Below are 113663 nucleotides of genomic sequence, written 5' to 3' on the forward strand. Positions count from 1 at the left end.
CAGCCCGGGCCGGATCCCGGCCGCGAGCGCTTCGTCGATGGCCGGGATCGCGCTCTCCAGGCCGATCTGCGCGTCCGAGGTCGGCGCGAGCGAGACGGCGGTGCCGGTGTCGGCCATCGCCTGCCACGCCTCGGGGGTCAGGCCCGTGCAGTGGATCAGCGAGACCTCCGGTCCCAGCAGGCCGTTCTTCGCCCACGACACGATGGCGTTCGACGAGGGCACACCGAAGACGGCGTCGACGCTAACCCCGACGCCCAGGTCGCGGGCCACCCGGGCGAGCCGGTCGCCGTACGCGAGGTCGGGGCCGGCGATCTCGTCGGTGGCCAGCGTGGCCAGCCGCAGCGTGACCAGCTGGTCGTCGGAGCCGAAGTACTGCTCCTTCAGCCGGGACAGATCCGCCGGCCACTGGCCGTCCCACGCACCGAAGTGCGGCCGCATCGAAGCGTGCACGCCGCGAATGCCGGTGTCGATGAGGGCCTCGACGGCGCTGTCGGAGTGCGCGGCGGTGCGGGAGTTGTGGGAGAAGTCGAGCATGGTGGTGATGCCGCTGTCGATCGCGGTCAGCGCGGCGAGCCTGGTGCCGACGTACACGTCGTGGGGCCGGTACGCCGGGGCGATGCCGGACAGGGTGGACATCACGTACTCCCCCAGGTCGTTCACGTCCGGCATGATCCGGCGCAGCTGCGCCTCCCAGGCGTGGCGGTGGGTGTCGACGAAGCCCGGAGCCAGGATCGCGCCGGTCACGTCGATCACGAGCGCGCCGTCGGCGGTGCCCTCGCTGCGCAGGTCGGGGCCGATAGCAACGATCTTGCGGCCTTCGACGAGCAGATCGCCGTGCGGCAGGACCCCGAGCTCGGGATCCATGGTGACGATGGCCGCACCGGTCAGCAGGATGCGCCGGGTGGGGTCGGCGGACCGGCTGCGCAACTGGTCCAGCACAGCGGCCGCGGACGTCGGAGTGCTCACACTGTTGTTCATTCAGATCACCTGCGCCGTCGGCAGGATGGTGATCTCGGTCAGGTTGACGTGGGCCGGCAGGGCGGTCATGAAGGCCACGGTCTCGGCGACGTCGGACGACTGCAGCACGTCGATCTGCTCGATCAGGTCGGCCATCAGCCGGGTGGCGTCGGGGTCGGTGACGTGGTCGGGCAGTTCGGTGTCGACCATGCCGGGCTCGATGGTCGCCACCCGGATGTTCTTGGGCCCGAGCTCCACGCGCAGCAGGCGGGTCAGGTGGCTGATGTAGGCCTTGGTGCCGGAGTAGACGGAGAACTTCTCCAGGATGCGGGTCGCCGCGATCGACGAGGTGGTGATCAGGTCGGCGGGCCGGCCGGCCTCGGCGGTCGCGCTCAGCTGGGGCAGGAAGGCGCCGATGACGTTCATCACGCCGGTGACGTTCAGGTCGATCTGGCGCTGCCACTCGTCCATCCGGAGCTCGGTGATGCCGGAGATCAGCTGGACGCCGGCGTTGTTGAAGACGAGGTCGGCGGTGCCGAGCTGGTCGGCGACCTGGTCGGCCGCGGCCTGGACGGCGTCCCGGCCGGTGACGTCGACGGGGACGGCGAGAGCGGTCCCGCCGGCAGCGCGGATCGAGTCCACCAGCGCGTCCAGCTTGTCCTTGCGGCGGGCGAGCACGGCGACGTTCGCGCCGAGCTCGGCCAGCCGCTGGGCGGTGGCGGCGCCGATGCCGCTGGAGGCGCCGGAGACCACGGCGACGCGGCCGGCCAGCGGAGTACCGGTGAGCAGAGCAGACATGACGGACCTCTTTCAGGAGTTCGGAAGACAGTGGAGGGAGTCGCCGGAACCGACTCCGGCGGGTGGTGCGCTTCGACCGGGCGGAGCGTTACGCCGCGGTGGCGTCGTCGTGCGCGGTGGCGGCCGACTTCTCGCGCCATGGGGCCAGGTCCTGCTCGATCTGGTCGAGCTTGACCTGCAGCCGGTCGAGCGTGTCCGGGCCGAGGTACAGATGCGTCGGCAGCTGGTCCTGTGACGTGACCTCGTAGATCAGCGACGCGCTCTTGACCGGGTCGCCGAGCTGGGTGTGGTTCGCGGTGCCGACCCAGTCCAGCGTGACGTGGGCGGGAGTTCCGTCGTACTCGGTGATCCGGGAGGACGGCAACGACAGTGAGCTGGCGTCCAGGAAGTCGGTCCGCAGGACGCCCGGTTCGACCACCATCGACTGGATGCCGAACGGCGTCAGCTCCTTGGACAGCGACTCGCTCAGGCCGGCGACGGCGAACTTCGAGGCGCAGTACAGGCCCACGCCCGGCTCGCCCTCGAAACCGGACCGCGAGCCGATGTTGACGATCTTGCCCGCACCCTGGCCGCGCATCACCGGCAGGACGGCGCGGGTCATGTCGATCAGGGCGAAGACGTTCAGATCGAACAGCGAGCGGGCCTCGGCGTCGGTGATCTCCTCCACCGCGCCCAGCAGACCGCGCCCGGCGTTGTTGACCAGTACGTCGATCCGCCCGAACCGCTCGACCGCGGCCTGCACAGCCGCGGGAATCTGCTCGGACTTCGTCACGTCGAGTTCGACACCGAGCACGTGATCGGACGTCTTCAGGTCTTCGGGCAGCCGGCCGAGGTCGCGCGCCGCGACGACGACGTCGTTGCCGTCGGCAAGAGCGGCGCGGGCGATCTCGGCGCCCAGACCGCGGGAGGCTCCGGTGATGAACCAGGTGGCCATGGTGTCCTTCTTTCGGCTTGGCTCCGGCGGGGTGTTCCCGCCGCTGACAGTTCTGAGTCTGTCGAGACCGCCAGGGCCGAAGAAGTCCGTGGGATTCCTGGGAGTGCCCTACCTAGGAACAGCGTCGGACTCGGCGCGCAGCCTCTGCTCCGCGCGCTCGCGCAGCCGGTCGAACGCCGCCGCGGTCGGGGTCGCGGGCTCGGCCTGGTAGACGACGAGCTGCTGGCCGGGAGCCCCGTTGACCGCGAACGACGAGAACTGGATGTGCAGGTCACCGACCTCCCGGTGGCGCAGGTGTTTGACGTCCTGGGTCTTGGCCTTGACGTCGTGGCGACCCCACAGGTCAGCGAACTCCGGGCTCTGTGCCGACAGCTCCGCCACCACCTCACCGATCCGCACGGACTCCGGATCGTGCCCGTACGCGAACCGCAGCTCGGCGACGCAGGAGTGCGCCGCCCGCTCCCACTCCTGGTAGAAGTTCCGGCCGGCCGGGTCCAGGAAGACCATGCGGGCCAGGTTGTCCGCCGGGGTGAACCCCTCGTGCAGCGCGGCGGCCAGTGTGTTGCCCGCGAGAATGTCCAGCGCCGGCCCGAGCACGAACGCCGGGGACGTGGACCAGGCGCTCATGAGCTGCAGCAGCTGCGGGCTGACGGAAGTCCCCTCCGCCCGGCTCCAGCGGCGCGTCTCCGGCGCCTGGACCAGTCGCCACAGGTGCTCGGTGGCGTCGGCGTCCAGCCGCAGCGCTCGCGCGACAGCCTCGACCACCTGCGGCGACGGGCTGGACTCCCGGCCCTGCTCCAGCCGTACGTAGTAGTCGCTGCTCATCCCGGCCAGCATCGCCACCTCTTCGCGGCGCAACCCTTTGACCCGGCGGCGGCCGTACTCCGGGAGTCCGACGTCTTGCGGCTTGAGGGCGTCGCGACGGGCGCGCAGGAAGTCGCCCAGCGGTGTGCTGTCGCTCATGTCGCAAGACTAGACGCCCCGTGTGTCGGCCCGGCCTGGTTCTCAGTGCGTTGACGGTGCGTCACGTGTCAGCACCGGTCATGCTCCCCAATCGCGGACTTCGACGACTGTCCGCGATCAGCCTCAGGGCCGATGGACACTCCACCTGTCGGTACGGGTCGGCCGCGGCCTCGCGGGGGTGACGTGTGCCACGGCACGTCACACCCGCGCCTCCGGCGGGGTCGTATGTATGACCGCGGTGTGCGGCCCGCTGGAGGACAGGAGGGGTCGAGCCATGAATCGCCCGTGGAACAACTTGCGCGTCAGGGTCTTTCCCGATCACTGGTCACTGCTGTTCGGGCAGATCGCCTTCTACAGCTTCGTCGTGATCGTGCTCAGCGGCGTGGTCCTGACGGCGTACTACGAACCGTCGGTCGACCACGTCGTGTACGACGGGCCGTACACACCGCTGCGCGGCGTACCGGTGTCGCGGGCGCTGGACTCGACGCTGGCGATCTCCTTCGAGGTCCGTGGCGGGTTGCTGATGCGCCAGCTCCACCACTGGTCGACGCTGATCATGGTGGCGGCGATCATCCTGCACTTGCTGCGGCTGTTCTTCACTGCCGGCTTCCGTCGGCCGCGGCGGCTGAGCTGGCTCGTCGTCTTCGGGCTGCTCATCGTCACGATGGGCGCGGCCCTCACCGGGACCTCGCTGCCCGACGACATGGCGTCCGGCATGAGCCTCGCCGTACTGGACGGTGTGCTGAAGGCGACTCCGTTCGTCGGCTCCGCGCTCTCGGAACTGCTGTTCGGCGGTCAGTTCCCGGGCGATGTGATCGCGTGGTTCTATCCGCTGCACGTCGTCGTGCTGCCCGCCGTACTGGTTGTGCTCTTCGTCGCCGCCGCGGTCCTCGCGCTCAAGCACAAGCCCGCGCAGTTCGCCGGACCTGGGCGGACGGAAGACAACGTCGTGGGACGACCGGCGATCGTGAGCGCGGTGAAGAGCGCCGGTCTGTTCTGCTTCGTGGCCGGGGTCTCCCTCGTGATGGCCGCGACGGCGACCATCAATCCGGTCTGGCTGTACGGCCCCGCCGATCCGGCGAACGCCTCGGCCGGCGTCGGCCCGGCCTGGTATCTCGCTTTCCTCGACGGAGCGCTGCGGCTGGCGCCCGGCTGGGAGTTCGTCGTGTGGGGCAGGACTGTCACCGTGGCCGTTCTGCTGCCGGTCGCGGCCTGCACGCTGTTCCTCGCGCTGGTCGCCGTCTACCCGTTCCTCGAAGAGCGGCTCACCGGTGACCGGAAAGACCACCACCTCCTCGTACGACCACGCCACAACCCCACCCGCACCGGCATCGGAGTCGCCGGCATCACCTTCTACGGCGTCCTCTGGGCCGCCGCCGGCGCCGACACCATGGCCGTGCTGTTCCACCTCTCGGTCAACGCACTGCTGCACGCCTTCCAGATCCTGCTGATCGTCGGCCCACCTGCCGCGTTCGTGATCACCCGCCGAATCTGCCTCGGGCTGCAGAACCAGGACGCTGAGATCGCGGAGCACGGCCTCGAGATCGGCACGGTGATCCGCCAGCCGGACGGCGGGTACATCGAGAAGCACCGCCCGATCGACGCCGAGCGCCGCCGGCAGCTCGCGGGCGCGTCCCGCCCTGCCTCCGGGACCTGAAAGGTGCGCACCTCAGCTCAACCAGCAACACCCGAACGGAGTTCGGCCAGTGCGGCGTGGGCTTCTTCGGTGACCTCGCGCCGTCCCGGCGCGACCGGCAGCGCGACCACGTGCTCCAACGCTCGTCGATAAGCCTCGGTGAAGGCCGAAGGTGCGTCCACCTCGACGTCCGGAGAGATGCCGATGCCCTCCCAGTTCGTCCCGGACACCGGATTGAGGGCGCGCTGCACCGGCACGGATGCCTCCAGGTGCGGGTGGACCCGGAACCCCTCCCGTGGGTGGGCGCCGCCCCGGGTGCGCTCGCCGACCACCACGGCGCGGTCGAGCTGCTGCAGGTTGTAAGTCAGTTGCCTATAGCAAGGACATCGCGCCGGCGGCAGCGGCCCCGGCGTACTTCGGGCTGTAGAGCGACGGCCTGATCTCCAGTACGCCGACGTTCCCGGCGAGGCGTTCCGCCCGGGCCATGCCGGCGGAGGTCAGCTCGACATGATGCACCCAGGCCGCCTCATCAACCGGTCGGCCACCACCGGACCGACGTCGGGAAACACGTAGTGCTCGCGGATCAAGGCCGCGACCTGGTCGATGACTGCCTTGATCTCGTCTGTGCGCATCCAGTCAGTGAAGCACCGCGATGCTCAGGCGTCATCGGCTTCGCGGGCTGCCCACGCCGCGAAGTCGGTCGCGGGCCGGCCCAGTACACGGTCGACACCGTCGCTGAGGTAGGCGTCGTCGCCGCGACGGATCGCACCGAGCATGGCCAGTCTCCAACGGATGTACTCCTCGGGAGTCCCGGCCGCTCGAAGTGCGTCGGCGTGCTCTGCCTCGCCCTCGTCGCGGAACTCGATCGGCCGTCCGGTGGTCTCGGCGAGGATGCGCGCGGCGTCGTGGAAGGTGATCGCGCGCGGTCCGGACACCTCGATCGTCTCCCCCTTCCCCGCACCGCTCGTGAGCAGGCGGGCCGCGACCTCGGCGATGTCCTCGACGTCGACGAACGGCTGCGCGCCGCCCCCGACGGGAGCGACGATGCGGCCGTCGACCGGGGTGAACATGGCTTCGGTGAAGTTCTGCGCGAAGTGCGTCGGGCGCAGGATTGTCCACGGCAGCGGGCCGGTACGCAGCGCCTGCTCGGCGCGGGCGACGTTGCCGTCGGGCAGAAACTCCACACCACGGGCAGACAGCAGTACGGCGTGACGGACTCCGGACGCGGTCTCGAGAAGCTTGGTCAGCCGAGGGCTCCAATCGGTGGCCGAGCCCGGGCCGACGATGAACAAGCCGTCCGCGCCGGTTGTCGCCGGTTCCCAGGTGGCGGGCGAGTTCCAGTCGAACGGCAGCGGGGTCGACCGGCCGACGGCCCGGATGGTGTGTCCGTCCTGTTCGAGCCGGCGGGACAGGCGGCGGCCAACCTTGCCGGTGCCGCCGAGGATGAGAAACGTAGCCATGCCCTTGACGGTAGGCTCCGGCTCCTGGACGGACCATTGGTATTTGTCCGGCTTTCCTTTGAGTTCGTCTACGCTGGTCGGCGTGGACATCCTGGCCGACGAACTCACGCAGGCCCGCGCCCGCGGGGCCGTGTTCTCCGTACTGGGCCGGAACGCACCGTGGGGCTTGGAGTTCAGCGGCACGCGACCGCTCACCGCGCATCTGCTGCTGAAGGGCAGCGGCTGGCTGGAGCTGCCCGATGGTCCGCCGATCCCTGTGCGATCGCGCGACGTCGTCCTGGTGACAGCTGGTACGCCGTACCGGTTGGTGAGCGCGCCCGGTACGCCGGCCGAGCCGATCTCCGAGGCTCGGTCAGCGGGGTCGACAGCGAGCGAACCGGAGGCGGTGATTCTCTGCGGCGCCTACGTCCTCGAGGGCAGCATCGGCGACTCCCTGCTCCACGCCCTGCCCCGCGCCGCCGTCGTCGAAGCCGACCAACTCGCGCCGCGCCATGCGGCGGCGATCGACCTGCTCGCAGCGGAAGCCGCGTCCGAAGGTCCCGGCCAGCAGGCGCTCCTCGACCGCTTGCTCGATCTCAACCTCGTCTACACCTTGCGCGCCTGGTGGTCGCGCCCGGACGCCGAACCGCCGGGCTGGTACCGCGCCGGCGCCGACCCGAACCTCGAACGCGTCCTCCAGTCGATGCACGCCGACCCCGCCGGCGCCTGGACCGTCACCACGATGGCCGGGCTGGCCGGAATGTCCCGCGCCGCGTTCTCCGCGCACTTCACCGCTGTCGTCGGCCAGTCCCCCGCCCGCTACCTCACCGCCCTCCGCATGCGGCGCGCCGAAGACGCACTCACCCGGACGAACGCACCGCTGTCCCGGATCGCTACCGACGCCGGCTACCGCAACGAGTACGCCTTCGCGACCGCCTTCCGCCGCCTCCACGGCGTACCGCCGGGCCGTTGGCGACGCCAAGCCCGCAGCGCATGACGCCGCGGTGGAGACCTATGACGAGGCCGGGGGGCTCCGCGAACCCGGGGATCGTCTTCCAGACGTGACTGCAATCCGGCTCGTTGATGTATGTACACTTTGTGATGTACCTACACCACCTGACCACGCCGGGGAGAAGATGAAGCACAGCCGCAGCCGGCGCTCCGCCGCCTCCGAGTTCGCCGAGACCACGCGCGCGAACTGCCTGGGCATGCGGGTTTCCCGGCTGCACCGGATGGTCGGCCGGACCTACGACCGAGCGCTTCAGCCACTTGGGTTGTCGGTGCCGCAGGTCGAGATCCTGAGCGAGTTGGTGACGGCCGGCGGGCCGGTGCGGCCGACCGCCCTGGCCGCCACCTTGCTGCTCGAGCGATCGACGCTCAGTCGCAATCTGACCCTCCTGCGCGACAAGGGCTGGGTCGCGCCCGCCGACTCGTCACCGACCGGACGGATGATGGCGGTCGCGATCACCGATTCGGGCAGGGCGGCGTTCGCCGATGCCCGCCGCGCCTGGCAGGGCGCGCAGGACCGGATGACCGAGGCACTGGGCCCGTCCGCGCGCGAGATTCTCGACGGCTGGGTCGTCGGTCTGGTCGACGCGCAGGACCAGGGAACGCAGCACTCGCCGCCGCGACCCACCGCGAAATAGCCATCCCCTTCCCCACCGACCGTCGTACGGACGGTCGCTGCCCATCCGCAAAGGCACAGCTCATGAACCAACCCAGCTTGACCTATCAGACCTACACCAGCGATCCGGTCCCGATGAACACGACGGACCTGGTGCCGAACGGCGACCGGCGGATGTTCTCCCCGCTCACCACGACCCTGATCAGCGGCGAACGTGACGCCGTCCTGGTCGACCCGCCGATGACGATCGACCAGAGCGAGCGCGTCGGCGACTGGATCGCCGCCAGCGGCAAGAACCTCACGCACATCTACGTGACCCACGGCCATGGCGACCACTGGTTCGGTACGGCGCCGCTGCTGCGCCGCTTCCCGCACGCCGAGGCGGTGGCCACCGCGGGCACCATCGCAATGATGCGCCAACACGGTTCCCCCGAGTTCCGGGCCGCGTTGTGGGACGCGCAGTTCCCCGGCCAGATCCCGGACTCCCCGGTCCTGGCGACGCCGCTGCCCGGCAACAAGTTCTCGCTCGAAGGCCACGACCTGATCGCACTGGAGGTCGGCCACTCCGACACCGACGACACCACGGTGCTGCACGTGCCGTCGATCAGCCTGGTCGTGGCCGGCGACGTCGTCTACAACGGCGTACACCAGTATCTGCGCGAGGCTGCCGACGACGGCATCACCCGGTGGCTGCGGGCGCTCGACCAGGTCGAGGCGCTGAAACCGGCTCACGTCGTGTCCGGCCACACCGATCCCACCCGCGACGACAGCCCGGCCACCATCGCAACCACCAGGGATTACCTCACCGACGCCCAACGCCTGCTCGAGGACAAGCCGTCCGCGGTCGAGTTCTTCGACGCGATGCTCGCGCTGCATCCAGATCGGCTCAATCCGGGCGCCCTCTGGGGCGGTGCACTCGCTCTGCTCGGTTAGCCGATCCGCCGTCCCGGACGCGTGAACCAAGGCCCGATCTGACGAGGACGCAAACGACATCCCCCCTGACGGGCGGCGGCATCGGAGCCCAGTACCCCGGAAAATCCCGGGCACCGTCGGCCGGATGCGCGAGGATACGCAGATGCGCTTCTCGATCAACATCCCGAACTTCGGCGACTTCGCCGACGCCCGTACCGTCGCGCGGGTGGCGACCGCGGCCGAGCAAGCAGGGTGGGACGGCCTGTTCGTCTGGGACCACGTCGTGCACAGCAAGGCCCAGCGGCGAGGGCAGCCGTTCGGGGATCCCTGGATGCTGCTGACCGCGGCCGCGCTCGCGACCTCGCGGATCACGCTCGGCACGCTGGTCACCCCGATCGCGCGGCGCCGACCGGAGCAGCTGGCCCGGCAGGTCGCGACGCTGGACGGCATGACCAACGGCCGGGTGGTCTTCGGCGCCGGCCTGGGCGGACCGATCGACGACGAGTTCGGCAGCTTCGGCGACGAAACCGATCCCAAGGTACTCGCCGGCCGACTGGACGAGGGCCTCGACCTCCTCGCCCGCTACTGGTCCGGCGAGGCCGTGAACCACCACGGCGAGCACTACCAGGTCGACGACGTGACGTTGCTTCCAGCAACCGTCCGGCGACCGAGGCCGCCGGTCTGGATCGCCGGCTACTGGCCCCGCAAGGCACCGATGCGCCGCGCCGCCCGCTGGGACGGCGCCGTACCGCTGTTCCAGAACGCCAACCACGGCGAGGCCCCACCCGTCGACGAGCTGCGCGACCTCACGGCGTACCTGCAGCAGCACCGCACCGACCCGACAGCGCCGTACGACATCATCGTCGGCGGCATCAGCCCCACGAATTCGGCTGCCGCCCGCGCCCTCATCGAACCCCTCGCCGAAGCCGGCGCCACCTGGTGGGACGAGCGCCAACTCATCACCGGCACCGACTTCTACCGCCTCGACCCCGTCCTCCGCCGCATCGAGCAGGGCCCTCCGACGCTGGGCTGAGCGAGCTGGTCACATGACCACGTCCTGGGGCGTACCGATCGTGAGCCAGGTCAGGCTCCGTCGGATGTCGTCCGGTGCGTTGGCGAAGGCGGCTTCGATCGAGTCCCGGCCCTGAGTGAAGTGCCGCCAGCCTTCGTAGTGCACCGGAATGACGGTTCGCGGGTGCAGGAGCTCACAGAGCCGTACGCCGTCGCGCCCGGACATCGTGTAGCGGACCGGACCTGTGATGCCGAACTCCACCGCACCGAGGTGGAGCAGGACGGTACCAACGTCGATCCGTTCGCCGACCTGACGAACGCCGTCGTACAACACGGTGTCACCTGAGATCCACAGAGCGCCGTGCTGCTGCCCCTCCCAGCTCAGCGCGAAGCCGGTGACGTGACCGGTGATCGCTCGACTCAGTGGCGGACCGTGGCGAGCGGGTGTTGCGGTGACCCGCAGGGTCGGCAGTCCGGGCCTGGACAAGGAGTGGACCGTCCAGGGCGACAAGCCGATGGCATTGCCACCCAGACGGCGCGCTCCGGCGACCGTCGTCACGACGGTGCCGGCGCTGGGCAGCAGCGCGCGGCCCGCGTTGTCCAGATTGTCGCCGTGGTGGTCGTGGGTCAGCAGTACGGCGTCGATCGGCGGCAGATCGTCAACGGCCAGCGCGGGCCCGACCTCCTTGTGAGAGGCCGAGCCCCAGCCGAACGAATAGCGGCCGCCCGGCGGGTCGAAGGTCGGGTCGGTGAGCAACCGCCAGCCTTCGACCTCGATCAGCGCGGTGGGCCCGCCGATGTGGGTGATGCGGGATTCGCTCACGCTGCAGGGGCCGCCGCGTGCTTCAGCGCCCAGTCGAGCACTTCGTCGGCGATCCGTTGCCAGCCGTCCTGCGCGGGCAGCAGGTGGGCGTAGCCGTCGTACTGCTTCACCTCGGTGACGGTGTCGGACTTGTAGTGCTTGGCGTTGGACCGTTGCACCTCCGGCGGCATGATGTGGTCCTCTGAGCCGGAGACGAACAGCAGCGGCGGCCGGGAGTCGTTGTGGTAGTCGACCCAGGTGTCCTGGTGGCCGGGCTGGAAGTTGGCGAGCACGCTGCCCCACAGGATGCCGCCGTTCGCCGGGATGGCGTACCGCTCGTAGAGCGCGCGGGACTCCTCCTCGGTGAAGGTGTTGGTGAACGCGTACTTCCACTGCTCGAACGAGAGCGGCACCGCCTTGTGCCGGTTCCCGGGGTTCTTCAGCACCGGGAAGGTCGACCTGACCTGGGACAGCGGTACGACGCGCACCCCCTCGGTGGGCGCGGAGTTCATCGCCACTCCGGCCGCGCCGAAGCCGTGGTCGAGCAGGATCTGGGTGAAGGCGCCGCCGGCGGAGTGACCGATGATGATCGGCGGCGTCTCCAGCTCGCGGATCGCGGCCTCGTAGTGCTCGATGATCCGCGGAACGGTGAGCTCGAGGATCGGGGTCGGGTCGGCGTTGAGCGCCTCCACCTCGACCTCGAAGCCCGGGTAACCCGGCGCGATCACCCGGAACCCGCGCTGCTCGTAGTGCGTGATCCAGTGCTCCCAGCTGCGGGGCGTGACCCAGAAGCCGTGGACCAGAACGATGGTGTCCGGGGTGGTGACGGAGGGCATCAGGAGGTCTCCTTCGCGGCGTCGAGAATGAGGTCGGTCGTCGAGGCCGGCTTCGAGATCATCGCGACGTGCGACGCCTTCACCTCGACCGTGCGGGCCCCGGCGCGCTGCGCCATGAAACGCTGAGTGGCGGCCGGGATGACCTGGTCGTCCTTGGCGACCAGCGTCCACGACGGGATGGACTTCCAGGCCGGTACGCCGGACGGCTGGTCGAGCGTTCCGACGTCGGCGGGTCGCTGACCGGCGGCCATCGCCGCGGCGGTGGACGGCGAGACGTCGGCCGCGAAGACCTCTCGGAAGAGGGGCAGCTTGATGTACCCGTCGACGCCGCCCGGATACGGCCTGAAGTCGAGTGCGGCAGGGCTCAACTGGCTGCCGGGGAACTTCGCCGCCAGGCCACCGACGCTGTCGCCGGCGTCCGGGGCGAACGCGGCGACGTAGACCAGCGCCTTCACGTTCGGATTGCCGGTGGCCGCGTTGGTCAGGACGAAGCCGCCGTAGGAGTGCCCGACCAGGACGATCGGACCGGTCACGGTCGCGAGAACGCTGCGCAGGTAGGCGCTGTCGGCGTCCACGCCGTGCAGCGGGTTCGCCGGCGCCAGCACCGGATACCCCTTGCGCCGCAGGCTGCGGGCCACGTCGTTCCACCCCGACGCGTCGGCGAACGCACCGTGCACCAGCACGACGGTCGGTTTGCGGGCGTGGTCGGCAGCGGCGGTGGCGGACCCGGACACGCCGAAGACCAGGGCGAGTGCGAGCAGGAGGTGAGGAACAGGCCGTTTTCGAAGGAACATGTCGTGTCCTTGCAGTCGATCGGGTGCAACGGGTGACGGTTGGGACGGCGATCGCTTTCAGGGAGGCGCCTGCTGGCCGAAAACCTAGCTGCGCAAGGGCTGCCCGCCCTAGGATGTGGCTGCACGACGGTCGGCTGTCAGTGCACAGTTCGGCCGGACTGTGTGGGGACGGAGTGCCGGGAGTACGGCGACGGGGGCTGCTTTGACTCTGCTTCTTGACACTTCCACGCTGCGGCGGCAGGACCGCTCGGAAGCGTTCTTCGCGGCCATGATGTCCGCGAGTGTGCCGTCGCGGGTGGAGCACGAGGATCCCCAGGGCGACGTGTACGCCCGGATGGACTTCTGGCAGCTCGGCGCGCCGGACCTGTTCCGCAACGAGGGCTCGGGCATCCGCCTGGTCCGTACGCCGAAGCACGTCCGGATCGGAGCCCCCGAAAGGCTCGCGCTCGCCGTACAGGTGATCGGGACCGGCATGTTCAGTCAGGCAGGAGTCGACCAACGGGTCCACACCGGTGAGCTGATGCTGGTCGACCTGACCGCACCGTACGAGTTCGCCTGGCGTGGCCAGGGCGCCTCCCAGGCCTTCCAGATCGACTACCGGGACCTCGGACTGAGCGTCGAAACGGTCCGTGCCGCGGCTCAGCGGCTCCCTCGCAGTCCCCTCTACGAACTCGTGCTGCACCACCTCACCGTGCTCGCGACAGTCAGCGACTCGCTGCACGACACCCGAGCGGCTGTGATGCTCGGCTCCGCGACGACCCAACTGGTCCGTGCGCTGCTGACCTCCGCTGCCGAGGACGACAACGACCAGCACCTCGCGATGGCCGACGTGCTCTTCGCGAGGATCACCTGGTACGCCCGCCAGCACCTGGCCGATCCGGACCTCGGGCCGGCCCGGATCGCGGCGCACCACAACATTTCGCTGCGGTACCTGTACAAGCTGTTCGCCAAGCACCAGCTGAGCTTCGAGCAGTGGCTCATCAGCGAGCGCTTGGAGCGCGCCCGCCGCGATCTCGCGGCGCCGGCGAACCGGAACCGATCCATCGCGGCGATCGCCGCGCAGTGGGGATTCCTCGATCCGGGCCACTTCGCCCGACGCTTCCGCCGGGCACACGGCATGACACCCCAGGAGTGGCGTGAGCTCCATCGCGGACCCGTCCACCGGACCTGACGTCACTGCACCGATGTCCGAGGCGACCGCCGATGGCTGGATGGATCAGGCCGGAGGGCGGCCGGATTCGACCGGACCGCCCTCTCGTGTCCCGCAGGTCAGGGCAACGGTTCGACCCGGGTGTTCTGGAAGGACGCCTGCAGCCAGCGGCCGTGCACCTTGTGCATGACGTTGGTGTTGATCGACAGCGAGTCGGGACGGCACGTCGTGGCCGGAGCCGTGATCAGGCAGCTGGTGCGGACGATCGCGGCGACGTCGCGCTCGAGGTAGCGGATCTGCTCGCTGAGCGTGCGGAACGTCGTGTCCTCGATGTAGGTGTCGAAGTAGCGCTGCATCTCACGAGCGATCTCCGCCCGTCCGCGCAGGTGGTCGCCGTTGAAGGTGACCACGTCCGCGTCGGGGTGGAACGTGGCCGCGAACTCGGCGCCGCTCTCGTGTGTCCAGGCATCCGCCTGCTGCTGGAGCAACCGGTCGAACACCACCTTGTCGGGGACTCGCCCGGCCTGCTGGTCGGCCGCGGCGCCGGCCGTCAGCGTCGTTCCCACTCCGAGCGCGACCACTCCGGCCACGACGATCCTTCGCAGAGTTGTTCTCACTGCAGACCTCCTACATATCGGGTAGCTAGATGTAGCCAGTCTACATATAGTTCCAGGCAGCCACTCGGGACGGTCCGTCAGGACCTTGTCAGGCCGGTTCCACAACGCGCGTGACGACCCAGCGGTGCGGCGAGATCGGCCGCGTCCGCGTGAAGCCGTGGTGCTCGAACGCGGCCATCGGCCCCGTGTGCAAGAACGATCCCGACACCTTGCGGTCGTCGGTCTCCTCGGGATATCCCTCGACCGAGCCTCCGCCCGCCGAAGCGATCAGCTCCAGCGCCCCACCGAGCGCGGCCTTGGCGACGCCGCGGCCTCGCAGGCCATTACCGGTGAAGAAGCACGTGACGCGCCAGTCCGGCAGGCTCGTCAAGCCCTTCTCGTACAGCCGCCGGCTCTTGATCTTCGGCAACTCCTCCGGCGAACCGAACTGGCACCACCCCAGGCACTCGTCGCCCGCGAAGACCAGCGCGGCATGGGTACGCCCCTCCCGGACCCGCTGCTCCTTCTCGCTGCGATTCTCCGCCGGGGCCCTCCCCTTGCCCACCTCGACATGGAAGCCCATGCACCAGCAACCACCCCAGACGCCGTTGTTCGCCTCGACAAGCCGCGCGAACGCCGGCCATGTGTCCGGCTCGAGCGGGCGCACGGACAGCTCGGTCGCGCCGGTTGTTGTGGAGTCGTTCACTGATGCCTCCTGACCGTCCGTTCTTCCTGTCCGGACCATTCAACCGCGTCCCCCAGCCAGAGCACGCCACGGCTTATCGCAAATGATTTTCATGTGCTAACTTACCCTCCGACCCGTCCGCCACTCCGGGAAGAGATGTCGTGCGCCCTGCTGTCGCCCTCACTGCCTGCCTGCTGTCCTCGTCGATGCTCCTGTCCGGATGCTTCGCGGGGAGCGGCACTCCGACCGCCGCGACGGGTGACGCCGGCGGCGGCCGGATCAAGCTGGCGATGATGCAGCCGCCCCGATCGGGCCTGTCTCCGTTCAGCGACGACGCGTTCAAGCTGTCCCGATGGAGCACAGCCGAGACTCTGGTCACGCTGGACGAGGTCGGCGACGCCCAACCAGGCCTGGCGACCTCGTGGAAACGCGTCTCCCCGCAGACCTGGGAGTTCGCGATCCGGCCGAACGTGACGTTCCACGACGGTACGACGCTGACCGCCGCCGTGGCTGCCTTCGCTCTCACCAAGGCGGCCGCCGCCTCGCCGAAGCCGCGCATCCTGGACGGCGTACGACTGACGGCCGTTGCCCAAGGCGACAGTCTGCGGGTCACGACCGCCGAGGCCGACCCGCTGGTCCCGCACCGGTTGTCGTCGCCGCAGCTGTCGATCCTGGCCAAGGCGGCGTACAAGCCAACCAGCGTGGACCCCGTGGGCACCGGCAGCGGCCCGTACCGGCTGGTCGAGGTCCGCGGCACGACCGGCGCCCGCCTCGACCGGTACGACGGCTACTGGGGCGGCAAGGCGCGGGCCGAGGGCATCGATGTCTCGTTCGTCCCGGACGGCGCGGCCCGCGCGGCCGCGATCCGCAGCGGTTCGGCCCACCTGGTGGAGTCGGTCCCGGTCTCGCAGGCGGCGTTGCTGGACCCGAAGACCGTGACCGAAGTGCCGATGCCGCGGACGAACACGCTCTACCTCAACACGCGCACGGGCCCTCTCAAGGATCCCGCGCTGCGCGCCGCGATCCGGAGTGCCGTCGACCGCGACGCCTTGGTGAAGGGCGTCTACGAGGGCCGCGCCGATCTGGCCGCCGGACTGCTCGGCCCGGCGCTGCCGTGGGCCGCGAAGGGCCGCACCGAGCTCACCGGCCGTACGCCGGCCAAGGCACCGGCCGGTACCACGATCACCTTGGCGACCTTCTCCGACCGGGCCGAGTTGCCGGAGGTCGCCTCGGTCCTGCAGCAGCAGTTGCAGCAGGCCGGGTTCGTGGTCAAGCAGGTCGTCCGCGAGTACGCCCACATCGAGGAGGACGCGCTGGCGGGCAAGTTCGACGCGTTCATCCTGTCCCGCGCCACAGTGCTGGACTCCGGCGACCCGGTCGCCTACCTGTACAGCGACTTCGCCTGTGAGGGATCGTTCAACATCTCCCAGCTGTGCGACGCACGCGTCGACGCGGCGCTGACTAGGGCGAAAGGCACCGCCGCCGGAGACGCCCGACGGGCCGCGATCCTGGCGGCGGAAGCGGCCGTCCTGCGAACCGACGCCGCCGTCCCGCTGCTGCACGAGCGGGTGATCCAGGGCGACTCGAGCGAGCTGCTCGACTCGGCCAAGGACCCGCGGGAGCGAACGCTCGTCACGGCACAGACCCGACTGCGGTGACCCCACGGACGGCGGCGCTGGCGTCCCGCGTCGGCGCGATGGTCGTTGTCGTCGTCGCGATCGGCCTGCTGCCCTGGCTGTCCGGCCGTGACCCCGCGTTGTCCGTCCTGCGCGCCCGCTCGGCCGAGCAGGAACCGACACCCGAGGCGATCGACGCGGTCCGTGCGGAGCTCGGTCTCGACGCGGGCCCCCTGCAGTTGCTCGGTCGCTGGCTCGGGGACGTACTGCGCGGGGACCTCGGACACTCCTGGACCAGCGGGGCCGAGGTGCTGCCTTCGGTCCTGGCCGCGGCCGGCGCGTCCCTGACCTTGATGGCGGCCGCTCTGCTGATCGCCGTACTGATTGCTGTCGCGTTGTGCGCACCGACGCTGGGACGCGGTGCTCGCGGGACCCTGCGCAGCGGCGGGACCGGAGTGGCCGCGAGCGCGCTTGCCGCGCTGCCCGAGTTCCTGCTCGCCACGCTGTTGATGCTGGCGCTTTCGGTCTGGCTGCGGTGGCTGCCGCCGTACGGGTGGGACGGGCCACGCCACCTGATCCTTCCGGCGCTTGCCCTGGCTCTGCCGGCCGGCGGAATCCTCGGCCGCCTCGTCGACGACGCTCTGCCGGCGGTCTTTGCCGAGCGCTGGGTCAGCCTCTGGCGTTCGGCCGGCTGCACTCCAACGCGGATCGCCGCGGCCGCCGTACGTCGCGCGGTGCCGGCCGTGGTCCCACAGTTGGGGCTTGTCGCGGTCGGGCTGACCGGTGGCGCGGTCGCGGTGGAGACAGTCTTCGCAGTGCCCGGGATAGGACGTACGGCGCTGGGCGCAGCCGAGTCGCAGGATCTGCCTTTGCTGCAAGGATCCGTGCTGGCTCTGGTGCTCCTGGGCACGATTGCCGGCTTGCTGGCTCAAGCGGCGAGGCGTTACCTGCTGGGCCCCGGTCTTCGCGACGAGGTCCTGTCGCTCCCGGTCCAACTGGCGTCCACGCGACGGATGCACCAGGTGCCGCCCGTCGCCTGCGCCGCACTGCTGGCCGTCGTCGTCGGCTGGGGGTTGTTGCTCGATCCATTGCACTTGGACACGACGGCCCGGCTCGCGGCGCCGAGTTGGACACATCCTTTGGGCACCGACTCTCTCGGCCGCGACGTCCTGGCCCGGCTCGGGCATGGCGCCGCCGCGACAGCCGGCGTCGCCGTACTCGTCTGCGCCTTCTCGTACGCCGTCGCGCTGGTCGCGGGTTTCCTGCCCGGCGTCACGATCGGCGCCTCCGAAACAGCGAACGCGGTGCCGCCGGTGATCGCGGGCATCCTGGTCGCCGCGGTGCTCGGCCCAGGAACCCTGAGCGCGTCCGTCGCCGTGGCCCTGGTCTCCTGGCCACCGCTGGCCGCGCACGCCGCGGCGCTCGTTCAGGAGACCCGGGCGGCCGGCTATCTGACCGCGCAACGGGCGATCGGCTCGAGCCCGGGCTGGATCCTCACCCGGCACGTTCTCCCGGCCGTGGCAGGTCCGGTCGCCCGGCACGCCGTACTGCGGCTGCCCGGGATCGCGCTGGCGCTTGCCTCGCTCGGGTTCCTCGGCCTCGGCTCGCAGCCGCCCGCTCCGGAGTGGGGATCGAGCCTGGCGGAATCGCTCCCCTACGTGGAACGTGCTCCGTGGGCCGTACTCGCGCCTGCGGTTGCCCTGCTCGTGCTGGCGGCGCTGGCGGTATCACTATCGACGCTCCGGACGCCGCGAAGCGCCGTACTGCAAGGGATTCGGGGATGACGGCACTGCTCGAAATACGCGATCTGCACGTCACGGTACGAGGCCAGGGCGGTGAGGTGCCGGCCGTGCGCGGGTTGTCCTTCCAGGTCGACCGCGGGCAGATCCTCGCCGTCGTTGGTGAGTCCGGAGCGGGCAAGTCCCTGACCGCGCAGGCCGTTCTCGGACTGCTGGGACCGTCGGTCGCGATGAGCGGTAGCGTCAAGTTCGACGGTCGCGAACTCGCCGGAGCCACCCAGGCCGCCTACCGCGAACTGCGCGGGCGACGGCTGGGCTTCGTTCCGCAGGACGCGTTGTCGGTCCTGAGCCCGGTACATCCCGTCGGTGAGCAACTGGCCCTCGCGGTGCGGTCCGTTCAGGGCGCAAGCCGCGCAGCGGCATGGGACGTTGCCGTCCGGGCTCTCGACCGCGTCGGGATCCCCGATGCGAGCCGCCGCGCCAGGGTCTATCCGCACGAGTACTCCGGCGGGATGCGGCAGCGCGCCGTGATCGCGATGGCGATGGTCAACCAGCCGGACCTGATCATCGCCGACGAACCGACCACCGCGCTGGATCCACGACTGCAGGCCCAGATCCTCGGCCTGCTGACCGGGCTGCGTGACGAGTCGGGCACCGCGGTGGTGCTGGTGACCCACGACCTGGCCGCTGTCGCCGGTTCGGCCGACCGGGTCCTGATCATGTACGCCGGCCGTGAGGTCGAGTCGGGTCCGGTGGACCGCGTCCTGGTGACCCCGCGGTCCCCGTACGCCGTGGGACTACTGGCGTCGCTGAAGCCGATGCCTGCAGCAACAACCCGCCGGCTTCCCGCGATCGCGGGCGCACCGCCGCGGCCGCAGTCGTTGCCGCCGGGCTGCGCTTTCGCGCCGCGCTGCCCGCTCGCCGTCGACGAGTGCCGGGCCATCGAACCCGAACCGCTTCTCTACGACGGACGCCTGGTCGCGTGCCACCGAGCCGGCGACGTACCGGCTGCCGAGCTCGCGGAGCTGTACCGATGACGGGCGCGCCGCTGCTCGACGTACGGGAGCTGACCGTTCGATACCCCGGACGCCGACGCCGGTCACAGCCGGTGCTGGCGGTCGACCGGGTGTCCTTCGAGGTACGGGCCGGGGAGACGCTCGCGCTGGTCGGCGAGTCAGGGTGCGGGAAGTCCAGCACCGCGGCCACCGTACTGCAGCTGCGCCGTCCACAGGGCGGTGAAGTCCGGTTCGAAGGAGTCGACCTGACGACGCTCGACGAGCCGGCACTTCGCGGTCTGCGGCCGGCGCTGCAACCGGTGTTCCAGGACCCGTACGGCTCGCTCAGCCCACGGTTGCGGATTCGGGACGCGATCGCCGAACCACTGCGCGTCCAAGGCCGCTGGGATCCCGTCACCGGCCCGGCCCGGGTCACCGAGCTGCTGGACCTCGTCCAGCTCGATCATTCGCTGGCCGACCGGCGTCCGCACGAGCTGTCCGGCGGCCAATGCCAGCGCGTCGGTATCGCCCGCGCGCTGGCGAGCGAACCGCGGCTGCTCGTGCTCGACGAACCGGTCTCCGCCCTCGACCCGTCGATCCGGGCCGGCGTGATGAACCTGCTGATCGACCTGCAGGACGAACTCGGCCTCGGCTACCTGTTCATCTGCCACGACCTCCGGCTCGTCCACCAGGTCGCGCACCGGATCGCCGTGATGCAGCACGGCCGCATCGTCGAGTCCGGCGACACCGATCAGATCTTCACCTCGCCGGCTGCGGCGTACACCCAGGCGCTGCTGACCGCCGTGCCGCCCCTCGCGACCCCGGCTGATGACCGCCCGGTGCCGCGCGCTGCGCCGACGCCGTCAGGCCTGCCTCACGACCTCGGTCTTCGCCCCTGAAGTGGGCAACGCCGCCGAGGCGAGCAGAGCCAGCTTGTCCGCATCGCTGGAGCCGGCGTCCGGGTGGTAGACGACCAGCATCAGGTCCTCGGCGCCGTTGATCGACAGCCGCTCCCGGTTGAGGACCATCTCGCCGACCAGCGGGTGGTCGAGCCGGAGCGGGGTCCCGCGCTGTCCACGCACTTCGTGCCGGGCCCAGAGCTGCCGGAACCGCGCGCTGGCCAGCGACAGCTCTCCGGTGAGTTCGATGAAGCGGGGATCGTCGACGTTGCTCCCCACGGACTGCCGCAGATTCGCGACGAAGCACTCGGTCACGTTCTCCCACTCCGGATGCAGCGCCTGCTCGGCCGGATCCAGGAACAGGTCCCGCAACTGGTTGCCGCCGACAGCGAGGCCGGGCGAGAGTGCGGTGGCCATCCGGTTCACGGCCAGGATGTCGAAGTACCGGTCTTCGATGAAGGCGGGCTGGACGAGGCTGTCCAGGAGCTTCAACGCTCCGGCCGGCGGCGTCTGCTTGCGCGGACGGCGTTTCCGTCGCCGGGGAACCTCCGCGACCAGGGTCAGCAGGTGGGCGAAGTGGTCGTCGTCGAGCTGCAGCACGCGGGCGATTGCCTCGAGCACCTGTACGGACGGCTTACGGTCACGGCCGCGTTCGAGCCGCAGGTAGTAGTCCGCGCTGATGCCGGCGAGCATCGCGACCTCTTCGCGCCGCAGCCCCGGCACCCGTCGTACGCCGATGTCGGGGATGCCCACCTGCTGCGGCGTCACCAGCTCGCGCCGGGCCCGCAGGTATGCCCCTAGGGCGTTCGACTCGCTCACAGAACAACCGTAGCTCGGTGCGCAACGAGCAGAGGGGGTCCTGTCACACCCCAGGCTGCACGGGGCTCTGGGTGAGTCGGCGTGCCGCTCATAGCGTGGACGACGGCCCGATCGCGGCCAGCACATTCCAAGGAGAACCATGACCGTCACACTGATCACCGGCGCCAACAAGGGCCTCGGCTACGAGACCGCCAAGCAGCTGCTCGAGCTGGGGCACACCGTCTACATCGGCGCCCGCGACGCTGAACGCGGCGAGAAGGCCGCCGCCGAACTCGGCGCCCGGTTCGTCCAGCTCGACGTCACCGACGACGCCTCCGTCACCAGCGCACTGGCCACGATCGACGCCGCCGAGGGCCGCCTCGACGTCCTCGTGCACAACGCCGGCATCCTCGAGACCACGCTCGACGTCCCTGCGGCGCTGCGTTCCTTCGACACGCACGCCGTCGGCATCGTACGCGTCACGGAAGCCGCTCTGCCTCTGCTCCGCAAGTCCACGAACCCGAACGTCGTCACGATCTCCAGCAGCATGGGATCGTTCTGGGCCGTGACCAACCCCGAGCGCCCGGAGTACGGCATGCCGCTCGCGCTGTACTCCGCGTCGAAGACCGCGGCCACCATGCTGACCGTGCACTACGCCAAGGCGCAGCCGGGCATCAGGTTCAACGCGCTCGAGCCCGGCACCACCGCCACCGACATGACCGCCGCCTTCGGCATCGGCCGACCGGTCGAGGACAGCGCCCGAGTCGTCGTACGCCTGGCCACCATGGACGCGGACGGGCCGACCGGCACCTTCCAGGACGAAACAGGACCGCTGCCCTGGTGAACCCGCCGGCAGTTGGCGCACGATCTCGCCGAGGCCGCCATCTGACACCGCCGGTCGGCAGCCGGGCCCAGTGCGCCGCGATGAGCTCCAAGGCCTCGCTCTGTTCAGCGGCGAACCGGGCCCGCACCGGTCACGGTCACGATGCGCCCGAGCCGCCGGTGATCTGGATCCGCCGTGACCTGGCGCCGGCCGCCTTCGGCGCCTTGACCATCAGGACACCGTCTTCCAGGGACGCCGTGATCCGGTCGCCGTCGATCTCGCCGGGCAGGGTGACCGAGTGGTGGAACTCGCCGACCCGACGCGTCTGCGTGCGAAGGAACCCGGTGCGTTCACGTTCCTTCACCTCGCCGTGCACGGTCAGCTCCCGATGGTTCCACTCCAGTGTCACGTCGTCCCGGGCCACTCCCGGCAGATCGATCTCGACGACGTAGGCGTCCTCGGTTTCCTCGATGTCCACCGGAAACTGCGACCAGGCGACCTTGTCGAGGCTGCCGAACGACCGCATCATCTGGTCCATCCGCCGGTAGATGTCCTCGAAGTTCGCGAACGGATCGGTCGGCAGCCACCGGACTGGCCGAGCTTCGCCCCGGCGGTCTCGGTCAGGATTGTGCCGGCGAATCGGAAGAGCCATCGCTACCACCTCACTCCATGGTCACGCCGTACGGTCTGCCTTTCTTCACCTCCTACAACAGTCATCATGCCGCTGACATCCCGGTCTGTCATCCTTCTGATGACAACATTTTCGCGGCGCGACCGGACAGCTTCGACGCGGACCGTCCGGCCCACTTGATCGTCGGCCGACAAAGCGAGAATCTGGCGGCAAGGGCCTCATCGTGAGCGCCGCAGGCGGTATCTCGGCCGGGATATCGGCCGGCTGGAAACCGCCGACACAGCCGGAGGGCGGTGATCGCTGTGAACGAGCGTCAACAGCCGGCCGCACAGTCCGACTTCCTCACCGCATTGCCGAGGACAGTCGAAGTGCTGATCGGTGGCCACTGGCTGAGAGTCACGGCCCACGCGACCCGCTGCGGTCGCCGCGGGCGGCAGGTACTCATCGACCACTACGGCAAGCTGCTGTGGGTCAGCGCATCGCGCCTTCGACCCGTGACGCCGCCTGTTCCGGATCCAGCTGACCACTCGAACGCCCCGCTAGGATGAGAAGACGCAGCCCGCACTCGGAAGGTTTCTGATGGGCCTGTTCGGTCGCCGTCGTCATCCGCAGTGGCCGCGAATCGACATGTACACGCCTGGCTCCCCCAGCGACATCAAGCGCCTCACCTTGGACGACCTGGATCGGCTGATGACCAAGGCGGAGAGTGCCGAGTTCAGTGCTGTCGGACGACCGGCCTGGCTGGAACAGCATCGGTCCCGCATTCGGCAGCAGTACCTGATCGTCTTCGGACCGGAGGGAGACGGCGCGTACCGCTGCTATGCGGCCGCCTTGCTCGACGACGACTCGGGGCACCTTTACACTCTCGATGTGGCGACCCAGGACTTCGACGAGCTGCCTGGCGTCACGCAGCAGGAACTCGTCGCCCTCGCCCACCGCTTCTTGATGACCTTCTCCCCCGTCCCACTGGACCCCGAACAGCAAGCCTGATCTTCAACAGCTCACCCGCCGGCGACCGACTTCACTCGTCGACCCTTGGCGCGGGGCTGGTTCAGGATGTCGCCGACGGCGACCGGAAGTTCGATCAGGCGTGGGCGCTTGGCGCGCTCGGGGTGGTCGAGCCGTTCGAACAGCATGCGGGCGGCCTGGGCGCCGAGTTCCTTCGGGTTGTGGGAGACGACCAGCAGCGGGACCTGCATCAGGTGGGCCAGCTCGACGTCGTCGAAGGCGATCAGGGTGGGCGGCGACAGTTTGGGGTCGCGGAGCCGGCGCTGCCCGATGGCTTCGAGCGCACCGATCGTGTTGCGGTTGTTGGTGCTGAACACCGCGGTGGGCGGATCCTCGAGATCGAGCAGCGCCTCCATCGCCTTCCGGGCGGCCGCGGCGTCCTGCTGACCTCGGGTGACCAGGCCGGGGTCGGACTCGATGCCGAACTCGTCGAGCGCCTGGCAGAAGCCCTCGTACCGCCGGCTCGCGGTGGCGACCGAGATGACGTTGCCCAGGAAACCGATTCTGGTGTGCCCAGCTTCGAGCACCTTCTTGGTGCTCTCGTAGGCCCCGTTGACGTCGTCGATGAGCACGGTGTCCGCCTTCAGCCCGCGCACTGTTCGCGACGCCAGGACGAGGGGGATGTCACCCAACCGCGTCCCTTTCAGGTGGTCGGCCGCGCCACCGGTCGGTACGACGATCAGCCCCTCGACCTGGCGGCCGACGAAGTCGGAGACCAGCTGCTTCTCCCGTGCGACGTCCTCGCCCGTGTTGCCCAGCAGCATCCGGCGACCGTGCTGGGCGGCCACCTCCTCGACGCCCAGCGCGAAGTGCCCGTAGTACGGGTTGGCGAGGTTCGTGATCGCGACACCGATCAGGTCCGAGCGGTGGCCGGGCCGGATGCTCCGGGCGTTCTCGTTGCGGTGGTAGCCCAAGGTGGCAACGGCGTCCATGACGCGTTGCTGCACCTCGCGGCGCACGTTCTTGCCCCCGGACAGCGTGCGGGAGACCGTCATCGGACTGACCCCGGCGAGCTCGGCGACCTCCCGTACGGTCGGTGCCGCTTTCGGTCTGGAGGGTCCAGGGTTCACCAGCGCACTCCTTACAGCCACAAGCCCCGAGCTTCCAGATCGACCACCGACCGTCGGATGCTGCGCTCACGGTATCAAGCGTCCTCAGCTGACCTCGGTACCCCGGACGGACGCCTTCACGGTGCCCAGTCGCTTCCCCACCCCGGCGCCGTGCGGGCGGATCCGGTACCGGCCCACGGCGGCCGGGACGATGAACGTCTCCGCGTAGTGGACCACGAACGGCTCGAAGCTGCCGTCGAGGCTCTCGACCACCGCTTCGGGCCCCTCGACCAGGTTGAGTACGTTGACCGTGCCGCGGGTGTCGTGCTCGACGGCCTCGCTGAACCAGTGCCGCCGGACCTCGATGAACTCGAGCGTGTGCAGCCCGGTTCGCTCCTCCACCCAGCCCGGCCCGCTCGCGACCTGCTCCACCTGACCGACCAGGTTCTCCTGGGTCCACTCGGTGTCGCGGTCCCACTGGATGTTGCGCCGGGCATGGTCGAGGTGAACCGGCCGCGGTACGCCGTCCAGTCCGACCCGGTCCCAGTCCCACATCTTGAAGGTGAACAGGTACGGCGTCGCCGAGATCTCCAGCACCACGGAGTTGGCGCCGGAGCAGTGCACGGTGCCGGCCGGGATCGAGAAGTGGTCGTGCTTGCCGGCCGGGAACGCGTTGACGAACTGCTCGACGGGGAAGCTGATCTCGCCGCGCGAGGCCGACTCCAGCGTCCTGGTCATTTCGGCCGGGTCGACACCGGTCTTCAGCCCCAGGTACACCACGGCGTCGTCGGCCGCGTCGAGCAGGTAGTAGCTCTCGTCCTGGGTGTAGTGCATGCCGAAGGTGTTGGTGATGTAGTCGGTCAGCGGATGGACCTGCAGTGACAGGTTGCCGCCACCCATGGTGTCGAGGAAGTCGAAGCGGATCGGGAACTCGGCCCCGAACCGCGCGTGCACCAACTCACCGAGCAGCTCGCGCGGCTGCAGGAACACCACGTCGATCGACGGCAGCTCGACGATCTGCCCGCCGAAGTCGAGCAGGACGCTGTTCTCCTCCGGCACACAGTCGAAGCACCACGCGTAGTTGTCGGCGTCGGAGTCCAGGTCGAACTCCTTCTGCATCCAGTGACCGCCCCACACTCCCGGATCGAAGAACGGCACGACCCGGAACGGCGTACTGACGGCGGCCTGCATCCCGGCGTGGAAGGCCTCGGCCGTGATCAGCTTCGCCTCGCTCGTCGAGCGGTTGGTGTCCAGGACGTAGTCGATGGACGGGAACAGCGCGCGCTTGTGCCGGTCCGCGACCCGCCACTCCACGAAAAAACCCCGCTTGACCTTGCGAAGGTTGTCCTCGTCGCCGTTGGCGCACCGCCAGTTCGGCGCACCACGTCGTTGCCGCTGCTGGATCTCCCAGCGCGCCATGTCGGCGAGCACGAGGGTGGACCGCTGCAGCGGAACGAGCGCGGCTCCCCAGCCGATCAGCACCGTCGGCTGGGTCGAGTCCAGCACCCGGTCCGCGAGCGAGGCCAGCCGGTCCGCGTCGTAGAACTGGTCCAGGCTGTGGTGGCTCAGCACGCCGAACACCCGGTCGTTGGTGAGATTCGCCTTGATCAGCGTGTCGATCTCCTCGATCGGCTTGGCCGCGGCGTCCTCGACGTTGATCACGACGTACTCCGGCAGCGCCGTGCGCACGGCGGCCATCAGCTGCGCGAGATCCGTTCCTGGGTAGGTGTCCACCACGATCACCGGTGTCCGGCGCCCGCCGTTGCGGGCGTGCCGGTCGACCTCGGCCCACGCCTCGTGACCGCTGAAGACCCGGTGCGGACCTGGGACCCGGACGGTCGGTTGCTTGTCGTAACGACCTGGTGCCGAAGCGAGCATCTGAACTCTCTATTCCCTTGATCGAAGCGGGCTGTTAACGTTACCAGAACGTCGGCCGCAGCAGCACTCGTACTGCTTCGCCCATCAAGGAGGAACGGATGAACAACCCCAAAGACGCCGTCGAGCGAACGGTGTCGCGACGCGGCTTCCTGCGCTCGACAGCGCTGGCCAGCCTCAGCGTGGCGGCGTCGGGCACGCTGTTGTCGGCCTGCGGCGGCGGGAGCAGCGGCGGACCGGCCGGCGGGGGCGGCAACGGCAAAGCCACCGGTGCGGTCACCTGGGCCAGCTGGGTCGCGACCCCTGGCGAAGTCGGCCTGCTGAAGAAGTTCTCTTCCGACTACCAGGACAAGACCGACGTCAAGACGACCTACCAGACCGTCACCGGTGACTACCTGGCCAAGATGCTCACCCAGCTGCAGGGCGGCAAGGCGCCGGACGCCTTCTACGCCGACCCTTCGTGGCTGAACAAGTTCGTCGACACCAAGCAGGTCGTGGACCTGGAACCGTACCTGTCCTCCCCCGACGCGCCGGTGAAGTTCACCGACTTCTTCCCCGGACTGGTGGCCTGGGCGAAGGGGGCCGACGGCAAGGGTGTGTACGGCCTGCCGGTCGACTGCAACCCCTCGGTGTTCTGGTTCAACAAGAAGTTGCTGTCGGCAGCCGGTGTCACCCAGGACCCCGCCGCCGCCTTCGAGGCCGGCGCCTGGAACCTCGACGCGGTGACCGATCTGCTCGCCAAGGTCAAGGCCAGCGGCAAACGCGGCATGGTGTTCGAAGCCAGCTGGGGCCAGCTGTTCAGCTGGGTGACCTCGCTGGGCGGCACGGCCTTCGACGACGCCGGCAAGGCGGTCTTCGACACCGACCCCAAGGCCCAGCGCGCGATCGAGTGGCTCTTCGACCAGATGCGGGCCGGCACCATCGTGTACGGCGGATCGTTGCCGAAGGGACAGGGCGTCGACGCCTTGTTCTACGGCGGTCAGCTGGCCACGGTTCCGGGCTACGGCCGATGGCTGCTGCCCAACCTGAAGAAACTGGGCGGCAGTGTCGAGTACGACATCGCTCCCTACCCGTCCGAGGACGGCAAGACCGTGATGCCGGTGGCCGTCTACACCGCGGCGATGGCCGTCAACGCCAAGGCGAGCAGCAAAGAAGCGGCCGAGGCGTTCGCCGGGTACTTCGTCAGCCCCGACGGCGTCCGGGCCCGGCTGGCCGGGGGCGGAAACGCGGTACCGGTGCTGTCCGGACTGGAGGAGATCGTCACCGAGAACAACGACCCGCCGCACGGCAAGTGGTTCCTCGAGATCGCCAAGAACGGCTACGCGCTGCCGAACGTGATGGCCCGCAACGCGAAGAAGAACACCGACTTCCCGCTGGTGATGGACACCCTGCTGAAGTCCAAGGCCGAGTCGCCGAAGTCGTTCAGCACGAAGCTGGCGAATCTGCTGAACGGATGATCGAATGACCACGACCGTACGACCTCCGACCCGAACGCCGCCGCGGTCGGGCGCGGGCAAGCCCGCTCGGTCGGGCAGCAAGCAGCGGTGGCGCCGGGACAATCTCGCCGGCTACCTGTTCCTGGCGCCGCAGCTGATCGGGCTGCTCGTGTTCATGCTCGGGCCACTGGTGTTCGCCGTGGTTCTCAGCGTGTCGCACTGGGACGGCTTCGGTGCCCGGTCCTGGGCGGGGCTGTCCAACTTCAGCACCGTGCTGCACGATCCACAGTTGCGCACCTCGGCCAAGAACACGATCTGGTACACGGTTCTTTCGGTCCCCGGAACGATGCTGTCGGCGTTCGTCGTCGCGTACCTGCTGCAGAAGGTGAAGCGCAAGTCGTTCTACCGGACGTTCTACTTCGCCCCGGTCGTCACCTCGACCGTGGCGGTGGCGGCGATCTGGCTGTGGCTGTTCAACCCCGAGATCGGTCCGCTCAACGCGCTGCTGCGGCAGGTCGGGCTGCCGGCCCCGGACTGGTTGCAGGACGCCCGGTTCGTGATCCCGGCCTTCGCCCTGGTCGGGATCTGGCAGGGCCTGGGCTACCAGATCGTGATGATGATGGCCGGCCTGGAGAACGTCCCGCGCACGTTGCTCGAGGCCGCCGACATCGACGGCGCCTCCGAGTGGCAGAAGATGCGCCGGATCACGATCCCGCTGCTCTCGCCGACGATCCTGTTCCTGTCGGTCACGTCGGTGATCGGGTCGTTCCAGATCTTCGACTACATCTACGTCTTCATGGGCGCCAACGCGCCCGCGTCGTCGCGGACGGTGGTGTACGAGATCTACCAGAAGGCCTTCGTCGAGTTCGACTTCGGCCTCGGGTCGGCGATCGCCGTCTTCCTGTTCGCCGCCCTGCTGGCGCTGACCGGCCTGCAACTCCTGGCCCAGAAGAGATGGGTGCACTACACCGAATGACCACGTCAGAACTGGACCACCTGGAAGCTCCCACCACGGCTCGGCCCAGACACCAGGCCGAGCGGCCGCGGCTGCGCTGGACCCGTGTCCTGCTGCACCTGTTCCTGCTGGCGGGCGCCGTCGCGATGGCGCTGCCCTTCGCCTGGATGGTGCTGAGCTCGTTCAAGCCGCTGGAGGAGATCTTCATCCAGCCTCCGAAGCTGCTGCCGAAGGTGTGGCACCCGGAGAACTACCGCAGTGCCCTGGAGGCGGCCGACTTCGTCAGAGGTTTCGCCAACAGCCTGTACATCGCGGTGATCGTCGTCGTGGTGTCGGTCTTCACCGCGGCGATGGCGGCCTACGCGTTCGCGCGGATCCGGTTCACCGGGCGGGGTCCGCTGTTCATGGTGTTCCTGGCCACCTTGATGGTGCCGGTCCAGCTGACCGTGATCCCGCTGTACGTCATTCTCGGCCGGCTGAACTGGATCGACACCCATCTGGCGCTGATCGTGCCCGCGTCGCTGTTCAACGCCTTCGGCGTGTTCCTGCTGCGCCAGTACGTCCGGGGAATCCCGATCGAGCTGGAGGAGGCCGCGGCGATCGACGGGGCCGGCCGGGCCAGGATCTTCCTGACCATCATCCTGCCGCTGCTGCGCACCCCGATGGTTGCGCTGGGCATCTTCACGTTTCTCGGCCAGTGGAACAGCTTCTTCTACCCGCTGATCTTCCTGAACTCCGACAGCAAGTTCACGCTGCCGCTGGTCGTCAACCAGTTCAAGGGCACCTACTCCAGTGACTGGACCGGCCTGATGGCCGCGGCGACCCTGGCCGCCGCCCCGCTGCTGATCGTTTTCATCATCGCCCAGCGGCAGATCGTCGAAGGAATCGCACTGTCCGGCTCGAAGACCTGACACACCCCAACCCATGAAGGAGTGAGGCATGCACCCGGAACGTTCCGCACTGTCGCGCCGCGCATTCACCGCCGGCCTCGGCGGACTGGGCCTGGCCGCGCTGTTGCCGACGGGAGTCCAGTCGGCCGTGGCCGCCCCCGGCAAGAGCAAGTGGGCCGACCGCGCCCTGGTCAGCTACACCGCACTGCAGCGTTACCTGTACCTGCCGGACACCGGCCTGTACAAGGAGAACCACCCCACCCTGACCGGAGAGAACCCGTACTCCTACGTCTGGCCGCTGCGCGAAGCCACCGCGGCCACCATCGACGTGAACCAGTTGCCGCCGGCCGGCAAGCGCTACGACGAGGACGTGAAGCGCCGCTTCGAGGCGTTGGAGCTGTACTGGGACGCTCCGCGCGGCGCCTACGACTCCTATCCCCCGGAGCCGCTGGGCACACGGGGCGATCCCTTCTACGACGACAACGCCGTCATCGGCCTGGAGTTCGTCCGGCGCTACCGGCTGTCCGGTGACCGGGAGATGCTGAGGCTGGCGGCGCGGGTGTTCGACTTCGTCGTCAAGGCGTGGGACACCGACCCGAACCGCCCGGTCCCCGGCGGCATGCACTGGGTCGACGCTTCCTGGAATCCGTACCGGGGAGCCGCCAACGTCACCAGTCTCGCCTCGGAGCTCGCGGCGCATCTCTACGAGGCAACCGGCGACCAGCGCTACCTCGACTGGGCGCGCCGGACCTACAACTGGGTGCGTGAAGCGCTCAGTCGCGGCCCGGGCCTGTACGCGAACGGCATCCGCCTCGACGACACGGTCGAGGAGACGCTGTGGACCTACAACTCGGGGTCGATGATCGGCGCGGCGGCGCTGCTCTACCGGTCGACCAAGGACAAGGCTCACCTGAGCCGGGCGACCCAGGACGCCGAAGCCGCGATGGCGTACTGGACCGCGAGCGACCGTCTCTACAACCAGCCGGCCATCTTCAACGCGATCCTGTTCGCGAACCTGCTGCTGCTCGAATCGATCAAGCCCACCCAGAGCTACCGCGACGTCATGACCTCGTACGCCGAGCGGATCTGGCAGTCGAACCGCGATGAGAGCACCGGCCTGTTCCGCTTCCAGAACTCCGGTGGTGGAGCACCCGATCCCTCCCTGCGCCCGCAGACGCTGCACCAGTCGGCAGCGATCCAGACCTTTGCTCTGCTGGCCTGGCAGCCGAGCGACTACAAGTACGCCGCCTGACCCGTCGACCGGCCGCGACGACTCCCTCCGCGGGATCGGAGTCGTCGCGGTGGTTGCCGACGGCCCTCAGCCGAACCCGTGCTCCACAACAGTCGTCGGTACGACGGCCCGTCGCATCGGCCCGGTATAGCGCGTCTCCCCCGGGGTCAGCCGCTCCAGCAGGAGCTGAGCGGCGCGACGGCCCAGCTCGTCGGCGTCGTAGTCGACGATGAGCGTCGGCACACTGAGCATGTCGGACAGTTCGAAGTCGTCGAAGCCGGCAAGGACCACCGCCGCGGACACCCGGTGCACTGCCCGGTACGCGCCGAGCGTGTTCCGGTTGTTCGTGCAGAACACGGCGTCGGGCGGCTCCGGCAGGGCGAGCAGCTCGACCGTGGCCTGCTCCGCCGACGCGATGTCGCGGGCGCGCTTGACGTAGCTGTCCCGCAACGGCAGCCCGGCAGCTTCCAGCGCGGCGCAGTAGCCCCGAAAGCGTTCCGAGCCGGTGTAGACCGAGGGCGGATTCCCGACGAACCCGATCCGGGTCCGGCCGTGCTGGATGAGCCGCCGGGTCGCTTCGTAGGCACCGCCGAAGTCGTCGACCAGGACGCAGTCGGCCTCGACACCTGTCGGTGGCCGGGCGACCATCGCGATCGGAGTGCTGTCCGGGACGTCGTCCACCAGGTACTCGTGGTTCGACCCGGCAGGCACGATGATGATGCCGTCGACCTGCCGCGAGACGAAGTCGCCGACCGCGGCCCGCTCCCGGTCCGGGTCCTCGTCGCTGTTGGTCACCATCACCCGGATGCCGTCGCGGGTGACGACCGACTCGATGCCCAGCGCGAGGCGGGCGTAGAACGGGTTGGCCAGGTTGGTGACGATCAGCCCGACCGCCCCCAGTCGCCGGCCCTGGCTCAGCACCCGCGCCACGTCGTTGCGGCGGTAGCCGAGCTGCTTGACGGCCGCGAGCACCCGCTCACGGTTCTCGGCCGACACGTTCGGGTGGTTCTGGAGGACCCGCGACACCGTCATCGGGCTCACCTCGGCCAGCGACGCGACGTCGCGCATGGTGGGTGCCGAGCCGTCCACTGCTCGCCTGCGTGGCATGCGGGTCACTCTAAGCGTTCTGTACGGCGCACCTGATGGACAGCTCCGACCAACGCGGCGGTGTCCGGATGCGCGGCACGAACCAGTACGCCGGACACGGCGTACCGGCCGGTGAGCCCGGAACTGATCGCCGGTTCGAGCAGGTCCCACGACCCGGTCATCGAGCCGCCGACCACGACCAGCGTGGGGGCGAAACTGATCAGCCAAGGGTCCAGCGCCTGACCCAGCGCGCGGAAGGTCTCGTCCAGGAGGGTGCGTGCGGCCGCCTCGCCGGCGCGCCCCCGCGCCGCGATGTCCTGGACGTCCAGCGCCTGTCCGGTCTGCTCACGGTAGCGCCCGATGATCGCCCGCCGGCTGACGGTGTCCTCGAGCGGCCGGCCGTCGTGGTGCAGCAGATCCGCGCGGCCCTCCGGCGGAACCAGCGGGCCGTCGGCAACGATGGTGCCCTCGGCAAGGAAAGCACTTCCGACGCCGGTGCCCAGGGTGATCCCGACGACCCGCTCGTGCCCGGACGCCGCGCCGTGGCTCCACTCGCCGAGCAGGAACGCCTCGGCGTCGTTCACGAACGTGAGCGAACCGGGCCAGGCCCGCATCCGTGCGGACAGCTCTTTGCCCAGGTCCACGCCGTACAGCGCGTCGAACTTGCCGACGGACCGGTACTGCGCCACGCCGCGCTCGTGATCGAAGGGGCCCGGGACGGCGAGTCCCCAGTCCATCCCGGCCGGTCCGGCCAGCGAGTCGGCACACGACGCGATGGTCGACAGCAGGTGCTCGGCCGTGCCGTCCGGCTGGAGCGAGACCCGCGTCGTGGACCGGACCTCCGGCCGCGACTGGCCGAAGGAGATCAGCGCTCCGGTCACATGGGTGCCGCCGACGTCCAGGGCGCCGTACACGGCACTGCGGGCGGGCGTACGGGGAGACTTGTCAGATGTCATGGCCAACGATCTGTAGCGCGGTTTGGTAGCGGTACCTTAGCGGAGATCGTGCCGCTGCGGCAGAGCTGCGCTCGACAGGCAATGAATTCCGGTCGATCTCGCGCGGAGATGTTGTGATCGCCTGCTTGTTAGCGGTACCTTCAGCCGACTTCGACCCGACATCTGAGAGTGAGCCAGCGACATGACAGGTTCGACTCGATCCTCCTGGTGGGACAGCACGATCGCCCGGACCGGATTGATCGATCGCACGGCGGAAACAGCCCACGGCACGGGCGGTGGCTCGCTCCGGTACTGGCTGGAGCCGCTGTTCCGCGCCGACGGATCCGGTGGCCTGCTGCAGGTGGTCCGGGTCGAGCTCGCCGGGGACCGCCCGCCGCGGACCGCCACGGCGCGGACCGAGGGCGGCACCCAGGTGACCTGCCTGGTCGAAGCTGCTCCGGCCGGCACCGTCCGGCTGCTGCTGCCGGCGGTCGACGACGACACCACGGTCACGATCGAATTCCCGGAGATCGAGCCGGGCGTCGAGTTCGCCGTACGGCTGCGGCCGCAGCGGCGCTGGACGCTCCACCTCGTGCAGCACTCACACCTCGACATCGGCTACACCGACCCGCAGGGCACGGTCCTGGCCGAAGGCCGGTCCTTCCTCGATGCCTGCCTCGACCTCGCCCGGGCCACGGACAGCTGGCCGGAGGAGGCGCGGTTCCGCTGGTCGGTGGAAGGGCTGTCGTCCTTCGAGCAGTGGGCGGCGGCCCGGACCCGTCGCCAGGTCGACGAGTTCGTCGAGCGGGTGCGCGAAGGCCGCCTGGAACTCACCGCGATGCCGTTCAACCTGCACACCGAGACGTGTTCCACCGACGAGCTGCACGAGCTGCTCCGGCCCGCCCGCGAGGTGAGCCGGCAGTACGGGCTGCCGATCGTGACCGCGATGCAGACCGACGTCCCGGGTCAGGTGGTCGGTCTGCCAGACGTACTCGTTGCGAACGGCATCGACTACCTGTCGGTGGCGCACAACTGGGCCGGTCGCGCGGTGCCGCATCTGGTCGGCGGGGCGAACCTGCCGCGGCTGTTCAGGTGGCGTGCGGCGGACGGTCGCAGCGTGCTGGTCTGGCGAACCGACACCCCGCACGGCCTGGCGTACATGGAAGGCTCGATCATCGGTTTCGACGAGTCGTACGCGCGAGTGGACGAGCTGCTCCCGGCGTACCTGAGTTCGCTCGCCGCGAACCCCTATCCGCATGCGGGGAAGGGCATCCCGGGCTTCCCGATTCTCGACGCGCAGTTCGACCGGGAGCCCTACCCCTGGGACATCCTGCACCTGCGGGTGCTCGGCACCTTCGCGGACAACGGCCCGCCGCGCTACGTCGCCGCGGAGACGGTCCGGCAGTGGAACGAGACCTGGGCGTACCCGCGGATGCGGCTGTCCCGCCACGAGGACTTCTTCCGCGACGCCGAGAACCGGCTCGGGGACTCCCTGGAGACCTTCGAAGGTGACTGGACCGACTGGTGGGTCGACGGGGTCGGCGCCGGCGTCGTCCCGATGGCTTTGAACCGGCAGGCCCAGTCGACGATCGCCGACGCCCAGACGCTCAGCACGCTGAGCGGAATTCTCGGCGCGGTCGGCGTCGAGGAGGACACCGAGGCGGCGCCCGCGGTCTACGACAAGATCTCGCTGTTCAACGAGCACACCTGGGGAGCCGGCGACCCCTGGACCCACGGTTGCGTGGCGCACCAGTCCGGTGAACGCCAGTGGATCTGGAAGTACAGTCAGGCCGTCGACGCGCACGACCAGGCCGACGTGCTGCTCGATCGGGCCCGCGCCAGGCTGTCCGAGCGCGTACCGCGCAGCGCGGACGCACTCGCGTCGTACGCGGTGGTGAACACCACGAGCTGGACCCGGACCGAGGGGGTGGAGCTGTTCCTGGCGGACAGCGTCGTCAGGCTCGACCAGCGGGTGCGGCTCGTCGACAGCCGGACCGACGAGGTGATCCCCTTCGTCGAGCGCGCCCAGACCAACCCGCTGCACCGGATGGCCGGCCGGTTCGTGACGTGCATCGTCGCGGACATTCCGGCGATGAGCGTCGTCCGGCTGGACGTGCGGCCGGACGACGAGCCGGCCGAGCCGGACGACGGGCTCGACGCGGCGACGTCCACGGTCCTGGAAAACGAGTTCCTCGTCGTCCAGGTCGATCTCGCCCGCGCCCGGATCAGCTCGATCGTCGACAAGGGCACCGGTCGCGAGCTCGTCTCGCAGTCGTCCGCCTTCGGCTTCAACGGCTACGTCTACGACCAGTACGCGACGGCCGGTGCCTTCAACCACCAGTCGAGCAAGACCGTGGCGGACGACTCGATGCATCTGCTGGCCGGTCGGTGGGAGGCCCCGCCCGCGGCGCTGATCGCCCGCGAGTCCACGGCGGTCGGCGAGACGCTCTCGTACGAATGCGTACCGGCCGGGACCAGCAAGCTGCGCACCACCATCACACTGCCGCGCGGGATCGCCCGGGTGGACATCGTGAACCGCGTGGTGAAGCCCTCGACCCTGGTCAAGGAGAGCGCGTTCTTCGCTTTCCCCTTCGCGACGGGCAATCCCAGGATCCGCACCGAGACCACGGGCGGTGTGCTGGGGTCCGACCTTCCGGTGGTTCCCGGCTCCGCGACCCACATGCGAGCTGTCCGGCGATGGGTGACGCTGGACGACGCCGGCGGAACCGTTGCCTGGGCCACCCATGACGCACCCCTGGTCCAGCTCGGCCGGATCAGCATCCCGTACGTGCCGTACCCGTCGTCGCTGACGACCGACGAGCCCGGCACCATCTACTCCTGGGCACACAACAACATCTGGGACACCAACTTCCCCAGCGAGCAGGCGTTCGACCAGGAGTTCCGCTACTCCCTCGCCTTCGGGCCGACCGAGTCGGGGACCGAGCCGGCCGAGCACGGAATGCGTCTCGCCGCAGCGCAGAGCCGTCCGCTGCGCGCTCTCAGGGCCACCGGCGAGCCGGGGGCCGCGCCGGCCGCCCAACCGCTGCTGGAGATCGGCGATCCCCGGGTCCGCGTCGTCGGCCTGACCTCGCCGGACGACGACACCGTGCTGGTGCGGCTCCAGTCGTTCGCCGACGAGCCGGTCGAGTGCCTCGTCCAGCCGTTCTTCGACTGGACGAGCGCGTTCTCGGCGACCTATCTCGGCGAACGACTGGAGCACTTGACAACCACGCCCGGCAGCGCGATCCCGGTGCTACTGCCTCCGCGCGGTACCGGCGCACTGGCCCTCACCCGAGGTGCTGTGAGCTGACAGCGCCGGACCCGCCCGGTCCAGGACGAGGTCGCCCTAGCTGAGGCCAACTGTCTTCAGCGCCGACGGCCACGACTCCAGGACCGGGCGGAGTACGTCGTCCTGGATCGTCGCGACGGCCTCGGCGTGCGCTTCGGTGACCACGTCGGCGATCCGGACGACCGACCCGGTCGCCGCCGACCTGACCGCCGCCTCCACCATCGCGACACTGACCACGTTGGCGTGCACCTCCGACTGCGGTACGCCGCCACCGCGGACCGCCCCGACGAACTCGGCCAGCGACCCGGCGATTTCCTGGGGTTCGTCACCGAGTTCGGCGGCCACGGATTCCCCGGAGTCGCGTTCGGCCTCGGGCGCGTTGTCGCCGTCCCACACCGCCGTACCGGCCGCGGTGCTCGCGCGCCAGCGACCGTTCCACGACGTCTCGTGGCCCGGCGCGCACCAGCTGCCGGTGAACGTGAACCGCGCACCGCCCTCGAAAGTGAAGACCGCGTTCGCCGCCGCGTTGCCGTCGTACCAGCTCCAGGGCGGGTTGTAGGACTCGCAGTACACCGAGACCGGCTCGGCACCGATCAGCTTGCGGGCCAGGTCGAACTGGTGGATGGCCATGTCGACCAGCAGCGGTTCGGCCATGCGTTCACGGAACCCACCGAAGTGCGGGCCCTTGAAGAACTCGCAGGACAACGTGCCGACCGGACCGAGCTCGGCCAACTGGCGGCCGAAGGCGGCGACGGTCCGGAAGTACCGGCGCGACTGCGACACCATCAGCAGCTGGCCGCTCGCTTCCGCGGCCGCCACCATGCCCAGGCATTCGCGGACGGACTCGGCCAGCGGCTTCTCGCAGAGCACGGGCAACCCGAGCCGCAACGCCTCGGTGCTGACCTTCGGATGCGCCGTCGGTATCGTCACATCGACGACCGCTTGTGCACCGGTCCGCTCGGCCAGCTCAGCGAGGGTCGCCGCGACCGGTACGCCGGCGTACCCGTGCTCGTCCGCCGCCGCACGGGCCGTCGCGCGGTCCAGATCGACCAGACCGACGAGTTCTACCGAAGGATTCTGCGACAAGGTCCGCAACCACGCCCGGCCCATGCCGCCTGCGCCGACCTGGAGGATGCGCAGCGGTTCACTCATCGCCGTGCTCCTCGATCGGGCCGGTGTAGCCGTGGCCCTGGTAGAACTCACCGGTTTCGTAGCGCAGCAGCGTCGGCAGCGACCGCTGCGGCAGATCGGACTTGGCCCAGGCGACACCGTTGGCGATCACCTTCCGGACGTCCTTGTGGTGGTAGACCGGGTAGTCCTGGTCCCCCGGCGAGAAGAAGAAGATCCTGCCGTGTCCCCGCCGGAACGTGCAGCCGGAGCGAAACACCTCGCCACCGCTGAACGAGGAGATGAAGATCAGCTCGTCCGGTGTCGGGATGTCGAAGTGCTCGCCGTACATCTCCTGCTGGTCGATGATGATCGGGTTCGGCACACCCTGGGCGATCGGGTGCGTCGGCTCGACCGTCCAGACCAGCTCCCGGTCCTGCTCGCTGCGCCACCGCAACGTACAGGTCGTACCCATCAGCTTGCCGAAGATCTTCGACCAGTGACCCGAGTGCAGCACCAGCAGCCCCATGCCGGACAGCACGTGCTGGTGCACCCGCTCGACGACCTTGTCCTCCACCTCGCTGTGCGCGGCGTGTCCCCACCAGACCAGCACGTCGGTCTGCCGCAGCACCTCCTCCGTCAGGCCGTGCTCCGGCTCGTCGAGGGTCGTCGTGGTGACGGTCGCGGCGTCGCCGAGGTTCTCCCGGATGCCGTCGGCGATCGCGCCGTGCATGCCCTCGGGGTAGATCTTCGCCACGTGCGGTTCGACCTGCTCGTGCCGGTTCTCTCCCCAGACCAGCACCCGCAGGGTACGAGGCGTTGTCGTCGTCATGTCTGCCATCACCTTTTCTGGTTTCGGATTCACTTGACCGCGCCGCCGATGGCGCCGGCCGCGATGTACTTCTGGGCGGCGATCAGCAGCACGATCGCCGGGATCGCCGACAAGACGGCGGTCGCCATCACCGCGTTCCAGTTCTGCACCTGCGTCCCGAGGTACTGGTAGATGCCCAGCGTGACGGGCCTGACGTCACCCTTGGTGGTGAGCGTCAGGGCGAAGAGGAAGTCACTCCAGGAGAACAGGAACGTGAACAGGCCCGCGGTGATCAGCGAGTTCTTGCTGATCGGCAGCACGATCGAGACGAACGCCCGCACCAGCCCGGCGCCGTCGACCCGGGCCGCCTCCACCAGCGACGCCGGCAGCGACTGCAGGAACGAGCGCAGGATCAGGATCGCGAACGGGATGCCACTGCTGCAGTTGGCCACGATCAGCCCCGGGACGGAGTTGAGCAGGCCGAGATTCTCGTACGCCGTGTAGAGCGCGTTCGCGATCACGATGCCCGGAATCATCTGCGACACCAGGATCGCGAGCAGCCCGGCCCCGACCCACCGGGACCGGAACTGCGACAGCGCGTACGCACACGGCGCGGAGACCAGCAAGCTGAGGACAACGGTGCCGAGGGCAATGATCATGCTGGTGACCAGGTTCTGCCCTTGTTCGCTGAGCGCGCGCCGGTAGCCGGCGAAGGTGGGATCCAGCGGGAGGAAACCGGCGGTCAGGGTGTTGCCGGACGGCTGCAACGAGGCGTTGATCATCCAGTACACCGGGAACAGCATCACGCAGAGGATCAGCACGCCGATCGCGGTGAAGACACCCCGGCGAAGAGTCGAGTCAGGCATCGTCGCTCCTACTCGTCGACGGCACGGCGGGTGCCGCGCAGGTAGACAATCGCGAACAGCAGGGAGAGCACGATCAGGATGTTGCTCAGCGCCGCGCCCTCACCGAACTTGAAGTCCACGAACGACCGCTCGTACGACTGGGTGGCCAGGGTCTGGGTCGCGTTGGCCGGGCCGCCGCCGGTCAGGCCGAGAATGATGTCCAGCACCTTGATCGTGTAGACCACGCCCAGGACGAGTACCACCCCGGCCACCGCGCGCAGGTTCGGCATCGTGATGTGCAGGAACGCCTTCCAGCCGGTGGCACCGTCCAGGGATCCGGCCTCGTACAGCTCGTCGGGGATCTCGCTCAGACCGCTGTAGAGCAAGGTGACGTTGAACGGAATCCCGATCCAGATGTTCACCCCGATCACCGCGATCAGCGCGACCGACGGGCTGTTCAGCCACGGCACCGGCTCGTTGATGATTCCGAGCCCGGCCAGGCTCCGGTTCAGGATCCCGTTGTCCTGCTCGAGAATCGATCGCCAGGTCGCGCTGGAGACGATCAGCGGCAGCAGCCAGGGCAGCAGGAGCAGCGAGCGCAGCAACGAGCTGAGCGGGAACTTGCGGCGGAAGAACAACGCCAGTCCGAGTCCGATCGCGAACTGGAAGGCGATCGAGCCGATCGTGAACAGCGCGGTGTTCACCAAGGCCTTGGAGAACAACCGGTCCGTCACCACCGTGACGTAGTTGTCCAGCCCGACGAACGGCGCCGCCCCGGTGAAGAAGGTCCGCAGGCCGTAGTCCTGCAGGCTCATCACCAGGTTCTTCACCACCGGGTACCCGAACAGCGCGAGCATGGCGATCGCGGCCGGCAGCACGAAGAGCAGTTTCGTCAGATCCTCGCTGCGCCGTCGCCGGCCACCAGCGCGGCGTACCGCTTGGGTGGCCGGCGCTTCCGAGCGGGAAGGGCGGGTCGGTGCGTGCACCATCTCGGTCTCCGTCTCCCGGTCAGCTGCCGGAGGCCTTCTTGAACGCGTCCTGCGCACTGGCCTGCCCGGTCAGCGCCAGCTGGATCGCCTGGTAGATCACCTTGGCCGCGTCGGGCCACTTCTCGCCGAGCTTGCCGGTGCGCGAGCGTGCGTTGGCGACCTGCTCGGAGAACGCCTTCATCGACGGCACTTCCTTGACGTACTGCGGTCCGAGCGCGGTCCGGGTCGGCACGGTGAACCTGGCCTTCGCCCAGGCCAGCTCGTTGTCGTCCGAGCTCAGGCACTTCACGAAGTCGGCCGCCTTCTGCTGCTTGGCCTCGTCCTTGTTGAGCGGCACGGTCCACGCCTCACCGCCGAGCGGCGCGATCGGCGTCTGCCCCGGCTTGTTCACCGGGAACTGGACGACGTCCCACTTGACCTGCGGCGACTCGTTGAGCGACGGGATGTTCCACGGCCCGTTGACCATCATCGCGGCCTTGCCCGCCACGAACTGGTCCTTCACGTCGCCCTGGGTCCAGTTGATGACGCTCTTCGACGCCGATCCTGACGTCACCAGGTCGACCCACAGCTGCAGCGCTTCGGCCACCTGCGGGCTGGTCAGGTCCGTCTCGTCACCACCGTTGGTCCACATCGCCGGCAGGAACTGCCAGGCACCCTCGTACGTCGCGTTGGCGTTGAACGCGATGCCGTAGCGCCCCGGCTTGGTCAGCTTCTTCGCCGCGGCCCGGAGCTCGTCCCAGGTCTTCGGCGGCTGGATTCCTGCCTCGGCGAGCAGCTTGGTGTTGTAGAACAGCGCGATCGTGTTCACCACCGGCGCGAGCCCGTAGAGCTTTCCGTCGTGCGACGTCGCGTCGACGATGCCCTGGGTGAACCCGTCGGCGCTGACGCCGAGGTCGTTGAGCGGAGCGAGCGCGCCCGTCGCGGCGATCTGCTGGACGTCGGGATTGTCGAGCATCAGGACGTCGGGCAGCGTCTTGGACGACGCCTGCTGCAGAACCTTCGGGATGAGGTCCGCGCCGGGCACCGTCTCGCGCTGCAGCGTGACGCCGAGCTTCGTCGCGCAGGCGTCCAGACCCTTCTGGACCAGGGACTTGTCGGGCTCGTTGTTGTAGTAGTCGAGGATCGAGAGGCTGGTGACGGCCTCGCCCGACGAGGACGACGTACCGCCGCTGTCGCCGCAGCCGGCGAGCGCGAGCGACAGAGCGGTCGCGCCGGCCAGTGCGGCCGTGATCCGCTGGGTGAACATCGGCATTCAGCTCCTTGGTGGGGTCGGCGAGTGGTTCGGGGCGGAGAGCCGCCGCGGGTGGTCGGCGGGCGCGTGGGCGGCTGGTGGTACCCCGCCCGCCGGTGGCGACCGAGGCAGCGCAAGCATCGGCAAAGCGCTTAACCGAAGGGTTCGACGACCGGCCGATCAGTAGCGGGAGGGGATTGGCAAAGCGCTTAACCTATTTGATCATGGATGATGTGCCGTGGCTCACAGCAGTGTCAAGACCTCGGCACCGCGCCGGATCGATCCAGCGGCGCATCCGTGCGACAGTGAGGCCCGACGGCGCTGAGCAGCGCCCCCGAGGAGGAGGCCGATGGCGACCATGCGCGATGTCGCGCAGCGGGCAGGGGTGTCGATCGCGACCGTCTCGTTCGTGCTCAACGACACCAAGCCGGTGACTGCCGCGACGCGGGAGAAGATCGAGCGGGCGATGAACGAGCTGGGCTTCCGCCGCAACATGGTGGCGCGCGCGCTGGCCAGCCGGCGGACCCGGATCATCGCGATGGCCTATCCGGCGCTCGACCACCGGTTCGGGTTCTCGGGGGCGGAGTTCTTCACCAGTGCGGCCGAGGCCGCTCGCCAGCGCGACTACCACCTGGTGCTGTGGCCGGTCGGCAACGACGGCATGGAGCTGACCGAGCTGGTCGGCCAGGGCCTGGTCGACGGCGTCGTCCTGATGGAGGTCCAGCTCGACGACCCGCGGATCGCGATCCTCGAGCGCACCGGTACGCCGTACGCGCTGATCGGGCGGACCACGTCGCCGGAGGAGCTCCCCCACGTCGACATCGACTTCGACACCACCGTCGCCGAAGGCGTGTCCCACCTGCACGGCCTCGGCCATCGCAAGCTCGTGCTGATCGCCGGAAATCTGGACGATCCCCGCTTCCACAACTACGGGCCCTACGTCCGCGCCGAAGCGGCGTACCGGCGCATGATGGCGGAGTACGGCCTGGAGACCATCGTGATCCCCTGCGCCGACACCACCCGCGCCGGCCAGGACGCGGCGGCGCAGGCCGTGCGCGATCACCCGGACACGACGGCCATCCTGATCCTCAACGAGTACGCCGCCCTCGGCGTCGCGTCCGCCGTCAACCGCCTGGGCCGGCGAGTCCCGGACGACCTCTCACTGCTCGCGCTCCTGATGGCGCCGGAAACGGCAGCGTTGTCGGACCCGGAACTCACTTTCCTGCGAACGCCGGGCCCTGAACTCGGCCAGCTCGGCACCGAAGCCCTGATCCGCCAACTCGAGGACGCCGACCCGCTCCCGCCCCACCTGGTCCCCGCCCGGCTGCACATCGCCGCCACCACCGCTCCCCCACCGCCGGTCAAGCCTCGACGTCAACGTACTGGGAAGAGCGCCGGCTGACCGGGCCGCGCAGCGTCAGCGCTAGAAGCGCCTCGGTGGCTCGTCGCCGGTGGTGCGGTGAACGGTGACCAGCGAGTCGCCGTCCACCGGTGAAACCGGTACGACGGTGTAGAGGGTCCGTCCACCAGGCAACGCGAAGCTCTGGGCCGGGCCGGGCTCGCCGGTCGAGGCCGTTGTCAGGCTGAGCCCTTCAACGGTTTTGTCGTTGGTCAGGTAGCTGAAGACGACGCCGAAGAACGGTGTGTGTCCGGCGAAGACATGGGTGTCGTCGGCACCGGCCAGCTGCAGCGGGTCCGCGCCTCTGATCTGGTCCTCGGGCTGCGGCTGTTGGCCGATACCCCCATCGTCTGCCGGCATTCTGACGAACTGGTAGCCGCCCTGGGTGGCGAAGGCGTACAGCGTTGCCTGACGCAACATTCCGGCCGGGTCGTAGTACGTGCGGTCGTCGATCAGGACAGGGCGGCCGATCATGGGGGTGGCTCGCAGCTGGGCTGCCCGAGGATCGAGCGGGAGCGGGGACTTGGTGTGGGCGCCCAGCCGGACAGGATCGGGCGACGGCCGGCCGCCGGCGCCCGAGCAGACCGTGCGATCGCCGACGAGCCAGCCGGTTGCCGTCCGGGTCAGTTCGGTGCGCGCGATCCGGTGTCCGGACGCGTCGCCGTAGTCGAGCACCCCCGTGGTCCCGGACAGCGTGAAGCGATAGCGCGGTACGCCGTACGCGACGGCCTCCGGCGGCGCCTTTAGCGGGTCGAGCACCGCACGGATCGGCTTGGACGTCATGGAGTCCGTCCCTGGGCTGAGGACCGTCCGGGTCCCGCAGGCCCAGTCGCCGATCGGGCCGGCGGTCGGTCCCTTCGACGGGTTCGTGGTCTTCGTGGTGGGGCGAGGTGAGGCGGCCGGAACGGTCACCGTGTCCGGTTCGGTGCCATCGACCAGGGACGCGCCGGCGACGAGCAGGATGGCGGCCACCGAGGCCGCCGCCAGGTACGGCGCAAGGCGGCGACTCCACGGGCGCGCCGGTGGTTCGGGCTGCACGTCGGTGCGCTGCTGCACGGCGTTCCACATCCGGTCGACATCCACCTGGACCTCCGACGCGGCACGGTCCAGTTCGTCGATCAGACGACGTTCGGTGTCGTTCATCGGTAGTCCTCCAGCTCCTCGGCGAGCCGGGCCATCCCCCGGCTGAGCAGTGATTTCACGGTGCCGACCCGGACCTGCATCACGGTGGCGATCCCGGCCAGTGGCAGATCCAGCCAGTAGCGCAGCACGATCGCTTCGCGCTGCCGCGGCGCGAGCCGCCCCAGCGCCCGGAACAGATCGGTGACCGACTCGTCCCGCTCGACCTGCTCGCTCGCCGGAGCCGCCGTCACCGGATGCAGCGGCCTGCGATCGGCGACGGCCTTGCGCCGCTGCTGGGTTCGCACCTCGTTGACGACGATCCGATTCAGGTACGCCGTGGTGTTGCCGATCCGCCGATCCGGCCGGACCGTCATGAACCGGCAGAACGCCTCCTGGACGACGTCCTCCGGATCCCTCGCGCCGAGCAGGTGCGCCAGCCGCGCCAACCGCTCGGCATGGGCCCGGAACAGCACTTCGTACGGCGGATCACCCGACGGCGCCACGGCCCCGTCGTCGGTGTCCACCAGGTCTCCCAAGGTCAGCCGCATACCTGAATGACGGCCGAAGCCCCGAAAGGTTGAGACGGCTCCCCCACCCGACCCGAACCAGTGCCGCGCTTGCGGTCAGGTGATCAGGCCGTAGTGACGAGCGACCTCGTCGCGATAGGCCGGAGTCTCCTCGGTGTAGGTGTCGTACGGCGGACTGTCGTCGATCTGCTGAGCAGGTCGGTCGACGAAGACCCGCTGCTGATCGACGTCGATCCTGCTCACCAGCGCAGCCGGCACCATCAGCGGAAGCAGCATCGGCTTGCCGAGCAGACGAGGACCCGTACTCACGACGAGTGCGTGCTCACCGTCCGTCGCACCGGCGTGCTCGACCCTTCCCACGTCGCCGTCGGTCGCGACGACGGCGTACCCCGTGAGGTCGAGATCGTCGCGGTAGCCGGCGTGCGGCGGGTAACTCCAGGCGTTCTGACTCACGGTCCTGCCTCCTGGGCACCAGAAGCTCCGACCCGACCTGCTTACACCTCCCAAGAGAACCGCGGGCAAAGGACGCCTGAACAAACCCGCTCTCAGCGGTTTCGCCGACGGATCCCGCCTACCCCCGGTTACCACGATCCGTGACGCCTCGATCACGCGAAACTCCCGCAAAACAAGGGGAATCGCAGCCCTCGACATGGGGTACCAGGTCAGCGACCGAGTCACGGAAGGAGCACTGCCATGAGTACGTTCGATCCGTGGAACTATCGCGATGATGCCGGCTACACCCCGGGAACCGACATCGTCGGATACAAGATCGCCGCTACCGACGGCGACATCGGCAAGGTCGACGAGGCGACCAACGACGTCGGCTCGGCGTCGCTCGTCGTCGACACCGGCCCGTGGATCCTCGGCCGCAAGGTCCTGCTGCCGGCCGGCGTGGTGCAGCGCATCGACGCCGACGACGAGAAGGTGTACGTCGACCGTACGAAGGACGAGATCAAGGACGCGCCCGAGTACGACCCCGACACCGGCTCCGACCCTGACTACCGCGACCGGGTCGGCAAGTACTACACCGAGCACTACACGCCCGGACGGTGAGCTGCGACGTACGGATCTGTCCGGCTCGGCACATCGTGCCGGGCCGGAGTCGTTCGCACGACGTCACAAAAGCGGCCGGCCGTCCTGTCCTATGACCATGAGATGGCTACAACGAGCCGCGTGCCGGAGCGAGGATCCCGGCCTGTTCTTCCCGATCGGATCCGCAGCACCCTCGCTGCGGCAGATCGAGGACGCCAAGACGGTCTGCCGACGTTGCGAGGTCGCCGACGCTTGCCTGGACTGGGCCCTGCGCACCGGTCAGGACGCAGGCGTGTGGGGCGGCCTGACCGAGGACGAGCGCCGTACGCTGCGACGCAACGACCGATCCCACCCGCGCCGAACCGCCGAGAAGCGAGATCAGGAACTGCCTCTGTGAGCGTAGCCTGGCGTGGTGCAGTACGCCGACTGGGGTGAGCGCGCCACTCGTTGGTCCGGGATTCGCAGCGAGACCGTCGATGTGCACGGTACGACGACGCACTACTTGGTCACCGACCAGCCGCAAACGCCGGACGCGCCGGTACACCTGCTCGTTCCGAACCCGGCCAACAGCGCCTCGAACTGGCTCGACGTCCTCGCGGAACTGCGTCCACACGCGCACGCGATCGCCCTGGACCTGCCCGGTACGATCGCCGGCCACACCGCGCTGCCGAACCGGCGCGCGGCCGGCATCGAAACCAGCGCGCTGTTCCTGCGCGCCTTCGCCGACGCACTCGGACTGCACCGAATCGTGGTCCACGGCTGGTCGGCGGGCGGGATGATCGCCCTGCTCTTCGCCGACCAAGCACCCGAACGGGTCGCAGGTCTCGTACTGGCAGCGCCCGCGTTACCTCCTCCGCTGAGCGACAGCGAGGCGCGCAAGTGGCAGATTCTCGGCAGAGCGGGATTGGCCGTCGCCGCACCGGTCGCCCTTGTGCTGCTCCGCATCGCGGGCCGGCGCGTCCTCGCCGCGCAGCTGCGAGTGCTGGACGATCCCGCATCGGTTGCCGACAGCAAATGGAACGTCGGCGGCGATCTGACCAAGATGTCACCGGAGCTCGCCGGTCTCCTGCGGGCCGAGATGTCGGCTGTCGAGCCGACCCGCTTGGCAACCGCGGTCACCGTATACGCCTCACTGATGTCAGTGATGTTCGTACGCCGTCAACCCGCGCTCGACGCGATGCGCCGGGTCCAGGCACCGACCCTGCTCATCTGGGGCGACGACGATCGCCTCACTCCCCGCGCGTCGATCAACGACTGGACAGCGCAGCGACCCGACTGGAATCTCGCAGCCCTCCATGGCGTCGGTCACGCGCCACCGATCGAAGTCCCCACCGACTACGCCCGCACGGTCATCGGCTGGTGTGGTCCATAGGTCCGCGTCCGCCAACTCAGCGACTCATTCAGTACCGATCGGTTTTGAAGTGCTACCGTAGCCACTTCGGTTCCGATCGGTACCGAAGTACAGGAGGTCAAGGACACCATGGGGCAGTTCGAAGGCAAGACAGCGGTCGTCACCGGCGCAAGCAGCGGCATCGGACTGGCCGTCGCCGAGCGCTTCGCCGCGGAAGGCGCGCACGTCTTCGTCACCGGCCGGCGCAAGGAGGAGCTGGAGGCGGCGGTCGAGGGCATCGGCTCGGCCACCGCGGTGCCGGGCGACATCTCCGATCCGGCCGACCTCGACCGGCTCTACGACGCGGTCCGCGACCGCGGCAACGGCTTGGACGTGCTGTTCGCCAACGCCGGGACAGCGTCGTTCGCGACCCTCGAGCAGATCACGCAGGAGCACTTCGACCACATCTTCGGCGTCAACGTGCGGGGCACCCTGTTCACCGTGCAGAAGGCACTTCCGCTGCTCAACGAGGGCGCCTCGGTGATCGTCAACTCCTCCGTCCGGGCCGACGACGGCGTCGAGGCGTTCGGCACGTACGCCGCTTCGAAGGCGGCGCTTCGTTCCTACACCCGGACGTGGGCCAACGAGCTCAAGGGACGCGGCATCCGGGTCAACGCGATCTCCCCCGGCACCATCGACACCCCAGCGGTCGCCGGCATGGTGGGCGAGGAGAACGCCAAGGCGGTCAAGGCGGAGTTCGCGGCGAAGGTTCCGGTCGGCCGGATGGGCTCCGCGGAGGAGGTCGCCGCCGCGGTCGCCTTCCTCGCCTCGGACCAGAGCAGCTTCGTACTCGGCGCCAACCTGTACGTCGACGGCGGCGAGAACCAGCTCTGAGACAGGCGCAGTCCGCCGTACGACGACCAGCCGGTCGCCGTACGGCGGTCTCGTACTTTTGGCTGACCCGCCATGGCCTCTGGGTGGGTGTGCTCGACGAATGGCTCCCGAAGACTCGACTGCGTCCACAGCGCCTTTCGGAGGGAAACATGAGACGCACAGCCATTCCGTTGACCGTTGCCGTTGCCTCGTTGGCAGCCGCGCTGGTCCCGGCAGTCTCACAAGTAGGCGCAGCAGCGTCACAAGCAGCACCAGCCGGCAGCATCCAGTGGGACAAGTGCCCGCCCGAGATCTCCCCCGTGCCGATCCCGGCCGGCATGCAGTGCGGGACGTTGAAGGTCCCGCTGGACTATCGCAAGCCAGACGGCCGAACGATCGACATCGCCGTCTCCCGGCTGCCGAGCACGAAGCCGGACAAGCGGCGCGGAGTACTGCTGACCAATCCCGGCGGCCCGTCGCCCGGTCAGAACTACCCGGCGTTCCTCGTCGCGATGGGCCTTCCGCAGAGTGTCCGCGACGCCTACGACGTGATCGGGATGGACCCCCGCGGCATGGGCCGGAGTACGCCGGTCACCTGTGACCTCACCGTGCAGCAGCAGGCGGCGGGCAACGTCCCGCCGTACGCGCGCAACGCGGCCGACGTCACCAAGCGGGCCGCCGAGGTCAAGCAGATCGCCAAGCAGTGCACGACGTCGAAGACCGCGTGGATGCTGCCCCACACCAGCACCGCGAACACCGCCCGCGACCTCGACCGGGTCCGCGCCGCGCTGGGCGAGTCGAAGATCTCGTACGCCGGCGCCTCCTGGGGCACGCACCTCGGCGCGGTCTACACCACGCTGTTCCCGGAGCGCAGCGACCGGATCGTGCTCGACAGCAACGTGGGCCCCGACGGCTGGGACTATGCGAACGATCGCTTGTTCTCCCGCGGTCTCGAGGACCGGTTCCCCGACTTCGCGAAGTACGCCGCGGCCAACCACCGCGAGTACGGCCTGGGCCGCACCCCGGCGCAGGTGACCGCGAAGTACTTCGAGCTCGCCGGCCGGCTGGACAAGAAGCCCCTCAAGACGATCGACGGCTCGACGTTCCGGCTGCTCAATTTCGTCTTCCTGTACGGCGGGCAGCAGTTCCCGATGCTGGCCGGCATCTGGCGAGCCGTGAACGCGAACCAGGAACCGCCGGTCCCCGAGGACACCACGACGCAGAACGTGGAGAACCTGGTCTCGGCTCGGTACTACACGATCTGCAACGACTCCCGCTGGCCGAGGTCGGTCCAGACCTACCAGCGCAACGTCGCCGTCGACCGGATCCGCTACCCCCTGTTCGGCGCGGCCGGAGCCAACGTCCAGCCCTGTGCGTACTGGCCCGACCCGACGGAGCCGCCGGTTCGCATCACCGACCGGGGTCCGGCGAACGTGCTCCTCGTACAGAACCTCCGCGACCCCGCGACGCCGCTGGTCGGTGCCCAGAAGCTACTGCGGGCCTTCGGCAACCGTGCCACCATGGTCACGGCCGATCAGGGCGGCCACGGCGTCTATCCGGGCAGCAAGAACCAGTGCGCGAAGCACGCGGTCACATCGTTCCTGTTGACGGGTGACCGCCCCGACCGCAGCTACCACTGCTCGGCCGAGGCAGAGCCTCGCTGATACTGGGCCGACCGGCCCGGGTGTGACAGTGTCGGCGCGTTGATGCCGCACTCCCAGCGACAGGAAGGACGACGACTCGGTGATCCTCGCCACCAACAGGCCGCTGCGCCGGGGCCTGTTCATCGCCGAAGTCGTCGTCCTGCTCGGTCTCAACATCGAGCAGGTCGTCCGGCGTCTGATCCTGGACGACTCCCCCTCGCCGGGCGAGATCCTGTACTTCGGCTCCGGTGCGGCGATCGGCGTACTCGCGGTGCTGCGACGCCGTCGGCCCGATCTTCTCGCGCAGCTCGCGACGGCCGCGATCGCGCTGTCGCTGCTGTGCAGCGCGGCCGGTTTTCTCACGAAGCCCGGTGGGAGACTCGCCGGCGACACCGAGACCCTCGCCTTGATCCTGCTGATCGGAGCGAGCTGCCATCGCTTGAGCCCGCGCCAGGCCGGCGGGGTTGCGGTGGCCGGCGGATTGACCGTCGTCGTCGCGCCCGTTCTGCGGTACGGCTTCGACTCGGTCAATCTGACCGTCTCGGTCCTGTGGGCTCTGCTGTGGGGTGTCGGGGTGGCGGTCGGGCTGATCCTGCGTGACGGCGACGCGCGCCGCGAGGCCGCGCAGATCGCCGCCCGGAACCGGGAACGGCTCGCCCTGGCCCGAGAGCTGCACGACCTGGTGGCCCATCACATCACCGGTGTCGTCGTCCGCACCCAGGCGGCGCAGCTCGTGCTCGCCGACGGCTCGGAGCGGGAGTTGCTCGGCGACATCGAGCGGGCCGGAGCCGAGGCGCTCAGCGCCGTACGCCGGTTGGTGGTGATGTTGCGCAGTCCCGATCAGCAGCCTCCGCTCTCCGCCGGAAGTCTGCTGGAGACGATCGAAGCGGTCGTCGACGGCGAGCCGGGCGTCACCGTGCGGTTGGCCCCCGAACTCGCGGACCTCGCGGTGACTCCGGAGACGGTGTCGACGGTGCACCGCGTCCTGCTCGAAGCCCTGACCAACGTGCGCAAGCACGCGCCCGACGCGCGTCGAGTCGCCGTCACGGTGCGGCCCGTCGTCGAAACCGAAGGGCACTACCTCCGGGTCGAGGTGTGCAACGACGGGACGCGGCAGGGCCGCGGCCGCGCCCGCCAGACGGCGGACGGCTACGGACTGATCGGGATGAGCGAGCGGATCGACGCACTGGACGGACGACTGACCGTCGGGCAGCACGGCGAGCACGGATGGCGGGTGCTCGCCGAGCTTCCGTTGCCAGGCGGCGTGGTGGCGGCCCGGCCGCCGGACAAAGGAGCGGCACCATGACTCTGCGCATCCTGCTCGCCGACGACCAGGCGATGGTCCGGGCCGGATTCCGGCTGATCCTGGAACGCGAGCCCGGGATCGAGATCGTCGGCGAGGCCGAGGACGGCAAGCGTGCGGTCGAGCTGGCTCAGGAGCTGCGTCCGGACGTCACGCTGATGGACATCCGGATGCCGCTGATGGACGGCCTGACCGCCACCCGTCTGCTGGCGGGTCACGACGTCCCGCATCCGCTCCGGGTGCTGATCGTGACGACGTTCGACCTCGACGAGCTCGTTCACGAAGCGCTGCGGTCCGGCGCGCACGGCTTTCTCCTGAAGGACGCCGGTCCGAGGCTGCTGGTGGAAGCGGTGCTCGCCGCGGCCAACGGCGAGTCGCTCGTCTCCCCCTCGATCACCACGCGGTTGCTGGCACACTTCAGCACCGCCGGCGGCCGTGCCCGCAGTCCCAGGCCGGCGCTGACCGACCGCGAACTGGACGCCGTCAAGGCCGTCGCCCGCGGCCGCACCAACGCCGAGATCAGCGCGGAACTGATGATCTCGCTGTCCACCGTCAAGTCCCATCTCGCCTCGATCCAACGCAAGATCGCCGCCCGGAACCGCACCGAGATCGCGGTCTGGGCCTGGGAGTACGGGCTGATGCGCTAGCCGCCGGAGCCACTTCTGTACCGAGGAGTACAGTGAGGGTATGGATGGTTCCCGGAGCACTGTCCTGGGCCGGCCCAGGGGTTTCGACGTCGACGAGGCGCTCGAGCGCGCCATGCGAGTGTTCTGGGAGCAGGGGTACGAGGGCGCGAGCCTGTCCGACCTGACCGGCGCCATGGGAATCACCAAAACCAGCATGTACGCCGCCTTCGGCAACAAGGAGCAACTGTTCCGCAAGGCGCTGGAGCGCTACAAGGAGGGCCCGGCCGCCTACGCGACGCGTGCCCTGGAGGAGCCGACCGCCCGAGCCGTCGCCGAAGCACTTCTCCGGGGAGCCGCTCGCACGACGACCCTGCCCGAGACGTTCGCCGGATGCCTGGCCGTGCAGGGCGCGCTGGCATCGAGCGACAGCAACCGATCGGCGCACGACGTACTCGTTGACTGGCGCAACGGAGTAGGCGTTCAACTCGAGGAACGCTTCCAGCGCGCCGTCGACGAGGGCGACCTGCCGTCGGACAAGGACCCGAAGCAACTCGCCCGCTATCTCCTCACGGTGGCGTTCGGCATCGCCGTCCAGGCGGCCAACGGCCTCGGACACGACGAACTGCAGGAGATCGTCGACACGACCCTGCGCACCTGGCAGAGCTGAACCTCTTCCTGATTCCTCCCGGTCGTCACTGCTGCAGCCAAGCGAGCACAGCCAGTACTCGGCGGTGGTCGTCGCCCTGAGGCGGCAGCTCCAGCTTCGTGAGGATGCTGCCGATGTGGCTCTCGACGGTTTTGGGGTTCAGGACCAACTGCCGGCAGATCGCGGCGTTCGAGCGGCCCTGGGCCATCAGCCCCAGCACATCCCGTTCACGTTCGGTCAGGACGCCGAGCTGGTCCCGGGTGGTCCGTCTGCCGAGCAGATATCCGACCACCTCCGGATCGAGCACGGTTCCTCCGGCGGCCACTCGGGTCACCGCGTCCACCAACGTCGCCACGTCCACCACGCGGTCCTTCAGCAAGTACCCGAAGCCCCGAGGCGCAGCGCGCGCGAGCTCAGCGGCGTACCGGCTCTCCAGCGACTGCGACAGGAGCAGGATCCCGAGGCTCGCGTCCCCGTCGCGGAGGTGGATCGCCGCGCGGGCCCCTTCGTGCGTGTACGTCGGCGGCATCCGGATGTCCACCAGCACCACGTCGGGCCGGTGTGCCTCGACCGCTTTCTCGAGCGCCTCGGCGTCGCCGACCATGGCGCACGTCTCGATCCCCGCCTCCCCCAGGAGCCGCGCCAGGCCTTCCCGTAGCAGGACCGAGTCGTCCGCGATCACTACTCGCACGGCAGTTCCCCTGTCACGATCGTTCCGCCACCTGCGCGATCAGTCACGCGAAGCGAACCCCCGAGAGCCTCCGCCCGATCGGCGATCCCCCGCAGCCCGCTGCCGTCGGCGTCGGCTCCGCCACGCCCGTCATCACCTACCCGTACGACGAGTACGCCCGCCGCCGCGGTCAGGTCGACGTCGACCCGGGTGGCGTCGGCGTGCTTGACCGCATTGGTGATCGCCTCGCAGACGACGAACCAGGCGGTCGCCTCGATCGGCGCCGGGAATCGTTGGTCGGTGGCGTGCACCTCGACCGGTAGCGGCAACCGGGTGGCCAGGTCGTCGATCGCTGCGCCGAGCCCTGCGTCACTCAGCAAGGCCGGCTGGAGCCCGTTGGCAAGCTCCCTGAGCTCTCCAACCGCGCCTTGGAGCTCGGCGATGGCCCGGTCCACCGCCTCGGGCAGCGCCCGCCCGTTGAGCTGGGCCGCGCGAAGGTTCAACGCCAGCGCGAGCAAACGCTGCTGAGCGCCGTCGTGCAGGTCTCGTTCGATCCGCCGCCGCTCGGTGAGCTGGGCCGCCGCTATCCGCGCTCGCGACTCCTGGACCTCCACCAGCTGCAGGCTGATCGCCGCCCGGAGCCCGGCGTTCTCCAGCTCGGGGAGGGCTTGCCCGCAGGCCGCCTCGGCCAGATCGCGATCCACCGCCGGCCCCACGGCGACTCGGGCCACCGCCCGACCTGGCCGCCGTACTTCGATCTCGTCCGGCCCGGTGTCGACGGGCTGACCGGCCTGCGTCACCCACTGCTCCCGGTCGTCCACCCAGTACGCCGCGCGCAGACCGGGATCGCCGAGCGCCCCACGCAGCACCTCTTCCACCCCCTGGGAGGTCGGCTCGCGAACGTAGTCGCGCACCACCCGCAAGGTGTCGAACCGGCGGCGGTTGAACCGCCGGTCGACCGCCTCCTGGAACGACCGGTACGCCGGGCCCGCGAGGACGACGGCCACCGCCGTCCCGAGCACCGCCGGAATCGCGGAGTCCGTCCGGCCACCGATCACTCGGCCGGCCGTGATCACCACCGCCGCGAACGCGAAGACCAGCACTCCGGACACGAGCAAATAGGTGACTGCTCGGCTGAGGACGCGCTCCACGTCGTACAGGTGGTACTTCACGACCGACAGCCCGGCCGCGATCGGGATCAGTACGACGAACCCGCTGGTCGCGATCGCCAGCAGCACCGGGTGGTCGTCGGCGGCGTAGAACGCCAGGGCAACAAAAACCGGCAGCGGGACGACCGCGACGGCCAGCCACAACAACTGGCGGCGTTCGGTGCCCTGCGAGCGCCGGAACCTCACCAGCAAGGAGAACCCGCCCGCCACCAGTCCGGCCGCGGTGAGCTCACCCAGCACTGCTTGACCGGGAATCCCGGGAGCGAGCAGGGAGGCCGTGAACCACAAGGTGCCGACGGCAACCGTCAGGGCGGCCACCCGCGGCCACAGCGGTCTGCCGGTCGGGGTGAGCTGCAGGATGAGCGCCAGCAGAACGAACCAGGGAATGAACAGTTCCTCGCTGACAGCGATCACCTGAGCTGTGGCCGGCCAGTTTCGGAGCCCGCCGTACGACGCGTAACCCTCCAGCAACCCACTGAGCGCGATGGATCCACCCAGGGCGAGGAACAACCAGCCCACCGGATGTGAAGGCCGCTTGAAGGCGAGTACCGTCCCGACGGACGACGCGCTGGCGAAGGCGACGACGAACGACAGGTCGTTCACTCCGAACAACCCGAGATCGTTGCGCCCGGCCCCGGCCAGCAGGCGGTCGAGCACCACCACGCCGGCCACCACCGCTGCGGTCAACCCGCAGGCAGCCGCAGCGAAGTAGCGACTCGAGGTCCTCTCCACAGCTCGATGGTGACACCGAAACCCCCGCACGTCTTGGGGGCAGGCCCTGACCCGAAGACCCGGGGTCGCCCCGAGGTGCCCGGCCACACCGGGGGCGCAGAGTCGAGGGACCAACTTGCCCGAAGGAGAACCACCATGAAACCGTCGATGGCGATCTACCTCGTCAGCGCTCCCCTGGTCGCCGTTGCGGCCCGCGCGCTGATGACGCCGCAGTACCAGGATCGAGCCGACAAACTCGACACCACGCGCTATCTCGGCGCACTGGCCGAGGCCGGCACACGCAACGACATCGGAGCGATGCTGGGACTGCTCGGCGCCGTCCTGTACGTCGGGGCCGCGCTGGCGCTCGCACGCATCGTCAGAACCCGCTCAGCAAGGATCGGCGCCGCGCTCACGATCGCCGGAGCCTTCGGGCTCTGGACGAACTCGGTGTTCGTCCTGCTGGTCGGTCGTCTCGCCGAGGAGCAGGACCGGCAGGCCACCGTCGCCCTGCTGGACCGGGTGAACAGCGCTCCCGTCTTCGCAGTGTTCTTCCTCGCTCTGATCATCGGTGCCGTCGGATCCGTCGTCCTGGCCGTCGCGCTCTACCGCAGCCGGCTGGTCTCGCGTGCCGCTGCGGTGACCGCCGGCGTCGGCGGTGCGAGTCTCATGATCACGGCCCCAGGACCGTTGCTGTCGTTCGTCCTGGGCGGCGCCGTGCTCGCTCTGGTCGGCCTCACCTGGGTCGCTGCCTCGACGACGTTTCCGTACGACCGATCGGCCCGTGGACGTGCGCCGGCTGAGCGGCGCGTGTCATGACAGTGACACGTTCTTGACCATCCACTGCGTCAGCGGACGGAGCTGCGAGAAGGCGGCCTGCACCCTGTGGGCCGCCTCCGCGGTGTGAAGCCAGTCCTCACACCCGAGCGGCCGGGTCGCGATCACCGATTTGTGCCGCAGCAGCGTCGCCCGTGGATGGTCGGCCGGATACCCACGCAGCGGCCGCTTCAGCAGGTCGCCCGAGATCACGAACCCCTCGCGCTCGAGCCTGCGCAGAATAGCGACCAGCCGCCGTCCGGAGCCGGCATCCGCCACCGCGGCCCGGTAACGCTCGATCTGCTCCGACGGCGCATACCACCAGGCGACACCGACCTCCAGCCCGTCGAGATCGAACCGGACGCTCAGCTCGACGTTCCGAGCCATCCGGACGATCGCGTGCTGCCGCTGCCACGCCTGCATCAGCACCTCGCCGTAGCCCCAGACGGCGAAGTCCTCGTACTGCGGATCCGCGTCGGCGACCGCATGCAGCAACTCGATCATCGGCCGGCGAACCAGGTCTTCCCGGTCCCGCCTGCACCGCCGCCTGACCTCGGCCGATGGATCGCCGTCGAGCTGCAGCAGCACATCGAACGCCGACCTCGGCCACCCCTCGAAGACGTCGGTCACGATCACACCGGACCGGTCGACTCGCGCACGACGAGGTTGGGCACCAGCGAGATCTGGCGACGTGGTGAGTCCGGGTCGGCGAGGCGTGCTCGAAGAGTTTCGACGGCGAGCCGGCCGACGTCGAGTTTGGCCGGCGAGACCGCGGTCAGGGGGATCTCGGACAGATCGGCGACCTCGTCGTCGTAGCTGATCACCGACAGCTCACCGGGCACCGAGATGCCCTTCGCGATCGCCGCGTTGAGCAGCAACGTCGCCTCGCGGTCGGCGAAGCAGATGACAGCGGTCGCCTTCTTGCGCAGCAGCGCGGTGAGGAATCGGTCGGCGTCCGCAGTCGTCCATCGCTCGCGCGACTCGATCAGGACGGGCACGTCGCCGAGTCCCGCCCGGAGCTGCGGAGCCGTGTGGGGGCTGATGCGCTCCAGATAACCGATGCGGGTGTGCCCCAGGCCGCGCAGGTGCTCCAGCGCCGTACGCGCTCCCGCAGCGTGGTTCGAAGCGACGAACTCGTGCAGCGTGTTCGGATCCTCCAGCCCTCGCTCCACCAGGACGACCGGTACGTCGACGTCTTCCAGACCGGCCATGTTCGGCCCCTCGGTGGCGAGGATCAGCCCGGCCGCTCCGGCGTTCACCAGTCCGTCCACGGCCTGCCGCTCTTCGACGGAGTTCCACTCCGTACTGCGCAGCAGCATCTGCGCGCCGTGTTTGGCCAGCTCGCGCTCGATGCCGACGATGATGCGCGGGAAGTAGTACGTCATCGACGGCACGGCGACGCCGATCAGCGGTCCGGTGTCAGCGTTCGCGATGTACATCCCCGAACCTTGCCGCCGGTACACGAGGCCGTCCTGGACGAGCAGGTCCACGGCCCGCCGGACCGTGTTGAGACTGACGCCCTGCTCGCGGGCCAACTGCTGCTCGGTCGGCAGCTTGCCGCCGGGCCACCTGAGCTCGGCGATCCCGCGGCGCAGTTCACCGGCCAGATGCCGTGCCTTCTGCCCGCGCCCCACCTCAGCCGCAGGTACCTGAGATGCGCTCACGCGCCGACTCTACCGCCCGGCGCTTGGGAAATTCATTCGTATCAATCCGTTGACCGAGCAGATGACTTGGCGCAGACTCGTGCGAACCAGCCCTGACCCGCCTCAGGAGACCCCGTGAAACGACGCACCTTCCTGGCCGGTACGACGGCCGCCGCCACAGCGCTCACTCTGGACCTTCCGGCCCTCGCCGCTCCCGCCGATTTCGCCGCGCTCCGGGCGAAGTGGGCCGCCGATCTGACCGCAAGCGCGGCGATCGACCCCGCCGATCCGGACTACGCGGCCGCACTGCGCCGACTGGACGCCGCGGTGACGTCGTCGCTGACGAAGCTCGACCGCGGTCCCGGCAGGACGCTCGTGTTCACCGACCAGCCGCTGACCGCGGATCCGTCGATCCCGAACACCTACGTCCGGCTCGAGCAATGGGCGACCGCCTGGGCCACGCCCGGTTCGCAGTACCACGCCGATCCCGCGCTGCTGGCCGACGTACAGGCTGCCCTGGAGTCGATGGATCAACTGGTCTACAACCCGTCCAGGGCCGAGTTCGGCAACTGGTGGTCCTGGGAGATCGGCGCGACCCGGCCGCTGGCCAACCTCATGGTCCTGCTGTACGACGAACTGCCGGCCGAGACCCGGGAGCGGTACTGCGCGGCCATCGACCACTTTGTGCCCGACCCGTACCTGATGTTCCCGCCAGAGCGTGGCCCGATCGTCTCGACCGGCGCCAACCGGGTCGACCTGTGCCAGGCGATCATCGTCCGGTCTCTCGTCACCGATGACGAAGCGAAACTCGTGCACGCCCGGGACGGCCTCAGCGACACCTGGCAGTACGTCACCAGCGGCGACGGCTTCTACCGCGACGGTTCGTTCGTGCAGCACACCTGGGTCGCCTACACCGGCACCTACGGTCATGTCCTGCTCAGCGGCATCGGCAAACTGCTCGCGCTGCTGGCGAACTCGCCCTGGGCGGTGACGGACCCGAAGCGGCAGATCCTGTTCGACGCGGTCGCGAAGGCGTACCTCCCGGTCGTCCACGACGCCCGCATGATGGACTTCGTCCGCGGCCGCGCGATCTCCCGCCACAACGCGTCCGACCACAACGACGGTTACACCGCCATGGAGGCGATCCTTCGTCTGGCGCAGGGCGTTGACGCCGCCCTGGCGGCCCAGTGGCGATCCGCGGTCGCCGGCTGGGTGCAGCGCGACACCTTCGGGAACGTGTTGTCCGGGGCAACACTCCCCCGGGTCGGCCTGATCAAGAGCCTGCAAGGCGTCACACCGGCGCCGGAGCGCGACGGCCACACGCTCTTCGCGAGCATGGACCGCTCCGTGCACCGCCGCGCCGGCTGGGCGTATTCGATCTCGATGGCCAGCAGGCGGATCGCGTACTACGAGTGCGGCAACGGCGAGAACGACCAGGGCTTCCACACCGGTTCCGGGATGACCTACCTCTACGACCAGGACAACGGACAGTACGCCGACGCGTTCTGGCCGACCGTCGATCGCTACCGGCTTCCCGGCACCACCGTCGACAAGTTGCCGCTGGCACCTAAGGCCGGCGGCGAGTGGGGCGCGGCCCGGCCCACCACCACCTGGGTGGGCGGCTCCACACTCGACGGCTATGCGGCAGTCGGGCAGGACCTGCAGGGCCCGGTGTCGCCGATGCGCGCCCGGAAGTCCTGGTTCTGCCTCGACGAGTACGTCGTGGCGCTCGGCGCCGGGATCACCGGCAGCAGCGGGCACTCGGTCGAGACGATCGTCGAGAACCGCAACCTGCACAGCACGGGCACCAACGTCGTGACGGTGAACGGATCCCCACAGGTCTCCGCGCTCGGCGATTCGGCGACCGTCGACGCAAACTGGGCCCACCTCGACGGCGTGGCCGGCTACGTCTTCCTGAACGGCAGCACACCCCTGCAGCTACGGCGCGAGGCACGAACGGGCTCCTGGCGCGACATCAACACCGGCGGCCCCACGACACCGATCACCCGCCGCTATCTGACGATGTGGCTGGACCATGGCGTGAACCCGACGAACGCCACGTACAGCTATCTCGTCGCGCCAGGCGCATCCGTCGGGCGGACCAAGCAGCTCGCCCGGCACTCCGAACTGCTCGTCCTTCGCAACACCGCGAACGTGCAGGCGCTACTTCGCGGTCAACTCCTGCTGGCCAACTTCTGGACTCCTGACCGGGTCGCCGAGCTCGCCGCGCACACGCCCTGTTCGGTGATCCGACGGAGCCGCGGGCGCGAGATCGACGTGGCCATCTCCGACCCGACCCAGCTCGCCACCGCCGTGCGACTCGCAATGTTGTTGCCCACGGCAAAGGTCGTCCGGGCCGACGAGGGGGTGACCGTACGCCGTACCTCGCTCGGACTCGACATCACCGTCGACACGACCGCCGCGGCCGGCGCCGGCAAACACCTGACGGTTCGAATCTGAGGTGATTCACGATCTCAGTCCGGTTGGACGGCACGGTTCAGCAAGACCATGAGTTGCTTCAGTTCGCTGCGGGTCAGCACAGCCAGCGGAGTCTTCTCCAGCGCCGTGGCGACCAGCTCCTCGCGGACCTCGAGGCCCTTCGCCGTCAGAACCAGGACGCGGAACCGGCGGTCGGACGGATCCACCGCACGCTCCACCAGACCCTGCTTGACGAGCTGGTCGGTGATGAAGGTCAGGTTCCCGGCGTTGCAGTACAGGCGCTCGGCCATCACCTTCATCGAGGGCGGTGACTCGTCCGGATCGATCGCCCACAGCGCTTGGAACGTCGCCGGAGTCAGCCGATGCCGGGCCAGCGACTTCTCGATCAGGTCGTTGGTCCGCATCCAGATCTCGTGGGTCGCGGCGACCACTGCGGTGAGCTCGGACGTGGTCATACCGACATCCTACCGATGCTTCAAGTCTTGAAGGATTCTGCTAGCGTCAATACTTCAAGACTTGAAGCACATGGAGGATCTGTGAACGACGACTATCGAGGTGTCACCGCGCTCGTCACCGGCGCATCCAAGGGCCTCGGCCGGGCGTACGCGCTGGAGCTGGCGCGCCGGGGAGCTCGGGTGATCCTGCTGGCCCGCTCGGAGGCCGAGCTGCGCAAGGTCGCCGTACAGATCGAGGAGCAGCACGGCAGGACCGACACCGAGGTGATCACCGGCGACCTCGCCGCCGCGGACGGTCCGGAGCGGATCCTGCGGGAGTTGCGCGACCGCGGCCTGACCGTCGACCTGCTGCTCAACAACGCCGGCGCGGGCAGCGTGGGCCCGTTCCTCGACCGCCCGCTCGAGCCGCAACTGCGCACGCTCGACCTGAACGTCGGCGGACTGCTCGCCCTGACCCACGCGATCGGGAACGAGATGGTCGCGCGCGGTTCCGGCGGCATCATCAACGTGTCGTCGACGGCGGCCTTCCAGCCTCTGCCCTATCAAGCCAGCTATGCCGCGACCAAGGCCTTTGTGCTGTCCTTCACCGAGGCGCTGGCCGAGGAACTGCGCGGCACCGGCGTTCGCGTGATGGCCGCGCACCCCGGCGCGGTCGCCACCGGCTTCTTCGACGGCACGACGGCCACGATGGACCCCAACGCCGACACCCCGGACACCGTCGCGGCCGACACCCTCGACGACTACGCCCGACGGCGCGCGGCGTCCTACCCAGGCCGGACTGTGAACCGGGTCCTCACCTGGCCCGCGCGCCTGCTGCCGCGGGCCGCCCTCGTGCGGATCGCCGCGGCGTTCAACCGCCGGCTGCGGTTGCACGAGGCAACCGATCTGGCGTAGCTGCAACACCAGGGATACAGCCTCGGCGGTTTCCTCCGCCCAGACCTCACTCCGTGGGACAGTGTCCAACGATGACGATCTTCACGTTCCACCTCGCGGAGCTCCGTCCGGCGACGACGGCGGGGGCATTGTGGAAGCCGCCGGCCGTGCCTTCCACGCCCGGATTGCGGTACGCCGAATGCCTGGCGCTGATGCGCCTCGGTGCCCCGACCGTCTCGCCGGACCGGATGCAGCTGCGTCGGATGGCGATGTTCGCGCGATGGGAGGACGAGGCGGCGGTCACGGCCTTCCTGGCGGACCACCCACTGGGCAGGCAGCTCGCGGCGGGCTGGCACGTGCGCATGCAGTTCCTGCGCCGCTGGTCACGGCTCGCAGCGCTGCCCGACCTGCCGGCACGAGCCGGCGAGTGGGACCCCGCCGAACCCGTCGTCGCGGTCACGGTGGCCCGGATGCGCCTCCTGGAGGTGCCGAGGTTCCTCAAGTGGGGCAAGCCCGTGGAGCGGCTGGTTCGCGACCATCCGGGAACCACGCTGGCGCTGGCCGCGATGCGCCCGCCGCGAACGATCTCCACGTTCTCGATCTGGCGGTCGGTGCGAGAGATGGAGGAGATGGTGCACGGCCACAGCACCGTCCCCGACCCCGACCGTCACGCCGACGCCATGACCGAACGCCGGCGCAGGGACTTCCACCACGAGTTCGCCACCCTGCGGTTCCGGCCACTGTCGGAACACGGCTCGTGGCAGGGGCGGAGCGGAATCGTTCCCTGGGGAGAATGAGCCATGCCCACCGCTGAGACTCCCGAGCTGTTTCCCGTACTGGATCTGCGGCTCGCGTGCAGAATCATCGGCGAGGGCCGACCGGTCGTGTTCGTCCACGGCAACCCGACCTCGTCGTACCTGTGGCGACACGTGATGAGCCCACGACTCGGGCGCTGCCTCGCACTCGACCTGCCCGGCATGGGCGACTCCGACCCGGTGCCGGGCACCGACCCTCACCGGTACCGGTTCACCACCCACCAGCGGTACTTCGACGCGTTTCTCGACAGCCTGCAGCTGGATCAGCCGGTCGTGCTGGTCGGGCACGACTGGGGCGGCGTACTCGCGACCGACTGGGCCCGTCGCCATCCGCACGACGTCGCCGGAATCGCCTACCTCGAAACGCTCGTCGCGCCAGTCACCTGGGACAGCCCCAACGCACCCAGCCCAGACCTCTTCAAGCCACTGCGCAGCGAAGCAGGCGAACAACTGGTACTCACCGACAACATCTTCATCGAGCAGATCCTCCAGGCCGGCACGCTGCGACAGCTGGACGACCGAGACCTCGCCGCGTACCGGCATCCGTACCTCCAGGCCGGCGAATCCCGACGCCCGATGCTCACCTGGGCCCGACAGATCCCGATCGACGGCGATCCAGCCGACGTCCACGAGATCGTCACCGCGAACGCCGATTGGATGGCCACCTGCGACGTACCCAAGCTCTTCGTCAACGGCTCCCCCGGCGCGCTGCTCACCGGCCCGCTGCGCGATCTCTGCCGGAACTGGCCCGCTCAGCAAGAAGTGACCGTCAGCGGCTCCCACTTCCTGCCAGAGGACTCCCCGACCGAGATCGAGGCCGCGCTGGCCCGCTGGATCCCGACGCTGGACTGATCGACGGGCGGCGCGAGGATCTCCGCTCAAGCGGGCGGCTGAGACGATGTAGTCATGCAACTGTTCGCGGGCCCCGTAGATGACGCGGCGATGGACCTGGCCGTGTCCAACGCCCTGGTCCGGCGAGCCTCCAGTGGTGAGGTGACCGACGCAATCCGCATCTATCGGCCCGCCGGCCCCGTGCTCGTCTTCGGACGCCGGGACACACGCCATCCCGGATTCCAGGCCGCCGTACAGGCCGGGCGCGACGCCGGCTTCCAGCCGCTCGTCCGCGCCGTCGGCGGGCGGCCGGTCGCCTACACCTCCGAAGCGATCGTGGTCGACCATGTCCGGCACGACCTCCGGGCGACCGAAGACCACCAGCGGCGCTTCGCCAGCTTCGGAATCCAGTACGCCGAAGCGCTGCGAGCGCTCGGCGTCGACGCGCGGGTCGGCGAGGTTCCTGGAGAGTACTGTCCTGGCGCGCAGAGCATCAACGCTCGCGGTGCTGTCAAGCTCGTCGGCACCGCCCAGCGAGTCGTCCAGCACGCCTGGCTCTTCAGTTCCCTGACCGTCATCGGCGACGACGACCGGATCCGCTCACTCCTGGTCAAGGTCTACGCCCACCTCGAACTACCACTCGACCCCGCCACCGTAGGATCCCTGACGACCGAACGCCCCGACCTCACGGCAACCACCGTCGAGCAGCACTTCCACGCTGTTTTCGCTCCCGACGTCACACCCTCCGCCCTGGACCAGCCAACCCTCGAACTGGCCGCCTCGTACGCACCCGATCACCGAGTCTGACGACCCGGCGGCCGAGCTGTCCTCAGCGGACTCTCAGCAGCAGATCGGGATGATCGAGATGTCTGTCTCCCCCCGCCGTCCGGGAAGCGATGCTGATGAGCCTTCTGCAAGGTGTACTTCTTCTTGACGTCCTCGTTCTGTTCGGGCTGAGCGCGCTGGCCGAGGTCCGCGCCGCCCGGGCTCGGCGCCGAGCCGCCGAGGTCGACGACGCGCTGCTGCGGTCCTGGCTCGACGAGGTTCCGGCCCGGTGACGATCGCTGCTGAGCGGCAGCTCTCTCCGACCGTCAAACCGGCGTGGGTTCGGACTCGGCTCGGCGTTGCCGGCGAGACCTGGCGAAGCGCAGATAGAACGCCGGCACCACGAACAGGTTCAGCAAGGTCGCGGTGATCAGCCCGCCCAGGATCACGACCGCCATCGGGTGCTCGATCTCCTGACCGGGGATCGAGCCGGACACCAGCAGCGGGATCAGCGCCAGACCGGTGGTCAGCACGGTCATCAGGATCGGGACCAGCCGCTCCTTGGCGCCGCGGATGACCAGGTCCGGGCCGAACGGCACGCCCTCCTCGCGTTCCAGATGCTGGCAATGGCTGATCAGCATGATGCCGTTGCGCGCGACGATGCCGAAGACGGTCAGGAAGCCGACCAGCGAGCCCAGCGAGATCACCCGGGAGCCGGCGTACGCGGCGATCACCCCGCCGACGAGCGCGACCGGCAGCGTCACGAACGTCATCACCGCCAGCCGCCAGCTCCGGTACGACGCCTGGAGCAGCAGCAAGATCCCGACCGCCGCGGCGATCGCGTAGATCAGCAGCCGTTGCTGGGCGGACTGCCGCTCGGTGTACTCGCCGAGCATCTCGGCGCGGAACTCCAGTGGCATCTGTACCTGCTCCAGCCGGTCCTCGATGTCCGCGACGACCGACCCCAGGTCCCGGGAGCCGTCGAGCTCGGCGCCGACGTCGATGTTGCGGAACAGGTCCTCGTGCTGCACCACGTTCGGAACCGACACGATGCTGATGTCGGTGACCTCCTTCAGCCGGACCTGGCCACCGCCCGGCTTGTCGATCAGCAGGTTCTCCAGGTCGGTGACGCTGCGCCGCTTCTCCGGCGGCGTCCACAACTGGACGTCGTACGCCTTGCCCTCGGTGTAGATGTCGCCGGCCTCCTCGCCGGCCATCAGCCAGGCAGCCGCGCGGCGGACGTCGCCGGGCTTGAGGCCGTGCCGCTGGGCGGCGTCCAGGTCGACCTCGACGCGGATCTGCGGGATCGCGTCCTGGAAGTCCACCGAGTGCTTGCCCACCCCCGGCACGTCACCGACGATCCGGTTGATCTCCTCGGCCTTCGCCCGCAACTGCTCCAGGTCCTGGCCGAAGATCCGGATCGTGATCGGGTCGCTGGATCCGGTCAGCACCTCGCGGATCCGCTCCTTGAGGTACGTGAGCACGTCGCGGAACACCCCGGGATAACCGTCGACGACACCGCGGACGGACGCGACCGTCTCGTCGTAGTCGACCGAGGGGTCCACGCTGATCCAGTTCTCCCCGAAGTACACGCCGTGCGGCTCGTCACCGAGCAGTGCGTTGCCGATGTGTGAACCGGCGTTGCGGACGCCGGGGATGGTGAGCAGTTCGGCGTTGACCGCCTTGCTGGTGCGAACCTCTTCCTGCAGCGAGATGTCGGGCTTGCCGAGCCAGTGCATGAGGAAGTCGCGTTCCTTGAAGTTCGGCAGCAGCGACTGACCGAGCAGCGGCAGCAGGACCAGGCCGAGCGCGGTGGTGAGCGCGACCGCCAGGTACCCGAGCCGAGGCCGCTTCACCAACCGGGTGAGGATCCACTCGTAGCCGCGCTTGAGCGGTGGAACCACCGGGGACTCACGGTGCTCGAGCGACCTGGGGTTGCGGAAGAAGATCAGCGCGAGGGCCGGCGTGACGGTCAGCGCGACCAGCATCGACGCGAGCAGCGCCAGCGCGTACGACAGCGCCAGCGGCCGGAAGAAGGATCCGGACAGCCCGGCCAGCATGAAGATCGGCAGGATCGCGACGACCTCGATCAGCGTCGCGTAGACGATCGCGCTGCGCACCTCCAGCACCGCCTCCAGGATGATCCTGGCGGTCGACCGGGTACTGCCCTCGCTGCGGTACTGGCGGAGCCGGCGAACGATGTTCTCGACCCCGATGATCGCGTCGTCGACGATGTCACCCAGCGCTATCACGAAGCCGGCCAGGACCATCGTGTTGATCGTGGTACCCCGCGCGGTGAGGATCAGCAGCGCGGCCAGCAGCGACAGCGGGATCGCGACCACGCTGATCACCGCGGTCCGCCACGAGTACAGGAACAGCGCGAGCATCGCGATCATCAGCAGCGCGCCGAGGATCAGCGACCGGGTCAGGTTGTCGATCGCGTCCTCGATGAAGGTGGCCGGACGGAAGATCGTCGAGTCGATCGCGATGCCCTGCAGGCCGGGACGCAGCTCGGCGAGCGCTTCCTCGACTCCTCGGGTGACGTCCAGGGTGTTGGCCCAGGGCAACTTCTCGACGATCAGCATCAGACCGTCGCCCTGGTTGATCACGGCGTCACCGATCAGCGGCTGATGGTCGCGCCTGAGGTCGGCGACGTCGCGCAGCCGGATCTGCCGGCCGTCGTTGGTGACGATCGGTACGCCGGCCAGCTGGTCGTGATCGACGATCGGCGTCATGTGCCGGATCCCGAGCCGCTGCTGCGGACCGTCGAGGAAGCCGCCCCGGCCGATGAAGTTGCCGTCGGAGTACTGCTGCAGCCCGGCGTCGAGGGCGTCGGCGGTGGCGGTCATCACCTGTTCGAGGCTGACCTTCTGCTGGGCCATCCGGGCCGGGTCGGCCTGCACCTGGAGCATCTCCAGCCGCTCGCCCCAGATCGGGACGTTGGCCACGCCGGGCACCTGCAGCAGCCGGGCCCGGATCTTCCAGTACGCCGTCATCGACAGATCCATCATGTCGATGTCCGGATCGGCCGGCGACAGCCCGATCTTCAGCACCCGGCTGGTGGCCGACAGCGGCTGCAGCATCACCGGCGGCGCCGCCCAGGTCGGCAGCGTCGGGGTGATCGAGGCCAGCCGTTCGGCGACGAGCTGGCGGGCCTCGAGCAGGTCGGTGCCTTCGGCGAACAGCAGGACGACCTGGGACAGCTGCTCGACCGAGCGCGATCGAACGGTCTCGACACCCGGGATCGCGTTCAGCGACTGCTCCATCGGGACCGTGATCAGCTCTTCCACCTCGGTCGGGCCCAGCCCGATCGCGATCGTGTGCACCTCCACCTTCGGCGGCGCGAACTCGGGAAAGACGTCGACCGCCGACTTGCCCAGCTGCTGCACGCCGAAGAACATCAAGAAGGCGGTCAGCGCGACGATCAGGAAGCGGAACTTCAGACTCGATGCGACGATCCAGCGCATGGTGGTGGCCCCTTCACCGGTGCCTCAGTGCCCGACTTCTTCTTCGACGCCGTACAGCGTCGGGACGCCGACGGTGGCGACCTCGGTCCCGGCGGGTGGTCCGCTGGTCAGGTACGCGAGTCCGCCGGCCTGGCGCTGAATCTTGATCGCGTGCCGCAAGTAGACGTTGGGTTCGGGATTGGTGTAGACCCACCAGCCGCCGGCCGGATCCACGAACACCGCCGCCCCGGGGACGACGAGCAGGTTCGCCTGCCGGCGTACCGGGGTGGACCGGATCGACAGCCTGCGGACCGCCTCCGGTTCGAGCACGATCCTCGGATGGTTGCTGCCGGCCACGGTCTCCAGGTGGGCCGGCTCGTGCTCGATCTCGTAGGAGTCCGCGACCGTGCCGGCGCAGCCACCGAGGGCGGCCGTCAGGACGAGCACCGGCACAACGCAGCGCCGCCTCATGACGAGACTCCCCGCTCCCCCGCCTTGGCCGGAACCAGTTCCGGCGCCGGCCGCTCGGTGGGCGGCTGCTCGTCGGACCACAGGTCCGGCTCGGAGGCGAAGCCGAACCGCAGGTACAGCACCGGTACGACGAACAGCGTGACCAGCGTCGTCGTCACCAGCCCGCCCAGCACGACCACCGCCATGGCGTGCACGATCTCGAATCCGGATATGTTGCCCACCACAACGATCGGCACCATCACGGCCGCGATCGCCAGCACCGTGACCAGCGTCGGGTCCAGCACGTCCCGGGTCCCCCGCACGACGCCGTCGGGTCCGAACTCCGTCTCCTGCCGGTACCGGCGGATCAGCAGCACGATCACCCGGCTCGCGATCCCGAAGACGCCGAGCAGTCCGGCCACTGATCCCAGCCCGAACGTCCCGCCGGCGATCACTGCCGCCACCACCCCACCACTCAGCGTCAGTGGTAACGCCACGAAGGCGAGCAGCGCGAGCCGCCAGCTCCCGAACGCTGCCTGCAGCAACAACAGGACCGTGATCGCCGCGGCCACCGACACCGCGATCGTCCGCAGCTGCGCGGCCTGCTCCTCCTCGTACTCACCGAGCAGCGCGGCGTGATACTCCAGCGGGAACTGCACCTGACCGAGGTGTTCGCGGACGTCGCCGGCCACCGCGTCGACGTCCCGTCCGCCCACGTCGGCGACCACATCGAGGTACGGCGCGATCGCCTCGTGCCGGATCGCCACCTGGTTCGGCACGACCTGGACGTCGGCGACGTCACCGAGCCGGACGTGGCCGCCGGCCGGCTTGTCGATCAACAGGTTCTCGACCCCGGCCGCGTTCTGCCGGATCGCGGGCGTGCCCCAGACGACCACGTCGAACACCTTCTGCTGCTCGAAGAGGTTGCCGACCGTGATGCCGCCCATCAGCGCGGTCGCGGCGCGCCGTACGTCGCCGGGCTTCACGCCGGCGGCCTGGGCCCGGGTCAGGTCGACCTGCACCTGGACCGTCGGCTCGGTCAGCGCGCGGTCGACGGTCACGCCGGTGACGCCGTCGATGCCCGCCATCCGTCCGCGCAGTTCCTCGGCCGTGCGGTCCAGCTGCGCGGGGTCGTCGCCGTAGACGCGGACGACGAGGCCGTCACGGCTGCGGTCGAGCACGTCGGTGACCCGCTCACCGGAGTACGTCAGCACCTCCGTCCGTACGCCGGTGATGCCGCGCGCGGCGTCCCGGATCGCGGCGAGCGTCGGGTCGTACTCGGCGTCGGCGCCCACCTTGACCCACACCTCGCCGGAGTTGACGTTGACGATCTGGTCCGAGGCGATCGCGCGTCCGACCTGACCGCCCGCGTTCTCGACCCCTGGCACGGATCGCAGACTCTCGACCGCTTGCTCGGTGAGCTCGGTCATCTTGGGCAACGACGTTCCGGCTGGCGCCTCGAGGTGAACCAGTACGTCGCGTTCCTTGAGGGCCGGGCTCATTGAGGTGTCGAGGAACGGCACCGCCGCCAGACCGATCAGCGCCACGACTGCCGCAACGACGAGGGCGGACCGGGTGCGGCCGGCCAGCCCGGGTGCCCGACGGTCGTACCCGTCACTCAACTTGCGGACGACGCCGCCCCTGCGCGGCTCACGGTGGTCACCGGACAACAGCATGGCCGCGACGACCGGCGTGAGGACGAGGGCCACGAGCATCGACGCCGCCACTGCGAGCAGGTACGACAAGACCAGCGGCGGCAGGAAGGCGTCGCCGATTCCAGTCAGGAAGAACAGCGGCAGGGCGGCCGCTGCCACGATCAGACCGGCGTACAGCATGCCGCCGCGGGTTTCGGCCGCCGTCGCCGCCACCGTGACGGCCGGATCCTCGTCGCCGCGCCGGGCACGCATCCGCGCGGTGAGGCCGTGCGCGTCGGTGATCGCGTCGTGCAGGATCACGGTCAGGCCGAGCACGAGACCGGCGACGACCATGAAGTTCACCGAGGTGTCGCGCAGGTACAGCACGACGGCCGCGACCGCGAGCGGAACCGGAATGGCGACCAGGGTGATCAGCGCGCGGCGCCAGTCCCGCAGCAACAGCAGCAGGACCAGCAACAGCAAGATGCCTCCGGCAACCAGTGCCCACCGCAGGTCGGCGAACGACGACTCGACGAACGATGCCGGCCGGTAGAGCGACGTGTCGATCCGCAGGCCTCCGAGTCCCGGTTGCATCGCGGCCAGCGCGGCCTCGACGTTCTTGGTCACCTCGACCGTGTCCGCGCCGGGAAACTTCTCCACCACGAGCAGCAGGCATCGTTCGCCGCCCGGGCAGATCGCGTCGCCGATCAGCGGCTGATGGTTCTCCACGATCTGCGCCACGTCGCCGAGGGTGCGCGCGGTCGCGCCGGCCGGCTGGCCCTCGAGCGGGACGCGGGCCAGTTCCTGCGGCGTCGAGATGGCCTGTTCGTGGAAGATACCGAGTCGCTGGTTGACCGTGTCGATGAATCCGCCGGTCCCGGGCGACGACGCCTCCAGGAAGGACAACGGCGACACCTCGAGCGCGTTACCGGTGGTCCGGATCACCTGCGGCAGCGTGGCACCGCTGCTGCGCAACCGCTGCGGATCCACCAGGACCTGCAACTGCCGGTCCCGGAAGCCCCAGACGGTCACGTTGGCCACGCCCTGCACCGACATCAGCCGCGGCGTGATCACCCACCGGGCCAGAACCGACTGATCGATCGGCGTGAGTGTGTCCGAGGAGAGCTTGATCATCGACAGCCGGCTGGTCGACGACAACGGCTGGATCATCTGCGGCAGCTTGGACACGTGCGGCAGGCCCGCCACAGCAGTTGCCTGGGACAACCGTTCCTGGACCACCTGGCGGGCGTCGAGCAGATCGGTGCCCTCTTCGAACGTCATCACCACCGAGGACAGGCCGGGCAGCGACACCGACTCGATGGTGTCGAGAAAAGCCACGCCGGCCAGCAGATCCTGCTCCAGCGGGACCGTGATCATTTGCTCGACCTCTTCGGCCGACAGCCCCAGCGCCTCGGTCTGGACCTCGACGGTGGTCGGGGTGAACTCCGGCAGCGCGTCGATCCGCGCCCGGTCCACTTGAACGATGCCGATGATCAGCGCCCCGATGGCCAGCGCCACCACGAGCCGGCTGAACCTGATGCTCGATGCCACGATCCAACGCATGATCGTCAAGACCTCCCCCAGAGGAGGCAATGCCTCAGGGCAGCACGACGCAGTACGCCGTCCGGCCGAACCCCGTGGCCACACCCCCTCGCTCGCCCCGCGCGAACTGTGGCTCGACTCGCGCGGTCCCCTTCCTTCGGAGAGTAGGTCGGTGCCGAACCCGCGTCAACGCGCCGGGTCTCAGCACTTTCTCAGGTCCTCCGTGAGCGGCAGCCTGAGCCGGAAACGAGCCCCGCCGAGCGGTGACTCACAGACCTCGACCCGGCCGTCGTGGGCACGGGTGATGTCGGCAACGATCGCCAGCCCGAGGCCCGCACCGCCGTGGTCGCGATCGCGTGCGGCGTCGAGCCGGGTGAAGCGTTCGAAGATCTCCTGGCGTCGCTCGCGCGGGATCCCCGGTCCGTCGTCGTCGACCGTGAGCACCGCCTCGCTGTCGGTGACGGTGAGCCCGATCCGGACCTGCCGGTCGGCATGGGCGACGGCGTTGCCGACCACGTTGCGCACCGCCTGTTCCAGCAGTATCGGATCACCACTCACCTGGACCGGTTCGACGCCCCGGGTGTCCAGCCGGACCGCGGGATCGACGACCAGGCGAGCGCTGACCAGGTCGACCACGTCGTCGAGGTCGACGGCGACCTTGGTCCGTCCCAGAGTTCCCGCATCGGCCCGTGCCAGCAGGAGCAGTTGCTCGGCGAGCACCTGCATCCGCACGGTCTCGTCGAGCAGGTCCGCACTCACCTGGTCCCAGTGGACCGGCCGTGTGCTGTCACGGGCGGTCTCCAGTTGTGTGCGCAGGCTGGCGATCGGGCTGCGCAACTCGTGCGCGGTGTCGGCGACGAATCGGCGCTGCCGCACCGCGCTGTCCTGCAACCGGGACAACATCGCGTTGACCGTTCGGGCCAGCCGGCCGAGCTCGTCGTGCTGCTCGGGTTCGAAGACCCGGCGGTCGAGGTGCTGGGCGGTGATCGCGTCGGCCTCCCGCCGGATCCGCTCGACCGGAGCGAGCGTCCGCCCCAGCACGGTCCACATCACGACCGACAGCAGAACCACGAACAGCGGGGTCGCGGCCAGTCCCACTTGACCGACCAGGGCGACGGTCTCGTCGATCTCCTCGATCGAGACGCCGACGTACACGGTGACCGCGCCGTCCGGCGTACTGATGCCATGGGCAACCACCCGGTAGGCGCCCGAGTCGGCGATCGGGATCCGGTCGACCCGATGGACCACGGTGGTCCCCGGCGGCTGCGCGGGCAGGGTGAGCGGTGCCCCACCGGCAACGTTGCGGCTGGCGGCGAGGATCCGGCCGCCGTCGCCGACGACCTGCACCAAATCGCTGTCACGCACCGGTGGGTCCGGCGGGAGCTCAGCGGCGGCCGCGAGCGCACCGAGGTCACGGGCCCGGAGTCGAGCGGTGTCCATCGCGTCGTCGATCAGCACCATGCGCACGGTCGCCGAGAGCAGCACGCCGCCGAGGATCAGCACCGCCGTCGTCGCGACCGCGGCGATCAGGACCATCCGCGTCCGCAGCGACGGCGTACGTCGCCGTGACAGTCGCATCTCACCCATCGCCGGTCGCGGCCGGCTCAGGCCGGCCGGAGTCGTCGTCGCCCATCAGGTAGCCGTGCCCTCGCACGGTCCGGATGCTGCCGGTGCCGAACGGCTGGTCGATCTTGCGCCGCAGGTAGCCGACGTACACCTCGACGACGTTCGGCTCGCGGTCGAAGTCGGCTCCCCAGACGTGGTCGAGGATCTCCGCCTTCGAGCGGGTACGGCCGGCGTTGCGCATCAGGTACTCCAGCAGCGAGAACTCCCGCCGGGTGAGCTCGATCGGCGTGGTTCCGCGCCGGACGGCACGCCTGGCCGGGTCGAGCACCAGATCGCCGACGACCAGGTCCACGGGCCGGGCCGGCGCGGTACGCCGCAGCAGGGCGTTGAGCCGTGCGATCAGCACCCGGTACGAGAACGGTTTGCGCAGGTAGTCGTCGGCTCCGAAGTCCAACCCGCCGGCCTCGGCCTCCGCACCGCCTCGCGCGGTCAGGATCAGGATCGGCACCCAGCAGCCATCGGCCCGGAGCTGCCGGCAGACCTGTTCACCGGACAGCACGGGCAGCATCAGATCGAGAACAACGCAGTCGTAGTCCTGCTCACGGGCTTTCCACAGGCCGGTTTCACCGTCGTGCGCCAGCTCGACGGTGAAACCGTGGTCCTCCAGGCCGTGGCCGATCGCGCGGGCCAGCCGGCGCTCGTCCTCGACCACCAGGATCCGCACGTCACCTCCCGATCGCGGTCACCGCAACGGCGGCGTCCGCCCGTAGACGTCCTTGCTGCGCTGGTAGGCGCTCTTCTCCAGTTTCAGCGCCCCGGCCCGTGCCTCGGCCAGGTCGGCCGCACTCAGCATCCGGGCGCTGGTGAGCTCGAGCGTCTCCTTGGTCGGGTCGTTGCCGTAGAACCCCACCCGGACGTTGCCGACACCCGGCGCGTAGTACTTCAGCTGATGGGCACCCGGCTCGTCCTGGCTGTACTCGTCGGTGACCAGGACACCGGTGAAGCACCCGGCTGCGACACACGTGCGCTGGTTGGTGCGGTACGTCTTGGCCCGGTCCGACCAGCCGACCGCCGGCCCCCAGCCCTGTGAGTAGCTTGGTCCACCGACGACCGGATTCGCCGTGACCGTGATTCCCGCCCGGGCGCCCTTCACGCCGTGGATCCAGGCCGGGCTCTCGACCACTTTCCCTTCCTCGTACACCTCGGGGTACTGGCCGAAATGCCAGACGTCGCCGTTGTCGGCCTGCGCGAAGTACGCCAGTTCGGCCTCTTCGAGTACGCCGTCGCTGTAGTCGCGTTCCCAGATCGCCACGGTGCGGACGCCGTCGATGACCTTGGTCAGGTCCGTGACGATGAACGTGACGGAGTGCCGGATCACTTCGCCGTCCTCGATCGTCTGGCCGCGGAACGTCATCCGCATCCCCGGCCGCAGCGGGAACCACTTGTTGGTGACAGCGGTGGAGCGGGCGAAGGCGGACCGGTTGTACCCAGGTTGCGGAACGAACTCGGTCGTCGGTTTCGGTGCAGGCGTCCGGGACGCCGGCGTGGTCGGCACCGAGGCCGTGGAATCGTCCGGCGGCGAGGTGCTGACGGGTGCGCTGCTGACTGGTGAGGTGGGCGGCGCGACCGACGGCGAGGGCGCTTGGCCACCCGCCGGATCGTCGGAGCTGCAGGCCACGAGGGCCCCGGGACCGGCGAGACCGGCCGTGAGCAACAGAACGTGTGTGATGCGAAGACGCCGCATCCGGATCCCTCCCCCATGCGGCACCGCGGTCGCAGGCCTGATGGCCTGTCCCCCAACCAGGTGCCTTTGGTTGGAGTGTCGCGCGCCGGAGCCGCGACGAGAAGAGGTCCCGGCGAATTGCGACGTTCGGTGCGATCGAGCTCTTGCCGATCAGGGAAGGCTGTGCTCACCATGACAGGAAGGCGCACGGACAACGGAACACGTCGTACGGCCGTGGGGTGCGCCGGTCAGGGGGCGTTCATGGGGGACGTGGGAGTCGTCGCGTCCGGGCAGGGCGGCTGATCATGGCCGCCGGTCCGGCGCTCGTGGCGTCGGAACTGCGCAAGACGTACGGCCGGATCGTCGCGGTGGAGTCGCTCGATCTCGAGGTCGCCGCCGGAACCGTGCTGGGCTTTCTGGGCCCCAACGGTGCGGGCAAGACGACCGCGATCCGCATGCTCACCACGATCCTCCCCGCTGACGGTGGGTCGTTCACGGTCGCCGGTGTGCCGCACAGCCGGCCCGCGAAGATCCGTCGCCGGGTCGGGGTGCTGCCGGAGAGCGCCGGCTATCCCCCGGCGCAGTCCGGTGAGGAATGGTTGTGCTACCACGCCGAGCTGTACGGACACAGCCGCGCCGATGCCCGCCGTACGGCGCGCCGATTGCTGGCCGACGTCGGCCTGGCCGAGCGCGGGTCCACGCTGATCTCGGCGTACAGCAGGGGCATGAAGCAACGACTCGGAATCGCTCGGGCCCTCGTGAACGACCCGGACGTGGTGTTCCTCGACGAACCCGCGCTCGGCCTGGACCCGATGGGCCAGGCGCAGGTGCTGGAGCTGATCGGCGGGATCGCGCGTGAACGCGGGGCGACGGTGCTGCTCAGCACCCACGTGCTGGCCGACGTCGAACAGGTCTGCGACCGGGTGGTGATCCTGAACCGGGGCAAGATCGTTGCCGAGGGCACGGTCGCCGAAGTGGTCCGCAAGGCCGCGGCGGCCAGACACGGACGGGTTCGGGTGCCGCCGGAGCAGGTCGAGCGGGCACTCACCGCACTGGCCGGCACCGACGTGCTCGCTCACGGCCAGGGGCGTGGGGCGCTTGGCGAGCTCGAGCTGAGCCTGCCGGCCGGGGTCGAGGTGGAGACCGCGGCGACGACAGCGATCTCCAGGCTGATCGCCGCCGGCGTACCGGTGCTGGGATTCTCGCTGGACGGCGGTCGGCTGAGCGACGCCTTCCTCGCCGTGACCGAGGACGCCTGATGGCCGTCGACGCGAGCGGCGGAGCGGCGCGGGTGGAGGCCGGCAAGCCTCGCCCCGAAGCGCCGGCAGGGGACGCGGCCCGGCGCAGCCGTCCTGCTTGGCTGGTGGTGACCGGCCGGGAGTTGCGCGACCTGTGGCTGGGCGGACGGGCGCTCGTGCTGCTGTTCGCCTACTCCGTCACGCTCAGCGTGACGACGTACCTGACCGCGACCAACGAGGCACTCAACTTCCTCGAGCAGCGGGAAGCGGTCAGCCTCACCCTCCAGGTGGCCGTCGCGATCGGCGTCCTGCTCACGCTGCTGGCGGCCGCTGACGCGATCAGCGGCGAACGCGAACGAGGCAGCCTCGAGTCGTTGCTGCTGGCACCGATCCCGCGATGGTCGCTCACCGTCGGGAAGGGACTGGCCGCGCTCTCGTTGTGGCTGGCCGCCTTCGTCGTGTCCGCGCCGTACGTCTGGTACCTCGGCCGCGGTGTACGCGTGGTGACCACGTCCCTGCTCAACGGCTTGCTGGTCGGCAGCCTGCTCGCGCTGGCGATGACCGGTCTGGGGCTCGTGATCAGCACCTTCGCGTCGTCGAACCGGGTCAGTCTGTCGGTGAGCGTGTTCGTGCTGCTCGCCCTGTTCGCGCCGACCCAGATGCCGTCGTCGGCGCAGCGTGGCTGGTTCGGTGACCTGCTGCTGCGCGTCGACCCGTTCACCGCGGGCCTTCGCTACCTCGGCCGGATCATCGTCAACGCACGCACCTTCGCCCAGGAAGGTCACTGGCTGATCGGACCCGCGATCGTCGCGGGGGTCCTGGTCGTCGCCGCAGTGGCCGTCTCGACGCGGCTGCGACTGCGGACCGGAGGCCGGGGATGAAGGCGTACCTGCGGTTGACCGCCTCGATCGCCGTCGTGCTGGCGACCGGATCGGCCCCGGCCACCGTCGGGGCGGATCCGGTTGCCGTCACGCTGGACCGGGCCGAGGCGAGTATCGGACTCGGCCAGACCCTGCGCTTCACCTCGCAGGTGCGCAATCCGGGTGAGCAGGACGCGGCCGGCATCATCGCGCACCTCAACGTCTTCGCCACCGACCCGGGCGTCTACGTCGACCCGGAGGACTGGTCAGGCGAGCGCACGCAGTACCTCGATCCGATCGCCGGCGGCGAGACGGAGACACTCGAGTGGGAGCTGCAGGCGGTGAACTCCGGGCGCTTCGTCGTGTACGTCGCGCTCAGCACCGACCAAGCCGCCGCCCCGGTGACCTCGAGCAAGTCGCTGCAACTGAGTGTGGCTCAGGAACGGACACTCGACACCGGCGGAGCCGCTCCAGTCGCCGCCGGCGTCCCGGCGGTGGTCGCGCTGCTGATGGGCGTCGCGATCTTGCGCCGCCGACGTCGGCGACCCGCTAACAGCTGAGATGCGGTCAACGGCTCTTCCCGGACACCTTGTTCGACGTGGTGACCGCATCCTCAACGCGCGCTCGCCGAATGCCGTTCGGCATCGGCCCGCTCACCCCGGACTACGTCGACGGGCTGGTCGACCGATTGCTGTGACCTGACCGACCCTTCGGAGCAGAACCCACTGTTTCCGGAATGGTGGCCTGCTCGTTCCTGCCCCGTGACTTTCTCCCGACATGCTCGCAGGATCGGTCAAGACCTGACATGCAAACCCCTGTGCTTTCGCCACAGGCCGCCACCGGAGAGGTTCTTCCCATGTCGCAGTTGTCTTCCCATCTGCCGCGCCGCCGCTTCCTCGCCCTCGGCGGGATCGCCGCGGGGTCGGCGATCCTGGCCGCCGAGCCGGCCTCGGCGCGGTTGGTCGAGCCGGCCGGACAGGTCGTGCTGCCCAGCTACGCGTTCACCCTGGGGGTCGCCTCCGGGGACCCGAAGCCCGACGGGGTGGTGCTCTGGACGCGGTTGGCACCGGAGCCGCTGGCGCTGGACGGGCGCGGCGGTATGCCCGACCGCTCGGTGAACGTTCGCTGGGAGGTCGCTGAGGACGAGCGCTTCCGCCGGATCGTCCGCCGCGGTGTCGAGCGGGCCACCCCTGCCTGGGGCCACTCGGTGCACGCCGAAGTCCACGGTCTCCGGCCGGATCGCGTGTACTGGTACAGGTTCCGCATCGCGGACCAGGTGAGCCCGGTGGGCCGCACCCGTACGGCGCCGCGACCCTCGAGCGCGCTCCAGTCGATGAGCTTCGCGTTCGTGAGCTGCCAGGCGTACACCGATGGCTTCTTCACCGCGTACGACCATCTGGCCGCGGAGGACCTCGATCTCGTCGTGCACCTCGGCGACTACATCTACGAGGGCGCTGGGGCGGGGTCGATCGGGCGGGCGCACCTGCCGGCCGCGGAGACCTTCTCACTGACGGACTACCGGATCCGCTACGCGCAGTACAAGCTCGACCCGGCACTGCAGGCCGCGCACGCGGCGGCCCCTTGGGTGGTCGCGCCCGATGACCACGACGTGGAGAACAACTGGGCCGGCGACCACTCGCAGCCCGACACCGAGCCGGACCAGGACCCAGCGGTGTTCCGGCTCCGGCGGGCCGCGGCGTACCAGGCGTACTACGAGAACCTGCCGCTGCGTGCGTCGTCGATTCCGCGCGGCCCGGAGATGCAGGTGTACCGGCGGCTCCAGTTCGGCGACCTGTTGCAGCTCAACGTGCTCGACACCCGGCGGTTCCGCGACCGGCAGCTGACCGACCAGTCCCTGCGCTGGGACCCGAACCGGCAGATGCTGGGTGCCGAGCAGGAGGCGTGGCTGCTCGACGGCCTCGGCTCGTCCACCGCACGCTGGAACGTGCTGGGCAACCAGACCTTCGCGATGGAAGCCGACCACACCGCCGGTCCGGCTGAGACCTTCGGAATGGACCCCTGGGACGGGTACGCCGCCGCCCGCCAGCGGCTCTTCGACGGAGTGGCGGCGCGGAGTGTCGACAACTTCCTCATCGTCACCGGCGACGCGCACCGCAGCGTGGCCGCGGACCTCAAGCTGAACTTCGCCGACCCGGCGTCCCGCACGGTCGGCACCGAGTTCCTCGGTACGTCGATCAGCTCCGGAGGCAACGGCACCGCGATGGACGCCCTCGGCGTGACCTGGCTGGCGGAGAACCCGCACATGAAGTTCCACAACTCCCAGCGCGGCTACCAGGTCTGCCACCTCGGCCGGCACGAGATGCGCACCGACTATCGCGTCGTGCCGTTCGTCAACGCCCCGGGCGCCCCGGTGAAGACGCAGGCCAGCGTCTACGTGGAGAACGGCCGCGCCGGCGTGGCTCACGTGACGACGTAGCGGCGCCCCGTTCCGATCACCGAATCGGCGACGAGCTCCCAAGCCTCTTGGCGGTCGAGAAACTCAACCAGTCGGCGTTTGACAACTTGGACCGCGTCACCGGTCAATGTCGACAGCAACGCCCGCAGACCCGTGCCAGTGACGAACGCCCACGCCGTCTCCTCAGTCAGATCCACTCGATGCGTCACGGTCCGGAGTTCGACCTCCTGCAAACCGATGCGTTCGAGCCAGTCCGCCAGCAACTCCGGGCTGTCGAGCCACCGATCGGTTCGCACCGGCGAGGTCACCTCCGGCCGGACGGTTCGCACCGCCTCGTACACCAGCCCCACGAATCCCATCGCACCGCGGTTCCAGGTCGAGGCCGCGAACCGGCCTCCTGGTCGCAACTGGGAGACCAGATGCCGACCGTCGCGGTCGGGCTCGGGCAGGAAGAAGGCGCCGTAGCCGCAGAGCACGACGTCGTACGGGCGATCAGACCTCCACGTAGTCACATCTGCCACATGTGCGTGCAGGTGGTGGAGACCGGCGTGGTCCGCAGCGACCTCCAGCCGTCGCACCAGCTGCTCGGTCAGGTCCACGGCGTCGACGTGCCCCGTCCTTCCGACGCTACGCGCTGCTGGGAGGGCAGAACCGCCCGCGCCTGAGCAGGCATCGAGTACGCGATCACCGGGCCGGGGTGACGCGGTTTCGGCCAGTTCGGCGCCCAGCGGTGCCCACAGGAGAGGTGACCACCGGAGGAAGTCGTCGGCATCCGCGTCGTAGACGGGTGACATGCGGCGACTCTACATGATAATGATTATCATTTCATAGACTGCGGCGCAGAGCCCCCACCACGCTGTCGAAGTGTTCTCGAACGATCACGAGGTCGAATGGATGACAGACCCACCCGATTGGCAGGACTGGCAACGGCGCTGGGATCGCCAGCAAAGCAACTACCTGCCTCAGCGCGAGCACACTATGAGCCTGATGCTCGACATCGTCGAGAAGACGACCGGCCCGATCCCTCGGTTGCTCGACCTCGGCTGCGGCCCGGGGTCGCTTCTCACCCGGGCCGCTCGCCGCTTCCCCGGCAGCGATCTGGTCGGCGTCGATCTCGATCCGTTCCTGCTCGAGATCGCACAGAACGTCGTCCGCAACCGCAGCGTGTTCCTCCAGGCGGACTTCTGTCAGGACGGGTGGGACCTTCAGCTCGGGCCACGGCGATTCGACGCCGTGTGCTCGGCCAGCGTGATCCACTATCTCCACCGACGCCAGCTGGGCCCGCTGATGGAGACGCTCGCCCGGCGCCTCCGTCCTGGTGGGGTGCTCATCATCGCCGACACGTTCCGGCTCGGTCCCCAGAATCGACCTCGCCTGGATCAGCTCGCCGTGGATCTTCGCCGGCACCTGTGGGACGGCGACTGCGATGCCGGCACCGAGACCTGGACGCAGTGGTGGGAGTCGGCCCGAGCCGAACCGGCGTTCGATGAACTGTTCCGCCAACGCGAGCAGGCGGTCGCCGGCCTCGCCGACCACGAGGACGAACTGACGCTGGACTTGGTGACCGCCGCACTGGAACAGGCCGGTTTCAGCGAAGTAGCCACAGTCGACCAGACAGCCGACCACCACTTGATCGCAGCGGTCGGCTGAACCAGCGACAGGTCAAACACCTGCCCCATCAGGTCACGCGCACTCTCCGCAAGTGTCGGGAGCTCGCCAGGTGGACTCGTTGACCCTAAGCACCGAACAATCCTGAATCGTTGGGTGCGGCAATGAATCGAGGCGGTGAAGATGGTGCGAGGTAGGTCGCGCTCGGGGCTCCGGTGTGCGGGGACAGTTCGACCACTGCGTCAACGGCGTAAACCTGCTGGATCAGGGTCGCGGTCAAGACATCCGCCGGAATGCCAGTCGCGACGACTCGGCCCTGGGCGAGAACCGCGAGGCGATCGCAGAACCGCGCGGCGAGGTTGAGGTCGTGCAGAGCCGTGACGACCGTGAGCCCGACGCCACGCAGGACGGCAAGCGTTTCGAGTTGATAGCGGATGTCGAGGTGGTTCGTCGGCTCGTCGAGCACGATGGTTTCCGGTTCCTGAGCCAGCGCCCGGGCAAGCTGGGCGCGTTGCCGTTCGCCGCCGGACAAGGTCTGCCAAGTGCGAGTCCGGTAGTCGCTCATTCCGGTGACCGCGAGCGCATACTCGATCGCAGCGTGGTCGGCCCGGCCGAGCGGCGCGAAAGTCCCTCGGTACGGCGTACGGCCGAGGGCGACGGTCTCGTCCACCGTGATGTCGGAGTGGACCTCCGGGGACTGCTCGACGATGGCCAGCCGGCGTGCGACAGTACGCCGGGCAGCACCCCGCACAGGCTGTCCGCCGAGCAGAACGGTCCCCCGGTCCGGACGCCGAAGGCCGGCCAGGATGCGAAGCAGCGAGGTCTTGCCCGCGCCGTTGGGACCGAGGATGCCGAGCACCTCCCCCGCCCGCGCTTCGAGGTCCACTCCGTCGAGGATGCGGACGCCGCCCGCCGTCCAATCGATGCCGGAGGCAATCAAAGCGGTCACTGCCGGGCCGCCTTGCGGAGGACGAGCGCGAACACCGGTGCACCGATCAGCGCGGTGATCACCCCGACCGGTACCTCGCGCGGCGAGAAGGCCGTCCGGGCGAACGCGTCGACCCAGATCAGGAAGATCGCCCCGCCGAGACCGGTCAGCGGCAACAGGAGCCGATGCGTTCCACCGGTGAGCAGCCGCACGATGTGCGGCACCAGCAGCCCGATGAACCCGATCGCGCCGGACGCGGCCACCGCCGCCGCGGTCATGACGGCGGTGAGGACCATCAAAACGACCCTGACCTTGGTGACATCGATTCCCAGCGAGGCCGCGGTGTCCCAGCCGAAAATGAATGCGTCCAGCGCTGGAGCGAAGAACAGGCAACACACTGCGCCGACCAGGATGACCACGGCCGCAACGGTCAGCGACGGCCATCGCGCACCACCGAGCGAGCCGAGCAACCAGTAGGTGAAGGCCCGGGTGGCATCCGCGTCACCGTCGAGCATGAGCACCAGCGAGGTGAGCGCCGAGAAGAACTGCGACACCAGTACGCGGTCAGCACCACCCGCGCAGGGTTGGACACCCGTCCACCCCCGATCAGCAGCAAAACGATCGCAAACGCGCTCAACGCTCCGGCGAAGGCGCCCACGGACAACGTGACAGCACCCGATCCGAGGCCGAGGATCATCACCGACACCGCACCCGTCGAGGCCCCCGAGGAGACCCCGAGCAGGTACGGCTCGGCGAGCGGGTTCCGCGTGATCGACTGCAACACCGCTCCACACACCGACAGGCCCAACCCGATCACCCCCGCGAGCAGCACCCGCGGCAGCCGCGACTCCCAGATCAGCGCGTCGATCAGTGGGGACGGCGCCGGAACAGGCGCCAGGCCGCCAAGCCGGAGATGGCGCAGGATGATGCCCAGTACGTCGGCAGCGCCGATGTTCGCCGTACCGACGAAGGCCGCTACGACGATCGTGACCACCAGGGCGCCGGCAAAGGAACTGACGAGCAGAGTCGAGCGAACCAGGCCGGTGGATCCGCGTCGTCCAGCGACCGGCTCCGGGGCCGCAGTGTCGGCCGTAGGCGGATCCAGGAGCTTCGTCATCGCCGCGCGAACACAACGACGTCGTCGTAGTGCCGCCAGATGGTCCCGGTCTCGCTGAACCCCGCAGCCCTGAGCGCCTCCAGGTGCAGCCCGAGCGACGCATGCGGCGTCGGTGGCCGATCCGCGAACCTGCGTTCACGCTCGGGCAATCGCTGCCCGAGCTCGGGAATCTCGACGGCGTCGGCCCACCATTCGTCCCAGGTCTGCGCTCCACCGGCGTGGGCCAGGGCCTGGGTCTGCACGTCGTCCAACGCGGCGATTTCGGTGAGGAACGGCTGGGACCGCGGGTCGTAGCGGAGATGATCGGCGTTCATGAACACGCCCTCCGCAGGCAACAGCTCCCCGAGGGCCGCATAAACCGCTACGAGCTCGGCCGGCTTCAGCCAGTGCAGAGCGGTCGACGACACGGCGGCGTGCACCGGTCCGGCCGGGAGTTGCTGGATCCAAGCCGCTCCGGCCAGATCAGCATCGACCGCGGTGAAGCGGTCGCCGTACCGGCCGGTGAGCCAGGTGCCGGCGAGGGTGAGCAGGACCGGATCGTAGTCGAGGCCGATCACGCGAGCGCCGGGAAAGCGCTCCAGGATCCGCCCGCCGAGACTTCCCGGACCGCACGCGAGGTCGAGCACGGTCAGCCCCGTGCCGTCGTCGGTGAAGTCGTCCGAGCCGGCACAAAGCCGCGCCAGGACGTCGCCGATGATCGCGAAGCGCTGCTCACGATGGTTGATGTAGGCGGCCTGCTGGTCGTCCCAGCGCTGGACGAGCCGCTCGATCGCCTTCGGCGTACCGGTCATCGCGGCGCCCCCAGCTTCACGAGTCCCTGCGCGACCGCGGAGATCGCCTCCACACTGTGGATCGACGGATCCATCGCCTGCCCGGGTACGACGATGAACCGGTCGTTGCGCACGGCATCCATCTTGTTCGTCAACGGGTCACGCTTGAGGAACGCGATCTTCTCCTTGGCCGTGTCGCCCGGGTAACCACGGGTCAGGTCGGCCAGCACGATCACGTCCGGTTTTCGCGCCGCGATCTCGTCCCAGCTGACCTCGGGCCACTTGGTCGAGGCGTCGTCGAACAGATTCTCGGCCCCGAGCATCTCGGTCACCGTCTGCGGCAGGCCGCCCGGGCCTGCCACCGATGGGGTGGCCGACGACGCCGCGGTCGAGTAGAACCACACCAGCTTGGGCTTGCCGACGACCTGCTCCGCGAGCTTCTGCCCCTTGTCCACCACGGCCTGCTGATCCGCGACCAGCTTCTCGCCCGCTTCCCGGACACCGAACACCTTCGCGATCGCCCGGAACTCGTCGAACAGCATCTCGAACTTCGCACCGCCCGCCACGGACGCGTGATAGGTGCAGTCGAACTCGGTCAGGTACGTCGGAACCCCGAGTTTGTGCAGCTCGGCCCGCTCCCCCGCGTTCTGCGCGGTCAGGAACGACGCGAACGACGAGTAGACGAAGTCCGGCTGCGCCTCGAGCAACGTCTCGTGCTTGAGCAATCCCTTGTTGAGCAGGGGAATTTTCCGGTACGCCGCCGCGATGTCGGCAGGCACCGGATCGGTCTCGTACGCCGTACCGACCATCCGGTCACCGAGCCCCAGCCGAATCATGATCTCCGTCGCGGACTGGTTGAGCGACACCGCACGCGTAGGCGCCCGAGGCACGATCACCTGCGCCCCGCAGTTGTCGAAACTGAGCGGGTAGGAGGTCGTCGAGTCCTTCCCGCCGGCAGCGCCAACGGGCGCCGGGCCCTCCGTCCCGCCGCATGCCGTGACCGCGAGTAGCGCACCGCTGACTATGCTAATGATAGTCGTTTTCATTTTCACGCCCGGAGCTTAGCTGCCAGGCCCACCACTTCGTCAAGGCCGCGTAGCGGAGCTCACGGGCGTGGGCCTGATCCCCGCCTGGGCACGGCGTGAGCTCGGCCACGACGGCTGACTTGATGGCTCAGGCAGGATGGACTCACTGTGTACGGCGGCCATCCTCGAGAGATCGTGTCTGACGTTCTTCCCTTCCGGACCAATCGCCGGCCATCAGAACCAGTTCCTGGTGAGTGATCTCCTCGATGCTCCAACCGGCGAAGTTGTCATCGCGTCGCCACGCCAGTGCACATTCTTCGGTGAAAAGCATCAACGTGACCTCAGTCAGGTGAACGACCCCCAGACCGGGAGCGATCCGGACCTCCGCCGTCCTCATGCCATGATCCGCGTCGCGTCGAAGATGAATGGCCGGGAACAAGTCTTCGCCGCGTTCGAGGTCGTACGACACCACTGAGTCCCCTGCATACGGGAGATACAGAAGTCGGCCGAGCTCGTCGTTCAGGAGCAGTACCCCAGCGGTGATGTCGGCGTCCACATCCAGCGGTAGTTCGAGGTCTTCGCTCCTTGCCAGTCGCAGGATCGCTGGCGACCCGCCGCTGAGCACGACCGACCCCCAACACCCGAGGCTGGCTGTGCCGGCTGTGAGCGGCACTATGTGCAGTGGCACGTCATCCTCCTGGCCGGAACCATCGGGCATCGCCGCCGAGTTCGGAAACGGCGTTCCACAGGGCACGGTCGCCGGCGATCAACGGGATACCTCGTTCCAGTGTTCGGGCGGCCCCCAACGACTTTACTGCCGACGTATCCAGCAGTACGTCAGCCGCGCGCCGTTGCCCGACGGCGTCGTAGGCTCTGCACCGCCATCCGCAACCGGCTCACCTGTCGTGAACTCGCGGCTTGACCTAGAGCGCACTCCAGCAGCGAGGCTGGGGCAATGGACACCCCCACGATGGCTCTCGGGACCATGTACTTCGGCACCAGGGTCGACGAACGGACCGCTTTCTCGATCCTCGACCGGTACGCCGAACTGGGCGGAGCCTTCATCGACACTTGCAACAACTACACCTTCTGGACCTCCGAGACGGGCTTCGGCGGGCAGAGCGAGGCGCTGCTGGGCCGTTGGCTGGCGTCCAATCCCGGGGTACGCGTCCGCCTCAGCACCAAGGTTGGCGCCCAGCCCACGCGGGTCGGCGGGTTCCCCGACCACCTCGAAGGCCTGCGCGAGGACGTCGTACGCGCAGCCATGGCACAAAGCTTGGAGCGGCTGGGCGTGGATGGTGTGGACCTGTACTGGGCGCACGTCGAAGACCCGGCTGTTCCAGTGGAGGATCTGGTCGAGACGTTCGGCGGCCTGGTCCGTGACGGCCTGACCGCTCGCTGGGGCGTGTCGAACCACCCGTCCTGGCTGCTCGAACGGATCCGGGCCACTGCCGAACGCGCCGGCCACCCGCAGCCAAGCGCCTACCAGGAGCGGTACTCCTACCTTCAGCCCGCCGGCGGCATGGCCGTGGAGGGCCAGCCGATCCCGCTGGGAATGCTGTCACCGGACGGCCTCGACTTCCTGCGACGCAACCCGTCGTTCGACGGTTGGGTCTACACCGCCACCCTTCAGGGCCGGTACGACCGCAACGACCGTCCACTCGAGACCGAGTACCGCCACCCCGGCACCGAACGACGGCTGGCGGCGCTGGACCGTGTCGCCACTGCGCGCGGACTCCGACCGGGCCAGGTGGTGCTCGCGTGGCTGACCTCCGGGAAACCGACCCTGACGCCGATCGTCGGAGTCAGCAGCGTCGAACAGGTCGAGCAGGCCATGGAAGGCGCGTCCACCCTCCTCACCGAGGATGAACTGGCAGCGCTCGACGCCGCATAGGCGACGACGATTCAGCGGACGGTGAGGGTGAAGACTCCGCTGTAGGTGGCGTCGGCGGTCGCGGTGGCGGGGATCCACCACCGGAACTGCGTCGCGCCGCGCTTGTTCCACGGGAAAGCGAGGAGGCCTCGGCCGGCGTACAAGGTCTTGTACGCGACGCCCTGCCAAGCGCCGGAGGCGTTCTTGAACTGCAGAGCCGCCTTCTGAGTGCCGGCCGGGTCGACCCAGAGGTAGGCCTGCGGCTGGGTGCCGAACGTGATCACCGGGTTGATGAACTTGGCCGACACCACCCGAGTGGTCGCCCGGACCGACGTGCTGCCGCCGATCACCCCGTACGACGCGCGGCCGTCGCTCGCCGAATTGAGCCGGAGCACCCGGTACTCGCGGTGGCCGGGGTTCTTCACAATGGCGGTGTACTTGCCGGAGGCATCGGTCTTGGTGGAGCCGACCGTCGTCCAGGCCGCGGCCGGTGACGTCCGCTGCTGGATGACCACCGGCTGGTTCTGCACCGGCCCGGTGATCTCCTCGCACATCTGCGGCCTGCCCTGCTCGCGCAGCGTCGACCCGGTCATCACACCGGTCAGCGTCGTGGTCTCGCCGTACTTGGTCGCGGTCGGCCCCGCGATCGTGATGCTCTTGGTCGTTTCGCCGCGAGGGATCGGGCCGAAGGTAGTCCCCCACTCGTTGCGGACTTCGATGTGCACGTTGTACGGCTTGGCCGGGTTCGGCACCGTGCCGGTTGGGGCGGTGGTCTGCGGAAGGTCGACCGCGTCGCAGGCGGCGGTGGTGCTCGAGCTGTCGGCGGTCCGCAGCTGCGGCGCGTAGGTGTAGATCCTCGGCAGGTCGAGCGGATCGTCCGGCGTCGGGTCGGTGGTGGTGTCGGCCGGCAGCGTCCACCGGACCGTGTCGCCGGCGGTGAACGCCACGGTCACGCCACCGCCGGCGTAGTTGAACCGGTCGAAGTCCTTCGACCGGCCCGGCGTTGCGGAACCGTCCGTCACCTCGATCCAGTTCGTCTCCGCCCGCTCCGTGGTGACGGCGAAGACGGCCGAGTCGAGCAGGTACTCGTTGTTTTGCCCGATGGTGGTGTGTCCGAACACGAAGACGTCCGGACTACTGTTGCTGTGCAGCACCAGCGTGTTCGCGGCCGGCGCGGACTCGGTCCAGGTGATCCGGATGGTGGTGTGCTCGGCGTCGGCCCACGCGATCTGGACATTCGCCACGCCCCCGGCCCGTACAGATCCGGCGGACGCGGTCTGCGCCCCCAGCACGGTCACCAGCGCCGCCGCCCCCGCGAGCGCGATCGATCTCTTCAGCATTGTGGCCCCCTCCGTACCAGTCACGATGCACTCGCCGGCCGGAAAGTTGCGACGTCACCGGACGGTCATGACGTGGGCCAAGGACCCGGCGCCAAGTCACCGCTCAGCGGCATCACCGACGGAAGCACCCGCGGGTGCGCCGCCGATTCGATGGCAGGGGCAGCCGGGCCACCGACAGGTGGCCCGGCCAGACGCGTCCCTCAGCGCTTGCGCGCGCTCTTCGAAGCCTTCTTGGCACCGGCCTTCTTCGCCGTGGTGGTCTTGCCGGTCGACTTCTTCGCCGGCGACTTCTTGGCCGTCGCCTTCTTCGTGACACTGGCCGACACGTTCTTCTTGACCGCCTGCGCCGTCGCCTTCACCGTGCCCTTCACGTCCTGCACAGTCGAATAAGTGCCGAACAACGCAGGGTCGGGCGGCGGCGCAGTACCAGGACCACCGAGCGGCTCAGGATCAAGCAGATACTCCAACGGATCATCGCCCTCGGTCCAGCCACCACTCGGACCATCGGTACCGTCCGACAGACCCCAAATGGTGCGATTGTGCACCTGGTCCTCCTCGTCGAAGAACGCATTCGGCACGATCGCAGTCTCCAAACCGTCAGCCTCCAGCTCCTCGATCGCCTTCAGCCACTGCTTCTGATGAACAGTGTCCCGCGCGAGATTGAACTGCAACATCGCCTTCACACCAGGATCATCGGTCATGTTGTACAAGCGAGCGGTCTGCAACCGGCCCTGCGCCTCCGCAGCCGCATTCGCCCGGAAATCCGCCAACAGATTGCCGCTGGCAACAATGTAGCCACCGTTCCACGGAACACCCTGACAATTGGCCGGCAGCGCCCCACCACCGGCCATGATCGCCTGCAACGGATCCATCCCGCCCAGCACAGCCGCCATCACCGGATCCTCCACCGCCTCCGCCGTCATCGTGGCCGGCGCCCCCTCGAGCAACCGGGCAACCATCGTGGCGAGCATCTCCACATGACCGATCTCCTCGGTCGCCGTGTCCATCAACAAATCCTTGTACTTGCCCTCCATCCGGCAGTTCCAGCCCTGGAACAAGTACTGCATCGTCACACTCATCTCGCCGTACGCACCCCCCACCAGCTCCTGCAGCTTGCGCGCGTACACCGGATCAGGACGCTCAGGCTTGGCCTCGAACTGCAATCGCTTGGTATGCCGGAACATGCCAACTCCTTCGTCGACGGTCACTACCACCACGGACAGAACGCGTCCCGGTACCCACGCCCCGCAGCGAAACACAGCTCGCCTTCTGCACTCCGGAAAACATCTTGTCGAACACTGTTGTACGAGTTACGGTATCGCCAAGTACTCGAACAGAGGTGTTCGAGTTGTCAGGGAGGCGGCCATGATCGAGGAAGCGAAAGGAACCCCACCGGCCGGCCCAGCCGCGCCATCTGCAACCCCGGCGCCGAGCAGAGTCAAGCGGGCCGGCTGGTTGGCCGCCCCGCCGAGTACGCCGCGAAACACACTCACTGACGCGGCCTTCATGGACGGAGAAAGGAAGACACGGTGACGAAGCCGAACACCACGACTGAAGCCAACGCGCGGCGGCGGCCCGTGCTGGGCTATTGGCCGGTCGCCCTGGGGGTGGCGGCCGCGACCTTCCAAATCCTGACCGGAGTGGTCGCCGAGGCGGTGGCCATGACGGTCGCGGTCGCCGCCAGTTGCTATCTGGCCGCGGCAGCCGTAGGCCTGCCCTGGATCGCCTGGGCCGGCGTGCTCACCGGCTCGCTCGTGGTCACCGTCAGCGAGTTCGCCGCCGTTCCTTGGTGGCTGGGGCTGTCCGTCTACGCTGCCGTCCTCGTCCTGGTCGGTATCGCGCGCCACGTCTCGGCCCGCCCCCTCACCGCACAGGGACTCGCGATGCTCGGGTTCGGCGGCCTGGCCGTCGTCGCGGTCCTGGTATCGCCGCGCCTTGGACTGGCCTTGGCGGGCGCCTCGCTGACCACCCATGCCCTGTGGGACTACATCCACTGGCGTCGCAACGAGGTGGTCCCTCGATCTCTGGCCGAGTTCTGCATCGTCCTGGACATTCCCTTCGGTGTCGCTGCCATCGTGTTGGCATTCACGAGCTGACCCGGTACGCAGAATTAGCGCAGGGGCCGGAAGGTGGCGCGGATGTCTTCGATGACTGCTTCGGGGTTCTCCCAGGGAGAGAAGTGGCCGCCGTGGTCGTGGGCCTTGAGGTAGACGGGGTTGTACCAGCCCTGGTGAGCGGGGTTGTCGAGGAAGTGCTGAACCCTGTTCTCGGTGGTGACCCCTGGCGGGTTCTCGTAGCCCAGGAAGGTGATGCCGGTCGGGACCTCGATGATCGGGGTCCGGTCGTGGGACGGCTGCCAGGGGTAGCGATTCGCGTTCACGTAGGACCGCAGGGAACTGGTGATGGAGTTCGTCACCCACCAGATCGTGGCGTTGGTCAGTAGATGCTCGCGCGGGAAGACGCTCTCGACGTCGCCGTTGGACTCACTCCACTTGGTCCAGCGCCGCAGGATCCACGACAGCATGCCGACCGGCGAGTCGGCCAGCCCGTAGGCGAGGTTCTGGTTGTCCAGCAGGTGTACCGCGACGTGGGCCGCGAACCGCTGTTGCAGGCCGATCGCTTCGGTACGAATCGGGTCGGGCAGTTCGGCGGGCAACACCGCGCCGCCGGTGATGTCCCAGGGGCGATCGCCTTGGAAGATGTCGAGGTGGATGGTCTGCCCGAGCCACAGGCCGTACAGCTTGTCGGCGTACTTGTGCCCGAGCTGGCTGCTGACCAGGGCTCCATAGTCCGCGCCGGCCGCGCCGTACTTGGGGTAGCCGAGGTGCTCGGTCATCAGCTGATGCCACAACTCGGCCATCTTCCAGAAGTTCATGTCCGGGCGTCCGGTCGGCGTGGAGAACGCGAAGCCGGCCAGTGAGGGCACGATCACGTCGAAGGCGTCGGCCGGGTCACCGCCGTACGCAGCCGGGTCGGTGAGCGGTCCGATCACCTTGCTCCACTCGCGGTAGCTCCAGGGCCAGCCGTGGCTCATGATCAGCGGGATCGGCGCCGGGCCTTCGCCGGCCTCCTTGACGAAGTGGATCGGCGTACCGTCGACGGTGACCCGGTACTGGTTCCACTCGTTCAGCTTCTGCTCGGCGGCGCGCCAGTCGAACTCGTTGGCCCAGTAGTCGACCAGTTCCTTCATGTACGCCGTACTGGTGCCGTAGTACTCGTCGGTGTCGTCGATGTCGGTAGGCCAGCGGGTGGCGAGCAGCCGGGTGCGGAGATCGTCGATTGTCTCCTGCGGGATCGAGACGTGGAACCTGTGTTTTTCCAGGTCGTTCATGGTGCGCGTACTCCTTGTGTGGATGAGGCTCAGTGGGTGAATTCGAGCCGGGTGCGGGTCAGGGTGCGGGTGGCGATCAGCCAGTGGCCGTCGATCTTGCGGTAGGTGACGTGGTAATGGCCCCAGCCGCGCATCGTCCGGAACGGTGCGGGCTCGGCCTCGGTGCCCTCGCCGCGGTGGATGAGGTCGGCCATCGCCCAGACCGCCTTCGCCGAGGTTGGCGATTCGATCTCGATCTCGTGGGTGAACAGCTGGTGGATCGGCTGCACGTCCCCACTGTTGCGGGCCGAGAGCAGTTCGGCGATCGCCGCGCGACCGTTCATCATGATCACCTCGTTGCCCTCGGCATCCATCGGACGGAACCAGCCGTCCGCGGTGAACAGGGCGGCCAGGTCGGTCCAGCGCCGGTGGTCGGCGTACCGGGCGTAGCGGGCTTCGAGGTTGCGGATGTCTTCGATCGCCGTCAGCGTCTCGAGGTCGAGCATCAGTTCGTCCTTTCAGGTGGGGGTGTGAGTCAGGCCGGCGCCGTGACAGCGGCGGTACGGTCGCGAACGGAGATGGCACCGATGGCGATGACGAGGAAGATCGCGGCGGCGAGCAGCGCGCCGGCCGTCCCGCTGAACGACTGGACCAGCACCAGGACGGCGATGCCGACCGAGGCACCGAGCTGCACCGAAGTCTGGACCAGGCCGGAGGCCGCGCCGGCGAAGTGCGGCTCGACGGTCGACATCACCGTGAGGTTCACTCCGAGGTAGACGACACCGGCTCCCAGACCGGTCAGCGCCATCGCGACGATCAGCAGCGCCGAGATTTCGGCCGTCCGGGCGGCCTCGGCGAGCAGGACCAGACCGACGATCGAGAAGCTCAGGCCAGCGGTCACCAGTCGCCGTACGCCGAATGCGCGCACCAGCCTGCTGGCTGACAACGCGCTCGCCAGCTGAGGCGCCGTGAAGACCAGGAACAGGGCGCCGACTCCCAGTGGAGCCAGACCCAGGCTGCCGCTGAACAGTTGCGAGAGGAAGAACACCACGCCGGTCATCGCACCTGCCTGCAACGCGTTGGCGACATAGGCGCCGACAGCGCTGGGACGGGTGAACAGTGCCGGCGGGATCAACGGTTCAGCCGCGCGCCGTAGCCGGAGGACGAGTCCGGCCAGGCCGACGATCGCGACGGCCAGACTGACGCCGATCGTCACGTCAAAGGTGTGAGCTCCCGCGATCTGCACGAAGGCCAGCACCAGCCCGACGGTGCTCACGGTGGTCAACGTTGCACCGAGCAGGTCGAGACGATGACGCTGGTGAGCGCGCATCGGGGGGACGGCACCGAGGATCAGGGCGAACAGAGCTGCGCCGACCGGGACGTTGAGCCAGAAGATCCACCGCCAACTGAGCCACTGCAGCACCGCGCCGCCGGCGATCATCCCGAGCGACAAGCCGACGCCGAGGACGACGCTGAACCAGCTGAGCGCCTTGGCGCGCGCACGTCCGTCGTACAGATGAGTGATGATCGCCAGCACGGCCGGCGCCGCGAGTGCGCCGCCGACTCCCTGGATCACCCGGGCCGCGATCAGACCCGACGGATTCCAGGCGAACCCGGCGAACGCGGAGGCGATGGTGAAGACAGCGAGCCCGGACAGCATCGCGCGACGTCGGCCGATGACGTCGCCCAGGCGTCCACCGACGATCAGCAGCCCGCCGTACGTGAGCAGGTAGCCGTTGACGACCCAGGACACGGTCGCGGCCGTGAAGCCGAGGTCTGCGCGGATTCCGGTGAGCGCGACGTTCACGATCGCGGTGTTGATCGTGGTGAGCAGCGTGGTGGTGAGGACCACCGGAAGCGTGAGCTTCGAGGGATGAGTGGGCACGAGCCTTCCTAACCGAAGTGGACGGTGCGTCCGGATTTGAATATATGGACGCTCCGTCCACTTGTCAAGGTACGATGGCAGCATGACCACGGATCGCCCGCTTCGCGCGGATGCCCGCCGCAACGCTCTGGCCGTGATCGCGGCTGCCCGCGAGCTGTTCGCCGAAGGAGGGGTGGACGTGCCGATGGAGGAGATCGGCAAAGCCGCCGGCGTCGGCAAGGGGACGTTGTATCGCCATTTCCCGACCCGCGATCACCTGTTCGCTGCGGTCAGCCGTGACCGTTTCGATCGGCTCGCGGCCGAGGCGGAGGCGAGCCTGGCGGAGGCGGGCGATTACCGGGCTGCCTTGATCGCCTGGCTGCGCGACTTCGACCGCAGTGCTCAGCAGTACCGCGGACTCCGGGGCGTGGTGAGTGCGGGGATCGCGGACGAAGGGTCGGCGATCTTCACCGACTGCGCACAGATGAAAGCGCGTGCCGGGAGTCTGCTGGAGCGGGCCCAGGAAGCGCGCCTGATCCGCTCCGACATAGACATCACTGAACTGCTGAGCCTGGTGGCCGCCCTGCCTGACCGATTCCGTGACGCCGACGGCTCGAGCCGGCTGCTGGAGATCGTCATCCGCGGAATCGCGATCGATCCGGGTGACTGACGTGTCGGCGTCAGAGGTGGTCGGCTTCGATGACAGCGGCGGCGAAGTCCGCCGGAGCCTCCTGGGGAAGGTTGTGTCCGACGTCCAGGGTGTGGTGCCGGTACTTGCCGGTGAACATGCTCCGGTACGTCGAGCCGTCCCCCGGGGCGGTGAACGGGTCGCGGGCCGGGTCGAGGGTGACGGTGGGGACCGTGATGAGCGGCTTGGTCTGCAGGACGTTTTCGTAATGGTCGTAACGCCTCTCGCCAGGTACAAGGCCCAGACGCCAGCGGTAATTGCCGATCACGATGGCCGGGTAGTCGGGATTCTCGAACGCGGCTGCGGTTCGTTCGAAGGTGGCGTCGTCGAAGTCCCAGGTGGGTGAGACAACGTCCCAGACCAGCCGCGCCAGGTCGTGCCGGTTCTGCTGGAGGTTCATGGCGAGTTCGCCGCGCTCGGTGGCGAAGTAGTACTGGTACCACCAGGCATACTCGGACTTCGGCGGCAGCGGGGTCTTCTGCGCCTCGAGGTTGGTGATCAGGTATCCGCTCACCGACACCAGTGCCTTGACCCGGTGCGGCCAGAGCGCGGCGATGCAGTCGGCCGTGCGCGAGCCCCAGTCGAAGCCGGCCAGGACGGCCTTCTTGATCCGCAGGGCGTCCATCAAGGCGATGATGTCGAGGGCGAACGTCGACTGCTGGGCATTGCGGGCGGTACCGGCGGACAGGAAGCGGGTCGTACCGTGACCGCGCAGGTAGGGCACGATCACCCGGTAGCCCTCGGCGGCGAGCAGCGGGGCGACGTCGACAAAACTGTGGATGTCGTACGGCCAGCCGTGCAGACAGATGACCACCGGACCGTGCGCGGGGCCGAGTTCGGCGTAGCCGACATTGAGCAGGCCGGCCTTGACCTGCTTGAGGCCGGTGAAGGATTTGCCGGGATTGCCCGGCAAGCCGCTGGGGGCCGCGGCAGCAGCGGGACCCCCGAGCCCGGTCATGGAAACCGCGGCGGCGCCCAGGCCAATGGTTTTGCCGAAGGTGCGTCGGTCGATCGTCATCAGAAACCTTTCGTGAAGTTGGCTGAGTTCGTACTGCGTAGCGCGGCCGGACAGGTCACGCCGGCGACAGCTGGTTGCGCTCCTCGATGACCTTGATCGTGTTCTTGAACGCCTTCTTCAGCACGCCCTGGCCGACGCCTCCGAGCAGCAGCCCGGCGACGCGGCCCTTGAGGTTCTTGCCCTCGCGGACCACCACGACGTCCAGTTGCGTCGTGCCGTCGGGCAAAGGGGTGAAGGTGTAGGTGTGGCCCGATCGGCCGCCCCAGAGGTTGGAGTCGACGGTCGTCAGCCTCACGCGGCCCCGGTCGGACCAGTCGTAGTGCAGTCGTTCCCAGACGCCGCCCGAGCCCTCGGTGACATCTGCCGTGTCGGTGCCCTTCGCGTGCACCACCAGGTAGTCGTCGGAGCTGTTGCCGAACAGTTGCTGGCGGCCCGGGCCGAAGTCGGTGAGGCCGGCCAAGAACTGTTCCGGCGTCGCGCTCGTCTTCTCGGAGAAGTGGATGGTTGTCATGGTGACTCCTGTGTTCTTCGGATCGGTGATGCACCGAGACTGCCCGGCCGGCTGCCCCCGCGGAGCCCGTGCCGAACCCTGGGTCGTCCACGGGCCGAACGCCGTGCCCGGCCTGCGGGACCCCGCGCCGGGCACGGGCCAGGGTTCACCCCTGGAGCGAGGCCAAGGTGGGTGATCGGACGGTTGTCAGGGGGCGCCGAACGGCATCCGCTGAGACGAAGGAGTGACGATGGTGGACGGTCCGCGACGCGTTCTTCTGTGACCAGGGCGGCACCCAGGGTGACTCCCTGGGGTCACGGGTCCTCGCGAACGCGATCGTCGGTGACGGATGCCGGACGGTGTCCGCGAACCGCCGAGGAGGGCGCATGGTGGAGTACAAGCTCGAGGTGCTCGTGCTGCCGGTTGCCGATGTGGACCGGGCCAAGGAGTTCTACCGCCGGATCGGGTTCCGCGAGGACCTCGACCACTGCGACGGGGAGGACTTCCGGGTCGTGCACTTCACCCCGCCCGGGTCGCAGTGCTCGATCGTCTTCGGCACCGGGATCGGGCACGCCGAGCCGGGGGCGGTGGAGAACGTCTGCTTCGTCGTCGGCGACATCGAGCAGGCCCGCGCCGACCTGATCGCGCGCGGCGTCGACGTCAGCGAGATCTTCCACGACCGGGGCGGGGTCTTCCCGCACGCCGGCACCGACCAGCGGGTGCCGGGGCTCTATCCCGGACGCCGGTCGTACGGCTCGTTCGCCGCGTTCAGCGACCCGGACGGCAACAGCTTCCTGCTCCAGGAAGTGGCCGAGCGACTGCCGGGCCGGTAGGCGTCCGCGACCCGGGCACCGCCTCGATCCGCACCGGATCGTGATGCGGACCGTCAAGAATCTCTTCGGTAGGATGGTCGGGTCCCTGCTCGGCATGGTTGCCAAGGGCCCGCTCGACAAGGCGCTGGGCCACACGATCGAGGCGATCAAGACCCGCGGCGCCGGCCGCCTCGACGCGTGAGCACAGGGTCGTTGTCCGCACAACCGAGGCCCCCGCCGCACAGCGGGCCGGGAGGTCACCGTGGTGAAGAGCGAGAGTCCGGTACTGCGGGGCCGGCGGCAGGAGTGCGCGGCGCTCGACGACGTGCTCCGCGACCTGCGAGCCGGGCAGAGCCGAGTGCTGGTGCTGCGCGGCGAAGCGGGCGCCGGCAAGACGGCGCTGCTGGACTACCTGGCCGACGCCGCGCCGGCCGGCCGGACGACCCGCGCCGCCGGCGTGGAGCCGGAGGCGGAGATCGCGTACTCGGCGCTGCAGCAGCTCTGCTCTCCGTTGCTGGCCCACCTCGACCGGTTGCCGCAACCGCAGCGGGACGCCCTGAGTACGGCGTTCGGGATGAGCCCCGGGCAACCACCCGAACCACTGGTGCTCGGGATGGCGGTGCTCGGGCTGCTGGCCGAGGCGGCGGCCGGCGAACCGCTGATCTGCATAGTCGACGACGTGCAGTGGATGGACCGGGCGTCCGAAGTCATCCTCACCTTCGTCGCCCGCCGACTGCACGCCGAGTCGGTCGCGCTGGTGCTGGCCGCCCGTACTCCCGGTGACGAGCAGCTGTTCGGTGGCCTGCCCGAGCTGCGGATCGAGGGCCTGCCCGAGGCCGAGGCGCGGGCGCTGCTCGAGTCCGTTCTGCCGGGACCGATCGAGGACCGGGTCCGGGAGCGGATCGTCGCCGAGACCCGGGGGAACCCGCTCGCTCTGCTCGAGCTGCCCCGCGGCCTGTCCGCGACGGAACTGGCCTTCGGGTTCGGGCTGCCTGGATCGGCTCCGTTGGCCGGCCGCCTGGAGGAGAGCTTTCGGCGACGGATCGCGGAACTGCCGTCCGGGAGCCGCCTGGTGCTGCTCACCGCGGCTGTCGAGCCGGTCGGTGACCTGCCGCTGCTGTGGCGCGCTCTCGACGTACTCGGCGTCGGTCCGGAGGCGGCCGGAGCCGTCGAGGACGCGCGGCTGGTCGAGTTCGGGGCCACGGTCCGCTTCCGGCACCCGCTGGTGCGTTCGGCGAGCTGGCGTGCTGCTGATGCCGCCGAGCTGCGCGCGGTGCACGGTGCTCTCGCCGCGGTGACCGACCCGGTGCACGACCCCGACCGTCGTGCCTGGCACCGGGCGCATGCCGCGGTCGGGCCGGACGCGCTGGTCGCCGCCGAGCTGGAGCAGTCGGCCGACCGGGCACTGGCCCGGGGTGGCCGGGCCGCGGCCGCGGCCTTCCTGCAGCGCGCCGCCGAGCTCACGCCCGATTCGAAGCAGCGCGCTGGACGGGCGCTGGCGGCGGCGCGCGCTCAGCTGGTCTCGGGTGCCCCCGAACTGGTCCTCGAGCTGTTGGCCGCCGCCGAGCTGGGCCCGCTCGACCCGCCACAGCGGGCCGAGGCCGACCGGCTCAGAGCCCACTTGGCCTTCGCCCGCAACGACGGGCGGGACGCCGCTCCTGCACTGCTCGAGGTCGCTCGCCGGCTCGAGGACCTCGACCCTGGCGCCGCCCGGCAGACCTACCTGGAGGCGATGGGTTCGGCGCTCAACGCCGGTGAGGCCGGCGCCCCCGACCTGCGCCACGCCGCGCAGGCCGCCGGTGCGCTGCCGATGGGCGAGGACGTCACCAGTTTGCTGCTGCAGGGATTCGTCGCGCGCACCGTGGACGGGTACGCCGCCTCCGTGCCGTGGTTCGCCCGGGCGCTGGCGATGCCGGCCGAGGAACGCGATCTGGCTCAGCTGTGGCTCGCGGTGCCGGTGGCGTTCGAGGTGTTCGACGACGCAGCGCTGCATCGCCTCACCGAGCACGCGGTGCGCTCCGCGCGCGCGACCGGCACGCTGGCGGTCCTGCCGTCGGCGTTGTTCTTCCGCGCCGGTGCGCTGATGTTCGCCGGCCGGTTCGCCGACGCCTCGGACATGTTCGAGGAGGCCGACGCGCTCGGGCAGACGACCGGGCTCGCACCGCATCCGTCCGCCGCGCTGGCCCTGTTCGCCCTGCAGGGCAAGGAAGATTTGGTGCACGCCAGGGTGACTGCTATGACGACAGGTGCCGAGGTGGGGGACGCCCGCCGGCTGCTGAGCAACGCGGCGTACGGCCGAGCGGTGTTGCACAACGGGCTCGGCAACTACGCGGCGGCCGCGTCGGCGGCTCGCACCGCGGTCGAGCACGAGAACATCGGGTTGTCGATGCTGGCGGTTCCCGAGTTGGTCGAAGCTGCGGCGCGCAGCGGCAACACCGCGCTGGCTGAGTGGGCCCGGGCACACCTCGAGGAGCGGACCCGCGCAGCCGGTACGCCGTGGGCGCTCGGCGTACAGGCCTTGGCCGACGCACTGGCCGGGCCCGCCGAGCAGGCCGACGAGCGGTACCGGGAGGCGATCGCGCATCTGGGCACCGGCCGGCTCGCACTCCTGCAGGCCCGTGCGCGCCTGCTGCACGGCGAGTTCTTGCGTCGGGACAATCGCAGAGGAGCGGCTCGCGAGGCTCTTCGGATGGCGCACGAGGCGCTGGTCGCGATGGGTGCTGACGGGTTCGCCGAGCGGGCCGGCCGCGAGCTGGTGGCCACCGGGGAGACGGTGCGCCGGCGGGCGCCCGGCCTGCCGGGGGACCTGACCTCACAGGAAACTCAGATCGCGCGGCTCGCGGTCGCGGGCCGGTCCAATCCCGAGATCGGGGCGACGCTGTTCCTGAGTCCCCGCACCGTTGAGTGGCACCTGCGCAAGGTGTTCATGAAACTGGGCATCACGTCCCGGCGGGAGTTGGGCGCGGTTCTGCTGCAGCAGCCGCGGTGACCTCGTCGCGCTGAGCACGAGTCAGGCGGGCGTTGACCAGCAGCCCGGCGACCACGGCAGCCGCGACCAGGAAGCCGGCCGCCCAGACGTAGGCGGTCCGGAAGCCGTACACCAGCCCCGCGTTCTGTGCGGCGGACTCGTGCTCTACGAGGTACGCGACCGTGGCGCTCGTCGCGATCGTGTTGAGCAACGCGATGCCGATGGACCCACCGACCTGCTGGGAGATGTTGATCATCGCGGAGGCCACGCCGGCGTCCTGCGGGCCGACGCCGTACGTCGCGAGGCTGCTGGCCGGCAGCAGGGCGGCGCCGATCCCCAGACCCAGGCCGGTCTGGCTGAGCAGCACCAAGGGAAAGAACGCTGTGCCGGTGCCGAGCATCACCATCAGGAGCACCGACGCGGCGGCGACGAGATAGCCGCCGACCATCACGGCCCGGGAGGACAGACGCGTCATCAGCCATGTGCCCAGCACGGAAGCACCGATGACCTGGGCGACAGCCAATGGCAGGAAAGCGACTCCGGTCAGGGCTGGTGAGTACCCCTTGACCACCTGCAGGTAGTAGGTCAGGAACAGCGTGACGGCGAAAAGGCTCAGCAGACCCAGCAGGGCGGACAGGTAGGCGCCGCCCCGGTTGCGTTCGGTCAGGATGCGCAGTGGTAGCAGGGGTTCGCGGGCGCGGGCCTGGACGAGGACGAAGACCGCCAGGAACACGAGGCCGGCGGCGATCGACCCGAGTGTCAGGGCACTACCCCACCCGTGGCTGTCGGCCAGCGTGAATCCGTAGACCAAGGCGACCAGGCCGACGGTCGCGAACACCGTGCCGGGAAGATCCAGCCGGGTGCGGTGCTCGCGGTCGGCGTCCCTCGGCAGGAACAGCACCGAGCCGACGAGCGGCACGAGGCCGAGCGGGACGTTGACGAACAACGCCCACCGCCAGCTGAAGTACTCGGTCAGCAGACCGCCCAGCAGGAGTCCGATCGCACCTCCGGACGTGGTGATCGCCGCGAAGACACCGAAGGCCTTGGCCCGGGCCTTGCCGTCCGGGAACGCCAGCGAGATCAGCGACAACGCGGCCGGTGCGAGCAGCGCACCGGAAACGCCCTGCAGGGCCCGCGCGGTCAGCAGGATCGCAGTGTTCGGTGCGGCCCCTCCCAGAGCGGAGGACAGGATCAGGCCCGCGAGCCCGATCAGGAAAACGCGCTTGCGGCCGAACAGGTCACCGAGGCGGCCACCGAGCAGCAGCAGGCCACCGAAGATCAGCGTGTACGACGTGAGGACCCACTGCCGGCCGCCGTCGGAGATGTGCAGGTCCTGCTGAGCGGAAGGCAGTGCGACGTTGAGAATGGCCCCGTTGAAGACCAGTAGCAGCTGGGCCGTCGAGATGAAGATCAGCGCGAGAGAACGGTGGCCGGTGGAAGCGGAGTGAGCGGGCATGAGTGGTCCTACTTTTCGGGACAGGCGGCGTCGTCCGGACAGCCGGCGCCGGGTCCTCGCGGTCGAGCGCGGACCCGGCGGGTGCCGGAGCGGATCAGCGCAGCGGGCGGAAGGTGTTGCGCAGATCGCCGATCCACGCCTCAGGGTTCTCGTACGGGCCGAAGTGACCGCCGTCGGAGTGTGCGTTGACGTTCACCGCGTTGAACGCGGAGCGGGTCGGTCCGTTCTCGAACGCCGCGATCCGCTCCGCGGGGGTCCGCACCCCGGGCGGGAAGGTGTCGCCGACCAGGAAGGTGAAACCGGCCGGCACTTCGATCAGCGGCTGGCGGTCGTGCGACGGCTGCCAGGGGTGACGTACCGAGTTGCGGTAGACCCGGATCGACGAGCCCAGCGCCTGGTTGACCCAGTAGACCGTGGCGGCACCCAGGATCGCGTCGCGCGGGAAGACCTTCTCGAAGTCGCCCCACCGGTCGCTCCAGGTCTTCCACTTGCGCACCAGCCAGGCGAGCATTCCGGCGGGACTGTCGTTGAACCCGTGGGTGATCGACTGCGCGTCCAGCATGTGTACGGCGACGTGCGAGACCAGGGTCTCGTTCATGTGCAGCACGTCGTCGCGCAGCCGGCCCGGCTCAGTCGGGACCGCGGCACCTCCGGTGAGATCCCAGAACCGGTCGTTCTGGAAGATCCCGGGGGTCATCTCGTGGCCCAGGTGCACGCCGTACAGGTTCTTGGCGTACTTGTGGCCCAGCTGCGTCGTGACCAGCGCGCCGTAGTCGGCGCCGCCGACGGCGAACTTCTCGTAGCCCAGGACGTCGGTCATCAGCTCGTGGAAGAGGTCGGCCATCTTCCAGTAGTTCAGGTCACCACGGCCCACCGGCGTGGAGTGGGCGAAGCCCGGCAGATCGGCGACGACGACATCGAACGCGTCGGCGGGGTCGCCGCCGTAGGCCGCGGGGTCGGTCAGCGGACCGATCATCGCGTGATAGGACTGCGGCGGCCAGGGCCAGCCGTGCAGCAGGAGCAGCGGGACCGGGTTCGGGCCCTTGCCGGGTTCGTGGATGAACTGGATCGGGGTGCCGCCGAGCTCGACGCGGTAGCGGGCGAAGGAGTTGAACTCCTTCTCGACCGCGCGCCAGTCGAAGTCGGTGGCCCAGTACTCAACCAGGGGCTTGAGGTAGGCCGTACTGAGGCCGTAGTACTCGTCCTCGTTGTCCAGGTCCTGCGCGAACCGCGTCGCCTTCAGGCGGTTCCGCAGGTCGTCGAGCACGTCCTGGGCGACGTCGATGGTGAACGGCTCGGGCCGGCGGTTCGGGGTGGTCTCGGTCATGACGGTGTGCCTTTCGGATCAGCTGTGGGATCAGTAGGTGAAATCGAGCTTCAAGCGGGTCTGGACGAGCTCGGCGATGGACCACGAGCCGCCGGCCCGCACGAAGTGGGCGTGGTAGTGCCCGTAGCCGTGCAGGGTCTTGAACGGCAGGTCCGCCGGGGGCTCGCTGTCGTCGGACCGGAAGATCAGGTCCTCCATCGCGAACACGCCGCGGGCCGAATCGGCTGTCTTCACGTCGATCTGGTCGGAGAACAGGTGATGAATCAGTACGTCGTCCGGCCGGTTGCCGGCCCCGAGGGTGGCGGCGATGTGGTCGCGGCCCGCCATCCGCAGCAGCACCGAGCCGTCCGGCTTGTACGGCGTGAACGTGCCGTCCGGCGTGAAGAGATCGGCCAGGTCCTGCCACTGGTGATGGTCGGCGTGCCGAACGTAGTCGGCCATCAGCCGTCGGGTGTCCTCGACGATCTCCAGGCGCTCAACGATGTCCATGGGGAGTCCTTCTTGTCTGGCGACGCAGGAGCGCGTCGTACGAGAAGAGTCACCGGCACCTGACGGGCGGCGAGCCAGGGTGACTCCCTGGCCGGATGCCCGGGGTGGCCCCCAGCGCCCCGGGACGGCACCGGCCTCCAGCTGGCGGAGTAATTGCGGAGGGCAACCATGGCCGAATCTCGTCAAAACTTCACAACCCAGTCGAGGCTGGGCATATCGTCCTACCAGAGGTGATGAACAGTCGCCGGTCCGGCAGCGCTCAACGCGCGTATCCGGAAGGTCAGCTGGCGCTTACCGCTGCGGCTGGTCCCAAGCCGCCGTACTTCACAGGAGTAGAGATGGATGAACAACGCCTTCAACAGTTTCTGGGGCAGGTGGTTGTCGACAGCGCAGCGGCGTTCGCCGGGTTGTCGACTTCGATCGGAGCTCGCCTCGGGCTGTACGAGGCGATGGCTGGCGCAGGGCCGTTGAGCTCCTCGGAGCTGGCCGAGCGCACCAACCTCGCCGAGGTTTATGTCAGGGAATGGCTTGCGTTGCAAGTAGCCAGCCAGTACGTCGACTACCGGCCGAGCGACGGCAGCTATGAGTTGCCAGACGAACACGCGGCGGTGCTCGCGGACCGGGACTCGCCGGCCTACGCCGTGGGGTCGTTCCTGATGCTGAAGTCGTTGTACGAGACCGAGGACGAACTGGTCGAGGCGTTCCGGACGGGTCGAGGGGTCGGGTGGGGCGCCCACGGACCCGGCCTTTTCGAAGGCGTCGCAACGTTCTTCGAGCCTGGATACGCCGCATCGCTGGTCCAGGAGTGGTTGCCGGCGCTCAACGGCGTGGTGGACAAGCTCGAGCGGGGCGCAAGCGTGGCGGACGTGGGATGCGGCTACGGATCCTCGACGCTGTTGATGGCACAGGCTTATCCCAACTCCCGCTTTCACGGCTTCGACTTCCACGCGCCGTCCATCGATCAGGCACGAAAGAACGCAGCCGATGCCGGCCTCAGCGAGCGAGTGACCTTCGAAGTGGCGTCCGCCCAGGACTTCCCGGGTGGCAACTACGACCTGATCACCTACTTCGACTGCCTGCACGATCTCGGAGATCCCACAGCAGCTTTCGCGCGCGCCGAGCAGGCGCTCGCGACCGACGGCAGCTGTTTGGTGGTCGAGCCGAACGCATCGTCCCAACCCGAGAAAAACATCAATCCGGTCGGCCGCGCGTACACGGCCACGTCAGTGGTCCTGTGTCTGCCGACTGCTCTGGCTCAGAACGGTCCCGTCGCACTGGGCAACCACGCCGGCCCAGACGCACTCCGCACACTCGCCGCAGACGCCGGCCTCCACGACTGGCGCCTGGCCACCGAAACCATCACCAACCGCATCTACCAAGTGAAGCGATGAGACCTCGGTGACGTCGGCCCGGTCCGCACACATGTTGGGTGACACCTCAACGCTGCCCGAAGCAAGGACTCCGGCGAGCCAGTGCCGAATCCTGGTGTCTCACGCTGGGCCCTGGGCCAGTCCCGTCATGGCGCTGGACTCTCCGCCAGGGTGCTGCCCCAGTGGTCGACCCTGGGGTCAAACCGATCACTGCCAGGTCAGCATTGGCGGCATGAAGCGACCCCTGATGATCTTCTTGGCTGCGGCGGTCCCAGTCGCCGCCGTCATCCTGCCCGCGGCGTCCAACGCCGCCACCAGCGACAGCGGCACGACCGCGACCGCCTGCGCCCCCCTTCCCCTCTCCGCGCCGTCCGGCACCACGGTGGTGTCGGTCACCGCGGAGACCAGGGCCGGAGGCACCTTCACCTTTCCCTCCGCCTTTCCGCCCGTCGCGCCGATCACCGACGTACCGGCCTGGTGCGATCTGAAGGTCGTCGTCACCCACCCCGGAGTCAACGACACGGTCAACCTGCGCATCGCGCTCCCCCAGGACCCGATCAACTGGAACGGACGCTTCCAAGCCACCGGCGGCAGCGCCTACTCCGCCGGTGACGTCAGTGACCGCAGCCTGCCGCTGATCAGCGCCGTCAAGGGCGGGTACGTCGGCGCAGCCACCGACGCCGGGGTCAAGACCAGCCAGGACGCCAGCTGGGCGCTCACCGCCGACGGCGAGATCAACGCCGGGCTGCTGACCAACTTCGCCTCCCGCTCGGTGCACGACATGGCGGTCATCGGCAAGGACGCGACCGCCAAGTTCTACCAGCGCGCCGCGAGCTACTCGTACTTCACCGGCTGCTCAACCGGCGGCCGCCAGGGCTACGCCGAGGCCCAGCAGTACCCCAACGACTTCCAAGGCATCCTGGCGAATGCGCCGGCGATCGACTGGAACCGGTTCGAGATCGCCACCTTGTGGTCGCAGGCGGTCTTCAACGAGGAGAAGGTCGCGCCCACCAAGTGCGAACTGGACGCTTTCAACACCGCCGCGGTCGCTGCCTGCGACACCCTCGACCGCGTCAAGGACGGCGTGATCGACAATCCGCGGGATTGCGCGTTCGACGCCCGCCGCCTGATCGGCCACAAGGTCCTGTGCGACGGCCAGGAACTCACCATCACCAAGGCGCTCGCCGTCGCCGTCAACAAGCTGTGGGCCGGCCCGACCACTCCGTCGGGCAAGAAGCTGTGGTACGGGCAGAACAAGGGCTCGATCTTCGACTACATCGCGGCGGCCGGCAAGCCGTTCAAGGTGCCTGAGCTCTGGGCCCAGTACTTCGTGACGAAGAACCCGGCGTTCGACGCGACCAAGCTGACCTACCAGTCGTTCGAGCAGCTGTTCAACTCCGCGACCAGCCAGTACGACGCTGTCATCGCCCACAACAACCCGAACCTGTCGAAGTTCGCCAGGGCAGGCGGCAAGCTGCTGACCTGGCACGGCCAGTCCGACCAGCTCATCCCGACCCAAGGAACCGTCCACTACCGCAAGCGCGTCGACGCCCTCTTCGGCGGCACGAAGCGCGTCGACGACTTCTACCGCGTGTTCCTGCTGCCCGGCGTGGACCACTGCGGGACCAAGTTCTTCAGCACCGGCCCTCTGATCAACTCCGGCGCCGACCTCAACGCCCTGGTCAACTGGGTGGAGAAGGGGCAGGCCCCGAACACCCTGCCGGCGACCTCGGCGGACGGTAGCGCCACCCGGGACATCTGCCGCTACCCGATGGTGACCCGCTACACCGGCCACGGCGACACCAAGTCGGCAACAAACTACCGCTGCGTCACCCCCTGATCCATCCACTACATCGCGGCGGCCAAGGACCACGGTCCAGGGCCGCCGCGCGACACTCACTTCAAGCAGGCATTGGGGCTGATCACAGGCACAACCTGGTGATCATCAGCCTGGGCACTAGCAGCGCGGTCAGCGGCTCGAAGGAGTAGCTCCGCGCCCCGTCCTCTCCCCGAACTTGTGCGCACGTGTGCAGCCGATTCGGCGGGGTACCCCGGGCCCCCCGAGAACGAGGAGAGATTCGGATGAGACGGATGATGCGACGGGTGGCGGCCGGTGCCGTCGCGGCAGCGGTGGTCGTGCTGGGTGGAACGGCGTCCGCGCATGCGGCCGCCGGCGCTTTGTCGGAGCAGGACCGCGTGTTCCTGCGTGGCGCTCACCAGTCGAACCTGGCCGAGATCGCGACCGGCAAGCTGGCCCAGTCCAAGGGCAGCAGCGCCGAGGTCAAAGAGCTGGGCGCACTGCTGATCGCCGACCACACCAAGCTCGACGCCTCGCTGCGCAAGGTCGCCGCCGCGGCGAACGTCTCGTTGCCGCAGCAGCCGAACGCGGAGCAGAGGGCGCTGCAGGCGAAGTTGCAGGCGGCGAGTGGCGACGAATTCGACGCGATGTTCGTCGCCGGGCAGTTGGAGGGCCACGCGAAGGCGATGGCTCTGGGTGAGAAGGAGATCAGCGCCGGCAGCGAGCCTGCGGTGGTCAACGCCGCGAAGGCGTCGGCGCCGGTGATCGCTTCGCACCACGAGAAGTTCATGGCAGCGGCCAGAAGCCTGGGGCTGCCGGACAGCGTCGACTCCGGTACGTCGGGCGTCGCCGCCGCGGGCGACAACATGGTGGCGGCCGGGCTGGTCGGTCTTGGCGGCCTGCTGGTCCTGAGCGGTGCCGTCGTCGCACTCCGGAGACAACCCGCCCGGTGAGCCGCAGAACAGCGAGCGCAGTCCTGGTCACCGCCGGCGCGATGCTGGCGGCGACCGGGGCTGCGTCGTTCCACGACTCGGTTCCGGACTCCTTCGGCCAGGTCCAGCAAGCGCACGTCCCGCAGGCCCCGGACTCCGAACCCCTGAACCCCCAGAGCCAGGCACCTCGAGCACCTCGTCAGCAACCGCCATCAAGGCCTCCCGCCCCACACCGGCCCCAAAACTCCGCGCGGCAATTCCCGACCCACCTCAGCATTCCCAGCCTCGACGCCGACGCCCCCGTCGTACCGACCGCTGTGTCCCGCGACCACCGCCTCCTGCTTCCCGATCCCAGCCGGCTCGGCTGGTGGGCCGGCGGCGCCACCCCCGGCGCGAACTCCGGCACGACCGTGCTCGCCGGCCACGTCGACACCCCGGACGGCGACCAGGGCGCCCTGTACGCCCTGTCAGCGATCCGCCCCGACGCGAAGGTGCTCGTCCGCACCCCGACCGGCGTCCGCACCTACCGGGTGATTGCCCTGCGCACCTATCCCCGCCAACACCTGCCACCCGAGGTGTTCCGCCGCGACGGTCCGCACCGCCTCGTCCTGATCACCTGCGGCGGCACCTACTCCCCGACCACGGGGTACGCGCGCAATGTCGTCGCCTACGCGATCCCTGATCGCTGACCGGCTGAGGAGGTCACGAATCTGATGCTAAAGGCAACCATCGATCGCAGGATGCCGAGCGCAGCCGATCTCCGCTTCGATGAGTCGGATCCGCTTCGGCACCGGCACTGACGTCAGACCGCGGGCCGGTATCCGAGTTCGGCGCTGACGCCTGCCGCGGCCTCGAGAAGCAGCGGAACCGTCTCGGTCCGGAGCTTGTCCGGGACGAGGCGTCCGGCCGAGGTGGACGTGGCCAGCGCGGCAACGACCGCGCCCGTCCGGTCCCTGACCGGCGCGGACGCCGAGATCAGACCCTCTTCGAGCTCGCCGTCGACGATGCACCAGCCCTGCTCACGAACCTGCGCCAGCAACGCCCGCAGCTTCGCCGGATCCGTCACCGTCGCCGCGGTGCGCGGCCGGAGGTCCGCCTCTTCGAGGAACCGGCTGATCCGCTCCGGGCCGGCGTACGCGAGCAGTACCCGGCCCATCGACGTGGCGTGGGCGGGCACCCGGGTCCCGACAGCGACGTTGATGCTCATGATCCGCCGGACCGGGACGCGGGCGACGTACACGACGTCGTGACCGTCCAGCTCGGCCATCGAAGCGGACTCCGCGGTGCGCTCGGCCAGCCGCAGCAGGTACGGATGGGCGAGCTCGATCATCGCCTTCGTCGCGGTGTAGTGCTGACCGATGCTCAGGACTCGCGGCGTCAGGGACCAGCGCGTGCCCTCATTGGTCACGTAACCGAGCCGCTGCAACGTCAGCAGCAGTCGGCGGACAGCCGGGCGTGACAAACCGGTCGCCGCCGCCAGTTCCGCCAGCGTCGGGTTGGTCAGCTCCTGGTCGAACGCCAGCAGCACTGCGAAGCCGCGCTCGAGGCTTTGCACGTAGTCGCGCTCGTTGCCCTCCACCGTCACACCCCTATCACTTTCCGTCGCGTGAACCCTTGACCGGGCGCACGGCGTGAGGCACTCTCGATCTCATTGACCGCACAGCGTGCATCTTGTACGCAGAGCGTACCTCAGGAGGTCCGAGATGGCCATTCCGCCCCGAGAACTTCGCACCGCCTTCGGCCGCTTCGCCACCGGCGTCACCGTGGTGACCTGCCGGACCAAGAGCGGCGCGCCGCACGGCGCCACGGTCAACGCGTTCACGGCGGTTTCGCTGGAGCCGGCCCTCTGCCAGGTGACCCTGACCCGGGAGTCGAAGGCGTGCGGGTACCTGAACGGCTCGTCGTTCGCAGTGAACGTGCTGGGCACCGGCCAGGTCGACACCGCGTGGCACTTCGCCGGCCGGCCGAGCGACCCCGGGCCGCAGTGGGCCGACGGTCCGACCGCGCCCGTACTGGTCGGCGCCGCCGCCGTCTACTCCTGCCGCCCCTGGCGGACCTACGACGGCGGCGACCATCTGATCGTGGTCGGCGAGGTCGAACACGTCCACGTCACCGACGACGAACCGTTGCTGTTCTACTCCGGCGCCTTTCGCCACCTCGGCGCCCGCGAGACCGGTGTCCACTGGGGCGGTTCGCTCGACTGCCCCGACTCCGGCTGGTTCAACGCCTCCACCGTCTTCACCCCGCTCCGTCCGCACGCCGCCTGATCAACAGGCCTCCGCAGCCGGTGCCGCCGGGCCAACCGGGCCCTGACCATCGCAGCACAAGAAGGGCAGACCATGACGATTCAGCAGGACCGTACGCCGCAGTCCACCCCGACCGCGACGGCCCCCATGACCGGGGACGAGTACATCGCGTCGATCCAGGACGGCCGGGAGGTGTGGATCTACGGCGAACGGGTCGCCGACGTCACCACCCACCCCGCGTTCCGCAACCCGGTCCGGATGACCGCCCGCCTGTACGACGCGCTGCACGATCCGGCCGTCAAGGACAAGCTCACCGTGCCGACCGACACCGGCAGCGGCGGGGTGACCCATCCGTTCTTCCGCAGCCCGCACTCGGTCGACGATCTGCTCGCCGACCGCACGGCCATCCAGACCTGGGCCCGGATGACGTACGGCTGGATGGGCCGCTCCCCCGACTACAAGGCCAGCTTCCTCGGCACGCTCGGCGCGAACTCGGAGTTCTACGCGCCGTTCGAGGACAACGCCCGCCGCTGGTACACCGAGTCGCAGGAGAAGGTCCTGTACTGGAACCACGCGATCATCAACCCGCCGGTCGACCGCAACCTGCCGCCGGACGAGGTCGGTGACGTGTTCATGAAGGTGGAGAAGGAGACCGACGCCGGCTTGATCGTGTCCGGTGCGAAGGTCGTCGCCACCGGCTCGGCGATCACGAACTACAACTTCATCGCGCACTACGGCCTGCCGATCAAGAAGAAGGAGTTCGCTCTGATCTGCACGGTCCCGATGGATGCTCCGGGCATCAAGCTGATCTGCCGCACGTCGTACACCCAGCAGGCCGCCGTGATGGGCAGTCCGTTCGACTATCCGCTGTCGTCGCGGATGGACGAGAACGACACCATCTTCGTCTTCGACAAGGTGCTGGTGCCGTGGGAGAACGTCTTCCTGTACGGCGACATCGAGAAGATCAACGGCTTCTTCCCGGTGTCCGGCTTCATCCCGCGGTTCACCTTCCACGGCTGCATCCGGCTGGCCACCAAGATCGACTTCATCGCCGGTCTGTTGCTCAAGGCACTCGAAATGACCGGCAGCAAGGACTTCCGCGGAGTCCAGACCCGGGTCGGCGAGGTGATCGGCTGGCGCAACACCTTCTACGCCCTGGCCGACGCGATGGCCCGCAACCCCGACGAGTGGACCGGTGGGGCGCTGCTGCCCAAGCTGGACTACGGCCTGACCTATCGCATGCTGATGATCCAGGCCTACCCGCGGATCAAGGAGATCATCGAGTCCGACGTCGCCAGCGGGCTGATCTACCTGAACTCCCACTCGATCGACTTCAAGACGCCCGAGGTCCGGCCGTACCTGGACAAGTACGTCCGCGGCTCCAACGGGTACGACGCGGTCGACCGGGTGAAGGTGATGAAGGCGTTGTGGGACGCGGTCGGGTCGGAGTTCGGCGGCCGGCACGAGCTGTACGAGCGCAACTACTCCGGCAACCACGAGAACGTGAAGGCCGAGCTGCTCTTCGCGGCCGACGCCCAGGGCACCACGGCGGCGATGAAGGGCTTCGCCGACCAGTGCCTGGCGGAGTACGACCTGGACGGCTGGACCGTACCGGACCTGATCGGCAACGACGACGTCTCCTTCCTGCGCCACCGCTCCTGAGCCCCTCGACCACAAGGACACCACCATGAGCGCAACCCAGACATCTCCCAGCGCCGCCGACGCCGGCGCGAACGCGTCCGACGCCTTCCGGGCCAGCGTTGCCCGCCGGCCCACCGCCGAGACCTCCCAGGAGCGGACCGATCGCCTCGTCCGCCGGACGCTCGACGCGATCTACGAGGTGATCCGAACCGAGGAGGTCAGCTACCCGGAGTTCCAGGCGGTGAAACGATGGTTGATGGACGTCGGCGAAGTCGGTGAGTGGCCGCTGTTCCTCGACGTGTTCGTCGAGCACGAGATCGAGAAGGTCGCGGCCAGGACGCAGCGCGGTACGACGGGAACGATCGAGGGACCGTACTACCTACCAGGCCAGCAGCGACTGCCGGCCACGGCGACGCTGCCGATGCGTCCGGACGAGCAGGGCGACCGGCTCGTGTTCAGCGGCCAGGTCCGGGCGCTGGACGGTACCGTGCTGGCCGGCGCCGAGGTCGACTTCTGGCAGGCCGATGCCGACGGCTACTACTCGGGCTTCGCACCGAACGTCCCGGCCGGCAACCTGCGCGGTGTGATCGTCACTGACACCGACGGCCGGTTCGCGATCACCACGATCAAACCGGCGCCGTACCAGATCCCGACGGACGGCCCGACCGGCGCGATGATCGCGGCGGCCGGCTGGCACCCCTGGCGGCCTGCCCATCTGCACCTGATGGTCCGCGCCGAAGGACACCGCCAGGTCACCACCCAGCTGTACTTCGACCGCGGCGACTGGCTCGACTCCGACGTCGCCTCGGCGACCAAGGACGACCTCGTGCTCGCGCCACAGCGGCAGGACGACGGCGGTTACGCGGTCACTTACGACTTCGAGCTCGAGCCCGCCGCGACGTCCTGATCCGTCCGCCCAGAAGGGATCCGTCGTGACCGACGACCTGCGCATAGACCACGTCGAGACCATGCTGGTCGACGTTCCGCTGAAGCGCCCGCACCGTTTCGCCCGGGCCGTCATGGACGCTCAGCCGGTGATGTACGTCTTCGTCCGTACTGCCGGTGGGATCAGCGGTGTCGGCGAGGGCGTCGTGCCCGCAGGTCCTTGGTGGGGTGGGGAATCGGTCGAGACGATGCAGCTGGTCGTCGAGAAGTACATGGCGCCGGTTCTGCTCGGCCGCCGGGTCGACGACCTGCACGGCATCATGGGTGACATCGCCGACGTGATCGCGGCCAACCTGTTCGCCAAGGCCGCTGTCGAGGTCGCTTTGCACGATGCCTGGGCGCGCTGCCTCGACGTACCCGTGCACACCTTGCTCGGCGGGCTCGCCCGGACCTCGGTCCCGGTCACCTGGGCGCTCGGCACCGAGCCCGCCCAGGTGGTCGTCGAGGAGGCGCTCAGCAAGCTGGACGCGGGGCTGCACCGTTCCTTCAAGCTGAAGATGGGAGCTCAGGACCCGGCAGCCGACGTCGCGCGGATCCAGGCCGTCGCCGAGAAGCTCGCCGGCGTCGCCGGGGTCCGCGTCGACCTGAACGCCCGCTGGGACCGGCTCACCTCACTCACCTACCTTTCCAGGATCGCCGAGGCGGGGGTCGAGATGGTGGAGCAACCAGTGCCCGGGTCCGAGATCGAGGCACTCGCCGAGATCAGCGCCGCACTGCCGATCCCGGTGATGGCCGACGAGAGCCTGCGCACCCCGTCGGACGCCGTACGCCTGGCCCGGCTGCGCGCCGCGGACATCTTCGCGGTCAAGACGACCAAGTGCGGCGGTCTGCGCGCGAGCCTCGACATCGCCGCCATCGGCGCAGCCGCCGGCATCCCCACGCACGGCGCGACCTCCATCGAGTCACCCGTGGGTACCGCCGCCTCACTGCACTTCGCCTGCGCGGCTCCTGGAGTGACCTGGGGCAGTGAGCTGTTCGGACCACTGCTGATGGCGGAGGAGATGCTCACCGCGCCGCTGCACTACGCCGACGGACACCTACACCTGCCCAGCGGACCCGGCCTGGGCATCGAACTGGATCCCGACAAGCTCCGCGCCTTCCGAAGGGACTGATCGATGCTGTTCCACGTCACGATGGACGTCGACCTTCCGCCCGACCTCGACCCGGCGACGAAGGCGGAGACTCTCAGCCGCGAGAAGGCGTACTGCCAGCGCCTGCAGGACCAGGGCAAGTGGGTGCACATCTGGCGGGTCGTCGGCCAGTACGCCAACGTCAGCATCTTCGACGTGGACTCCCCCGGCGAACTCCACGAGATCCTCTGGAATCTCCCCCTGTTCCCGTTCATGACCGTGACCGTCACGCCGCTGTGCCGGCATCCCTCGGCGCTGTGAACACCCTCGCCCCCAGGGTCGACGGACCACTCGACGCGCCGACGCTGGTTCTCGGTCCGTCCCTCGGCACCGAGACCGGTCTGTTCGACGTACAGGTCGCCTCCTTGGCCGCGAAGTACCGGATCGTCCGCTTCGATCTGCCAGGTCATGGCCGCTCCCCCACCTGGCCGGAGCCGTTCCTCGTCGGGGATCTCGCCACCGCGGTGCTGCGAATGCTGGACCGAATCGGCGTCGACCGCTTCCACTACGCGGGCGTCTCGCTCGGTGGCGCCGTCGGCCAGCAACTCGCCGTCTCCAGCGACCGACTTGAATCCCTGACACTGATGGCCACCGCGAGCCGGTTCCCGGACCCGGATTCCTGGCCCGCGCGCGCCGCGCTCGTCCTGACTTCCGGCACGGAGGCGTTGGTCCCGTCGCGCTACGGCACCTGGTTCACTCATGAGTACGCCGTCGCCCACCCGGCCGAAGCCGAGCGCTTGATCGCCATGCTCCGCTCGACCTCGCCGGTCGCCTATGCGGCCTGCTGCGAGGCCATCGCCGCCTTCGACCTGCGTGATCGTCTCGGCACGATCACCGTGCCCACGCTCGTGATCGCCGGCCAGGACGACACCGCCACCCCACCCGACACGGTCCGGTGCCTCGCAGCCGCCATTGCCCGGTCGTCCTTCGTCACCACGAAGGGAGCTCACCTCGTCAACATCGAGGCAGCGCCCACCGTCACCTGGTCACTTGCCACCCATCTCGCAGCTCACCGAGGCAAGAGCGGTTGTTAGTCCCTGAGATCGGGCTCGTACGGACCCCAGGCCCGCCGTTGGTACTTGCAAACACCCCGCTCGCGGTCAGCGGGAGAAGTGAGTGACGACGCGGTCCAGACGCACCCCGTCGACGGTGAGGTCGACCTGCTCGTTCAGGAACGCGACCAGCCCCATGACCGGGCGCAGCGCGACCGTGGGGAAGTCGTACGACCATGCGAGGTCGGGCTGGTCCCCCACCGACCAGTACTCGCTGGTGCGCCCCTTGTACGGGCACTGCGTCCACGTCGGGCTCGCGGTCAGGTGCTCGAAGTTCACGGCGTGCCGGGGGAAGTAGTACCGAGTGGGCAGCCCCGTCTCGAAGACCATCACCGTCGCGTCGGACTCGGCCAGGACCTTCCCTTCGAGCTCTACCCGGACCCGTCGCGACGAGCGCATGGGGTCCACCCGGTGGTACGGGCTTCTGGGATGGACCCAGACCTGGTCGTCCTCCTCGAACCAGGCGTCCATCGCGTCCCAGTTGAACCTCACCCGTCCGGGGACCAGCCCGTCGTCGTACACGCGGGCCAGCCCGTGACCGGCTTCGTGGATCCGGGCCAGACCACGATCCTGCTGCTCGGTCTGCCCGGTGTCCCGCAACAACCCGGCCGCCACATCCTCGACGGGAATGTAGTACGCCGGATAGCCGGGCCATTCCCACAGGTAGAGCGCGTTGGTGGTGTCGACGACGCAGCGGTTTGCCAGAGTCGCCCTGATCCGGCGCGGAACCGGCGCGGTGTGATCGACCGGCACGATCATCGGAGGAAAGTCGGTCACGACAGCGGCCTGCGAGAATTCATGGTCTGGCTCCGTTCCGTCTTGTCGATCCAGATCATTCGGAGTGCAGCACCCCTCGCAGCGTCCGGACGGCTTGCTGGATCGCGGCCGTACTGGCCGCGGTGTGGCGGACAGGGTTGAGCATCATGAAGTCGTGCAGCGTGCCGTTGTAGCGGACGCTCGTGGTGTGGACACCGGCCGCGATGAGCTTGCGGGCGTAGGCCTCACCCTCGTCGCGCAGCACGTCGTTCTCGTCCACGACAACGAGGGCCGGCGGCAGTCCCGCGAGATCGTCGAGGCTCGCGCGCAGCGGTGATGCGGTGATCTCGGCACGGGCCGCGAGATCGGGCAGGTACGCGTCCCAGAACCAGGCCATCGCCTTGGCCGTCAGGTGCGGCCCATCGGCGAACTCGCGGTAGCTGCTGGTGTCCTGCGCGGCGTCGGTCACCGGGTAGTAGAGGGACTGGTGGACGAAGGTCACGTCGCCCCGCTGCTTGGCCAGGATGGTGAGCGCCGCGGTCATGTTCCCACCGACGGAGTCGCCCGCGATCGCCAACCGCGCCGGATCGAGGTTCTCGCTGTCGCCGTGCCGGACGATCCACCGCGCCGTGGCGTAGGCCTGCTCGATCGCGACCGGGTACCGAGCCTCAGGCGACCGGTCGTACTCGACGAACACGACCGCCGCGCCGGCGCCGACGGCCAGTTCACGGACGAGACGGTCATGGGTGCCGGCGTTTCCCAGAATCCAGCC

Annotated in this window: 109 protein-coding genes and 1 pseudogene (2 of these 110 only partly in view); 53 read left to right on the forward strand and 57 right to left on the reverse strand. The window is 68.9% G+C overall.

The annotated features are described in order from the left end of the window. From BWI15_RS11370 to BWI15_RS11385, 4 genes are all read right to left on the reverse strand, one after another. Positions 1–978, reverse strand: the 5' portion of a protein-coding gene (locus BWI15_RS11370; protein WP_077014292.1) for an amidohydrolase family protein. 441 nt of this gene lie to the left of the window's left edge; the window shows 978 of its 1419 coding nt (coding positions 1–978); the start codon lies at positions 976–978; its stop codon lies off the left edge, out of view. Further along, positions 979–1755, reverse strand: coding sequence for an SDR family oxidoreductase (locus BWI15_RS11375; RefSeq protein ID WP_077014293.1), 777 nt, complete (start codon positions 1753–1755; stop codon positions 979–981). An 88-nt stretch (positions 1756–1843) separates the two neighbouring features. Then, positions 1844–2689, reverse strand: coding sequence for an SDR family NAD(P)-dependent oxidoreductase (locus BWI15_RS11380; RefSeq protein WP_077014294.1), 846 nt, complete (start codon positions 2687–2689; stop codon positions 1844–1846). Positions 2690–2797: 108 nt separating this feature from the next. Next, positions 2798–3652: a helix-turn-helix transcriptional regulator gene (locus BWI15_RS11385; protein WP_077014295.1), complete on the reverse strand. Its 855-nt coding sequence runs from the start codon at positions 3650–3652 to the stop codon at positions 2798–2800. A gap of 274 nt (positions 3653–3926) precedes the next feature. Between BWI15_RS11385 and qcrB the strand changes: the two genes are divergently transcribed. After that, positions 3927–5309, forward strand: coding sequence for a cytochrome bc1 complex cytochrome b subunit (gene qcrB, locus BWI15_RS11390; RefSeq protein WP_077014296.1), 1383 nt, complete (start codon positions 3927–3929; stop codon positions 5307–5309). 17 nt (positions 5310–5326) lie between these two features. Here qcrB and BWI15_RS38340 read toward each other — a convergent pair whose 3' ends face one another. Genes BWI15_RS38340 through BWI15_RS11400 form a run of 4 tightly spaced genes read right to left on the reverse strand, consistent with a single transcriptional unit; the run spans position 5327 to position 6838 of the window. Beyond that, positions 5327–5689, reverse strand: a complete 363-nt coding sequence (locus BWI15_RS38340) for a S41 family peptidase (protein ID WP_083750689.1) — start codon at positions 5687–5689, stop codon at positions 5327–5329. Next, positions 5661–5804, reverse strand: a complete 144-nt coding sequence (locus tag BWI15_RS39325; protein ID WP_168197292.1) for a hypothetical protein — start codon at positions 5802–5804, stop codon at positions 5661–5663. Before BWI15_RS39325 ends, BWI15_RS38340 begins: the two co-directional genes overlap by 29 nt. Further along, positions 5786–5920, reverse strand: coding sequence for a hypothetical protein (locus BWI15_RS40450; protein ID WP_269087162.1), 135 nt, complete (start codon positions 5918–5920; stop codon positions 5786–5788). Before BWI15_RS40450 ends, BWI15_RS39325 begins: the two co-directional genes overlap by 19 nt. 24 nt (positions 5921–5944) lie before the next feature. After that, positions 5945–6838, reverse strand: coding sequence for an NAD(P)H-binding protein (locus BWI15_RS11400; RefSeq protein ID WP_202817619.1), 894 nt, complete (start codon positions 6836–6838; stop codon positions 5945–5947). Here BWI15_RS11400 and BWI15_RS11405 point away from each other — a divergent pair. The 4 genes from BWI15_RS11405 (at position 6831) to BWI15_RS11420 (ending at position 10296) form a co-directional block, all read left to right on the forward strand. Further along, positions 6831–7724 (forward strand): AraC family transcriptional regulator, encoded by an 894-nt coding sequence (locus tag BWI15_RS11405; RefSeq protein ID WP_077014298.1) that lies wholly within the window; start codon positions 6831–6833, stop codon positions 7722–7724. The genes BWI15_RS11400 and BWI15_RS11405 overlap by 8 nt on opposite strands. 7 nt (positions 7725–7731) lie before the next feature. After that, positions 7732–8373: a MarR family winged helix-turn-helix transcriptional regulator gene (locus tag BWI15_RS11410; RefSeq protein WP_143465495.1), complete on the forward strand. Its 642-nt coding sequence runs from the start codon at positions 7732–7734 to the stop codon at positions 8371–8373. A gap of 62 nt (positions 8374–8435) precedes the next feature. Next, a complete protein-coding gene (locus tag BWI15_RS11415; RefSeq protein ID WP_077014300.1) occupies positions 8436–9284 on the forward strand; it encodes an MBL fold metallo-hydrolase in 849 nt (282 codons plus the stop codon). Between the two features lie 142 nt (positions 9285–9426). Continuing rightward, positions 9427–10296 carry an LLM class flavin-dependent oxidoreductase gene (locus tag BWI15_RS11420; protein WP_077014301.1) on the forward strand — a complete coding sequence of 290 codons (870 nt, stop codon included), beginning with the start codon at positions 9427–9429 and terminating at the stop codon, positions 10294–10296. A 9-nt stretch (positions 10297–10305) separates the two neighbouring features. On the opposite strand, the gene BWI15_RS11425 is transcribed toward BWI15_RS11420, so the two are convergent. The 3 genes from BWI15_RS11425 to BWI15_RS11435 are packed head-to-tail and all read right to left on the reverse strand — an operon-like array spanning position 10306 to position 12706. After that, entirely contained in the window at positions 10306–11097 is a 792-nt protein-coding gene (locus BWI15_RS11425; protein ID WP_077014302.1) for an MBL fold metallo-hydrolase, read from the reverse strand. Beyond that, the gene (locus BWI15_RS11430; protein ID WP_077014303.1) at positions 11094–11912 is read right to left on the reverse strand and encodes an alpha/beta hydrolase; all 819 of its coding nucleotides are present in this window, start codon (positions 11910–11912) and stop codon (positions 11094–11096) included. Before BWI15_RS11430 ends, BWI15_RS11425 begins: the two co-directional genes overlap by 4 nt. Beyond that, complete coding sequence (locus BWI15_RS11435; protein WP_077014304.1) at positions 11912–12706, reverse strand: alpha/beta fold hydrolase; 795 nt, start codon at positions 12704–12706, stop codon at positions 11912–11914. The genes BWI15_RS11430 and BWI15_RS11435 overlap by 1 nt, the downstream gene beginning before the upstream one ends. Positions 12707–12908: 202 nt before the next feature. Between BWI15_RS11435 and BWI15_RS11440 the strand changes: the two genes are divergently transcribed. Beyond that, on the forward strand, positions 12909–13877 hold the full coding sequence (locus tag BWI15_RS11440) for a helix-turn-helix domain-containing protein (protein ID WP_077014305.1): 969 nt from the start codon (positions 12909–12911) through the stop codon (positions 13875–13877). 98 nt (positions 13878–13975) lie between these two features. On the opposite strand, the gene BWI15_RS38345 is transcribed toward BWI15_RS11440, so the two are convergent. Together BWI15_RS38345 and BWI15_RS11450 are read right to left on the reverse strand one after the other, a co-directional pair. Then, positions 13976–14473, reverse strand: coding sequence for an SgcJ/EcaC family oxidoreductase (locus tag BWI15_RS38345; protein WP_168197293.1), 498 nt, complete (start codon positions 14471–14473; stop codon positions 13976–13978). Positions 14474–14561: 88 nt separating this feature from the next. Next, the gene (locus tag BWI15_RS11450) at positions 14562–15158 is read right to left on the reverse strand and encodes a GNAT family N-acetyltransferase (RefSeq protein ID WP_077014306.1); all 597 of its coding nucleotides are present in this window, start codon (positions 15156–15158) and stop codon (positions 14562–14564) included. 140 nt (positions 15159–15298) lie between these two features. Here BWI15_RS11450 and BWI15_RS11455 point away from each other — a divergent pair, with 140 nt between their 5' ends. Genes BWI15_RS11455 through BWI15_RS11470 form a run of 4 tightly spaced genes read left to right on the forward strand, consistent with a single transcriptional unit; the run spans position 15299 to position 20386 of the window. After that, the gene (locus BWI15_RS11455) at positions 15299–16795 is read left to right on the forward strand and encodes an ABC transporter substrate-binding protein (RefSeq protein WP_237771225.1); all 1497 of its coding nucleotides are present in this window, start codon (positions 15299–15301) and stop codon (positions 16793–16795) included. After that, positions 16792–18537 carry an ABC transporter permease subunit gene (locus BWI15_RS11460; protein WP_202817620.1) on the forward strand — a complete coding sequence of 582 codons (1746 nt, stop codon included), beginning with the start codon at positions 16792–16794 and terminating at the stop codon, positions 18535–18537. The genes BWI15_RS11455 and BWI15_RS11460 overlap by 4 nt, the downstream gene beginning before the upstream one ends. Next, a complete protein-coding gene (locus BWI15_RS11465; RefSeq protein WP_077014307.1) occupies positions 18534–19529 on the forward strand; it encodes an ABC transporter ATP-binding protein in 996 nt (331 codons plus the stop codon). The genes BWI15_RS11460 and BWI15_RS11465 overlap by 4 nt, the downstream gene beginning before the upstream one ends. Next, positions 19526–20386: an ATP-binding cassette domain-containing protein gene (locus tag BWI15_RS11470; RefSeq protein ID WP_077014308.1), complete on the forward strand. Its 861-nt coding sequence runs from the start codon at positions 19526–19528 to the stop codon at positions 20384–20386. Before BWI15_RS11465 ends, BWI15_RS11470 begins: the two co-directional genes overlap by 4 nt. On the opposite strand, the gene BWI15_RS11475 is transcribed toward BWI15_RS11470, so the two are convergent. Further along, on the reverse strand, positions 20351–21205 hold the full coding sequence (locus BWI15_RS11475) for a helix-turn-helix transcriptional regulator (RefSeq protein ID WP_077014309.1): 855 nt from the start codon (positions 21203–21205) through the stop codon (positions 20351–20353). The two genes, BWI15_RS11470 and BWI15_RS11475, sit on opposite strands and share 36 nt — an antisense overlap. 139 nt (positions 21206–21344) lie before the next feature. Between BWI15_RS11475 and BWI15_RS11480 the strand changes: the two genes are divergently transcribed. Then, entirely contained in the window at positions 21345–22028 is a 684-nt protein-coding gene (locus BWI15_RS11480; RefSeq protein ID WP_077014310.1) for an SDR family NAD(P)-dependent oxidoreductase, read from the forward strand. 136 nt (positions 22029–22164) lie between these two features. Here BWI15_RS11480 and BWI15_RS11485 read toward each other — a convergent pair whose 3' ends face one another. Continuing rightward, positions 22165–22659, reverse strand: a complete 495-nt coding sequence (locus BWI15_RS11485) for an Hsp20/alpha crystallin family protein (protein WP_083750693.1) — start codon at positions 22657–22659, stop codon at positions 22165–22167. A gap of 558 nt (positions 22660–23217) precedes the next feature. On the opposite strand from BWI15_RS11485, the gene BWI15_RS11490 reads away from it, so the two are divergent. Further along, positions 23218–23628 (forward strand): hypothetical protein, encoded by a 411-nt coding sequence (locus BWI15_RS11490; protein WP_077014311.1) that lies wholly within the window; start codon positions 23218–23220, stop codon positions 23626–23628. A gap of 11 nt (positions 23629–23639) precedes the next feature. On the opposite strand, the gene BWI15_RS11495 is transcribed toward BWI15_RS11490, so the two are convergent. Both BWI15_RS11495 and BWI15_RS11500 read right to left on the reverse strand, forming a co-directional pair. Continuing rightward, positions 23640–24716, reverse strand: a complete 1077-nt coding sequence (locus BWI15_RS11495; RefSeq protein ID WP_077014312.1) for a LacI family DNA-binding transcriptional regulator — start codon at positions 24714–24716, stop codon at positions 23640–23642. Positions 24717–24800: 84 nt separating this feature from the next. Continuing rightward, positions 24801–26573: a class I mannose-6-phosphate isomerase gene (locus BWI15_RS11500; protein ID WP_077014313.1), complete on the reverse strand. Its 1773-nt coding sequence runs from the start codon at positions 26571–26573 to the stop codon at positions 24801–24803. 98 nt (positions 26574–26671) lie between these two features. Between BWI15_RS11500 and BWI15_RS11505 the strand changes: the two genes are divergently transcribed. From BWI15_RS11505 to BWI15_RS11520, 4 genes are read left to right on the forward strand one after another with little or no spacing between them, the layout of a single operon-like run. Continuing rightward, entirely contained in the window at positions 26672–28027 is a 1356-nt protein-coding gene (locus tag BWI15_RS11505) for an ABC transporter substrate-binding protein (RefSeq protein WP_077014314.1), read from the forward strand. Positions 28028–28031: 4 nt separating this feature from the next. After that, on the forward strand, positions 28032–28982 hold the full coding sequence (locus tag BWI15_RS11510; RefSeq protein ID WP_083750694.1) for a carbohydrate ABC transporter permease: 951 nt from the start codon (positions 28032–28034) through the stop codon (positions 28980–28982). After that, on the forward strand, positions 28979–29872 hold the full coding sequence (locus tag BWI15_RS11515; protein ID WP_202817621.1) for a carbohydrate ABC transporter permease: 894 nt from the start codon (positions 28979–28981) through the stop codon (positions 29870–29872). The genes BWI15_RS11510 and BWI15_RS11515 overlap by 4 nt, the downstream gene beginning before the upstream one ends. A 28-nt stretch (positions 29873–29900) precedes the next feature. Further along, positions 29901–31103 (forward strand): glycoside hydrolase family 76 protein, encoded by a 1203-nt coding sequence (locus BWI15_RS11520; protein WP_077014315.1) that lies wholly within the window; start codon positions 29901–29903, stop codon positions 31101–31103. Between the two features lie 66 nt (positions 31104–31169). Here BWI15_RS11520 and BWI15_RS11525 read toward each other — a convergent pair whose 3' ends face one another. Together BWI15_RS11525 and BWI15_RS11530 are read right to left on the reverse strand one after the other, a co-directional pair. Then, the gene (locus tag BWI15_RS11525) at positions 31170–32189 is read right to left on the reverse strand and encodes a LacI family DNA-binding transcriptional regulator (protein ID WP_077014316.1); all 1020 of its coding nucleotides are present in this window, start codon (positions 32187–32189) and stop codon (positions 31170–31172) included. Positions 32190–32194: 5 nt separating this feature from the next. Continuing rightward, complete coding sequence (locus BWI15_RS11530; protein ID WP_077014317.1) at positions 32195–33124, reverse strand: ROK family protein; 930 nt, start codon at positions 33122–33124, stop codon at positions 32195–32197. A 181-nt stretch (positions 33125–33305) separates the two neighbouring features. Between BWI15_RS11530 and BWI15_RS11535 the strand changes: the two genes are divergently transcribed. After that, entirely contained in the window at positions 33306–36413 is a 3108-nt protein-coding gene (locus BWI15_RS11535) for a glycoside hydrolase family 38 C-terminal domain-containing protein (RefSeq protein ID WP_077014318.1), read from the forward strand. A 36-nt stretch (positions 36414–36449) separates the two neighbouring features. On the opposite strand, the gene BWI15_RS11540 is transcribed toward BWI15_RS11535, so the two are convergent. Genes BWI15_RS11540 through BWI15_RS11560 form a run of 5 tightly spaced genes read right to left on the reverse strand, consistent with a single transcriptional unit; the run spans position 36450 to position 41396 of the window. Next, on the reverse strand, positions 36450–37544 hold the full coding sequence (locus tag BWI15_RS11540; RefSeq protein WP_077014319.1) for a Gfo/Idh/MocA family protein: 1095 nt from the start codon (positions 37542–37544) through the stop codon (positions 36450–36452). After that, entirely contained in the window at positions 37537–38331 is a 795-nt protein-coding gene (locus tag BWI15_RS11545) for a ThuA domain-containing protein (RefSeq protein WP_077014320.1), read from the reverse strand. The genes BWI15_RS11540 and BWI15_RS11545 overlap by 8 nt, the downstream gene beginning before the upstream one ends. Before the next feature lie 29 nt (positions 38332–38360). Continuing rightward, entirely contained in the window at positions 38361–39176 is an 816-nt protein-coding gene (locus BWI15_RS11550; RefSeq protein ID WP_077014321.1) for a carbohydrate ABC transporter permease, read from the reverse strand. An 8-nt stretch (positions 39177–39184) separates the two neighbouring features. After that, positions 39185–40144 carry a carbohydrate ABC transporter permease gene (locus BWI15_RS11555; protein ID WP_083750695.1) on the reverse strand — a complete coding sequence of 320 codons (960 nt, stop codon included), beginning with the start codon at positions 40142–40144 and terminating at the stop codon, positions 39185–39187. A 19-nt stretch (positions 40145–40163) separates the two neighbouring features. Beyond that, positions 40164–41396, reverse strand: a complete 1233-nt coding sequence (locus BWI15_RS11560) for an ABC transporter substrate-binding protein (protein ID WP_237771226.1) — start codon at positions 41394–41396, stop codon at positions 40164–40166. Positions 41397–41724: 328 nt separating this feature from the next. Between BWI15_RS11560 and BWI15_RS11565 the strand changes: the two genes are divergently transcribed. Next, positions 41725–42777, forward strand: coding sequence for a LacI family DNA-binding transcriptional regulator (locus BWI15_RS11565; RefSeq protein ID WP_083750696.1), 1053 nt, complete (start codon positions 41725–41727; stop codon positions 42775–42777). Positions 42778–42798: 21 nt separating this feature from the next. On the opposite strand, the gene BWI15_RS11570 is transcribed toward BWI15_RS11565, so the two are convergent. The 3 genes from BWI15_RS11570 to BWI15_RS11580 all read right to left on the reverse strand — a co-directional run bounded on the left by BWI15_RS11570 (position 42799) and on the right by BWI15_RS11580 (position 44876). Next, complete coding sequence (locus tag BWI15_RS11570; RefSeq protein ID WP_077014322.1) at positions 42799–43917, reverse strand: hypothetical protein; 1119 nt, start codon at positions 43915–43917, stop codon at positions 42799–42801. After that, the gene (locus BWI15_RS11575; protein WP_077014323.1) at positions 43914–44444 is read right to left on the reverse strand and encodes an RNA polymerase sigma factor; all 531 of its coding nucleotides are present in this window, start codon (positions 44442–44444) and stop codon (positions 43914–43916) included. Before BWI15_RS11575 ends, BWI15_RS11570 begins: the two co-directional genes overlap by 4 nt. Before the next feature lie 75 nt (positions 44445–44519). Further along, complete coding sequence (locus tag BWI15_RS11580) at positions 44520–44876, reverse strand: hypothetical protein (RefSeq protein WP_077014324.1); 357 nt, start codon at positions 44874–44876, stop codon at positions 44520–44522. 240 nt (positions 44877–45116) lie between these two features. On the opposite strand from BWI15_RS11580, the gene BWI15_RS11585 reads away from it, so the two are divergent. From BWI15_RS11585 to BWI15_RS11620, 8 genes are all read left to right on the forward strand, one after another. Continuing rightward, positions 45117–45476: a PRC-barrel domain-containing protein gene (locus tag BWI15_RS11585; RefSeq protein ID WP_077014325.1), complete on the forward strand. Its 360-nt coding sequence runs from the start codon at positions 45117–45119 to the stop codon at positions 45474–45476. 97 nt (positions 45477–45573) lie between these two features. Continuing rightward, positions 45574–45852 carry a WhiB family transcriptional regulator gene (locus tag BWI15_RS11590; protein WP_077014847.1) on the forward strand — a complete coding sequence of 93 codons (279 nt, stop codon included), beginning with the start codon at positions 45574–45576 and terminating at the stop codon, positions 45850–45852. A gap of 15 nt (positions 45853–45867) precedes the next feature. Then, complete coding sequence (locus BWI15_RS11595) at positions 45868–46827, forward strand: alpha/beta fold hydrolase (RefSeq protein ID WP_168197294.1); 960 nt, start codon at positions 45868–45870, stop codon at positions 46825–46827. A 108-nt stretch (positions 46828–46935) separates the two neighbouring features. Next, a complete protein-coding gene (locus BWI15_RS11600) occupies positions 46936–47679 on the forward strand; it encodes an SDR family NAD(P)-dependent oxidoreductase (protein ID WP_077014327.1) in 744 nt (247 codons plus the stop codon). Between the two features lie 149 nt (positions 47680–47828). Further along, positions 47829–49322: an alpha/beta hydrolase gene (locus BWI15_RS11605; protein ID WP_077014328.1), complete on the forward strand. Its 1494-nt coding sequence runs from the start codon at positions 47829–47831 to the stop codon at positions 49320–49322. A gap of 79 nt (positions 49323–49401) precedes the next feature. After that, positions 49402–50607 (forward strand): sensor histidine kinase, encoded by a 1206-nt coding sequence (locus BWI15_RS11610; protein WP_077014329.1) that lies wholly within the window; start codon positions 49402–49404, stop codon positions 50605–50607. Then, on the forward strand, positions 50604–51251 hold the full coding sequence (locus BWI15_RS11615; RefSeq protein ID WP_083750697.1) for a response regulator transcription factor: 648 nt from the start codon (positions 50604–50606) through the stop codon (positions 51249–51251). The genes BWI15_RS11610 and BWI15_RS11615 overlap by 4 nt, the downstream gene beginning before the upstream one ends. A 40-nt stretch (positions 51252–51291) precedes the next feature. Next, positions 51292–51897 carry a TetR/AcrR family transcriptional regulator gene (locus BWI15_RS11620; RefSeq protein ID WP_077014330.1) on the forward strand — a complete coding sequence of 202 codons (606 nt, stop codon included), beginning with the start codon at positions 51292–51294 and terminating at the stop codon, positions 51895–51897. Positions 51898–51922: 25 nt separating this feature from the next. On the opposite strand, the gene BWI15_RS11625 is transcribed toward BWI15_RS11620, so the two are convergent. Both BWI15_RS11625 and BWI15_RS11630 read right to left on the reverse strand, forming a co-directional pair. Next, a complete protein-coding gene (locus BWI15_RS11625) occupies positions 51923–52567 on the reverse strand; it encodes a response regulator transcription factor (RefSeq protein ID WP_077014331.1) in 645 nt (214 codons plus the stop codon). Beyond that, a complete protein-coding gene (locus BWI15_RS11630) occupies positions 52558–54447 on the reverse strand; it encodes a sensor histidine kinase (protein ID WP_168197295.1) in 1890 nt (629 codons plus the stop codon). Before BWI15_RS11630 ends, BWI15_RS11625 begins: the two co-directional genes overlap by 10 nt. Positions 54448–54582: 135 nt before the next feature. Between BWI15_RS11630 and BWI15_RS11635 the strand changes: the two genes are divergently transcribed. Beyond that, a complete protein-coding gene (locus BWI15_RS11635) occupies positions 54583–55245 on the forward strand; it encodes a DUF4386 family protein (protein ID WP_077014333.1) in 663 nt (220 codons plus the stop codon). On the opposite strand, the gene BWI15_RS11640 is transcribed toward BWI15_RS11635, so the two are convergent. Then, positions 55240–55872 (reverse strand): DUF2461 family protein, encoded by a 633-nt coding sequence (locus BWI15_RS11640; RefSeq protein WP_077014849.1) that lies wholly within the window; start codon positions 55870–55872, stop codon positions 55240–55242. The two genes, BWI15_RS11635 and BWI15_RS11640, sit on opposite strands and share 6 nt — an antisense overlap. A gap of 2 nt (positions 55873–55874) precedes the next feature. Beyond that, on the reverse strand, positions 55875–56906 hold the full coding sequence (locus tag BWI15_RS11645; protein ID WP_077014334.1) for a GntR family transcriptional regulator: 1032 nt from the start codon (positions 56904–56906) through the stop codon (positions 55875–55877). Positions 56907–57020: 114 nt separating this feature from the next. On the opposite strand from BWI15_RS11645, the gene BWI15_RS11650 reads away from it, so the two are divergent. Then, on the forward strand, positions 57021–59345 hold the full coding sequence (locus BWI15_RS11650; protein ID WP_077014335.1) for a polysaccharide lyase 8 family protein: 2325 nt from the start codon (positions 57021–57023) through the stop codon (positions 59343–59345). A 14-nt stretch (positions 59346–59359) separates the two neighbouring features. On the opposite strand, the gene BWI15_RS11655 is transcribed toward BWI15_RS11650, so the two are convergent. Then, positions 59360–59779 carry a MarR family winged helix-turn-helix transcriptional regulator gene (locus BWI15_RS11655; RefSeq protein WP_077014336.1) on the reverse strand — a complete coding sequence of 140 codons (420 nt, stop codon included), beginning with the start codon at positions 59777–59779 and terminating at the stop codon, positions 59360–59362. A gap of 81 nt (positions 59780–59860) precedes the next feature. Here BWI15_RS11655 and BWI15_RS11660 point away from each other — a divergent pair, with 81 nt between their 5' ends. The 5 genes from BWI15_RS11660 to BWI15_RS39330 all read left to right on the forward strand — a co-directional run bounded on the left by BWI15_RS11660 (position 59861) and on the right by BWI15_RS39330 (position 63356). Beyond that, entirely contained in the window at positions 59861–60673 is an 813-nt protein-coding gene (locus BWI15_RS11660) for an SDR family NAD(P)-dependent oxidoreductase (protein WP_077014337.1), read from the forward strand. 71 nt (positions 60674–60744) lie between these two features. Continuing rightward, on the forward strand, positions 60745–61449 hold the full coding sequence (locus BWI15_RS11665; protein ID WP_077014338.1) for a hypothetical protein: 705 nt from the start codon (positions 60745–60747) through the stop codon (positions 61447–61449). 3 nt (positions 61450–61452) lie between these two features. Beyond that, on the forward strand, positions 61453–62319 hold the full coding sequence (locus BWI15_RS11670) for a haloalkane dehalogenase (RefSeq protein ID WP_077014339.1): 867 nt from the start codon (positions 61453–61455) through the stop codon (positions 62317–62319). Positions 62320–62373: 54 nt separating this feature from the next. Beyond that, on the forward strand, positions 62374–63105 hold the full coding sequence (locus tag BWI15_RS11675; protein WP_077014340.1) for a lipoate--protein ligase family protein: 732 nt from the start codon (positions 62374–62376) through the stop codon (positions 63103–63105). Positions 63106–63200: 95 nt separating this feature from the next. Continuing rightward, positions 63201–63356, forward strand: coding sequence for a hypothetical protein (locus BWI15_RS39330; RefSeq protein WP_168197296.1), 156 nt, complete (start codon positions 63201–63203; stop codon positions 63354–63356). Between the two features lie 33 nt (positions 63357–63389). Here the strand turns inward: BWI15_RS39330 and BWI15_RS11680 are convergent, their stop codons facing one another. The 6 genes from BWI15_RS11680 to BWI15_RS11705 form a co-directional block, all read right to left on the reverse strand. After that, a complete protein-coding gene (locus BWI15_RS11680) occupies positions 63390–66530 on the reverse strand; it encodes an efflux RND transporter permease subunit (protein ID WP_077014341.1) in 3141 nt (1046 codons plus the stop codon). 24 nt (positions 66531–66554) lie between these two features. Beyond that, positions 66555–66980, reverse strand: coding sequence for a hypothetical protein (locus BWI15_RS11685; protein ID WP_077014342.1), 426 nt, complete (start codon positions 66978–66980; stop codon positions 66555–66557). Next, positions 66977–70156 carry an efflux RND transporter permease subunit gene (locus tag BWI15_RS11690; RefSeq protein WP_077014343.1) on the reverse strand — a complete coding sequence of 1060 codons (3180 nt, stop codon included), beginning with the start codon at positions 70154–70156 and terminating at the stop codon, positions 66977–66979. Before BWI15_RS11690 ends, BWI15_RS11685 begins: the two co-directional genes overlap by 4 nt. Before the next feature lie 180 nt (positions 70157–70336). Next, positions 70337–71713 carry an ATP-binding protein gene (locus BWI15_RS11695; protein WP_237771227.1) on the reverse strand — a complete coding sequence of 459 codons (1377 nt, stop codon included), beginning with the start codon at positions 71711–71713 and terminating at the stop codon, positions 70337–70339. Position 71714: 1 nt separating this feature from the next. Continuing rightward, complete coding sequence (locus BWI15_RS11700) at positions 71715–72425, reverse strand: response regulator transcription factor (protein ID WP_077014344.1); 711 nt, start codon at positions 72423–72425, stop codon at positions 71715–71717. Between the two features lie 18 nt (positions 72426–72443). Next, positions 72444–73256 carry a hypothetical protein gene (locus tag BWI15_RS11705; RefSeq protein WP_237771228.1) on the reverse strand — a complete coding sequence of 271 codons (813 nt, stop codon included), beginning with the start codon at positions 73254–73256 and terminating at the stop codon, positions 72444–72446. 473 nt (positions 73257–73729) lie between these two features. On the opposite strand from BWI15_RS11705, the gene BWI15_RS11710 reads away from it, so the two are divergent. From BWI15_RS11710 to BWI15_RS11725, 4 genes are all read left to right on the forward strand, one after another. Next, on the forward strand, positions 73730–74683 hold the full coding sequence (locus BWI15_RS11710) for an ABC transporter ATP-binding protein (RefSeq protein WP_077014346.1): 954 nt from the start codon (positions 73730–73732) through the stop codon (positions 74681–74683). After that, the gene (locus BWI15_RS11715) at positions 74683–75543 is read left to right on the forward strand and encodes an ABC transporter permease (RefSeq protein ID WP_077014347.1); all 861 of its coding nucleotides are present in this window, start codon (positions 74683–74685) and stop codon (positions 75541–75543) included. The genes BWI15_RS11710 and BWI15_RS11715 overlap by 1 nt, the downstream gene beginning before the upstream one ends. Further along, positions 75540–76082 carry a hypothetical protein gene (locus BWI15_RS11720; protein ID WP_077014348.1) on the forward strand — a complete coding sequence of 181 codons (543 nt, stop codon included), beginning with the start codon at positions 75540–75542 and terminating at the stop codon, positions 76080–76082. Before BWI15_RS11715 ends, BWI15_RS11720 begins: the two co-directional genes overlap by 4 nt. Before the next feature lie 296 nt (positions 76083–76378). Beyond that, entirely contained in the window at positions 76379–77959 is a 1581-nt protein-coding gene (locus BWI15_RS11725; protein ID WP_077014349.1) for an alkaline phosphatase D family protein, read from the forward strand. Here BWI15_RS11725 and BWI15_RS11730 read toward each other — a convergent pair. Further along, positions 77944–78732 (reverse strand): class I SAM-dependent methyltransferase, encoded by a 789-nt coding sequence (locus BWI15_RS11730; RefSeq protein ID WP_077014350.1) that lies wholly within the window; start codon positions 78730–78732, stop codon positions 77944–77946. The two genes, BWI15_RS11725 and BWI15_RS11730, sit on opposite strands and share 16 nt — an antisense overlap. A gap of 100 nt (positions 78733–78832) precedes the next feature. Here BWI15_RS11730 and BWI15_RS11735 point away from each other — a divergent pair, with 100 nt between their 5' ends. Then, positions 78833–79588 (forward strand): class I SAM-dependent methyltransferase, encoded by a 756-nt coding sequence (locus BWI15_RS11735; RefSeq protein WP_077014851.1) that lies wholly within the window; start codon positions 78833–78835, stop codon positions 79586–79588. Positions 79589–79673: 85 nt separating this feature from the next. Here the strand turns inward: BWI15_RS11735 and BWI15_RS11740 are convergent, their stop codons facing one another. The 5 genes and pseudogenes from BWI15_RS11740 to BWI15_RS11760 all read right to left on the reverse strand — a co-directional run bounded on the left by BWI15_RS11740 (position 79674) and on the right by BWI15_RS11760 (position 84074). Further along, positions 79674–80495, reverse strand: coding sequence for an ABC transporter ATP-binding protein (locus BWI15_RS11740; RefSeq protein ID WP_077014351.1), 822 nt, complete (start codon positions 80493–80495; stop codon positions 79674–79676). Next, positions 80492–81591, reverse strand: a pseudogene (locus BWI15_RS11745) (FecCD family ABC transporter permease). The gene BWI15_RS11740 and the pseudogene BWI15_RS11745 overlap by 4 nt, the downstream one beginning before the upstream one ends. Then, entirely contained in the window at positions 81588–82382 is a 795-nt protein-coding gene (locus tag BWI15_RS11750; RefSeq protein WP_077014352.1) for a class I SAM-dependent methyltransferase, read from the reverse strand. Before BWI15_RS11750 ends, BWI15_RS11745 begins: the two are co-directional and overlap by 4 nt. Then, positions 82379–83407 (reverse strand): ABC transporter substrate-binding protein, encoded by a 1029-nt coding sequence (locus BWI15_RS11755; protein ID WP_077014353.1) that lies wholly within the window; start codon positions 83405–83407, stop codon positions 82379–82381. Before BWI15_RS11755 ends, BWI15_RS11750 begins: the two co-directional genes overlap by 4 nt. 142 nt (positions 83408–83549) lie before the next feature. Continuing rightward, on the reverse strand, positions 83550–84074 hold the full coding sequence (locus BWI15_RS11760; protein ID WP_143465502.1) for a hypothetical protein: 525 nt from the start codon (positions 84072–84074) through the stop codon (positions 83550–83552). A 267-nt stretch (positions 84075–84341) separates the two neighbouring features. On the opposite strand from BWI15_RS11760, the gene BWI15_RS11765 reads away from it, so the two are divergent. After that, positions 84342–85280 (forward strand): aldo/keto reductase, encoded by a 939-nt coding sequence (locus tag BWI15_RS11765; protein WP_077014355.1) that lies wholly within the window; start codon positions 84342–84344, stop codon positions 85278–85280. 11 nt (positions 85281–85291) lie between these two features. Here BWI15_RS11765 and BWI15_RS11770 read toward each other — a convergent pair whose 3' ends face one another. Both BWI15_RS11770 and BWI15_RS11775 read right to left on the reverse strand, forming a co-directional pair. Beyond that, complete coding sequence (locus BWI15_RS11770; protein WP_077014356.1) at positions 85292–86599, reverse strand: hypothetical protein; 1308 nt, start codon at positions 86597–86599, stop codon at positions 85292–85294. 200 nt (positions 86600–86799) lie between these two features. Further along, positions 86800–87807 (reverse strand): manganese catalase family protein, encoded by a 1008-nt coding sequence (locus BWI15_RS11775; protein ID WP_237771230.1) that lies wholly within the window; start codon positions 87805–87807, stop codon positions 86800–86802. Between the two features lie 321 nt (positions 87808–88128). Between BWI15_RS11775 and BWI15_RS11780 the strand changes: the two genes are divergently transcribed. Next, positions 88129–88695 (forward strand): hypothetical protein, encoded by a 567-nt coding sequence (locus BWI15_RS11780; RefSeq protein ID WP_083750700.1) that lies wholly within the window; start codon positions 88129–88131, stop codon positions 88693–88695. A gap of 14 nt (positions 88696–88709) precedes the next feature. Here BWI15_RS11780 and BWI15_RS11785 read toward each other — a convergent pair whose 3' ends face one another. The 3 genes from BWI15_RS11785 to BWI15_RS11795 are packed head-to-tail and all read right to left on the reverse strand — an operon-like array spanning position 88710 to position 91794. Beyond that, positions 88710–89930: an epoxide hydrolase family protein gene (locus BWI15_RS11785; RefSeq protein ID WP_077014358.1), complete on the reverse strand. Its 1221-nt coding sequence runs from the start codon at positions 89928–89930 to the stop codon at positions 88710–88712. Between the two features lie 29 nt (positions 89931–89959). Then, positions 89960–90415: a nuclear transport factor 2 family protein gene (locus tag BWI15_RS11790; protein WP_077014359.1), complete on the reverse strand. Its 456-nt coding sequence runs from the start codon at positions 90413–90415 to the stop codon at positions 89960–89962. A 29-nt stretch (positions 90416–90444) separates the two neighbouring features. Then, on the reverse strand, positions 90445–91794 hold the full coding sequence (locus tag BWI15_RS11795) for an MFS transporter (protein ID WP_077014360.1): 1350 nt from the start codon (positions 91792–91794) through the stop codon (positions 90445–90447). 82 nt (positions 91795–91876) lie between these two features. Here BWI15_RS11795 and BWI15_RS11800 point away from each other — a divergent pair, with 82 nt between their 5' ends. Continuing rightward, positions 91877–92443: a TetR/AcrR family transcriptional regulator gene (locus BWI15_RS11800; protein WP_077014361.1), complete on the forward strand. Its 567-nt coding sequence runs from the start codon at positions 91877–91879 to the stop codon at positions 92441–92443. Between the two features lie 10 nt (positions 92444–92453). Here BWI15_RS11800 and BWI15_RS11805 read toward each other — a convergent pair whose 3' ends face one another. Together BWI15_RS11805 and BWI15_RS11810 are read right to left on the reverse strand one after the other, a co-directional pair. Then, positions 92454–93479 carry an alpha/beta fold hydrolase gene (locus BWI15_RS11805; protein ID WP_077014362.1) on the reverse strand — a complete coding sequence of 342 codons (1026 nt, stop codon included), beginning with the start codon at positions 93477–93479 and terminating at the stop codon, positions 92454–92456. A 55-nt stretch (positions 93480–93534) separates the two neighbouring features. Further along, positions 93535–93990 carry a hypothetical protein gene (locus BWI15_RS11810; protein WP_077014363.1) on the reverse strand — a complete coding sequence of 152 codons (456 nt, stop codon included), beginning with the start codon at positions 93988–93990 and terminating at the stop codon, positions 93535–93537. Positions 93991–94355: 365 nt separating this feature from the next. Between BWI15_RS11810 and BWI15_RS11815 the strand changes: the two genes are divergently transcribed. Continuing rightward, entirely contained in the window at positions 94356–94802 is a 447-nt protein-coding gene (locus tag BWI15_RS11815) for a VOC family protein (protein WP_077014364.1), read from the forward strand. 244 nt (positions 94803–95046) lie between these two features. Next, on the forward strand, positions 95047–97770 hold the full coding sequence (locus BWI15_RS11820) for a helix-turn-helix transcriptional regulator (protein ID WP_077014853.1): 2724 nt from the start codon (positions 95047–95049) through the stop codon (positions 97768–97770). Here BWI15_RS11820 and BWI15_RS11825 read toward each other — a convergent pair. The 3 genes from BWI15_RS11825 to BWI15_RS11835 form a co-directional block, all read right to left on the reverse strand. After that, entirely contained in the window at positions 97721–99205 is a 1485-nt protein-coding gene (locus BWI15_RS11825) for an MFS transporter (RefSeq protein WP_077014365.1), read from the reverse strand. The two genes, BWI15_RS11820 and BWI15_RS11825, sit on opposite strands and share 50 nt — an antisense overlap. A gap of 94 nt (positions 99206–99299) precedes the next feature. After that, the gene (locus BWI15_RS11830) at positions 99300–100532 is read right to left on the reverse strand and encodes an epoxide hydrolase family protein (RefSeq protein WP_077014366.1); all 1233 of its coding nucleotides are present in this window, start codon (positions 100530–100532) and stop codon (positions 99300–99302) included. 30 nt (positions 100533–100562) lie between these two features. After that, positions 100563–101021: a nuclear transport factor 2 family protein gene (locus BWI15_RS11835; RefSeq protein WP_077014367.1), complete on the reverse strand. Its 459-nt coding sequence runs from the start codon at positions 101019–101021 to the stop codon at positions 100563–100565. 338 nt (positions 101022–101359) lie between these two features. Here BWI15_RS11835 and BWI15_RS11840 point away from each other — a divergent pair, with 338 nt between their 5' ends. The 4 genes from BWI15_RS11840 (at position 101360) to BWI15_RS11855 (ending at position 105810) form a co-directional block, all read left to right on the forward strand. Then, positions 101360–102412, forward strand: a complete 1053-nt coding sequence (locus BWI15_RS11840) for a class I SAM-dependent methyltransferase (RefSeq protein WP_077014368.1) — start codon at positions 101360–101362, stop codon at positions 102410–102412. 211 nt (positions 102413–102623) lie between these two features. After that, positions 102624–104231 carry a tannase/feruloyl esterase family alpha/beta hydrolase gene (locus tag BWI15_RS11845; RefSeq protein WP_077014369.1) on the forward strand — a complete coding sequence of 536 codons (1608 nt, stop codon included), beginning with the start codon at positions 102624–102626 and terminating at the stop codon, positions 104229–104231. Positions 104232–104473: 242 nt separating this feature from the next. Further along, the gene (locus BWI15_RS11850) at positions 104474–105142 is read left to right on the forward strand and encodes a DUF4142 domain-containing protein (protein WP_083750702.1); all 669 of its coding nucleotides are present in this window, start codon (positions 104474–104476) and stop codon (positions 105140–105142) included. After that, a complete protein-coding gene (locus tag BWI15_RS11855) occupies positions 105139–105810 on the forward strand; it encodes a class F sortase (protein WP_077014371.1) in 672 nt (223 codons plus the stop codon). Before BWI15_RS11850 ends, BWI15_RS11855 begins: the two co-directional genes overlap by 4 nt. A gap of 113 nt (positions 105811–105923) precedes the next feature. On the opposite strand, the gene BWI15_RS11860 is transcribed toward BWI15_RS11855, so the two are convergent. Then, complete coding sequence (locus BWI15_RS11860; protein ID WP_143465504.1) at positions 105924–106700, reverse strand: IclR family transcriptional regulator domain-containing protein; 777 nt, start codon at positions 106698–106700, stop codon at positions 105924–105926. Positions 106701–106824: 124 nt separating this feature from the next. Between BWI15_RS11860 and BWI15_RS11865 the strand changes: the two genes are divergently transcribed. The 6 genes from BWI15_RS11865 to BWI15_RS11890 all read left to right on the forward strand — a co-directional run bounded on the left by BWI15_RS11865 (position 106825) and on the right by BWI15_RS11890 (position 112117). Continuing rightward, complete coding sequence (locus BWI15_RS11865) at positions 106825–107388, forward strand: flavin reductase family protein (RefSeq protein ID WP_077014373.1); 564 nt, start codon at positions 106825–106827, stop codon at positions 107386–107388. A gap of 72 nt (positions 107389–107460) precedes the next feature. Then, positions 107461–109029, forward strand: coding sequence for a 4-hydroxyphenylacetate 3-hydroxylase family protein (locus BWI15_RS11870; protein WP_077014374.1), 1569 nt, complete (start codon positions 107461–107463; stop codon positions 109027–109029). A gap of 25 nt (positions 109030–109054) precedes the next feature. Beyond that, positions 109055–109915, forward strand: a complete 861-nt coding sequence (locus BWI15_RS11875; protein WP_077014375.1) for a dioxygenase family protein — start codon at positions 109055–109057, stop codon at positions 109913–109915. A 25-nt stretch (positions 109916–109940) separates the two neighbouring features. Continuing rightward, positions 109941–111065 carry a muconate/chloromuconate family cycloisomerase gene (locus BWI15_RS11880; protein ID WP_077014376.1) on the forward strand — a complete coding sequence of 375 codons (1125 nt, stop codon included), beginning with the start codon at positions 109941–109943 and terminating at the stop codon, positions 111063–111065. A gap of 3 nt (positions 111066–111068) precedes the next feature. Further along, a complete protein-coding gene (catC, locus tag BWI15_RS11885; RefSeq protein WP_077014377.1) occupies positions 111069–111344 on the forward strand; it encodes a muconolactone Delta-isomerase in 276 nt (91 codons plus the stop codon). Further along, positions 111341–112117: an alpha/beta fold hydrolase gene (locus BWI15_RS11890; protein WP_077014378.1), complete on the forward strand. Its 777-nt coding sequence runs from the start codon at positions 111341–111343 to the stop codon at positions 112115–112117. The genes catC and BWI15_RS11890 overlap by 4 nt, the downstream gene beginning before the upstream one ends. A 66-nt stretch (positions 112118–112183) precedes the next feature. Here the strand turns inward: BWI15_RS11890 and BWI15_RS11895 are convergent, their stop codons facing one another. Beyond that, positions 112184–112912, reverse strand: coding sequence for a DUF427 domain-containing protein (locus BWI15_RS11895; protein ID WP_202817622.1), 729 nt, complete (start codon positions 112910–112912; stop codon positions 112184–112186). Positions 112913–112967: 55 nt separating this feature from the next. Then, positions 112968–113663: the 3' portion of an alpha/beta hydrolase gene (locus BWI15_RS11900; RefSeq protein ID WP_077014379.1), read on the reverse strand. Its footprint extends 255 nt past the window's final position; the window shows 696 of its 951 coding nt (coding positions 256–951); its start codon lies beyond the right edge, outside the window; the stop codon is at positions 112968–112970.

This window comes from Kribbella sp. ALI-6-A (genome assembly GCF_001984195.1).
GTDB lineage: Bacteria > Actinomycetota > Actinomycetes > Propionibacteriales > Kribbellaceae > Kribbella.

Coding starts and splice junctions, on each gene's coding strand:
- BWI15_RS11500 (WP_077014313.1), bottom strand. CDS start 26,573: ATGCTCGCTTCGGCACCAGGTCGTTACGACAAGCAACCGACCGTCCGG.
- BWI15_RS11375 (WP_077014293.1), bottom strand. CDS start 1,755: ATGTCTGCTCTGCTCACCGGTACTCCGCTGGCCGGCCGCGTCGCCGTG.
- catC (WP_077014377.1), top strand. CDS start 111,069: ATGCTGTTCCACGTCACGATGGACGTCGACCTTCCGCCCGACCTCGAC.
- BWI15_RS11865 (WP_077014373.1), top strand. CDS start 106,825: ATGGCCATTCCGCCCCGAGAACTTCGCACCGCCTTCGGCCGCTTCGCC.
- BWI15_RS11570 (WP_077014322.1), bottom strand. CDS start 43,917: ATGAACGACACCGAACGTCGTCTGATCGACGAACTGGACCGTGCCGCG.
- BWI15_RS11810 (WP_077014363.1), bottom strand. CDS start 93,990: ATGACAACCATCCACTTCTCCGAGAAGACGAGCGCGACGCCGGAACAG.
- BWI15_RS11685 (WP_077014342.1), bottom strand. CDS start 66,980: ATGAGGCGGCGCTGCGTTGTGCCGGTGCTCGTCCTGACGGCCGCCCTC.
- BWI15_RS11490 (WP_077014311.1), top strand. CDS start 23,218: ATGGGCCTGTTCGGTCGCCGTCGTCATCCGCAGTGGCCGCGAATCGAC.
- BWI15_RS11765 (WP_077014355.1), top strand. CDS start 84,342: ATGGACACCCCCACGATGGCTCTCGGGACCATGTACTTCGGCACCAGG.
- BWI15_RS11615 (WP_083750697.1), top strand. CDS start 50,604: ATGACTCTGCGCATCCTGCTCGCCGACGACCAGGCGATGGTCCGGGCC.
- BWI15_RS11825 (WP_077014365.1), bottom strand. CDS start 99,205: ATGCCCGCTCACTCCGCTTCCACCGGCCACCGTTCTCTCGCGCTGATC.
- BWI15_RS11725 (WP_077014349.1), top strand. CDS start 76,379: ATGTCGCAGTTGTCTTCCCATCTGCCGCGCCGCCGCTTCCTCGCCCTC.
- BWI15_RS40450 (WP_269087162.1), bottom strand. CDS start 5,920: ATGCGCACAGACGAGATCAAGGCAGTCATCGACCAGGTCGCGGCCTTG.
- BWI15_RS11750 (WP_077014352.1), bottom strand. CDS start 82,382: ATGACCGGTACGCCGAAGGCGATCGAGCGGCTCGTCCAGCGCTGGGAC.
- BWI15_RS11680 (WP_077014341.1), bottom strand. CDS start 66,530: ATGCGCTGGATCGTCGCATCGAGTCTGAAGTTCCGCTTCCTGATCGTC.
- BWI15_RS11815 (WP_077014364.1), top strand. CDS start 94,356: ATGGTGGAGTACAAGCTCGAGGTGCTCGTGCTGCCGGTTGCCGATGTG.
- BWI15_RS11520 (WP_077014315.1), top strand. CDS start 29,901: ATGCACCCGGAACGTTCCGCACTGTCGCGCCGCGCATTCACCGCCGGC.
- BWI15_RS11525 (WP_077014316.1), bottom strand. CDS start 32,189: ATGCCACGCAGGCGAGCAGTGGACGGCTCGGCACCCACCATGCGCGAC.
- BWI15_RS39330 (WP_168197296.1), top strand. CDS start 63,201: ATGAGCCTTCTGCAAGGTGTACTTCTTCTTGACGTCCTCGTTCTGTTC.
- BWI15_RS11550 (WP_077014321.1), bottom strand. CDS start 39,176: ATGCCTGACTCGACTCTTCGCCGGGGTGTCTTCACCGCGATCGGCGTG.
- BWI15_RS11535 (WP_077014318.1), top strand. CDS start 33,306: ATGACAGGTTCGACTCGATCCTCCTGGTGGGACAGCACGATCGCCCGG.
- BWI15_RS11695 (WP_237771227.1), bottom strand. CDS start 71,713: ATGCGACTGTCACGGCGACGTACGCCGTCGCTGCGGACGCGGATGGTC.
- BWI15_RS11565 (WP_083750696.1), top strand. CDS start 41,725: ATGGCGACCATGCGCGATGTCGCGCAGCGGGCAGGGGTGTCGATCGCG.
- BWI15_RS11560 (WP_237771226.1), bottom strand. CDS start 41,396: ATGCCGATGTTCACCCAGCGGATCACGGCCGCACTGGCCGGCGCGACC.
- BWI15_RS11515 (WP_202817621.1), top strand. CDS start 28,979: ATGACCACGTCAGAACTGGACCACCTGGAAGCTCCCACCACGGCTCGG.
- BWI15_RS11755 (WP_077014353.1), bottom strand. CDS start 83,407: ATGAAAACGACTATCATTAGCATAGTCAGCGGTGCGCTACTCGCGGTC.
- BWI15_RS11600 (WP_077014327.1), top strand. CDS start 46,936: ATGGGGCAGTTCGAAGGCAAGACAGCGGTCGTCACCGGCGCAAGCAGC.
- BWI15_RS11590 (WP_077014847.1), top strand. CDS start 45,574: ATGAGATGGCTACAACGAGCCGCGTGCCGGAGCGAGGATCCCGGCCTG.
- BWI15_RS11470 (WP_077014308.1), top strand. CDS start 19,526: ATGACGGGCGCGCCGCTGCTCGACGTACGGGAGCTGACCGTTCGATAC.
- BWI15_RS11710 (WP_077014346.1), top strand. CDS start 73,730: ATGGCCGCCGGTCCGGCGCTCGTGGCGTCGGAACTGCGCAAGACGTAC.
- BWI15_RS11545 (WP_077014320.1), bottom strand. CDS start 38,331: ATGACGACGACAACGCCTCGTACCCTGCGGGTGCTGGTCTGGGGAGAG.
- BWI15_RS11850 (WP_083750702.1), top strand. CDS start 104,474: ATGAGACGGATGATGCGACGGGTGGCGGCCGGTGCCGTCGCGGCAGCG.
- BWI15_RS11800 (WP_077014361.1), top strand. CDS start 91,877: ATGACCACGGATCGCCCGCTTCGCGCGGATGCCCGCCGCAACGCTCTG.
- BWI15_RS11505 (WP_077014314.1), top strand. CDS start 26,672: ATGAACAACCCCAAAGACGCCGTCGAGCGAACGGTGTCGCGACGCGGC.
- BWI15_RS11400 (WP_202817619.1), bottom strand. CDS start 6,838: ATGTCCACGCCGACCAGCGTAGACGAACTCAAAGGAAAGCCGGACAAA.
- BWI15_RS11415 (WP_077014300.1), top strand. CDS start 8,436: ATGAACCAACCCAGCTTGACCTATCAGACCTACACCAGCGATCCGGTC.
- BWI15_RS11430 (WP_077014303.1), bottom strand. CDS start 11,912: ATGCCCTCCGTCACCACCCCGGACACCATCGTTCTGGTCCACGGCTTC.
- BWI15_RS11620 (WP_077014330.1), top strand. CDS start 51,292: ATGGATGGTTCCCGGAGCACTGTCCTGGGCCGGCCCAGGGGTTTCGAC.
- BWI15_RS11605 (WP_077014328.1), top strand. CDS start 47,829: ATGAGACGCACAGCCATTCCGTTGACCGTTGCCGTTGCCTCGTTGGCA.
- BWI15_RS11735 (WP_077014851.1), top strand. CDS start 78,833: ATGACAGACCCACCCGATTGGCAGGACTGGCAACGGCGCTGGGATCGC.
- BWI15_RS11805 (WP_077014362.1), bottom strand. CDS start 93,479: ATGACGATCGACCGACGCACCTTCGGCAAAACCATTGGCCTGGGCGCC.
- BWI15_RS11465 (WP_077014307.1), top strand. CDS start 18,534: ATGACGGCACTGCTCGAAATACGCGATCTGCACGTCACGGTACGAGGC.
- BWI15_RS11420 (WP_077014301.1), top strand. CDS start 9,427: ATGCGCTTCTCGATCAACATCCCGAACTTCGGCGACTTCGCCGACGCC.
- BWI15_RS11670 (WP_077014339.1), top strand. CDS start 61,453: ATGCCCACCGCTGAGACTCCCGAGCTGTTTCCCGTACTGGATCTGCGG.
- BWI15_RS11870 (WP_077014374.1), top strand. CDS start 107,461: ATGACGATTCAGCAGGACCGTACGCCGCAGTCCACCCCGACCGCGACG.
- BWI15_RS11715 (WP_077014347.1), top strand. CDS start 74,683: ATGGCCGTCGACGCGAGCGGCGGAGCGGCGCGGGTGGAGGCCGGCAAG.
- BWI15_RS11845 (WP_077014369.1), top strand. CDS start 102,624: ATGAAGCGACCCCTGATGATCTTCTTGGCTGCGGCGGTCCCAGTCGCC.
- BWI15_RS11555 (WP_083750695.1), bottom strand. CDS start 40,144: ATGGTGCACGCACCGACCCGCCCTTCCCGCTCGGAAGCGCCGGCCACC.
- BWI15_RS11790 (WP_077014359.1), bottom strand. CDS start 90,415: ATGCTCGACCTCGAGACGCTGACGGCGATCGAAGACATCCGCAACCTC.
- BWI15_RS11830 (WP_077014366.1), bottom strand. CDS start 100,532: ATGACCGAGACCACCCCGAACCGCCGGCCCGAGCCGTTCACCATCGAC.
- BWI15_RS11635 (WP_077014333.1), top strand. CDS start 54,583: ATGAAACCGTCGATGGCGATCTACCTCGTCAGCGCTCCCCTGGTCGCC.
- BWI15_RS11380 (WP_077014294.1), bottom strand. CDS start 2,689: ATGGCCACCTGGTTCATCACCGGAGCCTCCCGCGGTCTGGGCGCCGAG.
- BWI15_RS11770 (WP_077014356.1), bottom strand. CDS start 86,599: ATGCTGAAGAGATCGATCGCGCTCGCGGGGGCGGCGGCGCTGGTGACC.
- BWI15_RS11485 (WP_083750693.1), bottom strand. CDS start 22,659: ATGGCTCTTCCGATTCGCCGGCACAATCCTGACCGAGACCGCCGGGGC.
- BWI15_RS11785 (WP_077014358.1), bottom strand. CDS start 89,930: ATGAACGACCTGGAAAAACACAGGTTCCACGTCTCGATCCCGCAGGAG.
- BWI15_RS11510 (WP_083750694.1), top strand. CDS start 28,032: ATGACCACGACCGTACGACCTCCGACCCGAACGCCGCCGCGGTCGGGC.
- BWI15_RS11530 (WP_077014317.1), bottom strand. CDS start 33,124: ATGACATCTGACAAGTCTCCCCGTACGCCCGCCCGCAGTGCCGTGTAC.
- BWI15_RS11835 (WP_077014367.1), bottom strand. CDS start 101,021: ATGGACATCGTTGAGCGCCTGGAGATCGTCGAGGACACCCGACGGCTG.
- qcrB (WP_077014296.1), top strand. CDS start 3,927: ATGAATCGCCCGTGGAACAACTTGCGCGTCAGGGTCTTTCCCGATCAC.
- BWI15_RS11540 (WP_077014319.1), bottom strand. CDS start 37,544: ATGAGTGAACCGCTGCGCATCCTCCAGGTCGGCGCAGGCGGCATGGGC.
- BWI15_RS11875 (WP_077014375.1), top strand. CDS start 109,055: ATGAGCGCAACCCAGACATCTCCCAGCGCCGCCGACGCCGGCGCGAAC.
- BWI15_RS11675 (WP_077014340.1), top strand. CDS start 62,374: ATGCAACTGTTCGCGGGCCCCGTAGATGACGCGGCGATGGACCTGGCC.
- BWI15_RS11585 (WP_077014325.1), top strand. CDS start 45,117: ATGAGTACGTTCGATCCGTGGAACTATCGCGATGATGCCGGCTACACC.
- BWI15_RS11435 (WP_077014304.1), bottom strand. CDS start 12,706: ATGTTCCTTCGAAAACGGCCTGTTCCTCACCTCCTGCTCGCACTCGCC.
- BWI15_RS11655 (WP_077014336.1), bottom strand. CDS start 59,779: ATGACCACGTCCGAGCTCACCGCAGTGGTCGCCGCGACCCACGAGATC.
- BWI15_RS11480 (WP_077014310.1), top strand. CDS start 21,345: ATGACCGTCACACTGATCACCGGCGCCAACAAGGGCCTCGGCTACGAG.
- BWI15_RS11665 (WP_077014338.1), top strand. CDS start 60,745: ATGACGATCTTCACGTTCCACCTCGCGGAGCTCCGTCCGGCGACGACG.
- BWI15_RS11690 (WP_077014343.1), bottom strand. CDS start 70,156: ATGCGTTGGATCGTGGCATCGAGCATCAGGTTCAGCCGGCTCGTGGTG.
- BWI15_RS11840 (WP_077014368.1), top strand. CDS start 101,360: ATGGATGAACAACGCCTTCAACAGTTTCTGGGGCAGGTGGTTGTCGAC.
- BWI15_RS11720 (WP_077014348.1), top strand. CDS start 75,540: ATGAAGGCGTACCTGCGGTTGACCGCCTCGATCGCCGTCGTGCTGGCG.
- BWI15_RS11730 (WP_077014350.1), bottom strand. CDS start 78,732: ATGTCACCCGTCTACGACGCGGATGCCGACGACTTCCTCCGGTGGTCA.
- BWI15_RS11575 (WP_077014323.1), bottom strand. CDS start 44,444: ATGCGGCTGACCTTGGGAGACCTGGTGGACACCGACGACGGGGCCGTG.
- BWI15_RS11385 (WP_077014295.1), bottom strand. CDS start 3,652: ATGAGCGACAGCACACCGCTGGGCGACTTCCTGCGCGCCCGTCGCGAC.